Origin of the sequence: Nocardioides caeni, from assembly GCF_004912195.1 — a bacterium.
Taxonomy (GTDB): Bacteria; Actinomycetota; Actinomycetes; order Propionibacteriales; family Nocardioidaceae; genus Nocardioides; species Nocardioides caeni.
In genome coordinates this window covers 40301-155643 of sequence record NZ_STGW01000002.1, presented here as the reverse complement: position 1 = coordinate 155643, position 115343 = coordinate 40301, and the positions used below count along the sequence as shown (strand labels likewise).

The 115343-nt window shown below is 71.3% G+C and carries 111 protein-coding genes, 1 tRNA gene and 1 pseudogene (1 of these 113 cut by a window edge); 89 read left to right on the top strand and 24 right to left on the bottom strand.

The window, feature by feature from the left end:
- The 8 genes from E9934_RS04485 to E9934_RS04450 form a co-directional block, all read left to right on the top strand.
- Positions 1-721 carry the end of an ATP-dependent DNA helicase RecG gene (locus tag E9934_RS04485; protein ID WP_238694763.1) on the top strand. It extends 1535 nt beyond the left edge of the window, so only the last 721 of its 2256 coding nucleotides appear in the window; its start codon lies beyond the left edge, outside the window; it ends in the stop codon at positions 719-721.
- 30 nt (positions 722-751) lie between these two features.
- On the top strand, positions 752-1354 hold the full coding sequence (gene rsmD, locus E9934_RS04480; RefSeq protein ID WP_275106612.1) for a 16S rRNA (guanine(966)-N(2))-methyltransferase RsmD: 603 nt from the start codon (positions 752-754) through the stop codon (positions 1352-1354).
- 9 nt (positions 1355-1363) lie between these two features.
- Entirely contained in the window at positions 1364-1837 is a 474-nt protein-coding gene (coaD, locus tag E9934_RS04475) for a pantetheine-phosphate adenylyltransferase (RefSeq protein WP_136561669.1), read from the top strand.
- 95 nt (positions 1838-1932) lie between these two features.
- Positions 1933-2457 carry a YceD family protein gene (locus E9934_RS04470; protein ID WP_238694762.1) on the top strand — a complete coding sequence of 175 codons (525 nt, stop codon included), beginning with the start codon at positions 1933-1935 and terminating at the stop codon, positions 2455-2457.
- A 128-nt stretch (positions 2458-2585) separates the two neighbouring features.
- Positions 2586-2771, top strand: coding sequence for a 50S ribosomal protein L32 (gene rpmF / locus E9934_RS04465; protein ID WP_136561668.1), 186 nt, complete (start codon positions 2586-2588; stop codon positions 2769-2771).
- 30 nt (positions 2772-2801) lie between these two features.
- Complete coding sequence (gene rnc, locus E9934_RS04460; protein ID WP_136561667.1) at positions 2802-3536, top strand: ribonuclease III; 735 nt, start codon at positions 2802-2804, stop codon at positions 3534-3536.
- Between the two features lie 18 nt (positions 3537-3554).
- Positions 3555-4436: a bifunctional DNA-formamidopyrimidine glycosylase/DNA-(apurinic or apyrimidinic site) lyase gene (gene mutM, locus E9934_RS04455; protein WP_136561666.1), complete on the top strand. Its 882-nt coding sequence runs from the start codon at positions 3555-3557 to the stop codon at positions 4434-4436.
- Between the two features lie 65 nt (positions 4437-4501).
- Complete coding sequence (locus E9934_RS04450) at positions 4502-4699, top strand: hypothetical protein (protein WP_136561665.1); 198 nt, start codon at positions 4502-4504, stop codon at positions 4697-4699.
- A 36-nt stretch (positions 4700-4735) separates the two neighbouring features.
- On the opposite strand, the gene E9934_RS04445 is transcribed toward E9934_RS04450, so the two are convergent.
- Positions 4736-6727 carry a VWA domain-containing protein gene (locus tag E9934_RS04445; protein WP_136561664.1) on the bottom strand — a complete coding sequence of 664 codons (1992 nt, stop codon included), beginning with the start codon at positions 6725-6727 and terminating at the stop codon, positions 4736-4738.
- 162 nt (positions 6728-6889) lie between these two features.
- On the opposite strand from E9934_RS04445, the gene smc reads away from it, so the two are divergent.
- From smc to E9934_RS04405, 8 genes are all read left to right on the top strand, one after another.
- A complete protein-coding gene (gene smc, locus E9934_RS04440; protein WP_136561663.1) occupies positions 6890-10492 on the top strand; it encodes a chromosome segregation protein SMC in 3603 nt (1200 codons plus the stop codon).
- Positions 10492-10941, top strand: a complete 450-nt coding sequence (locus E9934_RS04435; RefSeq protein WP_136561662.1) for an acyl-CoA thioesterase — start codon at positions 10492-10494, stop codon at positions 10939-10941. Before smc ends, E9934_RS04435 begins: the two co-directional genes overlap by 1 nt.
- A 100-nt stretch (positions 10942-11041) precedes the next feature.
- Complete coding sequence (locus E9934_RS04430) at positions 11042-11230, top strand: hypothetical protein (protein WP_136561661.1); 189 nt, start codon at positions 11042-11044, stop codon at positions 11228-11230.
- A 21-nt stretch (positions 11231-11251) separates the two neighbouring features.
- A complete protein-coding gene (ftsY, locus tag E9934_RS04425; RefSeq protein ID WP_238694761.1) occupies positions 11252-12403 on the top strand; it encodes a signal recognition particle-docking protein FtsY in 1152 nt (383 codons plus the stop codon).
- 145 nt (positions 12404-12548) lie between these two features.
- Complete coding sequence (locus E9934_RS04420; RefSeq protein ID WP_136561659.1) at positions 12549-12887, top strand: P-II family nitrogen regulator; 339 nt, start codon at positions 12549-12551, stop codon at positions 12885-12887.
- A gap of 136 nt (positions 12888-13023) precedes the next feature.
- Positions 13024-14367: an ammonium transporter gene (locus E9934_RS04415; RefSeq protein ID WP_238694760.1), complete on the top strand. Its 1344-nt coding sequence runs from the start codon at positions 13024-13026 to the stop codon at positions 14365-14367.
- On the top strand, positions 14364-14702 hold the full coding sequence (locus E9934_RS04410) for a P-II family nitrogen regulator (protein WP_136561658.1): 339 nt from the start codon (positions 14364-14366) through the stop codon (positions 14700-14702). The genes E9934_RS04415 and E9934_RS04410 overlap by 4 nt, the downstream gene beginning before the upstream one ends.
- Before the next feature lie 6 nt (positions 14703-14708).
- Complete coding sequence (locus E9934_RS04405; protein ID WP_136561657.1) at positions 14709-16964, top strand: [protein-PII] uridylyltransferase; 2256 nt, start codon at positions 14709-14711, stop codon at positions 16962-16964.
- A 127-nt stretch (positions 16965-17091) separates the two neighbouring features.
- Here E9934_RS04405 and E9934_RS04400 read toward each other — a convergent pair whose 3' ends face one another.
- Positions 17092-17370 carry a hypothetical protein gene (locus tag E9934_RS04400; RefSeq protein WP_136561656.1) on the bottom strand — a complete coding sequence of 93 codons (279 nt, stop codon included), beginning with the start codon at positions 17368-17370 and terminating at the stop codon, positions 17092-17094.
- Between the two features lie 75 nt (positions 17371-17445).
- Between E9934_RS04400 and ffh the strand changes: the two genes are divergently transcribed.
- From ffh to E9934_RS04365, 10 genes and pseudogenes are all read left to right on the top strand, one after another.
- Complete coding sequence (gene ffh / locus E9934_RS04395; protein ID WP_136561655.1) at positions 17446-19023, top strand: signal recognition particle protein; 1578 nt, start codon at positions 17446-17448, stop codon at positions 19021-19023.
- A gap of 7 nt (positions 19024-19030) precedes the next feature.
- A complete protein-coding gene (locus E9934_RS20005) occupies positions 19031-19435 on the top strand; it encodes a hypothetical protein (RefSeq protein WP_202977196.1) in 405 nt (134 codons plus the stop codon).
- Entirely contained in the window at positions 19432-19800 is a 369-nt protein-coding gene (locus E9934_RS20000) for an NYN domain-containing protein (protein ID WP_202977195.1), read from the top strand. Before E9934_RS20005 ends, E9934_RS20000 begins: the two co-directional genes overlap by 4 nt.
- A 29-nt stretch (positions 19801-19829) precedes the next feature.
- Positions 19830-20912: an amidohydrolase family protein gene (locus tag E9934_RS19995; protein ID WP_202977194.1), complete on the top strand. Its 1083-nt coding sequence runs from the start codon at positions 19830-19832 to the stop codon at positions 20910-20912.
- A gap of 163 nt (positions 20913-21075) precedes the next feature.
- On the top strand, positions 21076-21570 hold the full coding sequence (gene rpsP, locus E9934_RS04385; RefSeq protein ID WP_136561653.1) for a 30S ribosomal protein S16: 495 nt from the start codon (positions 21076-21078) through the stop codon (positions 21568-21570).
- Between the two features lie 4 nt (positions 21571-21574).
- Positions 21575-21814 carry an RNA-binding protein gene (locus tag E9934_RS04380; RefSeq protein ID WP_136561652.1) on the top strand — a complete coding sequence of 80 codons (240 nt, stop codon included), beginning with the start codon at positions 21575-21577 and terminating at the stop codon, positions 21812-21814.
- 58 nt (positions 21815-21872) lie between these two features.
- Positions 21873-22448: a ribosome maturation factor RimM gene (gene rimM / locus E9934_RS04375; protein ID WP_136561651.1), complete on the top strand. Its 576-nt coding sequence runs from the start codon at positions 21873-21875 to the stop codon at positions 22446-22448.
- A pseudogene (trmD, locus tag E9934_RS20160) lies at positions 22445-23119 on the top strand (tRNA (guanosine(37)-N1)-methyltransferase TrmD); the annotation flags it as partial. The gene rimM and the pseudogene trmD, both read left to right, overlap by 4 nt.
- 93 nt (positions 23120-23212) lie before the next feature.
- Positions 23213-23599, top strand: a complete 387-nt coding sequence (locus tag E9934_RS20155; RefSeq protein ID WP_238694795.1) for a GNAT family N-acetyltransferase — start codon at positions 23213-23215, stop codon at positions 23597-23599.
- A gap of 155 nt (positions 23600-23754) precedes the next feature.
- Positions 23755-25008 (top strand): ammonium transporter, encoded by a 1254-nt coding sequence (locus E9934_RS04365; RefSeq protein WP_136561649.1) that lies wholly within the window; start codon positions 23755-23757, stop codon positions 25006-25008.
- 72 nt (positions 25009-25080) lie between these two features.
- On the opposite strand, the gene E9934_RS04360 is transcribed toward E9934_RS04365, so the two are convergent.
- A complete protein-coding gene (locus E9934_RS04360) occupies positions 25081-26310 on the bottom strand; it encodes a Fic family protein (RefSeq protein WP_136561648.1) in 1230 nt (409 codons plus the stop codon).
- 184 nt (positions 26311-26494) lie between these two features.
- Between E9934_RS04360 and rplS the strand changes: the two genes are divergently transcribed.
- The 12 genes from rplS (at position 26495) to E9934_RS04300 (ending at position 38330) form a co-directional block, all read left to right on the top strand.
- Positions 26495-26857, top strand: coding sequence for a 50S ribosomal protein L19 (rplS, locus tag E9934_RS04355; RefSeq protein WP_136561647.1), 363 nt, complete (start codon positions 26495-26497; stop codon positions 26855-26857).
- Between the two features lie 87 nt (positions 26858-26944).
- On the top strand, positions 26945-27979 hold the full coding sequence (gene lepB, locus E9934_RS04350) for a signal peptidase I (protein WP_238694758.1): 1035 nt from the start codon (positions 26945-26947) through the stop codon (positions 27977-27979).
- Positions 27980-27999: 20 nt separating this feature from the next.
- Positions 28000-28683, top strand: a complete 684-nt coding sequence (locus E9934_RS04345; protein ID WP_136561646.1) for a ribonuclease HII — start codon at positions 28000-28002, stop codon at positions 28681-28683.
- Positions 28680-28988 (top strand): DUF2469 domain-containing protein, encoded by a 309-nt coding sequence (locus tag E9934_RS04340; RefSeq protein WP_136561645.1) that lies wholly within the window; start codon positions 28680-28682, stop codon positions 28986-28988. Before E9934_RS04345 ends, E9934_RS04340 begins: the two co-directional genes overlap by 4 nt.
- A 100-nt stretch (positions 28989-29088) precedes the next feature.
- Positions 29089-30846, top strand: coding sequence for a pilus assembly protein TadG-related protein (locus E9934_RS04335; protein ID WP_136561644.1), 1758 nt, complete (start codon positions 29089-29091; stop codon positions 30844-30846).
- A 187-nt stretch (positions 30847-31033) separates the two neighbouring features.
- Entirely contained in the window at positions 31034-31486 is a 453-nt protein-coding gene (locus E9934_RS04330; RefSeq protein ID WP_158294926.1) for a TadE/TadG family type IV pilus assembly protein, read from the top strand.
- The gene (locus E9934_RS04325) at positions 31486-33177 is read left to right on the top strand and encodes a pilus assembly protein TadG-related protein (RefSeq protein ID WP_136561642.1); all 1692 of its coding nucleotides are present in this window, start codon (positions 31486-31488) and stop codon (positions 33175-33177) included. Before E9934_RS04330 ends, E9934_RS04325 begins: the two co-directional genes overlap by 1 nt.
- 126 nt (positions 33178-33303) lie before the next feature.
- Entirely contained in the window at positions 33304-33672 is a 369-nt protein-coding gene (locus tag E9934_RS04320; RefSeq protein ID WP_136561641.1) for a YraN family protein, read from the top strand.
- On the top strand, positions 33672-35282 hold the full coding sequence (locus E9934_RS04315) for a YifB family Mg chelatase-like AAA ATPase (RefSeq protein WP_136561640.1): 1611 nt from the start codon (positions 33672-33674) through the stop codon (positions 35280-35282). The genes E9934_RS04320 and E9934_RS04315 overlap by 1 nt, the downstream gene beginning before the upstream one ends.
- Positions 35279-36421 (top strand): DNA-processing protein DprA, encoded by a 1143-nt coding sequence (gene dprA, locus E9934_RS04310; protein ID WP_136561639.1) that lies wholly within the window; start codon positions 35279-35281, stop codon positions 36419-36421. The genes E9934_RS04315 and dprA overlap by 4 nt, the downstream gene beginning before the upstream one ends.
- Positions 36422-36505: 84 nt before the next feature.
- Positions 36506-37372: a collagen-like domain-containing protein gene (locus E9934_RS04305; RefSeq protein ID WP_136561638.1), complete on the top strand. Its 867-nt coding sequence runs from the start codon at positions 36506-36508 to the stop codon at positions 37370-37372.
- The gene (locus E9934_RS04300) at positions 37347-38330 is read left to right on the top strand and encodes a tyrosine recombinase XerC (RefSeq protein WP_136561637.1); all 984 of its coding nucleotides are present in this window, start codon (positions 37347-37349) and stop codon (positions 38328-38330) included. Before E9934_RS04305 ends, E9934_RS04300 begins: the two co-directional genes overlap by 26 nt.
- On the opposite strand, the gene E9934_RS04295 is transcribed toward E9934_RS04300, so the two are convergent.
- A complete protein-coding gene (locus E9934_RS04295) occupies positions 38278-38814 on the bottom strand; it encodes a murein hydrolase activator EnvC family protein (protein ID WP_136561636.1) in 537 nt (178 codons plus the stop codon). The genes E9934_RS04300 and E9934_RS04295 overlap by 53 nt on opposite strands.
- Positions 38815-39114: 300 nt before the next feature.
- Between E9934_RS04295 and rpsB the strand changes: the two genes are divergently transcribed.
- The 8 genes from rpsB to E9934_RS04255 all read left to right on the top strand — a co-directional run bounded on the left by rpsB (position 39115) and on the right by E9934_RS04255 (position 46197).
- Entirely contained in the window at positions 39115-40023 is a 909-nt protein-coding gene (rpsB, locus tag E9934_RS04290) for a 30S ribosomal protein S2 (RefSeq protein ID WP_136561635.1), read from the top strand.
- A 45-nt stretch (positions 40024-40068) separates the two neighbouring features.
- Entirely contained in the window at positions 40069-40878 is an 810-nt protein-coding gene (gene tsf, locus E9934_RS04285; protein WP_136561634.1) for a translation elongation factor Ts, read from the top strand.
- A gap of 172 nt (positions 40879-41050) precedes the next feature.
- Positions 41051-42280 carry an SPFH domain-containing protein gene (locus tag E9934_RS04280; RefSeq protein ID WP_136561633.1) on the top strand — a complete coding sequence of 410 codons (1230 nt, stop codon included), beginning with the start codon at positions 41051-41053 and terminating at the stop codon, positions 42278-42280.
- The gene (locus E9934_RS04275; RefSeq protein WP_136561632.1) at positions 42280-43572 is read left to right on the top strand and encodes a TFIIB-type zinc ribbon-containing protein; all 1293 of its coding nucleotides are present in this window, start codon (positions 42280-42282) and stop codon (positions 43570-43572) included. The genes E9934_RS04280 and E9934_RS04275 overlap by 1 nt, the downstream gene beginning before the upstream one ends.
- A 13-nt stretch (positions 43573-43585) precedes the next feature.
- Positions 43586-43885, top strand: coding sequence for a hypothetical protein (locus E9934_RS04270; RefSeq protein ID WP_202977193.1), 300 nt, complete (start codon positions 43586-43588; stop codon positions 43883-43885).
- Positions 43886-43979: 94 nt separating this feature from the next.
- A complete protein-coding gene (gene pyrH / locus E9934_RS04265) occupies positions 43980-44693 on the top strand; it encodes a UMP kinase (RefSeq protein WP_136561631.1) in 714 nt (237 codons plus the stop codon).
- 45 nt (positions 44694-44738) lie between these two features.
- A complete protein-coding gene (frr, locus tag E9934_RS04260) occupies positions 44739-45293 on the top strand; it encodes a ribosome recycling factor (protein WP_202977207.1) in 555 nt (184 codons plus the stop codon).
- Positions 45294-45315: 22 nt separating this feature from the next.
- Positions 45316-46197, top strand: coding sequence for a phosphatidate cytidylyltransferase (locus E9934_RS04255; RefSeq protein ID WP_136561629.1), 882 nt, complete (start codon positions 45316-45318; stop codon positions 46195-46197).
- Here E9934_RS04255 and E9934_RS04250 read toward each other — a convergent pair.
- A complete protein-coding gene (locus tag E9934_RS04250; protein WP_136561628.1) occupies positions 46182-47360 on the bottom strand; it encodes an aminotransferase class V-fold PLP-dependent enzyme in 1179 nt (392 codons plus the stop codon). The genes E9934_RS04255 and E9934_RS04250 overlap by 16 nt on opposite strands.
- Entirely contained in the window at positions 47357-48154 is a 798-nt protein-coding gene (locus tag E9934_RS04245) for a tryptophan 2,3-dioxygenase (protein ID WP_238694757.1), read from the bottom strand. The genes E9934_RS04250 and E9934_RS04245 overlap by 4 nt, the downstream gene beginning before the upstream one ends.
- Before the next feature lie 62 nt (positions 48155-48216).
- On the opposite strand from E9934_RS04245, the gene E9934_RS04240 reads away from it, so the two are divergent.
- Complete coding sequence (locus tag E9934_RS04240) at positions 48217-48603, top strand: hypothetical protein (RefSeq protein ID WP_136561626.1); 387 nt, start codon at positions 48217-48219, stop codon at positions 48601-48603.
- Between the two features lie 82 nt (positions 48604-48685).
- A complete protein-coding gene (gene rlmN, locus E9934_RS04235; protein ID WP_136561625.1) occupies positions 48686-49819 on the top strand; it encodes a dual-specificity RNA methyltransferase RlmN in 1134 nt (377 codons plus the stop codon).
- Between the two features lie 18 nt (positions 49820-49837).
- On the opposite strand, the gene E9934_RS04230 is transcribed toward rlmN, so the two are convergent.
- Entirely contained in the window at positions 49838-51565 is a 1728-nt protein-coding gene (locus E9934_RS04230) for a TIGR03767 family metallophosphoesterase (RefSeq protein ID WP_202977192.1), read from the bottom strand.
- A gap of 138 nt (positions 51566-51703) precedes the next feature.
- Between E9934_RS04230 and E9934_RS04225 the strand changes: the two genes are divergently transcribed.
- Positions 51704-52852: a glycosyltransferase family 4 protein gene (locus tag E9934_RS04225; RefSeq protein WP_136561624.1), complete on the top strand. Its 1149-nt coding sequence runs from the start codon at positions 51704-51706 to the stop codon at positions 52850-52852.
- A 70-nt stretch (positions 52853-52922) separates the two neighbouring features.
- Here E9934_RS04225 and E9934_RS04220 read toward each other — a convergent pair whose 3' ends face one another.
- Entirely contained in the window at positions 52923-53870 is a 948-nt protein-coding gene (locus E9934_RS04220; RefSeq protein WP_238694756.1) for an LOG family protein, read from the bottom strand.
- Between the two features lie 31 nt (positions 53871-53901).
- Positions 53902-54807 (bottom strand): serine protein kinase RIO, encoded by a 906-nt coding sequence (locus E9934_RS04215; protein WP_238694755.1) that lies wholly within the window; start codon positions 54805-54807, stop codon positions 53902-53904.
- Between the two features lie 220 nt (positions 54808-55027).
- Between E9934_RS04215 and E9934_RS04210 the strand changes: the two genes are divergently transcribed.
- The 5 genes from E9934_RS04210 (at position 55028) to E9934_RS04195 (ending at position 59213) form a co-directional block, all read left to right on the top strand.
- A complete protein-coding gene (locus E9934_RS04210) occupies positions 55028-56518 on the top strand; it encodes a M1 family metallopeptidase (RefSeq protein WP_158294925.1) in 1491 nt (496 codons plus the stop codon).
- A gap of 132 nt (positions 56519-56650) precedes the next feature.
- Entirely contained in the window at positions 56651-56821 is a 171-nt protein-coding gene (locus E9934_RS19510; RefSeq protein WP_158294924.1) for a hypothetical protein, read from the top strand.
- A gap of 12 nt (positions 56822-56833) precedes the next feature.
- Positions 56834-57370 (top strand): PH domain-containing protein, encoded by a 537-nt coding sequence (locus tag E9934_RS04205; protein WP_136561622.1) that lies wholly within the window; start codon positions 56834-56836, stop codon positions 57368-57370.
- A gap of 46 nt (positions 57371-57416) precedes the next feature.
- Positions 57417-58397 carry a co-chaperone YbbN gene (locus E9934_RS04200; protein ID WP_136561621.1) on the top strand — a complete coding sequence of 327 codons (981 nt, stop codon included), beginning with the start codon at positions 57417-57419 and terminating at the stop codon, positions 58395-58397.
- Between the two features lie 15 nt (positions 58398-58412).
- Complete coding sequence (locus E9934_RS04195) at positions 58413-59213, top strand: EI24 domain-containing protein (protein WP_136561620.1); 801 nt, start codon at positions 58413-58415, stop codon at positions 59211-59213.
- Here the strand turns inward: E9934_RS04195 and E9934_RS04190 are convergent.
- Entirely contained in the window at positions 59120-60094 is a 975-nt protein-coding gene (locus tag E9934_RS04190; protein WP_136561619.1) for a LysR family transcriptional regulator, read from the bottom strand. The two genes, E9934_RS04195 and E9934_RS04190, sit on opposite strands and share 94 nt — an antisense overlap.
- A 72-nt stretch (positions 60095-60166) precedes the next feature.
- On the opposite strand from E9934_RS04190, the gene E9934_RS04185 reads away from it, so the two are divergent.
- Complete coding sequence (locus E9934_RS04185) at positions 60167-61108, top strand: EamA family transporter (RefSeq protein ID WP_136561618.1); 942 nt, start codon at positions 60167-60169, stop codon at positions 61106-61108.
- On the opposite strand, the gene E9934_RS04180 is transcribed toward E9934_RS04185, so the two are convergent.
- Positions 61032-61814: an NUDIX domain-containing protein gene (locus E9934_RS04180; protein ID WP_136561617.1), complete on the bottom strand. Its 783-nt coding sequence runs from the start codon at positions 61812-61814 to the stop codon at positions 61032-61034. The two genes, E9934_RS04185 and E9934_RS04180, sit on opposite strands and share 77 nt — an antisense overlap.
- A gap of 57 nt (positions 61815-61871) precedes the next feature.
- Positions 61872-63809 carry a 1,4-alpha-glucan branching protein GlgB gene (gene glgB, locus E9934_RS04175; protein WP_238694754.1) on the bottom strand — a complete coding sequence of 646 codons (1938 nt, stop codon included), beginning with the start codon at positions 63807-63809 and terminating at the stop codon, positions 61872-61874.
- A 61-nt stretch (positions 63810-63870) separates the two neighbouring features.
- On the opposite strand from glgB, the gene E9934_RS04170 reads away from it, so the two are divergent.
- Positions 63871-65154, top strand: a complete 1284-nt coding sequence (locus E9934_RS04170) for a multidrug effflux MFS transporter (RefSeq protein ID WP_238694753.1) — start codon at positions 63871-63873, stop codon at positions 65152-65154.
- 17 nt (positions 65155-65171) lie between these two features.
- Here the strand turns inward: E9934_RS04170 and E9934_RS04165 are convergent, their stop codons facing one another.
- Genes E9934_RS04165 through E9934_RS04145 form a run of 5 tightly spaced genes read right to left on the bottom strand, consistent with a single transcriptional unit; the run spans position 65172 to position 71957 of the window.
- Positions 65172-65552 carry a nitroreductase family deazaflavin-dependent oxidoreductase gene (locus E9934_RS04165; protein ID WP_158294923.1) on the bottom strand — a complete coding sequence of 127 codons (381 nt, stop codon included), beginning with the start codon at positions 65550-65552 and terminating at the stop codon, positions 65172-65174.
- Positions 65553-65557: 5 nt separating this feature from the next.
- Positions 65558-66952, bottom strand: a complete 1395-nt coding sequence (locus E9934_RS04160) for a maltokinase N-terminal cap-like domain-containing protein (protein WP_238694752.1) — start codon at positions 66950-66952, stop codon at positions 65558-65560.
- Positions 66949-68667 carry a maltose alpha-D-glucosyltransferase gene (gene treS, locus E9934_RS04155; RefSeq protein WP_202977189.1) on the bottom strand — a complete coding sequence of 573 codons (1719 nt, stop codon included), beginning with the start codon at positions 68665-68667 and terminating at the stop codon, positions 66949-66951. The genes E9934_RS04160 and treS overlap by 4 nt, the downstream gene beginning before the upstream one ends.
- Positions 68664-70718 (bottom strand): maltotransferase domain-containing protein, encoded by a 2055-nt coding sequence (locus E9934_RS04150; RefSeq protein ID WP_136561612.1) that lies wholly within the window; start codon positions 70716-70718, stop codon positions 68664-68666. The genes treS and E9934_RS04150 overlap by 4 nt, the downstream gene beginning before the upstream one ends.
- A gap of 9 nt (positions 70719-70727) precedes the next feature.
- Positions 70728-71957 (bottom strand): molybdopterin molybdotransferase MoeA, encoded by a 1230-nt coding sequence (locus E9934_RS04145; protein ID WP_136561611.1) that lies wholly within the window; start codon positions 71955-71957, stop codon positions 70728-70730.
- 349 nt (positions 71958-72306) lie between these two features.
- Between E9934_RS04145 and glgP the strand changes: the two genes are divergently transcribed.
- Positions 72307-74904, top strand: a complete 2598-nt coding sequence (gene glgP, locus E9934_RS04140) for an alpha-glucan family phosphorylase (protein ID WP_136561610.1) — start codon at positions 72307-72309, stop codon at positions 74902-74904.
- Positions 74905-74923: 19 nt separating this feature from the next.
- On the opposite strand, the gene glgX is transcribed toward glgP, so the two are convergent.
- Positions 74924-77023 carry a glycogen debranching protein GlgX gene (gene glgX / locus E9934_RS04135; RefSeq protein ID WP_136561609.1) on the bottom strand — a complete coding sequence of 700 codons (2100 nt, stop codon included), beginning with the start codon at positions 77021-77023 and terminating at the stop codon, positions 74924-74926.
- Between the two features lie 60 nt (positions 77024-77083).
- Between glgX and E9934_RS04130 the strand changes: the two genes are divergently transcribed.
- The 4 genes from E9934_RS04130 to E9934_RS04115 all read left to right on the top strand — a co-directional run bounded on the left by E9934_RS04130 (position 77084) and on the right by E9934_RS04115 (position 80301).
- Positions 77084-77950, top strand: coding sequence for an enoyl-CoA hydratase/isomerase family protein (locus E9934_RS04130; protein ID WP_425576936.1), 867 nt, complete (start codon positions 77084-77086; stop codon positions 77948-77950).
- A 7-nt stretch (positions 77951-77957) separates the two neighbouring features.
- Positions 77958-78323, top strand: coding sequence for a hypothetical protein (locus E9934_RS04125; RefSeq protein ID WP_238694751.1), 366 nt, complete (start codon positions 77958-77960; stop codon positions 78321-78323).
- A gap of 184 nt (positions 78324-78507) precedes the next feature.
- A complete protein-coding gene (locus tag E9934_RS04120; RefSeq protein ID WP_136561608.1) occupies positions 78508-79308 on the top strand; it encodes an electron transfer flavoprotein subunit beta/FixA family protein in 801 nt (266 codons plus the stop codon).
- 30 nt (positions 79309-79338) lie between these two features.
- On the top strand, positions 79339-80301 hold the full coding sequence (locus E9934_RS04115) for an electron transfer flavoprotein subunit alpha/FixB family protein (RefSeq protein ID WP_136561607.1): 963 nt from the start codon (positions 79339-79341) through the stop codon (positions 80299-80301).
- An 86-nt stretch (positions 80302-80387) separates the two neighbouring features.
- Here E9934_RS04115 and E9934_RS04110 read toward each other — a convergent pair whose 3' ends face one another.
- Positions 80388-81821 (bottom strand): lysyl oxidase family protein, encoded by a 1434-nt coding sequence (locus E9934_RS04110; protein ID WP_158294922.1) that lies wholly within the window; start codon positions 81819-81821, stop codon positions 80388-80390.
- A gap of 139 nt (positions 81822-81960) precedes the next feature.
- Between E9934_RS04110 and E9934_RS04105 the strand changes: the two genes are divergently transcribed.
- The 14 genes from E9934_RS04105 to E9934_RS04045 all read left to right on the top strand — a co-directional run bounded on the left by E9934_RS04105 (position 81961) and on the right by E9934_RS04045 (position 92120).
- Positions 81961-83211, top strand: coding sequence for a glutamate-5-semialdehyde dehydrogenase (locus tag E9934_RS04105; protein ID WP_136561605.1), 1251 nt, complete (start codon positions 81961-81963; stop codon positions 83209-83211).
- Between the two features lie 93 nt (positions 83212-83304).
- Positions 83305-83976: a CDP-alcohol phosphatidyltransferase family protein gene (locus tag E9934_RS04100; protein ID WP_136561604.1), complete on the top strand. Its 672-nt coding sequence runs from the start codon at positions 83305-83307 to the stop codon at positions 83974-83976.
- Positions 83973-84434 carry a VTT domain-containing protein gene (locus tag E9934_RS04095; RefSeq protein ID WP_136561603.1) on the top strand — a complete coding sequence of 154 codons (462 nt, stop codon included), beginning with the start codon at positions 83973-83975 and terminating at the stop codon, positions 84432-84434. Before E9934_RS04100 ends, E9934_RS04095 begins: the two co-directional genes overlap by 4 nt.
- Positions 84435-84453: 19 nt before the next feature.
- Complete coding sequence (locus tag E9934_RS19505) at positions 84454-84618, top strand: hypothetical protein (RefSeq protein WP_158294921.1); 165 nt, start codon at positions 84454-84456, stop codon at positions 84616-84618.
- Between the two features lie 8 nt (positions 84619-84626).
- Positions 84627-85265 (top strand): nicotinate-nucleotide adenylyltransferase, encoded by a 639-nt coding sequence (nadD, locus tag E9934_RS04090; RefSeq protein WP_136561602.1) that lies wholly within the window; start codon positions 84627-84629, stop codon positions 85263-85265.
- 11 nt (positions 85266-85276) lie between these two features.
- The gene (gene rsfS, locus E9934_RS04085; RefSeq protein ID WP_136561601.1) at positions 85277-85669 is read left to right on the top strand and encodes a ribosome silencing factor; all 393 of its coding nucleotides are present in this window, start codon (positions 85277-85279) and stop codon (positions 85667-85669) included.
- The gene (locus tag E9934_RS04080; RefSeq protein ID WP_158294920.1) at positions 85666-86301 is read left to right on the top strand and encodes a histidine phosphatase family protein; all 636 of its coding nucleotides are present in this window, start codon (positions 85666-85668) and stop codon (positions 86299-86301) included. The genes rsfS and E9934_RS04080 overlap by 4 nt, the downstream gene beginning before the upstream one ends.
- A 43-nt stretch (positions 86302-86344) precedes the next feature.
- Positions 86345-86417: transfer RNA gene (locus E9934_RS04075), tRNA-Ala, on the top strand.
- A 107-nt stretch (positions 86418-86524) separates the two neighbouring features.
- Positions 86525-86749 (top strand): hypothetical protein, encoded by a 225-nt coding sequence (locus tag E9934_RS04070; RefSeq protein ID WP_136561599.1) that lies wholly within the window; start codon positions 86525-86527, stop codon positions 86747-86749.
- A gap of 39 nt (positions 86750-86788) precedes the next feature.
- The gene (locus tag E9934_RS04065) at positions 86789-87187 is read left to right on the top strand and encodes a hypothetical protein (RefSeq protein WP_136561598.1); all 399 of its coding nucleotides are present in this window, start codon (positions 86789-86791) and stop codon (positions 87185-87187) included.
- A complete protein-coding gene (nadE, locus tag E9934_RS04060) occupies positions 87180-88016 on the top strand; it encodes an ammonia-dependent NAD(+) synthetase (protein ID WP_275106611.1) in 837 nt (278 codons plus the stop codon). Before E9934_RS04065 ends, nadE begins: the two co-directional genes overlap by 8 nt.
- An 8-nt stretch (positions 88017-88024) precedes the next feature.
- On the top strand, positions 88025-88510 hold the full coding sequence (locus E9934_RS04055) for a CinA family protein (protein WP_202977188.1): 486 nt from the start codon (positions 88025-88027) through the stop codon (positions 88508-88510).
- Between the two features lie 55 nt (positions 88511-88565).
- A complete protein-coding gene (locus E9934_RS04050; protein WP_136561596.1) occupies positions 88566-89747 on the top strand; it encodes a zinc-dependent alcohol dehydrogenase in 1182 nt (393 codons plus the stop codon).
- Between the two features lie 66 nt (positions 89748-89813).
- Positions 89814-92120 carry a catalase gene (locus E9934_RS04045; RefSeq protein WP_158294919.1) on the top strand — a complete coding sequence of 769 codons (2307 nt, stop codon included), beginning with the start codon at positions 89814-89816 and terminating at the stop codon, positions 92118-92120.
- Positions 92121-92124: 4 nt separating this feature from the next.
- Here the strand turns inward: E9934_RS04045 and E9934_RS04040 are convergent, their stop codons facing one another.
- Positions 92125-92724, bottom strand: coding sequence for a 1-acyl-sn-glycerol-3-phosphate acyltransferase (locus E9934_RS04040; protein WP_202977187.1), 600 nt, complete (start codon positions 92722-92724; stop codon positions 92125-92127).
- A 106-nt stretch (positions 92725-92830) separates the two neighbouring features.
- Here E9934_RS04040 and E9934_RS04035 point away from each other — a divergent pair, with 106 nt between their 5' ends.
- The 4 genes from E9934_RS04035 to E9934_RS04020 all read left to right on the top strand — a co-directional run bounded on the left by E9934_RS04035 (position 92831) and on the right by E9934_RS04020 (position 98057).
- On the top strand, positions 92831-93253 hold the full coding sequence (locus tag E9934_RS04035) for a Fur family transcriptional regulator (RefSeq protein ID WP_275106610.1): 423 nt from the start codon (positions 92831-92833) through the stop codon (positions 93251-93253).
- Positions 93254-93277: 24 nt separating this feature from the next.
- Positions 93278-95485 carry a catalase/peroxidase HPI gene (katG, locus tag E9934_RS04030; RefSeq protein ID WP_136561594.1) on the top strand — a complete coding sequence of 736 codons (2208 nt, stop codon included), beginning with the start codon at positions 93278-93280 and terminating at the stop codon, positions 95483-95485.
- A gap of 86 nt (positions 95486-95571) precedes the next feature.
- A complete protein-coding gene (locus E9934_RS04025; RefSeq protein WP_136561593.1) occupies positions 95572-95892 on the top strand; it encodes a GNAT family N-acetyltransferase in 321 nt (106 codons plus the stop codon).
- A 101-nt stretch (positions 95893-95993) separates the two neighbouring features.
- Positions 95994-98057 (top strand): PhoX family protein, encoded by a 2064-nt coding sequence (locus E9934_RS04020; RefSeq protein WP_136561592.1) that lies wholly within the window; start codon positions 95994-95996, stop codon positions 98055-98057.
- Between the two features lie 135 nt (positions 98058-98192).
- On the opposite strand, the gene E9934_RS04015 is transcribed toward E9934_RS04020, so the two are convergent.
- Positions 98193-98972, bottom strand: coding sequence for an SDR family NAD(P)-dependent oxidoreductase (locus E9934_RS04015; protein WP_136561591.1), 780 nt, complete (start codon positions 98970-98972; stop codon positions 98193-98195).
- Positions 98973-99112: 140 nt separating this feature from the next.
- On the opposite strand from E9934_RS04015, the gene E9934_RS04010 reads away from it, so the two are divergent.
- The 4 genes from E9934_RS04010 to E9934_RS19990 all read left to right on the top strand — a co-directional run bounded on the left by E9934_RS04010 (position 99113) and on the right by E9934_RS19990 (position 105463).
- Positions 99113-100894 carry an ABC transporter ATP-binding protein gene (locus E9934_RS04010; RefSeq protein ID WP_238694749.1) on the top strand — a complete coding sequence of 594 codons (1782 nt, stop codon included), beginning with the start codon at positions 99113-99115 and terminating at the stop codon, positions 100892-100894.
- Positions 100895-100924: 30 nt separating this feature from the next.
- A complete protein-coding gene (gene leuS, locus E9934_RS04005) occupies positions 100925-103405 on the top strand; it encodes a leucine--tRNA ligase (protein WP_420872929.1) in 2481 nt (826 codons plus the stop codon).
- Between the two features lie 66 nt (positions 103406-103471).
- Positions 103472-104386: a DegV family protein gene (locus E9934_RS04000; protein WP_136561589.1), complete on the top strand. Its 915-nt coding sequence runs from the start codon at positions 103472-103474 to the stop codon at positions 104384-104386.
- A gap of 102 nt (positions 104387-104488) precedes the next feature.
- The gene (locus E9934_RS19990; RefSeq protein WP_202977185.1) at positions 104489-105463 is read left to right on the top strand and encodes a helix-hairpin-helix domain-containing protein; all 975 of its coding nucleotides are present in this window, start codon (positions 104489-104491) and stop codon (positions 105461-105463) included.
- A gap of 52 nt (positions 105464-105515) precedes the next feature.
- Here E9934_RS19990 and E9934_RS03990 read toward each other — a convergent pair whose 3' ends face one another.
- Positions 105516-106547: an HPP family protein gene (locus E9934_RS03990; RefSeq protein WP_136561588.1), complete on the bottom strand. Its 1032-nt coding sequence runs from the start codon at positions 106545-106547 to the stop codon at positions 105516-105518.
- 59 nt (positions 106548-106606) lie between these two features.
- Here E9934_RS03990 and E9934_RS03985 point away from each other — a divergent pair, with 59 nt between their 5' ends.
- Positions 106607-108952 carry a ComEC/Rec2 family competence protein gene (locus E9934_RS03985; RefSeq protein ID WP_136561587.1) on the top strand — a complete coding sequence of 782 codons (2346 nt, stop codon included), beginning with the start codon at positions 106607-106609 and terminating at the stop codon, positions 108950-108952.
- Between the two features lie 46 nt (positions 108953-108998).
- Complete coding sequence (holA, locus tag E9934_RS03980) at positions 108999-109970, top strand: DNA polymerase III subunit delta (protein WP_136561586.1); 972 nt, start codon at positions 108999-109001, stop codon at positions 109968-109970.
- A 75-nt stretch (positions 109971-110045) separates the two neighbouring features.
- Here the strand turns inward: holA and rpsT are convergent, their stop codons facing one another.
- A complete protein-coding gene (rpsT, locus tag E9934_RS03975) occupies positions 110046-110306 on the bottom strand; it encodes a 30S ribosomal protein S20 (RefSeq protein ID WP_136561585.1) in 261 nt (86 codons plus the stop codon).
- Between the two features lie 148 nt (positions 110307-110454).
- Positions 110455-111369, bottom strand: a complete 915-nt coding sequence (locus E9934_RS03970) for a phosphotransferase family protein (protein WP_136561584.1) — start codon at positions 111367-111369, stop codon at positions 110455-110457.
- A gap of 214 nt (positions 111370-111583) precedes the next feature.
- Between E9934_RS03970 and E9934_RS03965 the strand changes: the two genes are divergently transcribed.
- The 4 genes from E9934_RS03965 to E9934_RS03950 form a co-directional block, all read left to right on the top strand.
- Complete coding sequence (locus tag E9934_RS03965) at positions 111584-112138, top strand: DUF3558 family protein (protein WP_136561583.1); 555 nt, start codon at positions 111584-111586, stop codon at positions 112136-112138.
- A 76-nt stretch (positions 112139-112214) separates the two neighbouring features.
- On the top strand, positions 112215-114095 hold the full coding sequence (gene lepA, locus E9934_RS03960) for a translation elongation factor 4 (RefSeq protein ID WP_136561582.1): 1881 nt from the start codon (positions 112215-112217) through the stop codon (positions 114093-114095).
- Complete coding sequence (locus E9934_RS03955; protein ID WP_136561581.1) at positions 114095-115033, top strand: aminoglycoside phosphotransferase family protein; 939 nt, start codon at positions 114095-114097, stop codon at positions 115031-115033. Before lepA ends, E9934_RS03955 begins: the two co-directional genes overlap by 1 nt.
- A gap of 47 nt (positions 115034-115080) precedes the next feature.
- Positions 115081-115343 (top strand): MOSC domain-containing protein (locus E9934_RS03950; protein ID WP_158294918.1); only part of this gene is annotated, 263 nt, incomplete at its 3' end.

Genomic DNA, 115343 nt, shown 5'->3' with positions numbered 1-115343 from the left:
CGTCTGTCCCCGGATCTCCGGCGACGAGCAGGAGGCCGGACAGGTTGACGTCGTGGACCTCCCCGATCCCGAGGACCCTGACGACCAGGCGCCCTCCGCCGCACCGCCGGGCGCCGCTGCGGTCGAGGAGGTCGTCGAGCGGCTCGGTGCCGGCCCGCTCAGCGGACTCCGGGTGGGTCGGCTGCACGGCAGGATGGCCGCCGACGAGAAGGACGCCACGATGCGCGCCTTCGCCGCCGGCGCCATCGACGTGCTCGTCGCGACGACGGTGATCGAGGTCGGCGTCGACGTCCACAACGCCACCGCGATGGTCATCCTCGACGCCGACCGCTTCGGCATCTCCCAGCTCCACCAGCTCCGTGGCCGGGTCGGACGTGGTGGCCTGCCCGGGCTGTGCCTGCTGGTCACGGGAGCCGACGCCGAGAGCCCCGCCCGCGAACGGCTCGACGCCGTCGCATCCACCACGGACGGCTTCCACCTCAGCCGCGTCGACCTCGAGCAGCGTCGCGAGGGCGATGTCCTCGGCGCCTCCCAGGCCGGACGGCGCTCGAGCCTGGAGAACCTCCGGGTGCTGCGTGACGAGGACACGATCGTCGCCGCCCGCGCCGCCGCCGAGGGGCTGCTGGACACCGACGCCGAGCTGGCCCAGGTGCCGGAGCTCGCGACCGCCGTCCGCGATCTCGAGCTGTCCCAGCAGGCCGAGTTCGTCGACAAGTCATGAACCTCACGCCATGAGCCCTGTCAGGAAGGAGTGCCGATGACCCGGATCATCGCCGGGGTCGCGGGCGGTCGCCGCCTGCAGACCCCCACCGGCGACCGGACCCGGCCGACGAGTGACCGGGTGCGTGAGGCGCTCTTCTCCGCGATCGAGGCGTGGGCCGGATCGCTCCACGACCTGCGCTTCCTCGACCTCTACGCCGGCTCGGGCGCCATTGGGCTGGAGGCGTGGTCGCGCGGCGCGGCCGGCGCGACCCTCGTCGAGGCCGACCGTCGCACGGCCGACCTGATCCGTGCCAACGCCCGCAGCATCGGCTGCGACGCCGCCGAGGTGGTGGCCCGCGCGGTGGCGTCCGTGCTCGCCGAGCCGGCCCGGGCGTCCTACGACGTGGTGTTCACCGACCCGCCCTACCCGCTCACCGACGAGGCGCTCGCCGCCGACCTGGCCCTGCTCGTGGCCAACGGCTGGCTGGCGGACGGCGCACTCGTGGTCGTCGAACGCTCCCGGCGCGGCCCCGAGCCGACCTGGCCGGCGGGTCTCGAACCGCTGGCCGGCAAGCGCCGCCAGAAGAAGTACGGCGAGACCACGCTCTGGCTGGCCGAGGCGGCCGTGCTGTCGGCCGCCGATGACCACTAGCCTTGGCCCATGACCCGCGCGGTGTGCCCCGGCTCGTTCGACCCCGTGACCAATGGTCACGTCGACATCTTCCGGCGAGCCGCGGGGCTCTTCGACGAGCTCGTCATCGCGACGGGCACCAACATCTCCAAGTCGCGTCTCTTCGATCCGGAGGAGCGTCTGGAGATGCTGCGCGAGGCCTGCGCCGATCTGCCGAATGTGACCGTGATGGGCTTCACCGGCCTCATCGTCGACTTCTGCCGGGAGATCGACGCCCAGGCGATCGTCAAGGGCCTGCGCGGCGGCAACGACTATGAGTACGAGCTGCCGATGGCGCAGATGAACGCCCACCTCACGGGCGTCGAGACCGTCTTCGTCCCGACGACGGCCAGCCTCGGCTACGTGTCCTCCAGCCTGGTCAAGGAGGTCGCCTCTTTGGGGGGCGACGTCTCCGACCTGGTCCCGGCCGCCGTGCTCGACAGGTTGCGCGCGAAGCTGGGTTGAGAGGTTCGGACGATAGGCTTGCGTCGTCCCGAACCACGCCCCCGAGAGCCAGTGAGAGCAGAGCCCTGAAGCGCCTTGATCCCCGAGCACCCCTGGTGCTCGACACCCACGACCTCGGTCGCCGACCCGGGTCCCAGCGTGAGCTGAGCCGCACGGTCCCCGCCCCGGCCGACCTCGGCATCGAGGTGCTCGGTGTGCCCGAGGGCGCCCCGGTCGAGCTCGACCTGCGGCTGGAGGCCGTGATGGAGGGCGTGCTGGTCACGGCTGACGTCGGCGCGCCGCTGGAGGGGGAGTGCGTCCGCTGCCTCGAGCCGCTGACCGACGACGTCGAGGTGACCTTCCAGGAGCTCTACCTCTACGACGACGGTCGCGACGCGGCCAGTGTCGAGGAGGACGACGAGCAGGTCAGCCTGCTCGACGGCGACCTGCTCGACCTCGAGGCCGCCGTGCGCGACGCGATCGTGCTCGCGCTGCCGCTCCAGCCCCTGTGCTCCGAGGACTGCCCCGGCCTGTGCGTGGAGTGCGGTGCCCGGCTCGCCGACGACCCCGAGCACCACCACGACGCCCCGATCGACCCCCGGTGGTCGGGCCTGGTCGGTCTCGCGGACGGCGAGGAATAACGCTCTTCGGTGAGCGTCTCGTAGGATTGTCCGGTTGCCTGATCGGCTGCGTCACCGCGGTCGGAGGGCAGAAGACTTCAGTTTGCCTGGCTGTAGGCCTGGCTGCATGCATTGACGAGGAGATAACAGTGGCTGTCCCGAAGCGGAAGATGTCGCGCAGCAACACGCGTCACCGTCGCTCTGCCTGGAAGGCCGTCGCGCCGACCCTGGCCACCTGCGCCAACCCGGCCTGCGGTGCCAAGCACCTGCCCCACCGTGCCTGCGGCACCTGCGGTCAGTACGGCGCCCGCGGCGACCGTCGCCAGGTTCTCTGATCCGACCCGCCTGACGTCCAGGCCGCCGGCATCGCCACCGAGGTCAGCAGCTACGACGAGCTGCGCCGAGCGCTCGGGAGTCCCACGCTGGACCCCGCGCTGCTCGAGCGCGCCCTGACCCACCGCTCGTACGCCTACGAGAACGGCGGGCTGCCGACCAACGAGCGGCTCGAGTTCCTCGGGGACTCGGTCCTCGGGGTGGTCGTCACCGAGACGCTCTATCTCGCGCACCCCGACCTGTCCGAGGGCAGGCTCGCCAAGCTGCGGGCCGCCGTGGTCAACGCCCGGGCGCTCGCCGGCGTCGCTCGCGGGATCGGCCTGGGCGCCCACATCAAGCTCGGACGCGGCGAGGAGGCCACCGGGGGCCGCGACAAAGCGTCGATCCTGTCCGACACCCTCGAGGCCGTGATCGGTGCGGTCCACCTCAGCGGGGGCATCGAGGTCTCGGCCGAGGTCGTGCACCGACTCTTCGACCCGCTTCTCGACGTCGCCTCCGGCCTCGGTGCCGGACTGGACTGGAAGACCTCGCTCCAGGAGCTGTCGGCCGACCAGGGCCTCGGTGTCCCCGAGTACGTCATCGAGGACGACGGCCCCGACCACATGAAGACCTTCACCGCCCAGGTGCGCGTCGGCGACCACCTCTACGGCAACGGCAAGGGCCGGTCCAAGAAGGAAGCCGAGCAGGGCGCCGCCGAGACCGCCTACGGCGAGATCGCCGCCGCCCTCGGCCTCGACCTGCACGGCCGTCCGGCCGGCGGCAGCTGACCCTCCCTCGGTCCTGCCGTGCCCGAGCTCCCCGAGGTTGAGGTCGTCCGCGCCGGCCTCGAGCGCCACGTGGTCGGCGCGAGGATCGCTGCGGTCGACGTGCTCCACGACCGGCCCGTACGCCGACACGCCGGCGGCGCCTCGGGCTTCGCGGCCGACCTGACCGGTCGCCGGATCGTCGGTGCCCGGCGGCGCGGCAAGTACCTCTGGCTGCCCCTGGACGACCCCGACACCGGTGACGCGATCCTCGCCCACCTCGGGATGAGCGGTCAGATGCTCGTGCAGCCGGTCGACGCGCCCGCCGAGCGACACCTGCGGGTGCGCTTCGCCCTGACTGGGACCGAGCACGGCCGCGAGCTGCGGTTCGTCGACCAGCGCATGTTCGGCGGGTTGTCGGTCTCCGTCGGCGGGGCCCACCTGCCGCCGGAGATCGCCCACATCGCGCGGGACCCGCTCGACCCCGACTTCGACGACGCCGCGTTCGTCGCGCGCCTGCGGACCCGCACGTCCGCGGTCAAGCGGCTCCTGCTCGACCAGACACTGATCTCCGGCGTCGGCAACATCTATGCCGACGAGGCCCTGTGGCGCGCCGGCATCCACGGTGAACGCCCGGGGGAGCGGCTGACCCGCCAGCAGGCGGTCACCCTGCTCGGCCACGCCCGCGACGTGATGAGGGCGGCGCTGGCCCAGGGCGGTACGTCCTTCGACGCCCTTTATGTCAACGTCAATGGCGAGTCCGGCTACTTCGACCGGTCGCTGCACGCCTACGGCCGGGAGGGCGAGCCGTGCGACCGGTGCGCGCGCCCGATCCGGCGGGTCGCGTTCATGAACCGGTCGTCGTACTTCTGCCCCCGCTGCCAGCCCGTGCCACGTCGCGCCACGTTGACCCGCGCCCGCTGAAGTGGGACTCTTGTAGACGGCCCGGTCACGGGTCCCCCCATCTCTCGAACCGGAAGGCTCACTTCATGGCCAAGGCGCTGATCGGTCACCTGAACAGCGACCTCCGCGATCCCCGTCTGGCGCTCGAGAACGCTCGCCTGCGCAACCGGGTCGCCGAGTTGGAGTCCCTCGTCCGTCGTCTCTCCGAGGAGAACGACACGCTGATGTCGGCGCGCGCCGCCGAGATCCTCAACAGCGACGCGCAGGACCTGCAGCCCGCCTGACGCAAGCTTCTCGGAGCTGACCGTGTCATCACGGGCTCAGCAGGCCGGGAAGTCCACGTCGTCCTCGATCGGCTGACCGTAGTCGTCGCTGAGGAAGAGCGTGGCGACGTAGAGGTCGGAGTCGGCGACCCTGGCGAAGAGGTTGCTCGAGCGGCCCAGCTCCTTGGAGCGGTAGGTGAAGCCCTCGACGTAGCAGACCACCTCGAGCACGGCCTCCTCGTAGGCACGCTCGTTGGCCTTGGTCCTGATGCGGTCGAGCTGGTGTGCCTTGCGCATGTTGACGAAGGTCTCACCGGTGAAGGCGACCTGCACGCGGAAGATGCCCTCCTGCTCGGGGAGCAGGTCGTCGACGCAGCGGCAGATGACGATCTTGCGGATCAGGCCGTGGGGGTCCTCGCTGCTCGAGCCGTCGTCCGGCTCGTAGTCGAAGCGATAGCCGGTGCGCTGCACGGGATCGGCGACGTAGGTGATGGAGCCGTCCTCGACCCGCGGCGCGTAGGAGCCGGCATAGAGCTCGTGGGCTCGACCGATGTCGTCGCCGACCCGCAGGTCGTCGACCGTGCGGGTCCGGGCTCCCGACGACTGGATCTCGACCACGACGCCGTCCTCGATCACCACGACGCAGTCGATGAACACGACCTCCACGCGCCCGGTGGCCGCCACGTCGTCGAACGCGCCGCCGTGCTGCCCCTGCAGCTCACTCAGCTCGTCGCCGAGCTCGACGCCCTCGTAGCTGTCGGGCCGCAGGCTCGTCTCGGCCGCCTCGGAGTTGAAGAGCGCCGCCAGCCGCGAGGCCAGCAGGGCCTGGTTGTCGGCCGGCACGCTGACGCCGCCACCCGCCTCGGCGATGCAGCTGAGCTCGGCCCGCGCGCCGCCGTCCACGCTGAAGCCGATGGTGTGGATGGTGAGGTCCGGGTTGGCCTCCTTGAGGTCGGCGGCCGTCTCGCACGGCGGCACCTCGCAGGTGTCGAGTCCGTCGGAGACCAGCACGATCGTCGCCTCCTCGCCGGTCGGCAGCTGGGCGGCGGCCTGGCTGAGGGCGAGGGAGATCGGGGTGAGGCCCACGGGACCGTAGTTGGCGAGGGTCGACTTGAAGGACTCGCGGTCGAGCGGTGACACCGGGATCGGCACGCTGACGTCCTGGCACTCGTCGTAGGAGTTCTCGCCGGCGCCATAGACGGTGAGGCCCACCTCGTGACGCGCTGGCATCGCGTCGATCAGCGAGTACGTCGCGCCGACCGCCGCGTCCCAACGGGACGGATAGACGTCGGTCTCCTCCATCGATCCCGAGGAGTCGAGCACGACCATCACGGGGGCCGAGGTGAAGGTCGGGATGTGGTTGACGATCGCGATGTCGGTGATCTCGCCCGACGGCTGGTCGATCGTGGAGCTCCCGTCCGGCTCGAACGTGAAGCGGTAGCCGGTCTCGGCCTCGACGTCGGCGACGTAGGTGACGGTGGAGTCGGTGACCGTCCGGCTCTCCTCGCCGTCGGAGCCGTAGACGGCGTACTCCTCGTCCGCGGCGCTGAGGTCGTCGCCGGGGCGCACGTCCTCGGGGGTCGCGAAGTCGTCGGTGGTCGAGTGGATCTCCACGACCTCGCCGTCGATGAGGACGATCTCGCCGTCGTCGACCGCGACGGAGGCGATGCCGGTCTCGGCGACCTCGTCCTCGTCGAGGTAGTCCAGCTTCTCCAGCACGGTCGCGCGGGAGTCGCCGAGGTCGACGCCGGCGTAGCCGATCGCCGTCAGGCCGGGACGTTCCTCGTCGGCGGGATCCTCGTCGGGTCGGTCGAACGCGACCCAGGCGATCCCGACACCGGCGATGACGGCGGCCAGGCAGGCGGCGATGACCGCGACCGCCCGGCGGCGTCGCCGCGGAGCCGGCGGAGTCGTGCCGGCGTCCGGGCTCGTGGTCGGCGCGGGGTCGGGAGTCGTCGCGTAGCCACCCCACGCGGTGCCGTCCCACCACCGCGGTCGGCCGCTCGGATCGGGGTACCAGCCCGGAGGCGGCTGCTGGGAGTTGGTCACGCGGCTTAGGGTAGAGGCGCGCGAGACCGGCCGGAATGGGTTCGGCTCCCCATGGACGGCCGACTCGACGGGTAGGGTGGGCGCGCTGGCTTCCCCCGAGGTGCTCGACCCCGTCGAGTCCGCGCAGCCCCATCCTCGTGACCTGATGACAGGGAGCCCGCGTTGTATCTGAAGAGCCTGACCCTCAAGGGGTTCAAGTCCTTCGCGTCGGCCACGACCCTCCAGCTGGAGCCCGGCATCACGTGCATCGTCGGCCCCAACGGCTCGGGCAAGTCCAATGTCGTCGACGCGCTGGCCTGGGTGATGGGCGAGGCCAGCGCCAAGAGTCTGCGCGGCGGGAAGATGGACGACGTCATCTTCGCCGGCACGTCCGGGCGTCCGCCGCTGGGCCGGGCCGAGGTCGTGCTCACGATCGACAACTCCGACGGCGCGCTCCCGATCGACTACGCCGAGGTGACGATCAGCCGCACCATGTTCCGCACCGGCGGCTCGGAGTACGCCATCAACGGCACGACCTGCCGCCTGCTCGACGTCCAGGAGCTGCTCAGCGACTCGGGCATCGGCCGGGAGATGCACGTCATCGTCGGGCAGGGCCAGCTCGACCAGATCCTGCACGCGACGCCGGAGGACCGGCGTGGGTTCATCGAGGAGGCTGCCGGTGTCCTCAAGCATCGCAAGCGCAAGGAGAAGGCGCTGCGCAAGCTGGACTCGACCGAGGGCAACCTCAACCGGCTCAACGACCTGCTGAGCGAGATCCGGCGTCAGCTCAAGCCGCTGGGCCGCCAGGCGGAGGTCGCCCGGCGCGCGGCGACGGTCCAGGCCGACGTCCGTGATGCCCGCGCCCGCCTGCTAGCCGACGACCTCGTCACCGCTCGCACCTCGCTCGAGCAGGAGCTCGCGGACGAGAGCGTGCTGCTGGCCCGCCGCGCCGAGGTGGAGGGCGCCGTCGCCACGGCCCGGGAGCAGGAGACCCGGCTCGAGGCGGCCCTGCGTGAGGACCTCCCCGCCCTCTCGACGGCCCAGGAGACTCTGTCGGCCCTGACCGCCCTGCGCGAGCGGTTCCGCGGCACGCAGAGCCTGGCGGCCGAGCGGGTGCGCAACGCCGAGGGCGTCGCCGAGACCGACGTGGAGACCGGCCGCGACCCCGACGAGCTCGACGCCGAGGCCGCCCGCCTCACCGAGCAGGAGAACGAGATCGTCGCGCAGGTCACCGACCAGCAGCGCGCCCTCGAGCAGGCCGTGCAGTCCCGACGCGACGCCGAGGACGCCGCGGCCACCGAGGAGCGGCGGGGCGCCGGCCTCCTGCGCGCGGCAGCCGACCGCCGGGAGGGCCTCGCCCGACTGCACGGCCAGGTCAACACGCTGCGCTCGCGCGCCAGCGCCGCCGAGGAGGAGATCGGCCGCCTGGCCACCGCCCGCACCGACGCGCTCGCCCGGGCGGAGAAGGCGCAGCGCGACTTCACCGCCCTCGAGACCCGTGTCGCCGGGCTGGACGCCGGCGAGGAGGGGCTCGATGCGGAGCACGAGGCCGCGGTCGCGGCCCTCGACGACCTCGACGAGCGCCTGACCAAGGTCCGCGCGGAGTTCCAGCAGGCCGACCGCGACAAGGCCGGTCTCGCTGCCCGCAAGGAGGCGCTCGAGCTCGGCCTCTCCCGCAAGGACGGCGCGGGAGCGTTGCTCGCCGCCACCGACACCGTCTCCGGCCTGCTCGGCTCCGTCGCGGCGCTGGTCACCGTGCGCTCGGGCTACGAGGGCGCGGTCGCCGCCGCCCTCGGTGCCGCGGCCGACGCCGTCGCCGTGACCGGCGCCGACAGCGCGCTCGCCGCCATCGACCACCTCAAGAGCGACGACCTGGGGCGCGCCGGCCTGCTCCTCGGCGGGGGACCGGCTGAGGACACGGCCAGCTGGCCCGCGCTGCCCGCCGGGGCGTCGTACGCCGCCAGCGTGGTGGAGTGCCCGGCGCAGGTCCGACCGGGCCTCGACCGGCTGCTGCGCAAGGTGGCCGTCGTCGCCGACCTCACCGAGGCTCGCTCGCTCGTCGCCGACCTCTCCGACGTCGTCGCCGTGACCCGTGACGGCGATCTCCTCGGTGCGCACTTCGCGTCGGGCGGCTCGCACGCCACGCAGAGCCTGATCGAGATCCAGGCCGCGGTCGACGAGGCCACCTCCGCGCTGGCCGACGCCGTCGCCGCCTCGGAGCGGCTCGGCTTCGACCTCTCCCGGTTGGAGAACGAGCGGGCCGACGCCCAGCAGCGGGTCGACGTGGCCCTCGCCCGGCTCCACGAGTCCGACGCCACCCTCGCCGCCGTCGCCGAGGAGCTCGGCCAGCACGGGTCGCTCGCCCGGTCGGCCCGCTCCGAGGCCGAGCGGATGGCGGATGCCATCGCGCAGGCCGAGACGTCCCGTGAGCAGGCCCTCGTGGGCCTCGCCGAGCTCGAGCAGCGTCTGGCCTCGGCCGAGGAGGCCAGCGACGAGGAGCCCGACACGACCGAGCAGGAGCACCTCGTCGAGGCGACCCGGGCAGCGCGCTCCGCCGAGATGGAAGCGCGGCTGGCCCTGCGCACCTCCGAGGAGCGGGCCCGGGCGCTGCACGGTCGCGTCGAGGGCATCCGCAAGGCCGCCGAGGCCGAGCGCGTGGCTCGCGCCCGTGCGGCCGAGCGTCGCGCGCGCCTGCTCGCCGAGGGGCGGGCCGGCCGGGCGGTCGGCGTCGCCGTCGCCCACGCGCTGACCCGCCTCGAGTCGTCCATCGCGCTCGCCGCCGAGGAGCGGCAGCGGGTCGAGGACTCCCGCCGTGGTCGCGAGCAGGAGCTGATGACGGTGCGCCAGTCGCTGCGTGACCTGGGCCGCGAGCTCGAGCAGCTGGTCGGCTCGGTGCACCGCGACGAGATGGCCCGCGCGCAGCAACGGATGCGGATCGAGCAGATCGAGGTCAAGGCACTCGAGGAGCTCGGGATGGAGCCGGACGGCCTGGTCGCCGACTACGGACCGGACCAGCCGGTGCCCATCCTCGAGACCGCCGACGACGAGACCGGTCCGGCGGCCGAGGACGCCGAGAGCGGCGAGGACGCCGAGGACGCCGAGCGTGAGCCGCGGACGGTGCCCTACGTCCGCGAGGAGCAGGTCAAGCGACTGCGGTCCGCCGAGCGGGCGCTGTCGATGCTCGGCAAGGTCAACCCGCTCGCGCTGGAGGAGTTCAGCGCGATGGAGGAGCGCCACCAGTTCCTTTCCGAGCAGCTGGAGGACCTGCGCGCGACCCGCAAGGACCTGCTCGACATCGTCAAGGACGTCGACGCCCGCGTCGAGCAGGTCTTCACCGAGGCCTACGCCGACGTGACCAAGGCCTTCGACCAGACCTTCGCCCGCCTGTTCCCGGGCGGCGAGGGCCGGCTGGTGCTGACCGACCCCAGCGACATGCTCACGACCGGCATCGAGGTCGAGGCGCGTCCTCCCGGCAAGAAGGTCAAGCGCCTCTCGCTGCTCTCCGGCGGTGAGCGGTCCCTGGTCGCCGTGGCGTTCCTGGTCGCCCTGTTCAAGGCGCGGCCCTCGCCGTTCTACATCCTCGACGAGGTCGAGGCCGCACTCGACGACGTCAACCTCGGCCGCCTGCTGGAGATCTACGAGGAGCTGCGCGAGAACTCCCAGCTGCTCGTCATCACCCACCAGAAGCGCACGATGGAGGTCGGCGACGCCCTCTATGGCGTGACGATGCGCGGCGACGGTGTCTCCGCGGTGATCAGCCAGCGACTGCGCGAGGAGTCCGCGTGATGGTGACGGAGCGTCCTGACCGGACGGCCTACCGGGCCTGGCGCACGGCCACCACCCGCTGGTCCGACGACGACGTCTACGGCCACCTCAACAACGCCCGCTACTTCGACCTGATCGACACCGCGGTCAACGCCCACCTCCACGACGCGACCGGCCTCGACATCCGCACCCTGCCGGCGATCGGCGTGGTCGCGGAGGTGTCGTGCCGCTACTTCGCCGAGATGGGCTATCCGCGGCCCATCGACCTCGGCCTGGCCGTCGAGCGGCTCGGCACGTCGTCGGTCATCTACCGCGTCGGCCTCTTCCAGGGCGATCCGGCCGACGACGGTGCGCTCGCGTGCGCCGAGGGACGCTTCGTTCACGTCTACGTCGACAACGACGACCCTGCTCGTCCGGTCACCCCGATCCCCGACGTCATCCGCGAGGCCGTCGCTCCGCTGGTCGTCTGACTCGGAGCCGGGTCCGACCGAGATCACATCCCCGGGGATTCGGGCGGTTGGGAGCCGTTCGGCAGGATGGGAGCAGATCCCTATCTCGGAGGAGTCACCGGTGCTGTTCGTCGCCTTTGCCGTCCTGCTCAGCCTCGTCGTCTCCGGCGTGGTCGTCCTCTACGTCGCCTATCCGCACCGTGGCGAGTCGCTCCCGTTGGCGCCCTGGCTGGGCGACGCCATGGCCAGGGCCGTGGATGCCGCGCCCGTGATCGAGGACGAGGAGCGGGACCTGCTGCGGATGCAGTGACAGCTTCCGGGTGCTGATTGGATGAGCCCCATGGAGTGGCTCTACCTCGTCATCGGCATCGCGATCGTCGGTGTCCTCGCGCTCGTCGGCCTGGTCGGCACCCGGCTGCGCCGGCCCGAGCGTCTCCCGGCCGACCGCACGGGCATTCCCGCGCCCGCGCCGACCACGCCGGAGACCGACGAGGCGCCCACCGTCGAGCCGGAGGTCGAGCCCGACACGGCCACCCCGGCGACCCCGACGGCGCCGACGCTCGAGCAGCCCGAGAAGCCGGCGTCCCGCCTGGTGCGTCTGCGCCAGCGCCTGGCCGGGTCCAACGCGCTGGGACGCGGCCTGCTGGGTCTGCTGAGCCGCGAGCAGCTCGACGAGGACACCTGGGAGGCCATCGAGGACCTCCTGCTCGCCGCGGACATCGGCGTCGCCCCGACGCAGGAGCTGGTCGAGCGGCTGCGCGAGCGGCTGCGTGTCGAGGGCGGCAGCCCCGACGCCCGCACCGTCCTGCGCGAGGAGCTCATCGCGCTCGTCGACCCCGCCATGGACCGCACCCTGCGCGTCAGCGGCGAGGGCGAGGCGCCCGGTGTGGTGCTCGTCGTCGGCGTCAACGGCACGGGCAAGACCACCACCGTCGGCAAGCTCGCGCGCATCCTGGTCGCCGACGAGCGCCGGGTGCTGCTCGCCGCGGCCGACACCTTCCGTGCCGCCGCGGCCGACCAGCTGTCCACCTGGGGGGAGCGCGTCGGCGTCGAGGTGGTCCGGGGCCCCGAGGGCGGTGATCCCGCGAGCGTCGCCTTCGACGCGGTCAAGGAGGGCCGGGACACCGGTGTCGACACGGTCGTCGTCGACACCGCCGGCCGGCTGCAGAACAAGGCCGGCCTGATGGACGAGCTGGGCAAGGTCAAGCGGGTCATCGAGAAGCAGTCGCCGGTGACCGAGGTGCTGCTCGTCCTCGACGCCACCACCGGCCAGAACGGCCTGATCCAGGCCAAGGTCTTCGCCGAGGTCGTCGACGTCACCGGCATCGTCCTGACCAAGCTCGACGGGTCGGCCAAGGGCGGCATCGTCGTCGCGGTGCAACGCCAGCTCGGCGTCCCGGTCAAGCTCGTCGGCCTGGGGGAGGGCCCCGACGACCTGGCGCCCTTCGACGCCGCGGCGTTCGTGGACGCCCTGCTCGGCTGACGGCCGGACGGCAACGGGACCGCTGGCAACTCGTTACCTCGGCGAAACACAAGGCCCGCCACGGCGAAACCATCCTCGGACAGTGTTCGCCGAAGGAAGGATGGCGACCACCCGCCGACCGTCCACGGCATCGAGAGGCAATCGCATGAAGCTGGTCACCGCGGTCATCAAGCCGCACAAGTGGGAGGACGTCCGGGAGGCCCTGGAGTCCTTCGGCGTCACGGGGATGACGGTCAGCGCGGTGAGCGGCTACGGCCGCCAGAAGGGCCACACCGAGGTCTACCGCGGAGCGGAGTACGACATCGCGCTGGTCCCCAAGATCCGGATCGAGATCGTCGTCGACGATCCCGACACCGAGGACATCGTCGGCATCATCACCAAGACCGCTCACACGGGACGCATCGGTGACGGCAAGGTCTGGGTCAGCCCGATCGAGACCGTGGTCCGGGTCCGGACCGGCGACAGGGACTCCGAGGCCCTGTGAGTCTGGCGTAGCCGGGGTCGGCGGTGGGGCCGACCCCGGCTTCACGTCGGTGTAACGCCTGCGCACGGGTCTGTTACACCGACGAAACATCCGTTCCCCAGAGTGGTCGGGCTCTCGAATCGACGTGAGGAACCCGATGCCCGAAATGCTCTCGACCGCACTGCCGCTGGTGGCGGTGGATCCGACCACTGCCTCCGGCGACACGGCCTGGTTGCTGGCCGCCGCCGCGCTCGTGCTGATCATGGCGCCCGGCCTGGCGATCTTCTACGGCGGCATGGTGCGCGCCAAGAGCGTCCTCAACATGATGATGATGGTCTTCGGTGCGCTCGCCGTCGTGATGGTCGTGTGGATCCTCGTCGGCTACTCGCTGGCGTTCGGTGACGACCTGGGTGGGGGCCTCGTCGGCGACCCGACCCAGTACGCCGCGTTCAAGGGGATGTTGGAGGAGGTGCCCGGGGCGCCGTACCCGATCACCCTGTTCGCCACCTTCCAGGGGCTCTTCGCCGTCATCACCGTCGGTCTCATCGCCGGCGCCATCGCCGATCGCACCCGGTTCGGGACCTGGCTGGTCTTCGCCGGCCTGTGGACCGTTGTCGTCTATGCCCCGGTCGCGCACTGGATCTTCGACTTCAGCGCCGGCGACCACGTCGGCGGCTGGATGGCCAACGAGCTCGGTGCCCTGGACTTCGCCGGCGGCACGGCGGTCGAGATCAACTCGGGCGCGGCGGGTCTCGCGGCCGCGCTGGTGCTCGGTCGACGCGTCGGCTTCGGACGGGAGCCGATGAAGCCGCACAACCTGACCCTGGTGATGATCGGCGCGGGCCTGCTGTGGTTCGGCTGGTTCGGCTTCAACGCCGGCTCCGCGCTCGGCGCGACGAACACCGCGGCGATCGTCTTCGTCAACACGCTGCTCGCGGGCTGCACCGGCCTGCTCGCCTGGCTCGCCGTCGAGCGCTTCCGCGACGGCCATGCGACCTCGTTCGGCGCCGCCTCCGGTGTCGTGGCCGGCCTGGTCGCCATCACGCCGGCCTGTGGCTTCGTGACCCCGCTGGGCGCCATGGCCGTGGGTGTCGCCGCGGGCGCGATCTGCGCCGTCGCGATCGGCCTCAAGCACAAGCTGCGCTACGACGACTCGCTCGACGTCGTCGGCGTGCACCTCGTCGGCGGGCTCGTCGGCACGATCCTCATCGGCTTCCTCGCGTCCTCCACCGTCAACGGCGTCGACGGACTGCTCTACGGCGGGGGCGCCGACCAGCTCGGCAAGCAGCTCGTCGCGGCCGGCGCCACGTTGGCCTACTCCTTCACCGCCACGGTGCTGCTCGTCCTCCTGCTGGAGAAGACGATGGGCTTCCGGGTCGACGAGGACGACGAGATGGCAGGGGTCGACCTCGTCATCCACGCCGAAACGGCCTACGACCTGCACACCACCGGCGGGGCCCGGCTCCATTTCGGTCCCGAGACTGGCAACCTTCAGTCATGAAGCTCGTCACGGCGGTCGTGAAGCCGCACAAGTGGGAGGACGTCCGCTCGGCGCTCGAGGTCGTGGGCGTGACCGGGATGACGGTCAGCGAGGTCAGCGGCTACGGCCGCCAGAAGGGCCACACCGAGATCTACCGCGGCGCGGAGTACGACATCGCGCTCGTCCCGAAGGTCCGCATCGAGATCGTCGCCGACGACGCCGCGGTCGACGAGATCGTGGACACGATCCTGCGGGCTGCCCAGACCGGCAAGGTCGGTGACGGCAAGGTGTGGGTCAGCCCGGTCGAGTCCGTCGTCCGGGTGCGCACGGGCGACAGTGGGCCCGCAGCTGTCTGAGATGCGATGACCGCTGCTGAGCGCACCGAGCGCACCGACGCCGCCGACGACCTGTGCGGCAAGGCGTACGCCGGCGCCGGGATGCCCGACAGCGGGGTGGCGTTGGTCGCGGTCGGTGGCTTCGGACGCGGCGACATGGCGCCGTACTCCGATCTCGACGTGGTGCTGGTCGCCGACGACGAGATCGCGCTCAGCGACTGGGTCGAGCTGGCCGGCCAGGTGTGGTACCCGCTGTGGGACGCGGGCGTGAAGCTCGACCACTCGGTGCGGACGCTGCCCGAGATGCTCGCGGCGGCCGAGGGAGACGTCCGGGTCGCCTCCGGTCTCCTCGATGTGCGTCACCTCGCCGGCGACTACAACGTCGCCCTGCAGCTGCGCACGACGATGCTGGCCCAGTGGCGCCGGCAGGCCCGGCAGCGGCTTCCCGAGCTGCGGGAGGTGGTGCGCAACCGGCACCGGCTCGTCGGGGAGCTGGCGCACCTGTCAATGCCCGACCTCAAGGAGGCCGAGGGCGGTCTGCGGGACGCCACGGTCCTCAAGAGCCTGACCGCCAGCTGGCTGGTCGACGTCCCGGCCGCCGATCTGGAGCGCTGTCGCCACCAGCTGCTCGATGTGCGCGACGTCCTGCACGGCGCGGCGGGCCGTGCCACCGACCGGATCGCGCCGGAGCACTGGGATCCGCTCGCGGACGGACTCGGACTCCCTGACGAGGATGCCGCCCAGAGGCACGTCCGTGAGCTCGGCCGCCGGTTGACCCACCTGTCCCGGCTTGCCTGGCGCCGCACCGACGACGTGCTGCGTCGCGCTCCGGCTGCCAAGCCCCGCCGACCCGAGCTCGAGCGGCTCGCGCCGGGTGTCGCGCTCTCGCAGGGTGAGGTCGTCCTCGATCGCAGCGCGCGACCGGACAAGGACCCGGTGCTGCTGCTCCGGGCGGCCGCCGAGGCCGCCGTCCGCGACGTCGTCCTGGCGCCACCCACGGCCGCGCGCCTGGTGCGGGACTGCCCCCCGCTCCCGGAGCCGTGGCCCGAGGAAGCGCGCCAGCAGATGGTCCGCCTGCTCGCCTCCGGCCGCGGTCTGCTCGGGGTGTGGGAGACGTTGGAGGAGACCGGCGCCCTGGTCCGGATCCTCCCGGAGTGGGAGCGGATCAGGCTGCTCCCGCACGCCTCGGTGATCCACCGGTTCACCGTCGACCGGCACGTCGTCGAGACCTGCGTCGAGGCTGCGGCGCTGATCCGCGAGGTCGCGCGGCCCGACGTGCTGGTGGTCGCCGCCCTGCTCCATGACATCGGCAAGGGCGGGTTGACCGAGCACAGCGTCGCCGGCGCGCCGATCGCCCGCGAGATCGCAGTGCGAATGGGCTTCGCCCCCGAGGAGGTCGAGCTGATCACCCAGCTCGTCCGATGGCACCTGCTCCTCGCCGACATCGCTACCACGCGTGACCCCGACGACCCCGCGACCATCGACGCGCTGACCGATCGCGTCGGCACGCCCGAGGCGCTGGCCCTGCTCACCGCGCTCACGGAGGCCGACGCCAAGGCCGCCTCGCCCAAGGCCTGGTCGTCGTGGCGGGCCGGACTCATCCTCGACCTCTCCCGCCGCGCCCAGGTGGCGCTGCGACGGGGGAGCGTGCCCGCCCCGTTGCGCGCCGAGGAGGTCCCGGTCCCGGACAGCGTGCGCGCAGGCGGCTTCGCGATCGACGTCGAGAGGCTCGAGGACGGTGCACGGGTCAGCGTCGTCGCGCCGGACCGGGTCGGCCTGCTCGCCGACGTCGCGGCGACCTTCGCCCTGCGCCGGGTCCCGGTCCGCGCGGCGCGGGTGTGGTCGCAGGACGATGTCGGCATGGCCGTCGGGGTCTCGGTGTGGGACGTGGCCGACGACTACCTCGACCCCGGGGCCCTGCGCGACCAGCTGGACGCGATCGTGCAGCGCCGGGTCGACCCGGCCCGCCGGCTGGCCGCACGGACGGCGGGCGAGGGCGAGCTCGCGCCGACCGTCGTCGTACGTCCGGAGGCGAGCGACCACGCCACGGTGATCGAGGTCCGCGCCGCTGACCGGATCGGGGTCGTGCACCAGGTCAGCGCTGCGCTGGCGGCGCTCGACGTCACGGTGCGCTCGGCCCACGTGTCGACGCTCGGACCGCAGGCCGTCGACGTGTTCTACGTCCAGGAGGCCTCGGCCGGCGCGCTGTCGGAGACCCGGGCGGCCGAAGCCGCGCACGCGGTGCGCGAGGCGATCACAGGCGTGGGGAGGCCGCGCGGGTAGGTGACGCCGGCTGCGCGTCGCGATGCACGCACGCTGACGGCGTTGGCGTCGATCAACGGCCAACCAGGCCGCCTCACTCCGCCGCCTTGTCATCGCACGCACCTCACGACGCTCGCTTCGACGCCACCTACCCGCGCGATCTCCTCAATCGCGCCACCCCGCGGGCCAGGTCGACCGTCATCGGCGGGTGGTCGTCGTCGGGGCTGGGCAGCATCTCGCCCTGGGTCTTCTTCGACCGGAGGGCGTCGTCGGCCCGCTCCCGCGCCGGGTCGAACACGTTCATGAAGCTGCCCATGCCGTCGGTGAAGGTGCCGGTCGCGGACTCGGAGCCGATCATCCGGTGCCCGATCACGACGACGCCGACGAGCAGCGCGACGCCTGCCGCGACGAGCAGGACGACGGTCATTCCGCGAGTCTACGGCGCTGCAACTACAGTTGACCCGCCCGACGACGCAGACGCACCAGTTCCTGAGGACCGCACTTGTTCGCCACACTGTCCGACCGCCTCACCGCGACCTTCAAGAACCTTCGCGGCAAGGGACGGCTCTCCGAGGCCGACATCGACGCCACGGCCCGGGAGATCCGGATCGCCCTCCTCGAGGCCGACGTCGCCCTGCCGGTCGTCAAGGACTTCGTCGCCGCGGTCAAGGAGCGGGCGCGGAGCGAGGAGGTCAGCGGTGCGCTGAACCCCGCCCAGCAGGTCGTCAAGATCGTCAACGACGAGCTCGTCGCCATCCTCGGCGGGGAGACCCGGCGACTGCGCTACGCCAAGTCGGGGCCGACGGTCATCATGCTGGCCGGCCTCCAGGGCGCCGGAAAGACCACGCTGGCGGCCAAGCTCGCGCTGTGGCTCAAGGAGCAGGGCAAGACCCCGCTCCTGGTCGCCTGCGACCTCCAGCGCCCCAACGCCGTCCAGCAACTGCAGGTCAACGGCGAGAAGGTCGGCGTCCCGGTCTTCGCCCCGGAGCCCGGCAATGGCACGGGCGACCCGGTCTCCGTCGCGAAGGCGTCGATCGAGGAGGCGAAGCGCAGGCTCCACGACGTGGTCATCGTCGACACCGCGGGCCGCCTCGGCGTCGACGCGGAGATGATGGCGCAGGCCGCCGGCATCCGTGACGCCGTCCAGCCCGACGAGGTGCTCTTCGTCGTCGACGCGATGATCGGTCAGGACGCGCTCATCACCGCGCAGGCCTTCCTCGACGGCGTCGGCTACGACGGTGTCGTCCTCACCAAGCTCGACGGCGACGCCCGCGGTGGCGCCGCCCTGTCGATCCGGCACGTCACCGGCCGACCGGTCATGTTCGCCTCCTCCGGCGAGAAGATGACCGACTTCGACGTCTTCCACCCCGACCGGATGGCCTCGCGCATCCTGGACATGGGCGACGTCCTCACCCTGATCGAGCAGGCCGAGAAGGCCTTCGACCAGGAAGAGGCGATGCGCGCCGCCGAGAAGCTCACCGGCGGCGACTTCACCCTCGACGACTTCCTGTCGCAGATGCAGCAGCTCAAGAAGCTCGGCTCGATGCAGAAGATCCTCGGGATGCTGCCCGGCATGGGACAGATCCGCGAGCAGCTCGAGAACTTCGACGAGCGCGAGATCGACCGCGTCGAGGCGATCATCCGGTCGATGACGCCTGCGGAGCGCGACAACCCCAAGATCATCGACGGCTCCCGCCGGGCCCGCATCGCGAAGGGCTCGGGACGCACCGTCTCCGACGTCAACGGCCTCGTCGACCGCTTCTTCGAGGCGCGCAAGATGATGATGCAGATGGCGCGCGGTGGCGGCATGCCCGGGATGCCCGGCATGCCGGGGATGCCGGGCATGGGTGGCCCCGGCGGCGGCAAGCGCGTCAGCGCCAAGCAGAAGGCCAAGCAGACCAAGGGCAAGGGCGCGCGCAAGTCGGGCAACCCGGCCAAGGCCGCCCAGGACGCCGCCGCCGCACAGGCGAAGGCCGCCGAGTCGAAGCCGAACCCGTTCGGCATCGGACAGGACATCGACTACGAGGCCGCGGCCGAGAACCTGCAGCTGCCGAAGGACTTCTCGAAGTTCCTGAAGTGACCTCGTCATGACCACGGCCAACCGGGCACGACGGCTCGCCGCCCTGCGCATCGATGCGCAGGTGCCCTGCCCGGTGTGCGCCGAGGGCGTCAAGGGCGCCAACCTCGACCGCCACCTCGCGAAGGTCCACGGTGGCGACGGCGCGGTCGCTGCCGGCACCTCCGGCTCGGGGGAGAGCTACGAGAGCGTCGACGTCCGGGTGGGCTCCTACCTCCAGCTCTGCTCGGGCCGCCGGCGGATCACCGTGCACGCCCGCGCAGCCGGGCCGTTCCGCACCACCTGGACAGGTTGGGAGCAGGGACCCCGCAGACGCAGCCTCGACCTCACGCTCGACCGCGCCGAGCTCGTCGCCCTCCAGCTCGCCCTCTGGGAGCTCGGCCACCTCGCCCCTGCCGGCGGAGCGGGCCGATGAGGTCCACCCTGGTCGTCGACGGCGCCAACGTCGTCGGCGCGCGCCCCGACGGGTGGTGGAAGGACCGCCCGGGAGCCGCGGCCCGGCTCCACGAGCAGCTGCTCGTCGCCGATGTCGAGTACGACGCCGTCGTACTCGTGCTGGAGGGGCAGGCCAAGGGCGGGGTCCGGGCCGGGCGCGATGCCCACGTCACGACCGTGCACGCGGCCAGGGACGGCGACGCCGCCATCGTCGAGCAGGCGCGCAAGGCGGTCGAGGCCGGCCGCCGGACCGTGGTCGTGACCGCGGACCGGGCCCTCGACGCCCGCGTCCACGGTGTCGGTGCGACGACGCTCTCGCCGACCTGGCTGCTGTCGCGCCTCTGATCCGGGTCCGCCCGGGTACCGTCGGGTGGGTGAGTGCGCTGCGGTTCTCCGGCCCGGTCCTGCCCGACGGCGAGGTGCGCGACGTCTACGTCGTCGACGGGCGGGTCACCTATGAGCGCCCGGCGGGCCTGACCGGCGCCGAGACGGCAGGGGAGGGCTGGATCCTGCCGGGCCTGGTCGACGCCCACAACCACCTCGGGCTCGAGGATGGTGGAGCGGTCGACGACGCCGAGATCGAGCGGACCGCGATCCTCGATCGCGACAACGGGGTGCTGCTCACCCGCGACTGCGGGTCGCCCGCCGACACCCGGTGGGTCCAGGACCGCGAGGACCTGCCGCGCCTGATCCGATGCGGTCGCCACGTGGCCCGCACGCAGCGCTACCTCAAGGGCTACGGCCACGAGGTCGAGCCCGACGGACTCGTCGACGTCGTGGCCGAGCAGGCGCGCGCGGGCGACGGCTGGGTGAAGCTGGTCGGCGACTGGATCTCTCGGGACGAGGGAGATCTCGCGCCGTCCTTCCCCGGCGACGCCGTGGCGGCGGCGATCGGCGTGGCCCACTCGCTCGGGGCCAAGGTGACCGCCCACTGCTTCGGCGAGGAGTCCATCGCCCCGTTGCTGGACGCCGGGATCGACTGCATCGAGCACGGCACCGGCCTGACGGCAACCCACATCGATCAGATGGTCGCTGGCGGCGTCGCTCTGGTACCGACGGTCCTGCAGACCTCGAAGTTCCCCGGCTTCGCCGACGCCGGTCGCGCCAAGTTCCCCGACTATGCGGCGACCATGGAGCAGCTCTTCGCCCGCCGCCGCGAGGTGCTGATGAGCGCTCACGAGGCCGGCGTCGCGCTCTATGTCGGCAGCGACGGCGGAGGCTCGCAGCGCCACGGCGTGCTCCACGAGGAGATCCGCGCGATGGCGGACATGGGCCTGTCCAACGAGTACGTCGTGGGCGCGGCCTCGTGGCGCGGTCGCGCCTGGCTCGGCTGGAATCCCGGACTGGACGAGGGCGATCCGGCCGACTTCGTCGTCTATCCGCGCAATCCCGTCGAGGACCTGTCCGTGCTGCTCGAGCCCTCGCGCGTCGTGCTGCGCGGCAGGGTCGTGGCCTGATTTCTCTCCGCGCGAGAGGTCTGGCAGACTTGGCGGCTGAGTTCTGCGCCTTCCGGTCCCTCTCAACCGGTGGGTGCAGCGCCCATCCGAGTCCGGGTCCCGGTGTTCCCCACCTGGTCGCCCGCGCCTCACCCACCACCATTCTCAAGGAGACACCACAAACGTGGCCGTCAAGATTCGCCTGAAGCGCCTGGGCAAGGTCCGGGTCCCGCAGTACCGCATCGTCATCGTCGACTCGCGCAAGAAGCGCGACGGCGCCGTGATCGAGGAGATCGGCAAGTACCACCCCAAGGAGGACCCGTCGTACATCGACGTCGTCTCCGAGCGGGCGCAGTACTGGCTGGGCGTCGGCGCGCAGCCGACCGAGGCCGTCGAGGCCATCCTCAAGATCACCGGCGACTGGCAGAAGGCCAAGGGTCTCGAGGGCGCCGAGGGCACCCTCAAGGTCAAGGAGCCCAAGCGCGACAAGCTCGAGATCTTCAACGAGGCCCTCAAGGAGGCCGCCAACGAGCCCAAGGGCGCCGCGGTGACCAAGAAGGCCGAGAAGAAGAAGGCCGAGAAGGTCGAGGAGGCGCCGGCCGAGGCCGCCGCCGAGGAGACCCCCGCCGAGGAGCCCGCCGCCGACGAGGCGCCGGCTGCCGAGACCACCGAGGCCTGAGACGGTGCTGGCTGACGCGCTGGAGCACCTCGTCCGCGGGGTGGTCGACCACCCCGACGACGTGGTCGTGCGCGACAAGCAGCTGCGTCGAGGCGCCGTGCTCGAGGTCCGGGTCCACCCCGACGACCTCGGCAAGGTGATCGGCCGCGGCGGCCGCACGGCGACCGCCTTCCGCACGGTGATCTCCGCGATCGCCGGCAACAGCAGCACCCGGATCGACTTCGTCGACACCGACAAGCGCTGAGCACGGCATCATCCGGCAGCCCCGCACCGATGTGCGGGGCTGCCGGCATTTCGGGACAATGACACTCGTGGAGAGCATCGAGGTCGTCGTCGGCAGGATCGGCAAGCCGCACGGCATTCGCGGCGAGGTGACGGTCGACGTCCGCACCGACGAGCCCGAGCGGCGCTACGTCGACGGCGCGGTCCTGCAGGCCGAGGCGCCGCGGGGCTCCGCCTTCGCCGCCCGCACCCTCACCGTTTCCCGCACCCGGTGGCACCAGGGCGTGCTGCTCGCGAGCTTCGCCGAGCTGGCCGACCGCACCGCGGCCGAGTCGGCCCGCGGCGTGGTGCTGCGGGCCGTCGTGTCGCCCGACGAGTCGCCGGCCGATCCCGACGAGTTCTACGACCACCAGCTCGTCGGGCTGGCGGCGTACGACGTGGAGGGCACCCACCTCGGCGAGGTGGCCGGGCTGGTGCACGGCGCGCAGGACCTGCTCCGGATCAGGACCGTCGACCGACGAGAGGCCCTCGTGCCGTTCGTGATCGCGCTGGTGCCCGAGGTCGACGTCGCCGCCGGCCGGGTCGTGATCGCCGACCGTCCCGGGCTCGTGACCCCGTTCGCCGACGACACGGACGAGGGGGAGGACGAGGCGTGAGGCTCGACTACCTCACGATCTTCCCGGACTTCTTCGCGCCGCTGGACCTCTCGCTGCCCGGCAAGGCGGCGGACAAGGGCCTGGTCGAGTTCCACGTCCACGACCTGCGCGGCCACTCGCACGACAAGCACCACCGGGTCGACGACACCCCCTATGGCGGCGGTGCCGGCATGGTGATGAAGCCCGAGCCGTGGGGCGAGGCGTTCGACGCGCTCGGCGTGGACGCGGGGACGACCGTCGTCTTCACCACGCCCTCGGGCGAGCCCTTCGACCAGCGGCTGGCCGCGGACCTCGCGACCCGCGGGCGGATCGTCTTCGCCTGCGGCCGCTACGAGGGCATCGACCAGCGCGTCATCGACCACGCAGGGGAGCGGGCCGAGGTCCGCGAGATCAGCCTGGGCGACTACGTCCTCAACGGGGGAGAGGTCGCTGCGCTGGCGATCACCGAGGCCGTCGTTCGCCTGCTGCCGGGCTTCATGGGCAATGCCGCCTCGCTCGTCGAGGAGTCGCACGCCGAGGGTGGCCTGCTCGAATACCCCGTCTACACCAAGCCGCCGCAGTGGCGGGGACACGACGTCCCTGCCGTGCTGCGCTCCGGCGACCACGGCAAGGTCGCCGCATGGCGGCACGAGCAGGCCGTGCGCCGTACTGCCGAGCGGCGTCCCGACCTGCTCCACCCCTCGCAGCTCGACGACGGCACGCCGATCGTCCGGGCGACGCCGGGCGACGCCGGGGAGCTGCTGACGCTCCAGCGCGCCTGCTGGGTGCAGGAGGCGCTCGCCAACGACTCGCTCGACATCCCCGCCCTCCACGAGTCCTACGACGACGTGCGGGCCTGGCTCGACGTCTGGGACACCTGGGTGATCCGGCGCGCGGGCCGGCTGGTCGCTGCGGTCCGCGGCCGGATGGAGGGCGAGGCCTGGGACATCGGGCGCATCATGGTGGCGCCCGACCTGCAGGGGGCGGGGCTCGGCCGGGCGCTGCTCGAGCACGTCCAGCGCGTGGCGCCCACGGAGGCGGCGTCGTACGTCCTGTTCACGGGGGAGGCGAGCGCCCGCAACCAGCGGATGTATCGCAAGGCGGGCTTCCGGATCCGACCCGACCTGCCGGCGCCCCCGGGCGCCGTGGTGCTCACGAAACCTCGTCGGTGAGCCTGCATTTACGGGCCTGACACCGTCTGGGCGAACCTGTAACACGGTCGAAACCTCAGCCGGGGACTGACGAAACGACCGCTCGGAAGTATGCGGGGCACACGGCCAGCAACGTTGCCCGGCCAGACCCACTCCCGAGACTTGTGAGGACCTGCATGTCTGTCGAACTTTCGTGGCAGCTCATCTGTGCTGCTCTCGTCCTTTTCATGACGCCTGGCCTGGCGTTCTTCTACGGCGGCCTCGTCAAGCAGAAGTCCGTCGTGTCCATGATGATGCTGAGCTTCGGCTCGATCGCCGTCGTCACGCTGCTCTACGTCCTCGTCGGCGGCACGGGCATCACCAACGGCGCCAGCGGTGGCCCGGCGCTGTTCGGCAACCCGTTCAACGACGTCGGCATGTCCGACCTGATGACCGGTGTCGGTGGCGGTGAGGCCGCCAACGCCTTCGGCGGCCACGCCTTCCTCGTCGCCTTCTGCATCATCACGGTCGCGCTGGTCTCGGGAGCCGTCGCCGACCGTGCCCGCTTCTGGCCGTGGATGCTGTTCGCCGCGCTGTTCACCCTGTTCGTGGTCTTCCCGACCTTCCGCTGGATCTGGGGCATCAACGAGGACGGCGAGCTGGGCTGGCTGTCCACCGACGTGCTGGGTCTGGGCCAGGGTGCGCTCGACTGGGCCGGTGGCACCGTGATCCACCAGTCCGCTGGTGCCGCGGCCCTTGCCCTGGCGCTGGTCCTCGGCAAGCGCAAGGTCGGCTTCTCCAAGGAGGAGACCGTTGCCCACAACGTCCCGCTGGTGCTCATCGGTGCCGCGATCCTGTGGTTCGGCTGGTACGGCTTCAACACCGGCGTCTTCGGCGCCGACGAGGGCCAGACCTCGCTGATCTTCTTCAACACCCTGGTCGCCCCGGCTGCCGCGCTCCTCGGCTGGATCGTCGTCGAGGCCCTCAAGGACGGCAAGGCCACCGCCGTGGGTGCCGCCTCCGGCATCGTGACCGGCCTCGTCGCGATCACCCCGGCCTGCGCCTTCCTGACGCCGATCTGGGCCATGGTGCTCGGTCTCGTCGCCGGTGCGATCTGTGCCTTCGCGGTCGACCTGAAGTTCAAGCTCGGCTTCGACGACACCCTCGACGTCGTGGGCATCCACCTGGTCGCCGGCTTCATCGGCTGCCTCTGGGTCGGCATCTTCGGTGCCGAGGCCCTCACCGGTGGCAGCCTGGCGTTCGGTGGAGAGACCAAGCTCTTCCTCGCCCAGCTGCTCTCGTCGCTGACCGTGATCGCCTTCTCGTTCATCGTGACCTTCATCTTCGCGATGGCGATCGAGAAGACGATCGGCTTCCGTGCCAAGGAGGAGGACGAGGTCGCCGGGCTCGACCTTGCGCTCCACGGCGAGGGCTACGCGCTCAACGACTGATCCATCCGCTCCATCTGCTCCATCCGACAGGCCCGTCCCGGTACGCCGGGGCGGGCCTGTCGGCGTCTGGCGTCAGCCGCGCAGCTGGCGCGCGGAGGCCTGGATGCGCGCGCTCAGGTCCTCGACCTCGTCGAGCACGTCGTGGGCGAGCCACACCGGCGCCTTCCTGGTCCGCCGCGCCCGGGTCAGGACACCGGCCGTCGTCGCGGCGTCCATCGCCTGCGATGCCGCGTCCTCGTCGAGACCGAGCCGACGGGCTGCGAGATCGACGTTGAGGATCGGCTCCTCGGCGAGCAGGTCGAGCAGGCGGAACAGCGAGTCTCCGGGGCGAGCGTCGGGCAGGGCCGCGCCCCAGCGGTCACGGATCGCGAGGACGTTGGTCGCCGTCGCCCACGACTCCGCGGTCGCGATCCGGATGGCGGTGGCCATCATCGCCACGATCGTGCGGGCGTTGCCGGAGCGGTAGTCGTTGAGGGCGGCGAAGTAGGTGTCGCGGTGTGAGACCAGCGCCGAGGCGATGGGCACCGTGAGGTGTCGGGTGGCGCGGCGGCGCCTCAGGATCGCGTGGATCAGCGTGCGACCGATCCGGCCGTTGCCGTCGATGAAGGGGTGGATGGACTCGAACTGGGCGTGGGCGATCGCGACCTGCACCACGGGCGGGAGGTCGTCGCGGTTGCAGAACGCGAAGAGGTCGTCGAGGTAGTCGGGCACGGTCTCGGGCGGAGGCGGCACGTGCAGCGCGCCGCGCGGCGCGTAGTCGCTGCCGCCGACCCAGTTCTGTGTCGTGCGGAACCGGCCGGCCCGGTGGGCCTCGTCGGCGTTGCGGCGGAAGAGATCGTGGTGCGCCTGCAGCATCGCCTCCGGGCTGAGGCGCCGGGTGGTGTCGGCGTCGCGGATCATCCGTGACAGGGCGGCGGTCGCGGAGGCCATCGAGACCGCTGAGGCGTTGGCCCCGACGCCCAGCAGTGCGCGGCCGTAGTCGGCGAGGCTGGCGTCGACGTTCTCGATCTTGGAGGAGTCGACCGCCTCCGTGCGCAGCTGGAGGTGGTTGAGCGCGGCGAGCGTCCGGCCGTGGACCAGGTCGAGGTGACCCAGGTCGCCGGCGCAGGCTGCGACCATCGCACCGAGGGAGCGGTCCATCGGATAGTCCAGCTCCGCGATCAGAGGCGGCAGGGCGACCGTCACCTCCCGGCGGAGCCGGTCGACGCGCGGTCCGCGCGGTGAGCTCTGGCGCCACGGCCGGACGTCGAAGGTGTGGGCCGGCCAGTCGTTCGCCACGGGCGTCGCCCCGGTGGTGGTCATGACCGGCATTCTCGCAGCCAGCCCGTGGTCGGCGGCTGGGATTTCCGTCGTACGACACGCGTGTGGGAAGATCGCTGGTCGGTGTCACGGACGCTTCTGCCACAGGGGAATCGCCGACCGCGACACGCCTTCCGATCCATCACCAACCACCGCGACTGACCTGTGCGCATTCGCGAGGAGAATCATGAGCAACACGAGCCCCGCCCTGGTCACCGACCTGGGCAACGCCGCCAAGCGCGACGACATCCCGGACTTCCGCGCCGGTGACACCGTCAAGGTCCACGTCAAGGTCGTCGAGGGCAACCGCTCCCGCGTCCAGGTCTTCCAGGGCGTCGTGATCCGCGTCCACGGCTCCGGCATCGGCCGGACGTTCACCGTCCGCAAGGTCTCCTTCGGCGTCGGTGTCGAGCGGACCTTCCCGCTCCACTCGCCGATCTTCGAGAACATCGAGGTCGTCACCCGCGGTGACGTGCGCCGCGCGAAGCTCTACTACCTGCGCAACCTCACTGGCAAGAAGGCCAAGATCAAGGAGCGTCGCGAGATCTGATCTCCGCCGACCGCTTCCACGAAGGCCCGACCCATTGGTCGGGCCTTCGTGCGTTCCGTCCCCAGGACCTGCCTAGACTCGACCATCGTGACCAGTGACGACTCCTCCGACGGCGGCGCGGAAACCGAGAAGCGAGCAGCCGGGGCCCATCGCGGGGAGCGCAAGGCGTCCCATCGCAAGGAGGAGTCGGCCGACCCTCGCGAGGAGCCGGCGGTGACGGCACCCGCGACGCCCGCCGGGCGCAGCCAGACCAGGCCCGCCGCGTCCTCGAGGACGCCGGAGCCGCGCAAGCACCTGCCCGTCTGGCAGGAGAGCATCCTGCTGCTGGCCGTCGCGCTCGGACTGGCCGTGCTCATCAAGGCGCTGTTCGTGCAGGCGTTCTACATCCCGTCGGAGTCGATGGAGCCGGGTCTGGTCAAGGACGACCGGATCCTGGTCCAGAAGGTCTCCTACTGGTTCGGCGGCAGCCCGCAGCGGGGCGACGTCGTCGTCTTCGAGGATCCGGGCGAGTGGCTCGGTGCCACCGACACCCCTGCCCCGACGGGCCTGACCGGGCTGCTGTCCAAGGTCGGCCTCTATCCCACGGGCGGTCACCTGGTGAAGCGGGTGATCGGCGTCGAGGGTGACGTCGTCGTGTGCTGCGACGACGAGGGGCGGATCGAGGTCAACGGCCAGGCCATCGACGAGTCGGACTACCTGGGGCCCGATCCCGGCGTGTGCAGCGCCCCGATCTCGGAGGACCTGACCCAGGCCGGGGACCTGGCCGAGACCGAACTCGGTGGTGAGAGCGGCAACCCCGACGACGTCCAGGGCCAGGTGCGTCCGTGCGGCTGGTCGGTCGGGCCGATCCCCGACGACAAGCTGCTCGTCCTCGGGGACAACCGCGGCCACTCCGCCGACTCCCGGGTCCACCTGTGCGGCATCGACGATGACTACTGCACCCAGAGCCCGTGGGTCGACGAGGACCTCGTCGTGGGCAAGGTGTTCACCCTCATCTGGCCGCAGGACCGCTGGCGCTGGATCTCGCGGCCCGAGGCGTTCGCCGACGTGCCCGACGGCCCCTCCGCCGCCCTCCTCGCCACGCGGGAAGGCAAGCGGCCCGACGAGCTCGGCCCGAGCTGAGGCAGGCAGGCGGTGGACTGATGTCGACCCTGCCACGCGGCGCAACGGTCCGGCGTGACGCCGGCATCTACGGCTACGAGCGCGCCCTGCGGCGGCACGGACTCGAGCCGATCGCCGGTGTGGACGAAGCCGGACGTGGGGCCTGCGCGGGCCCCCTGGTCGCCGGCGCCGCGATCCTGCCGCCCGGCAGGGCCGGGGTCGTCCCGGGCCTCGCCGACTCCAAGCTCCTCACCGCGGCCGCTCGGGAGCGCTGCTACGACGAGATCCTCAAACGCGCCGTCGCCTGGTCGGTCGTCGTGATCCCGCACGGGGAGTGCGACCGGCTCGGGATGCACGTGGCCAATGTCGAGGCGCTGCGACGGGCCGTCGCGAAGCTGTCCGTGCCGCCGTCGTACGTCCTGACGGACGGGTTCCCCGTCGACGGGCTGGGCGCCCCGGGCCTCGCGGTCTGGAAGGGGGACCGCGTCGTCGCGTGCGTCGCGGCCGCCTCCGTGCTCGCCAAGGTGACGCGGGACCGGCTGATGGTCGAGATGGACCGTGACTGGCCGGCCTACGACTTCAAGACCCACAAGGGCTACATCACCGCCACCCACACCGAGGCACTCGAGCTGCACGGGCCCTCTCCCGTGCACCGGATGCGCTTCGTCAACGTGCGCCGGGCGGCCGGGCTGGAGCCAGCGGAACCGCTAGAGTCGACGTCGTGAGTGCCGAGGAGCTCGAGAAGTACGAGACCGAGCAGGAGCTGAACCTCTACCGGGAGTACCGCGACGTCGTCGGCATCTTCAAGTACGTCGTCGAGACCGACCGTCGGTTCTACCTGTGCAACACGGTCGACGTGAAGGCGCGGTCGGAGGGCGGTGACGTCTTCTTCGAGGTCACCATCGCCGATGCGTGGGTGTGGGACATGTATCGCCCGGCCCGGTTCGCCAAGAACGTCAAGGTGCTGACCTTCAAGGACGTCAACGTCGAGGAGCTCGCGACCTCGGACCTGGATCTGCCGAAGTCCTGATCCCCAGGGACCTTGTCCTGATTGCGGCCGTCGTGCTGGAGTTCGACCGCTTTCCGGCCGAACCTGCCACGGAGGGATCAGGAGACCGGGGGAGGGCGCCATGCGGCATCGGCGCACGGCAGGGGAGCGTGGCACGGTCACGCTGTTCATGACGGTGATGCTCGCCGTCCTGATGGTCGCGGGCGCCTTCGTCGTCGACCTCGGCCTGCAGCGGGTCGCGCGGGCGGACCTCCAGGCGATCGCCGATGTGGTCGCCCTGGACCTGTCGCGCGAGCTCGACGGCCGGTCGATCGCGACCCTCGCCTCGGCGATGGACGCGGCGGCGGAGGAGAGCCTGGAGCGCAACTCCGACATCGTCGGCAACGAGGTGCCGGAGATCTCGGTCGAGCTGGGTGACATCGAGGTCGACGGTGATTTCGCGGCCATGGCCGCGGGGGCCCCGACCGCCGTCAAGGTGACGGCCTCCACCGAGGTCCCGTTCGCCTTCGCCGGGGTGACCGGCCAGGAGTCCGGTGCCGCGGCCCGCAGCGCGGTCGCCGACAACCTGTCGACCGCGTGCTTCCGTCTTGGAACCTTCGTCGCGGCGATCCGGGCGGGCGACAGCACCGTCCTCGCGCCGCTCAACGACCTGCTCGGGGTCAATCTCGACCTCGTCGCCTACCGCGGTCTGGCCGTGGCCGACCTCCGCCTGTCGCAGCTGACGGCGACCTCCGTGATCGGCAGTCCCGAGGAGCTGCTCTCCGGTGGCATCACCTATGCCGAGCTGGTCACCGCCATGATCGAGGCGCTCAGTCGCGAGTCGGCGAGCAGCAACGCCGTCGCGATCCAGGCGCTGACCCGCATCGCCAGCTCCCAGGTGACGGCGGCCATCGGACAGATCCACCTCTCCAACGTGCTCCACGTCACGCCCACCGACCGGGCGGCGATGGAGGTCGCCCTGTCGGTCCTCGACATCGTGGGCACGGCTCGCCTCGCCGACGGTCAGCACTTCCTCGGGATTCCCAACATCCAGGCCCAGGTCCCCGGAGTCGGGTTCCAGTTCACTGGAGGCATCACCCTGGTGTCCGCGGCCGAGCTCGCCTGCGGTCGTGCGAACTCCGCCGACGCCGTCGCCGACACCGCCCAGCTCGACGGCACGGTCGGGATCGCCTTCACGAACCTGCCGTCGCTGAACGTCCCCCCGCTCGGCTCCCTGCAGACACCGAAGGGGGGCGGCACGCTGTCCGTCGTCGCAGGAAGCGGCACGGGGCGCCTGGTCGCCCCACCTGACGTCTACTGCGGCAGCGGGTCCGCCGGAGACCCGTCGACGATGAGCGTGGACGTCCAGACCGGCCTGGCGTCGTATCGGCTGAGGACGAACGTGACGGTCGCGGCGGAGGTTCGGCTCACAGACCTGCTGGGCCTCGGCCTGACCTCGGTCCTGACCAATCTCCTGGGCAACATCCTGCTGCTCGGCAACAAGATCTCACTCGAGGTGGAGGTCGACCTGGTGATCGGCTCGCAGACGTCGGGCGGCACGACCCGCGCCGACCTGGCCATACCTCCCAACGACGTCACTCCCGTCTCCACGGGTGGCTCGATGAACCTCGACGTCAACTCGATCATCCCCACCGTGACCGCCGTCAAGCTCAACGGGAAGAGCGCCGGTCTCGCCTCCGTCACCGCCATCACCAACCCGATCCTCAGCACCCTGGTGACGACAGGAAAGGGCTTCGTCGAGAAGACCCTCACCCCGCTGGTCGACAACATCAACGAGAAGTTCATCGGCCCGGTGGCACGGATGATCGGCCTCCGTCTGGCCGGCGCCGACGTGTACGGCGTGGGGGTCACCTGCGGAACGCCGCGGCTCATCGGGTAGATCGACACGATTCCTCGACCGTCTGGCCCGAAAGGACTACGCCGCCCCATCCGGACGAGCAGAATGACCCGGGAAGCGTTCCTTCGTTGTCCAGGGGAGCACTACTGTTGGTCCAACGCCGCTCGGGGGCGTCATGGGAGCAAGGCGGGGAGGCCGGCCGATGAGGCGTTCGGGTTTGTGGAGTGGCGTGGTCGCACGTCGTGACGTGCGGGGTGCCGCGGCGGTCGAGTTCGCCCTGATCATGCCGATCCTGTTGATCCTGGTGTTCGGCATCATCAGCTACGGCTACATGCTGAGCTTCCGCCAGGCCATCAGCCAGGGTGCCGCGGAGGGCGCCCGCGCCGCCGCCGTGTCCCAGGACCCGGGCAGCCAGGAGAGCGATGCGATCGACGCGCTCAACGAGGCGCTCGACAGCTACGGCGTGACCTGCGCCGGCCCCGACGGCCCCCTGCGACGCAACGATGCGACCGTCGGGACCTGCGGCGTCGAGGTCGGTGCCTGTGACAACGACGCCTCGGCCGACTGTGCCGAGGTCAGCGTCAACTACGACTACGACGCCAACCCGCTCCTGCCCGTGCCCCTGGTCGGGATCGCACTGCCCGACAACCTGAGCTACACCGCGGTCGCGAGGGTCAGCTGATGCGCCGGCTGGGGGGCCGGCTGCGCGGCCTCCTGCACGACCGGCGCCGCGACGAGCGGGGCGCGGCCGCCGTGTTGATGGGCATCGGCCTGACCCTCGTCCTGGTCGCCATCGCCGCCTTCAGCGTCGACCTCGGCATGCAGCGGGCCACCCGCCGCGACATGCAGGCACTCGCCGACCTCGTCGCGCTCGACCTCGCTCGCCAGCTCGACGGCCGCACGGTCTCGGGCCTCGCCGCGACGATGAACACGGAGATGGCCCGCAGCGTTGCCCGCAACGGCGACACCCTCGGCGACGCGCCCGAGCTCGACTGGGACCTCGGCCGGATGGACGGCAGCGACTTCGTCGAGCTCAGCGACGATGACGTGCCCAGCGCCGTCCGAGTGAGTGCCGGGACGAGCGTGGATTTCCAGTTCGGGGGGGTCACCGGTGTGACCCAGGGCGATGCCGCTCGCACGGCGATCGCGCGGAGGGCCGTGCCGTCCGTGTGCTTCTCCGTCGGCGCCAAGACGTTGACGCTGAACACTGCGGAGAGCGCGCTCGGCCCGCTTCTCAACGGGATCCTCCAGGCCAACCTGGGCGCGATCGGCTACGAGGGCCTGGTCGACGTGAAGAACGTGTCCGTTCCGCTCGTCGACCTGCTGGTCGAGCTCAACGTGGGCAGCATCGATCAGGTTGCGACGACGAATGTCAGCCTCCTCAACCTGATGCTGGCAACCGCTGACGTGCTGCGGGCTGAGGGCAATACCGCCGCGGCGCAGATCCTGGAGGGCATCACGCTCACCGTCCCGGGCCTGGACATCCCGCTGGGCGACATCCTCGACGTCGGCACCGCCACCGACCTCTCCGGGCTCGACGTCGACCTCAACGTCCTCGACATCATCGGGGCCGGGATCGTTGCCGCCAACGGCGAGAACGCCATCGCCGTGTCGGTGCCTGGCGTCACCGAGATCACGATCATCGAGCCGCCCAAGACGGGTTGCGGCGCGCGCGGAGCCACGGCTGAATCCGGTCAGATCCGGCTTCGTCTGGCACCGTCCCTGCTCAGTGCTGCACTTCCCTGGCTGCTGGAGAGCACCGTCGACCTGTCGGTGATCGTCGGCGCAGCCACGGCGACCATCGATGCTGACCTCGAGTGCCTGCCGGATGTGGTCACGATGAGGACGAGGACGGCGGCCGTCGATGTGTTGCCCCCGGTGCCGCCGTCCCAGGGACAGGTGGAGCTCGGTGTCACGATGAGCAAGTTCCTCAACTCCATCCCGGCGCTCGGTCCAGTCCTGTCGCTGGCTCTCAACCTGCTGGGCCTGAACCGGGTCGACCTGGACGTCGCCCTTCGCGGTGGCGTCTCAGTGACCGAGGAGCGCCGACGGATCCTGTATCCCGAACCGCCGGAGCTGCCGCCGGTCGTCACCTTCCCGGAGACCGGTGTCGCCCAGGCGCTCACAGTGCAGGTGGACCACGTCAAGCTCGGACTGGGTCAGCAGGGCCTGCTGAGCGTGCTCAACCCGGTTCTGGCAAGTGTCCTGAGCGGCGTGGTGGTCCCGATCGCCAATCCCGTGGTCGCGCTCCTCAACACCGCTCTCACCCCGATCTTCAACACCCTCACGAGTGTCCTGGGGCTGAAGCTCGGCGTTGCCGATGTGCGTATGCACGGGCGGCCGGTCTGCGCGGGTGTGAAGCTCGTCGGCTGAACCATCGCGTCACTTGCGTCACCAACCGGGCCGCTGACGGGGCTGCTCGCTGTGCAGGGCTGAGGTCGTCCACAGGCCGCGCCGTCCGCACCGGCTGCCGTGCAGGTCTCGCTGCACGCTGGGGCCATGACGACCACAGCACAGGCGAGGCAGGCTCTCGGTGCCTACGGGGAGCAGGTGGCTTGCCGCCACCTCGAGGAGGCCGGGCTCGTCCTGGTCGAGCGCAACTGGCGGTGCGGCGAGGGCGAGATCGACCTGGTGCTCCGCGAGGGCGCGACCCTGGTGATCTGCGAGGTCAAGACCCGCACGAGTCTCTCGGCCGGCACGCCGCACGAGGCGATCACCGACGCCAAGCTCGACCGGCTCAAGCGGCTCGGTGAGCGCTGGGCCCGGGAGCACGAGGTCGAGCCGGACGGGATCCGGATCGACCTCGTCGCGGTGCTCCGGCCCCGGCGTGGGCCAGCCATCGTCGACCACGTGCGGGGGCTGTTCTGATGCCGTTCGCGACGACCCACTCCGTCACGGTCATCGGTGCCATGGGCCATCTCCTCGACGTGCAGGCCGACGTCTCCTCCGGGCAGCCCGGCATCACGGTCGTCGGGCGGGCGGACGCCGCTCAGCGGGAGGGCGTCGACCGGGTGCGGATGGCGATCAGCAACAGCGACCTGAAGTGGCCGGCCGGCCACCGCATCACGATCCTGCTGTCCCCGGCCGACCTGCCGAAGGCCGGCACCCACCTCGATCTCGCCATGGCCGTCAGCATCCTCGCTGCCAACCAGCAGGTCCCGCTCGCGGCGATCAGCGGCGTCGCCTTCATCGGCGAGCTCACCCTCGCGGGCGGACTGCGTCCCGCGATCGGCGTGCTCCCGATGGTGCTCGCAGCAAGGGAGCGGGGAGTGCGGCGGATCTTCGTGCCCGAGCCCCAGGCGGACGAGGCCCGACTGGTCGAGGGGATCGACGTCGTGCCGGTCCGCTCGTTGAGCCAGGTGGTCGCCGCACTCGATGACAAGGAGTGTCCGGCGGCTCCGCCCGTCGCCGCGGCCTCTGCCAGCCACCTGGTGACATGGCGCGGCTCCGAGCGACTGGACGAGCTCGATCTCGCCGACCTGCGGGGGATGGAGGACGAGAAGTACGCCGTCGAGGTCGCCGCCGCCGGCGGACATGCCGTGCTGCTGACCGGAGCCAAGGGTTGCGGCAAGACCAGCCTCGCGGAGCGGATCCCGACCCTGCTGCCGGACCTCACCCGCGAGGAGTCGCTGGAGGTGACGGCCCTCCATTCACTCGCCGGGACCCTGCGGGCAGGGGAGGGCATGATCGTGCGGCCGCCGTTCGCGGCGCCCCACCACGACGCGAGCAAGGCGAGCGTGATCGGTGGCGGACTCGTCCGCGTCCAGCCGGGCGAGGTCAGTCGGACCCACGCCGGCGTCCTCTTCCTCGATGAGTTCCCCCTCTTCCGCTCCGACGTGATCGACGCGTTGCGGCAACCACTCGAGAGTGGCGAGGTGACGGTCGCCCGGCGTGACGAGTCGGTGACCCTCCCCGCCGCCGGCATGCTGGTGCTCGCGAGCAATCCGTGCCCGTGTGGCAACTGGACAGCACGCGCCGGCACCAATCGGTGCCAATGTGCGGAGCGGGTGCGGCGGCTCTACCAGGCCCGCATCTCGGGTCCCGTCGCCGACCGGATCGACATCATCCGCCACGTCCAGCCGGCCTTCCCGGCGAGCCACGATCCCTTCGTGGCGCCGACGACCTCGGCGCTGGTCCGGGAGCGGGTGACCGCGGCACGCCAACGGCAGGCGGAGCGGTTCGACGGGCGGGGATGGCGTCTGAACGCGCACATCCCGAGCCCACGGCTCAAGGACACCTGGCCGGTCGAGCCCGATGCGCAGCGGCTGGTCGACGCCGAGACCTACGCGGGCAGGCTCAGCGCCCGGGGCGCCGTACGGGTGCTCCGGGTGGCCTGGACGATCGCCGACCTCCGTACCCGCGCCGGCGAACCCGACCTCCGTCCCGGCGTGGACGAGGTGGCAACCGCGCTGCGGCTGCGGCAGGGGAAGCCGCTCGACCTGTCCTCGCTCCGGCCTCGCGACGAGGGTGTCGCATGAGGACCCCGCCGAGCCACGAGGAGCGGCTCGCTCGAGCGACGATCAGCATGGTCGCCGAGCCCGGCGACGTCCGGTCGCTCGCGCTGACCCAGGAGATCGGGGGGATCCGCTTCCTCGAGGTGCTGCGCGAGCATCCGGACCTCCGGTCGCAGTTCGCCGCCGCCGCGGGCCGACTGGCCGAGGTCGAGCCCGAGCGTGAGCTGGCCCGAGCCGAGGCGCGAGGCATCCGCTTCGTGGTGCCAGGCGACGCCGAGTGGCCGTGCCAGCTCGACGACCTCGCGGGCGCAGGATCGCTCCACGAGCGTGGCGCGGTCCCGGTCGGACTGTGGGTGCGCGGGCCCGTCCGGCTCGACGGGCTCGCTGGGGCGGTCGCCGTCGTCGGCTCCCGCTCGTCGACCAGCTACGGCGACCAGATCTCGTCCGAGCTCGCCGCCGTGGTGGCGGCGGCGGGGCGCCCCGTGGTCTCGGGCGGTGCCTTCGGCATCGACTACGCGGCCCACCGCGGTGCGGTGAGCGCGGGCGGCCAGACGGTCGCGGTCCTGGCCTGCGGGGTCGACCGGGTCTACCCGGAGGCCCATCGCGAGATGCTGCGCCACCTCGCGGAGCACCATGTGGTGGTCTCCGAGGCGCCGCCCGGCGCCGCGCCCTTCCGCATCCGCTTCCTCGCGCGCAACCGGCTGATCGCTGCGCTGACGCGGGGCACGGTGGTCGTGGAGGCGGCGATCCGCAGCGGGGCGCTCAACACCACGACGTGGGCCGATCGTCTGCACCGGGTGGTGATGGGCATCCCCGGGCCTCTCACCAGCGTCGCCTCGGAGGGCGTGCACCAGCTCATCCGTTCCGGAGCTGCCACGCTCGTCACGAGTGGTGCCGATGTCCTCGAGCTGGTGGGGCAGAGCGGGGAGGACGTCGTCGCCGAGGTCCGTGCTCCAGTCTCGGTGAGGGACGGTCTGGCGGTTCGAACGCGTCAGGTCCTCGACGCCGTCCCGGTGGAGACCGCAGCGTCCGTCTCGTCGATCGCGCGGGTGGCGGGGGTGGCGGCCGAGGTCGCGCACGTCGAGCTCGGTCGCCTCTCGACCCATCGGCTCGTGGAGCCGGTCGGTGGTGGCTGGCGCCTGGTGGGAGACGTGGCCGGATGACCGATCGGCCGACTCTGCCGGGACGCCGTCCCGATCATGGCCGACCCGACCACCGGCTGGCCGAGCGACACCTAGCATCACAGGATGCCTCGACCCCCTCGTCCCCTGAACCGCCTGAGCCCGCGCGCCGCAGTCCTCGCCGTGGCAGCCGTCCTGCTCGTCGGGATCATCGGCCCGTCGACCGCGCGCTCCACGAGCGTCGCCCGCGCCACCGTCGACGACAAGTACGTCGCGTGCGTCAACAACAAGACCAAGGTCATGCGCCTGGTCACGGCCGAGGAGTGGGCGAGCAAGGACGGCGAGCGCAAGTGCCGGTCGGGCGAGAGCTGGATCGCCTGGCGGGTGCGGGGGCAGGACGGAGAGCGCGGTCCTCAGGGCCTGCGCGGTCCTGCCGGCCTTGACGGTGTGGACGGGCTGGACGGGCTGGACGGGCTGATGGGCGTCGATGGTGTGAACGGTGAGAACGGTGTCGATGGCATCAACGGCGAGAACGGTGCCGATGGCCAGAACGGTGCCGATGGCCAGAACGGTGCCGCCGGCCAGAACGGTGCCGACGGCGACGTCGGTCCCCAGGGCGACACCGGCCCCCAGGGTGTCCCGGGTCCGCCAGGAGTGCAGGGGCCTGCGGGCGATGCGGGTCCGCAGGGCCCAGCCGGTCCGGCGGGGAGCTTTTCCGGGATCACCTACCGCACGGCCCAGGCCTCGGGCGTGACGCCCGATCCGGAGGGAACGCGTGTCACGGCCAACTGCCAGGTCGGCGAGATCGCCATCGGAGGAGGCCAGTACGGCGCCCACCAGGTCGGCTCCCAGGTGTGGTGGTACGACTCCTACCCGAGCGACGCGTCAGGAGCGCCGGACACGACCGCTCCGCAGGCGTGGACGTCCTGGTACTGGAGCAACAACGCCGGTGCCGCCGTCACGGTCTATGCGGTGTGCGCTCCGACGTCCTGAGCCACTCCGCCCGTACGATCGAGAGGTGAGCGAGGAGCCGGCCCATCTGTCCGAGGCGCATGCCCGGACGCTGGCCGACTACGAGCGGCACCTGGTCGCCGAGCGCGACCTCGCGCCGCACACCGTGCGTGCCTATCTGGGCGACATCGCCGACCTCCTCGACCACGCGGGCCGACTCGGGCTGCACGATCCTGCGGCCCTCGATCTGCGCGGGCTGCGCAGCTGGCTGGCTCGCCAGCAGTCCATGGGGCTCTCGCGCACGACGCTCGCCCGACGAGCCACCGCTGCTCGGGTCTTCACCGCCTGGCTGGCGAGGACTGGCCGGGCGGCGGAGGATGCCGGGGTGGCGCTCGGATCGCCGAAGCCACACCGCACCCTGCCCGACGTGCTGCGCGTCGATGAGGCGCGGGAGCTGATCGCCGCATCCGCCGCCCGCGCCGACGACGGCACTCCGGTCGGTGTCCGCGACGTCGCGCTGCTCGAGCTGCTCTATGCCACGGGCATGCGCGTGGGCGAACTGTGCGGGCTGGACGTCGACGACCTCGACCGCGATCGCGACGTGGTGCGCGTCTTCGGCAAGGGCCGCAAGGAGCGCACCGTCCCGTTCGGCCGACCGGCGGCGCGCGCCGTCGACCGCTGGCTCACCGACGGTCGGCCGGGGCTGGCGCGTCCCGGGTCGGGACCGGCCCTCTTCCTGGGCGCTCGCGGCGCCCGCATCGACCAGCGGGCCGTCCGGACGGTGGTCCACCGCCGCCTCGCCGAGGTGCCGGGTGCCCCCGACCTCGGCCCGCACGGCCTCCGGCACACGGCAGCCACGCACCTGCTCGAGGGCGGCGCGGACCTCCGCTCGGTCCAGGAGCTGCTCGGTCACGCCTCACTCGCCACCACCCAGCGCTACACCCACGTCACCACGGACCGACTGCGGCGGGCCTACCAGCAAGCACATCCGCGAGCGTGACCCGCGGCTTCGGCAGCCCGATGATCGCGGACTGCCACAGCGGCAGCAGGCGGATCGGGCGCAGACCGACCAGTCGCAGGGGATCCAAGTAGGTGTCACCCTCGATCCACCCCCAGTGCAGACAGGCCCGGGGCAGACAGTGCGAGCCGGCGAGGTCCAGCGCGCCGATCGTCGTCCCGGCCGACACCACGTCGCCCTTCTCGACCCGGGCGGTGATCGGCTCGTACGTCGTCCGGGTGCTGCCATGGCTGACGACCACGACACCGCGTCCAGCGATGCGACCCACGAAGACGACGCGACCCGGCAGCGCGGAGCGCACCGGCTGTCCCACCCGGCCATCGAGATCGACGCCGCGGTGACCAGGCCCCCAGGGTTCGGCCGGGGGGTCGAAGGCGCGGACGACCTCCGGAGCCGGCAGCAGCGGCCAGACTCCCGTCGGATCGACCCCGACGGCGAGCGCGAGTGCGGCGATCAGCAACCTCATCGGGCCATCGTCGTCCGCTGGGCGCGCACGCGGCCCGGGTAGGAGCCGTCGTTGGGGACGGCGGACGCACCGCGGGCCCCTGTGGACGCCCGACGGTCACGATTGGCACGCCCGGTGCTCCACGCCGTACGCTGGACTCACCGGTCCGCCCTGGACCGGAATTCGCTCGTCCGCAGACCACGACGGAGCTCTCCGGCTCCGATCGCCCGTGGGCGTCGATCCTCAGTCCCGCCGGATTCCGGCGGGTCGGGTCGCGCGCAGACGACAGGCCCAACTGAAACACAACAGGAGAACACCATCATGGCTGTCGTGACCATGCGCCAGCTCCTCGAGAGCGGCGTCCACTTCGGACACCAGACCCGTCGTTGGAACCCGAAGATGAAGCGATTCATCCTCACGGACCGCAACGGCATCTACATCATCGACCTGCAGCAGTCCCTGGCCTACATCGACCGCAGCTACGCCTTCGTCAAGGAGACCGTGGCCAAGGGCGGGACGATCATGTTCATCGGCACCAAGAAGCAGGCGCAGGAGTCGATCGCCGAGCAGGCGACCCGCGTCGGCATGCCCTACGTCAACCAGCGGTGGCTGGGCGGCATGCTCACCAACTTCTCGACGATGAGCCAGCGGATCAACCGCCTCAAGGAGCTCGACGACGTCGACTTCGACGACGTGGCCGGTTCCAACCGCACCAAGAAGGAACTGCTTCACATGAAGCGGGAGCACGCCAAGCTCGAGAAGACGCTCGGCGGCATCCGTGACATGGGCCGCACGCCGTCGGCCGTGTGGATCGTCGACACCAACAAGGAGCACCTGGCGGTGGAGGAGGCGCGCAAGCTGCGCATCCCGATCATCGCCATCCTGGACTCCAACTGCGACCCCGACGACGTCGACTTCCCGATCCCGGGCAACGACGACGCCATCCGCGCCGTGGGCCGGCTGACCCGCGTGATCGCCGACGCCGTCGCCGACGGTCCGATGGCCCGCGCCGGTGTCGGCACGTCCGAGACCGCCACCGAGCCGCTGGCGGAGTGGGAGCGCGAGCTCCTCGAGACCTCCGAGGCGCCGGTTGCCGACGCTGCCGAGGCCGCTCCGGCCGAGGCCGCTCCGGCTGAGACCGAGACCGCTGAGGAGCCGGCCGCCGAGGCGCCCGCCGCCGAGGAGACCCCGGTCGAGGCTCCCGCCGAGGACGCTCCGGCCGAGGCCTGAGCACCCCGTCACCACTCACTTCTGACCTGATCCGAGGGAGGATCCATGGCATTCACTGCCGCCGACGTGAAGAAGCTCCGCGAGCTCACCAGCGCCGGGATGATGGACTGCAAGAAGGCGCTCGACGAGACCGACGGCGACTTCGACAAGGCCGTCGAGCTGCTCCGCGTCAAGGGTGCCGCCAAGGCGGCCGCTCGCGCCGCCGAGCGTGAGGCGTCCGCCGGTCTGGTCGCTGCCTCCGGCAACGCCCTGATCAGCCTCAAGGCCGAGACGGACTTCGTGGCGAAGAACGAGGCGTTCATCAACGCCGCCCAGGCGATCGCCGCCGCCGCGGACGCCAGCAAGGCCGGGGACATCGAGTCCCTGCGTGCCGCGTCGCTCGGTGACACGACCGTCGGCGAGACCGTCGACGAGCTGGCCCGCACGATCGGCGAGAAGATCGAGCTCGGCGAGGTCGCCTACTTCGAGGGTGCGACCACGGTCTACCTGCACAAGAAGGCCTCCGACCTGCCGCCCACGCTCGGTGTGCTCGTCGAGTTCGACGGTGACGAGGCCGCCGCGAAGCAGGCTGCTCAGCAGGCCGCTGCCCTCAAGGCGCAGTACCTGACCAGCGACGAGGTCCCCGCCGACATCGTCGCGGCCGAGAAGGACGTCCTGACCAAGAAGACGCTCGAGGAGGGCAAGCCCGAGGCTGCCGTCTCCAAGATCGTCGAAGGCCGGATCAACGCCTTCTTCAAGGAGATCGTCCTGCTCGACCAGGAGTCGGTCTTCGAGGCCAAGAAGTCCGTCAAGCAGGTCCTCGACGCCGCCGACACCACCGTTAAGCGGTTCGCCCGCTTCGAGGTCGGCGCCTGACCTGAAGCACTCCGACGGCCGGCACCACGATGTGGTGCCGGCCGTGGCGATTTTTCGCCAGTACGACGGTCCGGGCCGGTGTAGGTTTGTCGCGGCCTCGCTGGGGCACGAAGGCCCGGGGACTGCTTCCGCGCCCGTGCGGAAGCGCTTCGAATCGTGAAGGAGACGTCAGGTGGGACTCATTCAGGCTGCGATCGGCGCGGTCGGCGGCACGCTCGGTGACCAGTGGCTCGACTTCTACGGCGTCCCCGATGGCCTCCCGTCCACCGCGGCGGTCTTCCCCGCCGTGGCCAAGGGGCAGAACGCCGGCCGGGGCAGCAACACCGACGGCTCCCGGGGCGTCATCACCAACGGCTCCAAGTTCGTCGTTCCCGAGGGCTACGGCCTCGTGCTTCTCGAGGACGGCGCCTTCACCGGCTTCGCCGCCGAGCCGGGCGCCTACATCTGGAACTCCGAGGAGCCCGCGTCGCAGTCGGTGTTCTCCGGCGGCGGCCTGGTCGACTCCGTGATCAAGCAGAGCTGGGAGCGGTTCAAGTTCGGCGGCCGTCCCTCGACCCAGCAGTCCGCTGTGTTCGTGACGCTCAAGGAGCTGCCCAACAACAAGTTCGGCACCCAGTCGGAAATCTACTGGGACGACGCCTTCCTCAACACCCAGGTCGGCGCGATCACGCGCGGGACCTACACCCTGAAGATCACCGACCCGCTGACCTTCATCCGCAACTTCCTCCCGGCCAGCGTCATCGGCGGGGGCGGCGTGTTCGACTTCACCGACATCGACAACCCCGCGGGCGAGCAGCTCTTCAACGAGGTCGTCGGCTCGCTGGCGCCGGCGTTCTCCATGTACACCAACGACCCCGCCAAGGGGAACCGGATCGCCCGCCTGCAACAGGACTCGATCGGGTTCGCCCAGTCGCTGTCCGCCGCCGTCGAGCAGAACTACCAGTGGAAGACCGATCGCGGCCTCGAGATCGTCAAGACCGCCATCATCTCCATCGAGTACGACGCCACGACGCGCGAGCTGCTCAAGAACGTCCAGCGCGCCGACGCCCTCTCCGGCTCGCGCGGCAACTCGAACCTCCAGGCCTCGGTGGCCGCGGGCATCGAGAGCGCCGGCGAGAACGCCGGTCCGGGCGGGCTGATCGGCATGGGCATGGGCGTGGGTGGCCTCGGCGTGGGTGGGCTCCAGCAGCCGGTCCCGCCGGCCGGCGCCCCGGCGACGCCGGCACAGACCGCGCCGCCCGCAGCGCCCGCGGCCCCGGCGGCCCCGGCGGCCCCGGCGGCTGCCGAGCCTGCCGCGGAGGACCCGATGGCTGTCCTCAAGCGCGCCAAGGACATGCTCGACGCCGGCCTCATCACCCAGGAGGACTACGACGCGGCAAAGGCGAAGGCGCTCGGTCTCTGATGGCCGAGACACCGGAGGCACCGGAGGCACCGGAAGCAGCCGAGCCACAGCAGCCGACGTTCGACGGCCCGCCGCTGTCGCTGGAGGAGGAGCTGGCGGCCGCCCGGGCGGAGCCTGAGCCGGGACCGAGCATCGACACGGTCAACGAGTCCCTCAGGGACGGACTCAACCGTTGTCCGAAGTGTGGCTCGACCGACATGCAGCTCCGTGGCTCGACAGGCCAGCTGGTCTGCCTCTTCTGCCGTCACGAGTGGCAGGAGGCGCGGGTCGAGGAGGAGTTCGGCCTCGGCGAGGGCATCGACGAGCTCGACGGCACGGTCGTGGCGACGGGGGCCGGTGACATCGCCGCCGACGCCGCGGACACGCTGACGTTCAAGTGCGAGTCGTGCGGTGCGGAGGTCGTGGTCGACACGGCCCACGCCCTCAACGCGCGCTGCCACTGGTGCCGCCACACGCTCAACGTCAACCAGCAGATCCCCAATGGCGCCGTGCCCGACGCGGTGCTGCCCTTCAAGCTGACCAAGGACGAGGCGACCGCGAAGATCCGTGAGTTCGCCTCCAAGCGGCGACTGTTCGCCCACCGCCGGTTCAAGAAGGAGTTCGTCCCGGAGAACGTGCTCGGGGTCTACCTGCCCTACCTCGTGATCGACGCCCGCGCGGAGTCGCAGTACTGGGGCAAGGGGGAGGTGCAGACCAGGCGATGGACCGAGACGACCGGAAGCGGCGACAACAAGCGGACGACCACCTACTACGCAGCCGACGTCTACCAGCTCGCCCGGCAGGTCGCGTTCACCGTCGACGACCTGACGATGGAGAGCTCGTCGGAGCGGTCCCAGGTCGGACCTGAGAACACGAACAACATCATCAACTCGATCCTGCCGTTCGACACGAAGAACGCCGTCAAGTGGAACTCCAGCTATCTGGTGGGCTTCTCCAGCGAGAAGCGCAACCTCAACGTCGAGGCGTTGAAGCCGAAGCTCGAGGACCAGCTGCTCTCGATCGGCCGCTCGGAGGTCCGCGGATCGCTCGGTCGGTTCGACCGGGGCGTGCGCTGGGAGCAGGAGCAGATCGACGTCGGCGGCTCGCGCTGGGTGGCGATGTATCTCCCGGTGTGGCTCTACTCCTACCAGCAGGAGAGCAACGGTCTCCTGCACTACATCGCGGTCAACGCACGCACCGGCGAGACGATGGGGAGCATCCCGGTCTCCCAGCCCAAGCTGCTGCTGGCGGCGTTCACGGTCGGCACCTTCCTCGAGGGCATTGCCGGCGCGATCCTGGTGGCGACGGCGTGAAGGGGGACGGGAGATGAGCATCGATCTGATCGGCCAGGTCGTGGCGATGGCCGGCGACGACTCACCCATCTGGCTGCTGGCCGCCGGACCGGCGGGGGGAGTGGCGACGTACTGGGCCTTCTATCGCTACTACCGCAACACCGACAAGTCGCACGAGTACGAGCGGGACACGCTCATCGAGGCGCAGCCGGTGCAGGGCGGCGAGGAAAAGGTCGACCACATCTCCCGGACCCGCGACTCCGACATCGACGGCGACAACAGCGGCAACCACCGTCACCGAGTGCAGCGGATCCAGGGCCCGCCGCAGGGCTGAGCCCTGCGGACTGCGCGCGCGGGCCGCTTCGCGGTCGACGGCGCGTCACGGTAACCTCGGCTGCGCTCCCCGACAACGACATGGAAGGACCCCGGTGGCCGGCTACAAGCGAGTCCTCCTGAAGCTCTCCGGCGAGGTTTTCGGCGGTGGCAAGGTCGGTGTCGACCCGGACGTCGTGCAGGCGATCGCCCGGGAGATCAAGGCCGTCGTCGACGCCGGCGTCCAGATCGCGATCGTCACCGGCGGCGGCAACTTCTTCCGTGGCGCCGAGCTCCAGCAGCGCGGCATGGACCGGGTCCGGGCCGACTACATGGGCATGCTCGGCATCGTCATGAACTGCCTCGCCCTCCAGGACTTCCTGGAGAAGCAGGGGGTCGACACCCGCGTGCAGACCGCGATCACGATGGGGCAGGTCGCCGAGCCCTACATCCCGCGGCGCGCGATCCGGCACATGGAGAAGGGCCGCGTCGTGATCTTCGGCGCCGGCATGGGCATGCCCTACTTCTCCACCGACACCGTCGCGGTCCAGCGGGCGCTGGAGAGCCGGTGCGACGTGGTGCTGGTGGCCAAGAGCGGCGTCGACGGCGTCTACAGCGCCGACCCGCACCTCGACCCCACCGCCACCAAGTACGACGAGCTGACCTATGACCAGGCGATCGGCGAGGGTCTGCGGATCATGGACCAGACGGCGTTCGCGCTGTGTGGTGAGAACAAGCTGCCGATGATCGTGTTCGGCATGGAGCCCGAGGGCAACATCCTGCGTGTCGTGCAGGGTGAGAGGATCGGCACGCGGGTCAGCGCGGGCTGAGTCCTCGACACGCACGATCCGCCCCACGACGAAGGAGAACCGGTGATCAACGAGACCCTCAACGAGGCCGACCAGAAGATGGGCAAGTCGGTCGACGCGACCCGCGAGGAGTTCGCCGCGATCCGCGCCGGTCGCGCCCACCCCAGCATGTTCAGCAAGATCATGGTCGACTACTACGGCACGCCGACGCCGCTGCAGCAGCTCGCGTCGTTCTCGGCTCCGGAGGCGCGGATCATCCTCGTCTCGCCGTACGACGTCGGCGCGCTCGGCAACGTCGAGCGGGCCATCCGTGACTCCGACCTGGGCGTCAACCCCTCGAGCGACGGCAAGCAGCTGCGCTGCGTGTTCCCCGAGCTCACCGAGGAGCGCCGCAAGGAGTTCATCAAGATCGCCAAGGAGAAGGCCGAGGGCGGTCGCGTGGCCGTGCGGCAGGTGCGGCAGAAGTCCAAGCAGGCCCTCGAGAAGCTCGAGAAGGACGGCGAGGTCGGCAAGGACGACGTCACCGGCGCCGAGAAGAAGCTCGATAGCCTGACCAAGAAGCACACGGACGCGATCGACGAGATGCTGAAGAACAAGGAAGCCGAGCTGCTCGAGGTCTGACCTCGACTCCTCGCCGCCCTCGATGACGTCCTCGACTCCCTCCTCGTCCGACGCTGCCCCGAAGAAGGACCACGGCCGCGCCGGCCGTGACCTGAAGGCGGCAATCGGCTCCGCCGTCGTGCTGCTGAGCGCGATCGCCGGCTCCCTGGTGTTCTGGAAGCCGGCCTTCATGGTGATCGTCGCGATCGCCGTGGTCGTGGCGGTCTGGGAGATGCGCAAGGGCCTGCTCGCCAAGGAGATCGACCTCCCCGAGCAGCCGCTGATGGTCGGCGGCGTCGTGATGGTCGTCGTCGCCTACCTGTGGGGCTCGGCCGCGCTGGTCACCGCGACCGCCGTCAGTGCCCTGGTCATCATGCTGTGGCTGCTGCGCCGTGGCGTCGACGGCTACGTCAAGAACGCGACGGCGTCGGTCTTCACCCTCGTCTACGTGCCCTTCCTGGGCTCCTTCGTCGCGCTGATGCTGGCCGAGGGAGGCCGCACGGGAGGCGGCCTGGACGACCCCGGCGTCAAGGGCATCATCACGTTCATCCTCGTCACGATCGCCTCCGACATCGGCGGCTACGTGGCCGGCGTCCTCTTCGGCAAGCACCCGATGGCGCCGGTGATCTCGCCGAAGAAGTCGTGGGAGGGCTTCGCCGGATCGGCGCTCGCGACCGTCGGCGCCGGTGTCGCGCTGGTCGTCTACCTGCTCGACGGCGACTGGTGGATCGGTGTCGCCCTGGGCCTGATCACGGTGGTCATGGCCACGCTGGGCGACCTGTGCGAATCGGTCATGAAACGCGACCTCGGCATCAAGGACATGAGCCAGGTCATCCCCGGACACGGTGGCCTGATGGATCGCCTCGACTCACTGCTCGCGACCATCGCCCCGATCTGGCTCCTGCTGCACTACGCGGTTTTCTGAGCGACCTCCCCGAGAGCGGCCATCGCGTCGAGCAGCTGGTCGTCGCGGAGGTACGGCGCGGGTCCGAACCGCAGGTGCGGCCCTCGACTGTCGGTGTGCACACCGCGCGCGGCGAGCGCGGTCTGCAGCTCGGCGGCCCGGTCGCTGAAGAGCGTCAGGAACCCCGCGAAGCCTGACGGGTCGGTGTCGCGGTCACGGGTCACCAGCGTGTCCGGCAGGTCGAGCTGGTCGAACGCCTGCACCAGCAGCGCCCGTTGGTGCAGGGAGACCTCCCGCAGGACCGGGGGAGTGAGCCCCTGGTCGGCGAAGAAGTCCAGCACCCGCGCGGCGCGGTAGTGGCTCGTCGGGTCGTACGTCGACCCGGCCCACCCGGCCGCGCCGACGGCATAGGCGACGGCGCCTCCGGGCGCGTCGGCGAGGTCGCCGAACTCGGCGTACCAGCCGGTGACGAGCGGACGCAGACCCGCGGCGTGGGAGGGCAGGCGCAGGAAGCAGTTGCCCTCGCCGAGCTGGAGGTACTTGTAGCCGCCGCCGAGCACCCACGCGTCGCGCAGGCCGGCGGCTTCCAGCGAGAGCGGGACGACGCCGAGCTGGTGGTAGGCGTCGACGACCAGCTCGGCTCCGCGGCGTGCGCAGGCGACCGCGAGCGCATCGAGCTCGGGCACGACCTGGGCGGTCTCGAAGAGGACCGAGGAGACGATCACCGCGGCCGTCCGGGCGTCGATCGTGTCGGCCATCCGGGCGGCCAGGGTGGCCGCGGGCTGCGCCGGGACCCGCACGACCTCCAGGCCCGCCTCGGAGAGCCGCGCCAGCTGGCGTCGCGCCGAGTGGAACTCGCCGTCGGTGGTCACCAGCCGCGGCCGCGCGGTCAGGTCGAGGGAGGACAGGAGGCGGACCAGCAGGTCGTGGGTGCTCGCGCCGAGGGCGACCTCGCCGGCGGGGTCGTCGAGCAGCTCCCGGACGGCGGCCCGCAGCCGCTCGGCCCGCTCCTCGGCGCGTGCCCATTTGAGGTCCACGACCTCGGCGGCGTCGTCGAACGCGTCGAGGACTCCTTCGCGCGCGACGTCGGGCCACGCCTGGTGGGAGTGCCCGGTCAGCAGCAGCCGGTCGTCGACCGCGAAGCGCGAATAGTGCCGGGCGAGGTCACGCGGGTCGGGGATCACATCCGGCTCCGGATCGCCCAGAGGTCGGGGAAGAGGGACCGGGTCACGGTCGACCACAGGTAGCCGGCCCCGCTGGACCCGCCGGTGCCGGGCCTGGCGCCGATGGTGCGCTCGACCATCTTCACGTGGCGGTAGCGCCACTCCTGCAGACCCTCGTCGAGGTCGACCAGGCGCTCGGCGACCTGCGCGGCCGCGCCGTCGTCGGCATAGACGGCCAGCAGCAGGTCCTGGACCGGCTCCAACGGCTCCCACGCCACGGTGAGGTCCCGGTCGAGCGCGGCCGCCGGGACGTCGTACCCCTGGCGGTGGAGGTGGCGGAGGTAGGAGTCGAACAGGGAGGGGCGGTCCATGGCGGCCGCGACCATCGCCCGGTCGGCGGTGCCCTCCGGATAGTGCGCGAGGACCTGCGGGTCGCGGCGCCCCAGCGTCGCCTCGAGCGTGCGGAACTGGGCGGACTGGAAGCCGCTGGAGGCGTCCAGGCGTCCGCGGAAGCTGGTGAACTGGCGCGGTGTCATCGTCTCGAGGACGTCGACCTGCGCCACGGCGACCTTCAGGATGGTGAGGATCCGGCCGAGGGTGTGCAGCGCTCGGGGCGCGTCGCCGGACTCCAGTCGGACCTGCAGCCCGGCGAGCTCGTGGAGCATCTGCTTGAACCACAGCTCGTAGACCTGGTGGATGACGATGAACAGCAGCTCGTCGTGCTCGTCGGAGCGGGGATGCTGCGCCGAGAGCACGTCGTCGAGCGCGAGATAGCTGCTGTAGGTCAGGGAGGGGTGCTGGTCCGAGGTCGCCACGGGATCAAGCATGGCCCCTCGACCATGGTCCTGCAGGGTTCGTTGGCTACGATCGCCCGGACATGGATCAGCGAATCGATGCCGCGGCGGGCGCACCCGACGCGGCCGACGAGGACAGCGACGCGACCGACAGGTCGCGCCGCCCCGACTGGTTCCATCGCGGGCACCCGGTCTTCTTCCCGCTGGCCGGCTTCTTCACCGGCATGGTGTCGATCATCGTGGTCCCTGGCGCCTACGCCGCGATCGTGAAGGCGATCGCCGGCTACGAGCGCGCCGAGGAGCTGTTCCCGTTCGTGCTGCTCACCCTCGTCGTACCGATCGGCCTGCTGGTCCCGCACCGCACCCGCCGGTTCGCGCGCTACATGCTGCTCGGCATCGTGTGCACCATCGTGGTCGTCGTCGGCGTGGCCGTCGGCGTGCTGTGGTTCCTGCTCCAGAAGGACACCTGACCGGGCTGACCCGGGCCTGAGCGCCAGGTCACCGCGCCGCGCAGTTGGGCCGGCCCGCCTCCGGGTGGGAGAATCGGCGACGATGACCGAGCAGCCCGGCCCGCGCCCGCTTCCCCTCGTCCTCGCGGAGCCGCGAGGACGCAAGAAGCCACCCCGCCACCTGGCCGACCTGACGCCCGCGGAGCGCAAGGAGCTGCTCACCGAGATGGGCCTGCCCGGCTTCCGGGCCCAGCAGCTGTCCACTCACTACTTCGGTCGGCTCGTGCACGATCCGGCCGAGATGACCGACCTGCCGGCCGCCCAGCGCGCCGAGCTCGTCGCAGCGTTGCTGCCCGACCTGATGGACCCGATCCGGCAGCAGAGCGCCGACCAGGGCAAGACGGTCAAGACGTTGTGGAAGCTCTTCGACGGCTCGCTGGTCGAGTCCGTGCTGATGCGCTACAAGGACCGCGCCACCATCTGCATCTCCAGCCAGGCCGGCTGCGGCATGGCCTGCCCGTTCTGCGCGACCGGTCAGGGCGGCCTGACCCGCAACATGTCGACCGCGGAGATCGTGCACCAGGTCGTCGTCGGTGCCCGGGCGATGGCCTCCGGCGAGGTCGCCGGGGGGCCCGGTCGACTGTCGAACGTGGTCTTCATGGGCATGGGCGAGCCGCTCGCCAACTACAAGGCGACGCTCGGCGCCGTACGACGCCTGATCGAGGAGCCGCCCGCGGGCCTCGGCCTCTCCGCCCGCCACGTGACGGTCTCCACCGTCGGTCTGGTGCCGCGGATCAGGCAGCTGGCCGACGAGGGCATCCCGGTGACGTTGGCGCTCTCGCTGCACGCCCCCGACGACGAGCTGCGCAACGAGATCGTCCCGATCAACACCCGCTTCTCGGTCGCCGAGACGGTCGACGCGGCCTACGAGTACTTCTCCAAGACCGGCCGTCGGGTGTCGATCGAGTACGCCCTGATGAAGGACATCAACGACCAGGCGTGGCGCGCCGACCTGCTCGGCGAGGTGCTGGCGGGCGACGGCCGTGGCACTGGCTGGGTCCACGTCAACCCGATCCCGCTCAACGACATCCCCGGCTCCCGGTTCACCCGGTCGGCCGAGGAGGACATGTCGGAGTTCGTCCGCCGCCTCAACGACTTCGGGATCTCCACGACGCTGCGCGACACCCGCGGCAGCGAGATCGACGCCGCCTGCGGACAGCTCGCGGCCTCCGAGTAGGCCCTCGCTGGCGCCCGCTCAGGCGAGCGGGTCGGCCACCAGCAGCTCGACGTTGCGGTCCTGCGGCGTGCCCAGGCCCTTGGTGTGGTCGTGCCAGTCGTTGGCGGACAGCTCACGGGCGAGGCCGGCGAGTGCCGTGGCCGAGCCGAGGCCGGCGCCGTCGGACGCCGGTCCGGCGTGGTCGACCATCGTGGTGAAGATCGACAGGGTGCCGTCGGCGTTGTCGGCGATCTCGATGATGCGGGCCTGCTGCGGCCAGTCGATGTGGGAGGCCGTGGTGATCTCCCACAGGCCGCCGCCGGTGGGTCCGGGCCGCGGCGTGATCGTGTTGACGTGGGTGTGGCCGTTGATCCAGGCGATGACCTGGCGGTGGGCCAGCAGCGTCTCGAGGACCTTGCCGCCGGTGGTGCGCAGCTCCGTGCTGCCGCCGGTGGCGACGAGCGGGTTGCCCATCGTGTCGGAGGTGTGGTGGCTGAACACCATCACCACCTTGTCGCCCGACTGCGCGAGCAGCGCCTTGAGCCAGGCGAACTGGGTCGCGTCCAGCGAGCCGTCGGCATAGCCGTTGGGGTTGACCGTGTCGAGGACGACGAAGCGGAACTGGGCCTTGTCGAAGTGGTAGTAGGCCGTGCCCTTGGACCGGTTGTCCGCGGTGAACCCGTGGCCGAACGGCGCGCCGCCCATCGTGAAGTGCTGCTCGACGACCTGCTTGCGGGTCAGCAGTCGGCGGTTGAGGTCGGGGGTCACCAGCCGGACCGAGGTGTTCGCGGCGCCCCCGAGGAGGTTGGTGAGCAGGGCTGCCGGGTTGGTCGACAGGTCCTGCGCGAGCTGCTGCGGGTCGAGACCGATCGGGGGCGAGACGATCTTGAGCGCGCCGAGCGCGAGCAGGTTGAGCTGCAGCGTGCTGGTCGGGAAGTTGCCCTGGACCAGGCCGTCGTGGTTGCCGAAGACCGAGTACCACGGGATCTGCAGGCCCTGCGCCTGGAAGGGGGCGCGGGCGGCGTTGAGCAGACCGGGGACCACGGGGAAGCCGTATTCGGAGCGGGGGCGGTCGACCGGCTTGCCGGCGGGGTTGCCGTCCGGGTGCCAGTACGCGGCGTCGTACGTCGCGGCGAAGCTGTCGGCGACACCCTCCCAGCGGGTCGGGTTGCCGGAGTCGACGCGCACCTGCCCGCCGTTGAGGACGCCGATGTTCCAGCGCACCTCGTTGAGCTGCGAGTTGTCGGAGTTGTCGCCGGTCTGGATGGCCAGGGCGAACGGCTTGCCGGTGACGGGGCCGACGGCGATCTGGTTGATCGCGCGGACCATGGCGTCCGCGACCTGACCGGTCAGCATCTCCTGCGGACGGTACGACGAGCTGAACAACCCGATCGCGGGCAGCGGACTGGGGTCGTCGAGACGGTCGGTCCACTCCAGCCGCAGCGGCGACTGGGCGTCGACGATGTGGACGTCACTGAGCTGCACGAACGAGATCAGGCCGGTCCGGCGGCTCGCACGGCCCGCGTCGGCGGTGATGCCGAGACCGGGGCGCGTCAGGTGCTGCTCGCCCGACGCCGTGATGACCTTGCGGTAGCCCTGGGCGCCCGCGGCGCTCGTGGTGAAGGTCCGGCCGACCGTCCCGGTCGGGCTCGGCGGCGTGCTGGAGGTGGCCGCTGCCGACCGGATGACGCCCGGCATGGTGAGGGCAGCGGCGGCTAGGCCTCCGGCGGCGGTCTGGCGGATCAGGTCGCGACGTGAGATCTCCACGGCAACCCAACGATCCGCTGGTGACGCGGGTCACGTCGCTCTTGGTGAAGACTCTGCACCCTGACGTTCACGTGCCGGTCGCCCGCCACTCCCATCGGTGTCGGCGATCGTTGTGACGTCGTTCCTAGCGTCGCAGCCATGGACCAGAACCCGATGCGTGTGCTCGTGGTGGCCGAGTCGTTCCTCCCGCAGGTCAACGGGGTCACCAACTCCGTGCGCCGCGTGCTCGAGCACCTGGCCGCCGAGGGCCACCGCGCCGAGCTGGTCGCGCCGACGGGGCCGGACACCTACGTCGGCTTTCGCGTCCGGCGCGCCCGCGGCGCCAACCTGCCCTTCTATCCGGACTTCCGGGTCGGCCTGGAGACGCGCCGCCGGCTGCGCCACGTGATGACGGAGTTCGGGCCCGACGTGGTGCACATCGCCTCGCCGGCGACCCTCGGCTATCCGGCGGCACGTGCGGCGGCCGAGCTGGGCGTGCCCACCGTCGCGATCTACCAGACCGACCTCGTCGGGTTCGCCGAGCGCTACGACCTGCCGGGCGGGGTCCGGGCGATGGCCGGGCTGACCCGGCGCATCCACCAGCTCGTCGACCGGACCCTCGCGCCGTCGACCGCGAGCATGGACCAGCTCGACGCGCTCGGCGTACCGAACGTCCACCGGTGGGGCCGCGGCGTCGACCTGGTCGCCTTCCACCCGCGCCACCGCGACGACGCGCTGCGCCGCGAGCTGGCGCCCGACGGCCGCCTGCTCGTGGGGTACGTCGGACGGCTGGCCGCCGAGAAGGAGCTGGAGCTGCTCCTCCACATCGCCGACGACCCGCGCCTGCGGCTGGTCATCGTCGGCGGGGGACCGGAGGAGGCGCGGCTGCGGGGCCTGTTCGGGGACCGCGCCGACTTCCTCGGCCTGCTGCACGGCGACGACCTGAGCCGGGCCTACGCCTCCCTCGACCTGTTCGTCCACACGGGCCGCTATGAGACCTTCTGCCAGTCGGCGCAAGAGGCGCTCGCCTCCGGCGTACCCGTCGTCGCGCCCGCCGCCGGCGGTCCGATCGACGTCGTGGCCCACGGCGCCACCGGCCTCCTCTACGAGCCGGGCGACGGCGCCGACCTCGCCGCCTGCGTCGACCGGCTCGTCGGCGACGAGCGCCTGCGCACGAGGATGGGCGTCACCGCCGTGCGGGCGGTCCAGGAGCGGTCGTGGTCGGCGATCAACGAGCAGCTGCTCACGCACTATCGCGCGGTCATCGGTGACCTCGCCGCCGGTGTGCCCACCCGCCGCGCTGCCTGAGCCGAGAAACCTCCACACCTCGGGTGAGAAACCCTCGCACCTCGGGTGAGAAACCGGGGCACTTCGTGGGTCAGGCGAACAGGACCGCGGCCTCCTCGACCGTGTCGACCAGGTGCACGTGGCGCTCCATCGGGCGTCCGCGGGCGAGGGCCTGCAGCAGCGGCCAGGCAGGGAGCCGCTCGGTCCAGTAGGCACGCCCGACCAGCACCATGGGGGCCACGGCCTCCTCGGTGGCGTAGTAGTTCTCGCAGGCGTCCTGGAAGATCTCCTGCACCGTGCCGCCGGCGCCCGGCAGGAAGACGATGCCGGCGTCGCAGACCTGCAGCAGGATCGCCTCGCGCAGCGCGTTGCGGAAGTACTTCGCAATGGCGGTGGCGAACAGGTTCGGCGGCTCGTGGCCGTAGTGCCAGGTCGGCACGCCCAGGGTCGGCCGGGGATCGGGGGCGCGCTCCAGGGCCGAGCGCGCGGCCGCGACCCACGCGTCGATCGACGGACGGAAGGACGGCACCTCGGCGACCCGCCGCAGCGCCTCGTCGAGGGTGTCCGGGCCGAGCCCCGCAAGCCGTCCGCCGAGGTTGGCGGCCTCCATCGCGCCCGGTCCGCCGCCGGTGGCCACGACGTGGCGGGCTCCCAGCAGGGAGCCGAGCCGCGCTGCCTCGGCATAGGCCGTGCTACCGCGCTCGGCGGCGTGCCCGCCCATCACGCCCACCACCGAGCGCTCCCGCACCCAGGCCCCCAGCGCCTCGTCGATCGCCTGGTCGTGGAGCACCTCGGCCAGCGCCTCCGCAGGGCCGCAGGTCGCGATCGCCCAGGCATGGGCGCGGCCGTCGTACGACGCGGCGTAGTCGGCCGTGTCATAGAGCTCGTCCGCGGTGTAGAGGGCGCGCCGCTCGAGGTCGAGCCCGGCGAGGTGCCGGTCGGCCGCGACGCGGGCGCCCTCCTCCACGACCCGGTCGGTGTCGTCGTGGGTGGCGGTGTGGGACTGGACGACCAGCGTCCGGGCGCGCGTGCTCCTCACCGCCCGGACGCTACCCGAGCGTCAGACCGGGTCAGAACGCGTGCGCCATCAGCTCGCCGAACAGCTCCTGCGGGTCGATGTCGAGGCCGCGCCGAGCGAACCACGAGCAGACGTTGGTGCAGTCGCGCAGCAGGAAGTCGAAGCCCTGGGCATTGCCGACCAGGTCCACGAGCTGGGGCAGGTCGATGATCACCAGGCGCTCGCCGGCCGCGAGGATGTTGTAGGGCGACAGGTCGCCGTGCACCAAACCCGACTGCACCATGGTCGCGAGCGCGTCCCGCAGCTGCTGGAAGTACGACGCCAGCAGCTCCGCGTCCGGACGGGTCTGGGCCAGCCGCGGCGCCGTCTCGCCGTCGCCGTCCGTGATCCACTCCATCAGGATCTCGGTGCCGTCGATCTGGACGGGGTAGGGGACCGGCAGGCCGAGCTGCCAGCAGCGGTTGAGCGCGGACCACTCCGAGACCGCCCACTCGCCGGCCGCGACCTGGCGACCGAAGGTGCTCTTGCGCTTGATGGCCCGCTCGTCGCGGGAGCGCTTCATGCTGCGGCCCTCGGTGTAGGACGCAGCGCGGTGGAAGGTGCGGTGCTCCGAGGAGCGGTAGCGCTTCGCCGCCATGACCACCGAGTGCCCCGGCTCGTCGGGTCGGTGCGGGTCGGTGCGGTCGAGCAGGAAGACGTCGGCCTCCTTGCCGGTCTTGAGGATGCCGAGCTCGGTGTCGATGGCGCCCTGCGAGGTCACCACCCAGTCGGGACGGGGCTCGGGGCCGCGGCTGAGCGGCTCGACGTCGAGCCAGGTGGACCAGCGCTGGCCGGGATCGAGGTCGTCGTAGGCGACGAAGTCGACGACGAACCGCTCGTCGAGGTCGTTGAGGTCGTTCGAGGGGATGTGCGGGTGATCGAGGTGATCAGGTGAGGTGGAGGGGAACTCCGAAAACACGACAGGTGCTCCTGTGGGTCGAGAGGGATCGGGCGGGGCCGCTGAGCGCGGGCAGGCCGATGACAGTGATGGTCATGTCACGCTCCTCTCGACGGGCCTCGCCGGACGGCGAGGCACAGCTCCAAGGATGAGGGGCCGATCGGCGATGGGCAACCCATTTACGGGTGCGTAGATTGAGGGAATGCGACGCGGAGATCGACCCGGAAGTCGGCGTGGTGCGGTGATCGGTGCGGCCCTGCTCGCCCTCGTGCTGCCGGCGCTCGGCGCGTGCGCGGCCGACGCGGAGGCCGAGTCGGGTGCGGTCGTCACTGCCGGCCCGGTCGCCGGCACCACGGCTGCCGCGGCGCCGTCGAGGAGCACGACAGGACGGGCAGGTTCGCCCGGGGCGACGGGCGGCGGGGACCCGTACTGGCCGGCCGACGGCAACGGCGGCACCGACGCGTTGCACTACGACGTGCGCGTCGCCTACGACTTCGCGACCGGCGTGCTGCGCGGCACGAGCGCCATCCGGCTGCGCGCGACCCAGGACCTCGCCAGCTTCTCCCTCGACCTGCTGCTGCCGGTGCGCAGCGCGCGGGTGGCGGGGCGCGCCGCGCGGGTCACCCGCACCAGTCGCCACGACGTGCGGATCCGCCCGGCGCAGGCGATCCCGAGAGGCACCACCTTCACCGTCCAGGTCGTCTATGCGGGGCGACCTGCGTCCTACGGCTATGCCGGCGAGCGCAACTGGCTGGCCGACGCTCGCGAGGTCGTCACCATGAACCAGCCGCACATGGCGCCGTGGTGGTTCCCGTCCAACGACCACCCCGGCGACAAGGCGACCTTCGACATCCGGGTCACCGTGCCGCGCGCCAAGCGGGTGGTCAGCAACGGCGTGCGGGTCTCGACGAGGATCGCCGGGAGCAGGCAGACCACCCACTGGCGGATGGTGCAGCCGATGACGACCTATCTCGCGTTCTTCGCCGCCGGCGACTTCGAGGTCGAGGCCGGCCGGACCCCGGCTGGCACGCCCGTCGTCAACGCGGTGTCGCGCCGCCTGTCGTCGGGCGAGCGGACCCGCGCCTGGCGCGAGCTGCGTCGTACGGGTCAGATCACCGACTGGCTCGAGGCCCGGCTCGGTCCCTACCCCTTCTCCAGCACCGGCGGCGTGGTGACCTCGCTGGACGTCGGCTTCGCCCTGGAGAACCAGTCGCGGCCCACCTACGGCTCCTGGATCTATCGCAGCATCGTCGTCCACGAGCTCGCCCATCAGTGGTTCGGCGACAGCGTCGCGGTCGAGCGGTGGCGCGACATCTGGCTCAACGAGGGCTTCGCGACCTACTTCGAGGTGCTCTACGACGCCCACCACGGCGGCCCGTCGGTCGACTCGTGGCTGCAGGGGCAGTACGACAGCTACTGCGTCACGCCGGGCGACGACCTGTGGTCCGTCGACCTGCGTGACCCGGGGGCGGCCCAGATCTTCGACAACGCCGTCTATGAGCGCGGGGCGATGGTGCTCGCGGCGCTCGGCAACGTGATCACGCCGGCCGGGCTCGCCGACCTGCTGCGCGCCTGGGCGGCCGAGCACCGCCGTGGCAACGCCTCGGTCGCCGACTTCGAGGCGTTCGCCGAGTCCGAGACGGGCAAGGAGCTCACCCCGTTCTTCGACGCCTGGCTCGGTGGTGGCGTCCCCGACGGCACCGCGGAGAATGGCCTCGCGGGGGAGTGCTGACCCAGCGGCGAACCAGGGTGGAGTGAGCGCTGTCGGGCGCGCCTCCCGCGTGACGGGTGGGGTGTTTGATACCAATGTGTCGTTCTGTGCCCCCGCCGGGCGCACCCGGACCCTGGATGGAGACACCCGCTGATGGACGCCAAGAAGCTCATCGCTGTCCTGGCCGTCGTGTTTCTCGGCTTCTGGATGTTCACTGACCCCGACGGCCTCGCCGAGACGGCCAAGAGCGCCGGCTCCGAGGGCTGGGCTCTGACGAGCCAGGCCTTCGCGGGGATCATCGACTTCGTCGGCGCGCTCGGCTAGGTCCGGTCCCCGATGGGTCCCGTCACGGGTGTCGTGCGCTGGCTGGGCGATCCCAGGATCGGCAAGCACCTGCTGCGTGAGGAGGGCGAGGTCGTCGTCGACGAGGTCCTCCATCACTGGTTCGCCTACGTCCGGCCCGCCCTCGAGGCCGCGCTCGCGATGATCCTGCTGGTCGGCAGCTGGTTCGTCTCGGTGCAGGTGGGCTGGTTCCTCATCGTCGTCGCCGCTGCCCTGCTGACCCACGCCTCGTGGGGCGGCCTCGCGGTGCTGCGCGACCGCTTCGTCATCACGAACATGCGCGTCTTCCGGGTGCACGGCGTCCTGTCGCAGAGCCTGGCCACCATGCCGCTGAGCCGGATCCTCGACATCTCGGTCCGCAAGCCACTGCACGGCCGGCTCCTCGGGTTCGGCCACTTCTGCTTCGAGTCCGCCGCCCAGGAGCAGGGCCTGCGCGACATCCGCTACGTCGGCCGCCCCGACGACCGCGACCTCTCCATCCAGCGGGTGGTCCAGCGCTCCGGCCTCCGGGGCCCACGCGTCCCCAACTGAGCACCAGGCTGACCCCCCACGAGGCGCTCTTCGTAGGATTGCGGGCATGACGCAGCAGCCGTTCTCCCGTCCTGGCGCGATCGACCTGTCGGCCCTCAAGAACCGCCCGGCGCCCGCTGGGGCCGGCAGTGGCGGCGCCCCCGCGGCCGGTTCCGCCGGTGCTGGCAGCGCCGCCGGTGGCGCGACCTCGGCGTACTCCGTCGCCGTCGACGAGGCCAACTTCCAGACCGTGCTCGAGGCGTCGATGACGGCGCCGGTCGTGCTCGTCTTCCACTCCGCCGCGCAGTCGCCGGAGAGCGTGCAGCTGGCGCGCGACGTCGTGACCGTGGCCGACGAGTACGACGGTCGCTTCCTCGCCGCGACCATCGACGTCGACGCCGTGCCGCAGATCGCCCAGGCGATGCAGATCCCGCAGGTGCCGTTGATGCTCGTGATCCTCGACGGCCGCCCGGCGACCCAGCCGATCCCCGGCGCCGCGCCCATCGACGACATCCGCGCGCTCTTCAACCAGCTCGCGCAGCAGCTGACCGCGCAGGGGATCTCCGGACGGCACCAGCCCAACGCCTTCGGGGCGTCCGGTCCCGCGGACGGCGCCGAGGGGGAGGAGTCGGAGGTCGACCCGCGCTACGCCCCCGCTCAGGACGCCCTCGCCGCCGGCGACATCGACGCCGCCGTCGCGGAGTACCAGAAGCTCGTGACCGCCAACCCGGCCGACCACGAGGCCGCTGCCGGCCTGGCGATGGCGAAGGTGCTGCAGCGCACCCAGGGCGTCGACCTCGACGAGGCCCGGGCCGCGGCCGCCGCCCAGCCCGACGACGTCGACGCCCAGACCCTGGTCGCCGACCTCGACATGCTCGGCGGACACGTCGAGGACGCCTTCGCCCGACTCGTCGAGCTGGTCCGGCGCTCGACGGGCAAGGAACGCGACCGTGCCCGCGAGCACCTGCTCGGTCTCTTCGGCGCCGTCGGCAACGACGACCCGCGGGTCCTCAAGGGCCGCCAGGCGCTGGCCTCGGCGCTCTACTGAGACGGCGCGACGACCATGCAGCCCCGGGCGATGGGCTTCGGGCAGGGCGCCGGCTTCCTGCGCGACGGCCTGCGCTTGTGGCGGGAGCGACCCCGGCTGATGCTGCTCGGCCTCGTGCCCGCCATCTTCGTCACGATCCTCGTCGTGGCGGCCCTGGTGGCGCTGGTGATGAAGGCCGACGACCTCATCGGCTGGGCGACGCCGTTCGCCGACGACTGGAACGAGACCGTGCGGGACCTCTTCCGCGCGGTGCTCTATGTCCTGGTCCTTCTCGGCGCGGGCATGCTCAGCGTCGTCACCTTCACCGGCCTGACCCTCGCGGTCGGCGATCCGTTCTACGAGAAGATCTGGAAGGAGGTCGAGCTCTCCCTCGGCGGTGACGTGCCGGACCACGGCGTCGGCTGGCTCCGCGGCGCCCTGGACGGACTCGTGCTCGTCCTGACCGGCATCGCCACCGCGATCATGGTGTTCCTCATCGGCCTGCTGCCGATCGTCGGCGCCGTCGTCGCCGCGGCCCTCGGCCTGGTCGTCGCCGGGCGGGTGCTCGCGGCCGAGCTCGTCTCGCGTCCGCTCGAGGCGCGCGGCATGGACCGCGCGGCCCGCAAGGAGCTGCTCGCCGAGCACCCCTGGGCCATGCTGGGCTTCGGCGTCTGCGTGCAGGCCTGCTTCCTCATCCCCTTCGGCGGCATTCTCGTCATGCCGGCCGCCGTCGCCGGTGCGACCTACCTCGCGCGTGAGGCCCTCGACCGGGCCGCCTCCGGCGACATCGTCGTGGCACCCGTTCCTCCTGCTCCGCCCGTCCCGCCCCCGAGCTGAGCGAAGGCTGCCAGCACGGCGGCCACGGCGGGGGACTCGGCCATCGTCCGCCGGTGCAGCGCGTCCACGAGACGCACCGGCTCCGGCTCCCTGACCCGTACGGCGACCAGGTCCTCGCCCAGCGCTGCCCGTCCCATCCGCGGGATCAGCGCCACCCCGAGCCCGGCGGCGACGAGGGCCAGGTGCGAGTCGAACTCCGCCGAGACATGGGCGATGCGCGGCGGACGGCCGGTGCCGTCGTACATCCGGGAGAGCCACTGGCGGCAGATGGTGCCCTCGGGGGTCGCGATCCAGGGGGCGTCGACGAGGTCGTGCGGTGTCACGCTGGACCGGGTCGCGAGCGGGTCGTCGCGGTGGACGACCAGGTCGGCGAGGTCGCTGGCGACGGGCGTGCTGACGACGTGCTCGGGCACCGCGAGCGCCACCCCGCCCCATCGGTGGACGATCCCTAGCTCGACCTGCCCGCTCGCGACGAGGTCGACGGTGTCCCACGGCTCGCGCTCGGTGAGGGTGAGCGTGAGGTCGGGGTGCGCGTCGCGCAACGAGCGGGCGATCGGGGCGATGAGGCCGCGCATCGCGGTCGAGAAGGCAGCGAGGCGGACCCGGCCGGCCACGACGCCGGCGCGGCGCTGGAGGCCGGCCTCGAGCTCCTCGAGGTCGGCCAGGACCCGTTCGCCCGCCTCGACGAGGTGCTGGCCGTGGCTGGTCAGCATGACGCCACGACCCACGCGCTCGAGCAGGGGCACGCCGGTCTGGCGCTCGAGGCGCTTGACCTGCTGGGAGATCGCGCTCGGGGTGTAGCCCGTGGCGGTCGCGGCGGCGACCACGGAGCCGTGGGTGGCGACGGCGCGAAGACCGGTCAGCGCGTCCAGATCGATCATGCAGCAACGCTACATGAAATGAGGCAGAAGTATTCGCTGGTGCTTCATGGTGCTGCTGGCCATGCTGGTGGGGTGCCACGCAAGGACCAGGCTCTCGCCGCTCTCGTCGCCCTCCTCTGGGGCTTCAACTTCGTCGTCATCGACTGGGGCATGGGCGACGTGCCGCCGCTGCTCTTCCTCGCCGCCCGGTTCTGCGTGGTCCTCGTGCCGGCGATCTTCCTCGTGCCCCGGCCGGACGTGCCGTGGCGCGTCATCCTGGCCGTCGGCGCCTTCATGTCGCTGGGCCAGTTCGGCTTCCTCTACGTCTCGATGGCGGCCGGGATGCCCGCCGGCCTGGCCGGGCTCGTCCTGCAGGCGCAGGTTGTCCTGACCATCCTGATCGCCGCCGGGGCCCTCGACGAGCGCCCGAACCGCGCCCAGGTCGCCGGCGTCGCGCTCGGCGTGCTCGGCCTCGGGATCGTCGCCGTCGGACGGGGCGGCCACGTGCCGCTCACGGCGTTCGCACTGTGCCTGATGGCCGCGCTGATGTGGGCGATCGGCAATGTCGTCGCGCGCGCCTCGGGGGCGTCGAGCAGGAGCGGCGGGCTGTCGCTCACGGTCTGGTCGGCGCTCGTCGTCCCGGCGCCGCTCGTGGCACTCGCCGTGGCCGTGGACGGCCCCGGGGTGCTCGCCGAGGGCGCCGCGGCGTTCGGCTGGCACGCGGCCGCATCGACGCTCTACACCGCCGGGCTGGCGTCCCTGCTCGGCTACGCGATCTTCAACGGCCTGCTCGGCCGGCACCCGTCCGCGGCGGTCGTGCCGTGGATCCTGCTCGTGCCGCCGGTGTCCATCGGATCGGCGTGGCTCCTCCTCGGTGAGGTGCCGGCCGCCGGCGAGCTGGCCGGTGGCGCGGTGCTCGTCCTCGGGGTGCTGGTCGCCCAGGGCCTGGTGCGTCCGGTCAGCGCCCGGACTCGGTGTAGCCCGGACCGGCTCCTGTCAGGCTCGCCAGTGCCGCCCGGACCCGGCGCGCGGTGAAGTCGGCCGCGCGCTCCTCGACCTCCTCGAGCGTCAGGAAGGCCGCGCGCTGGATCTCGCGGGCCTGGGGCACGATCCGCTCGACGATCGAGGCGGGATGGATGCCGCCGTCGAAGACGAGACAGATGGCGTCGTCCCAGCCACCCCACGGCGGGAGCCAGTCGGTGAGCACGAGCCGGCCTGCGGTGATGTCGAGGCTGAGCTCCTCCTCGACCTCGCGGCTGACGGCGAGCCGCGGCGACTCGTTGACCTCGACCACCCCGCCGGGCAGGTCCCAGTCGGTCTTGTAGGTCAGGTGGCACATCAGCACCCGCGGCTGCCCGTCGCCATCGGTGCTGTCATCGCGGATCAGCATCTGGCTGATGCCGCGCTTGCGCGGGAGGAACGAGTTGAGGAGCGCCCGGAAACCACCCGGCTCGTGCACGGGCGTGTCGTCGATGAGGCGGGCATAGACGATGACGTCGCCGGCGCGGCCCCGCTCGACGCCCTCGCGCTGCATGCCCGACCAGGTCGCGATCCGCTGGCCCTCCGCATCGTCGATGGCGACCTTCACCTCGACGCGTTCGTGGTCGGTGAGCGCCGCGGCGACCTGGCGACGGACCACGTCGACGGCGGCCTGCCAGCCGTGCTCGGTCAGCCCCGAGGTCCAGGTCAGGCGCGCGATGCCGTCGTCGACGGTGCGCTGACTGATGGAGGGGGCGGGCACGACCCAAACCCTAGTAGGACGATGGTCTCGAGGCTCGGCGGTGGGCGGCCTCGCACCTCAACCGCCGGGAGGCGGCGACTGGAGCCACAAGGTCGCCAACGGCGGAAGCACGAGATCCGCGTAGGCGGGGCTGCCGCCCGGGGCGCGGGCCTCGAGGGGACCGGCCGCGACGGCGTGGACCGTGCCGAGGTTGCCCACCCCGCTGCCGCCGTACGACGCCGCGTCGGTGTTGAGCAGTTCCACCCAGTCGCCGGCGACCGGGAGGCCGAGCCGGTAGTCGTGGGGGACGGCTGCGAAGTTGGTGACGCACACGATGTCGGGCGCGTCGGCCGCGTCGTCGCTCCCGGCGCGGCGGACGAACGGGAAGACGTTGTGCCCGGCGTCCTGGGCGTCGATCCACGCGAAACCGGCCGGGTCGTTGTCGAGGTGCCACAGCGCGGGCTGGTCGCGATAGCGGGCGTTGAGGTCGCGGACGAAGTCCTGCAGTCCGCGGTGCTCGGGCTGCTCGAGCAGCCACCAGTCGAGCTCGCGGGCCTCGGCCCATTCGCGGACCTGGCCGAGCTCGGTGCCCATCATCACGAGCTGCTTGCCCGGATGGGCCCACATGTAGGCGAGATAGGCCCGCAACGTGGCCAGCTGCTGCCAGCGGTCGCCGGGTTGCTTGGTGACCAGCGAGCCCTTGCCGTGCACGACCTCGTCGTGGCTGAGCGGCAGGACGTAGTTCTCCGAGAAGGCGTAGGCGAGGGAGAAGGTCATCCCGCCGTGGTGGTGGGCGCGGTGCACGGGCTCGTGCTGCAGGTAGCGCAGGCTGTCGTGCATCCAGCCCATGTTCCACTTGAAGCCGAAACCCAGTCCGCCGCCGGAGGTGGCGCCGGTGACGCCCGGCCACGCCGTCGACTCCTCGGCGATGGTGACGATGCCCGGCACCCGCTTGTAGGCGGTGGCGTTGAGCTCCTGCAGGAACTGCACGGCCTCGAGGTGCTCGTGACCCCCGTGCTGGTTGGGCGTCCACTCGCCGTCGTTGCGGCCGTAGTCGAGGTAGAGCATCGAGGCGACGCCGTCGACACGCAGGCCGTCGACGTGGAACTCCTCGAGCCAGTAGAGCGCGTTGGCGACCAGGAAGTTGCGCACCTCGGGGCGTCCGAAGTCGAAGATGTGGGAGCCCCACTCGGGGTGCCAGCCGCGTTGCGGGTCGGGATGCTCATAGAGCGGCGTCCCGTCGAAGCGCACCAGCGCCCACTCGTCGGTCGCGAAGTGGCCCGGCACCCAGTCGAGGATGACCGCGATCCCGGCAGCGTGCAGCGCGTCGACGAGGCGCCGGAAGCCGTCGGGGTCGCCGAAGCGCGCGTCGGGCGCGAAGTAGGACGTGACGTGATAGCCCCAGGAGCCGCCGAACGGGTGCTGCATGACCGGCATCAGCTCGACGTGGGTGAAGCCGAGGTCGGCCAGGTAGGAGGGCAGGCCGGTGTCGGGGTCCGCCAGCTCGTCGTAGCTCCAGAAGGACCCGTCGGCGTGCTTCTTCCACGAGCCGAGGTGGAGCTCGTAGGTCGCCATCGGCTCGTTCACCGGCTGGCGGGTGGCCCGCGCGGCGAGCCAGTCGTCGTCGGACCAGACGTGCTGGGAGGCGAAGACCCGCGAGGCCGACCGGGGCGGGACCTCGGCGTGGAAGGCCATCGGGTCGGCCTTGTCGCGCCACACGCCGTCGGCTCCCTCGACGACGAACTTGTAGGCGGCGCCCGACGTCACGCCGGGGACGAAGCGCTCCCAGAGGCCGGATCCGACGGGCGACATGCGGTCGCTGTTGCCGTCCCAGCCGTTGACGTCACCCACGACGCTGACGGCGCGGGCGTTGGGGGCCCAGACGACGAACGACGTGCCGGCCTCGGGCGATGTGCGGACATGGGCGCCCAGCGCCTGCCACAACTGCTCGTGACGGCCCTCGGCGATCAGGTGCAGATCGATCGCGCCGAGTGTGGAGTGCTCGGGGGACAGCATCTTCTTGAGTCTAGCCAGCACCCCTGAGGAGAGCCCGCCGCCGAGATGATGGGATGTCGGGGTGACGACCACGCCGAGCCACTCGACCGGCACCGACGCTCCCGCCACGCGCCGGATGGTCCTCCTCGTCCCGGTGGTGCTCGCCTGCCTGTCCATGGTCGGACCGTTCAGCATCGACACGCCGTTCCCGGCCTTCCCTGACATGCAGCGCGACCTCGACGTCGGCCACGACCAGCTCCAGCTGGTCGTCAGCGCCTACCTCGCGGCCTTCGCGGCGATGAGCGTCCTGCACGGCCCGCTCTCCGACGCCCTCGGCCGACGGCCGGTGATGCTCGTGTCGCTCGCGGTCTTCGGCGTCGCGTCGGTCGGCTGCGCGGTCGCGCCGGACCTCGCGACCCTGCTCGTCTTCCGCGCCCTCCAGGGGCTCAGCGCGGGTGGTGCGACGATCGTCAGCCGCACGGTGATCCGCGACGTGTTCGACGGACCGATGGCCCAGAAGCTGATGAGCCGGGTCTCGGTCATCTTCGGGATCGCCCCCGCCATCGGCCCGATCATCGGCGGACTGCTGCTCCAGGTCGGTGACTGGCCCCTCATCTTCGTGTTCCACGCCGCGCTCGGCGTCGTGCTCGCGGCGCTCGTCGTCGTCCTCCTGCCGGAGACCCATCCCCGCGAGCGGCGGGTGCCGTTGCGGGTCGGCGATGTCGTCGGCGGGCTCTTGCTGGTCGGTCGTCGAGCCGGGTTCCAGCGGCTCGCGTGGTCGACAGCGCTGATCTTCGGGGCGCAGTTCCTCTATATCGGCGGCGCTGCGATCTTCGTCGTCGACGTCCTCGGCGAGGGCGAGCTCGACTTCTGGAAGCTGTTCGTGCCGATGATCGGCGCGATGATGCTCGGGTCGTGGATCTGCGGCCGCGCCGCCGGGCGCATCACCGCCCGACGGCTGGTGAGCGTCGGCTGCTCGATCGCCTTCGCCGGCGGGGTGACCGCCGTACTGGTCGCCGCGACTCCCGTGGCGACGGATCTCCCGTGGGCCGTGGTCGGGCTCAGTGTCATCGCCCTCGGCAACGGCATGACCTATCCGACGCTCCAACTGCTGATGCTCGACGAGTTCCCCGAGCGCCGCGGCGCCGTCATGTCGCTGTCGTCCTTCCTGGCGCTGCTCCTCAACGCGGTGACTGCCGTCGCGGTCGTGCCGGTGGTCGGCTCCTCCGCGCTCGGCTTCGCGGTCACCGCACTCGTCCTCGTCGGTGCCGGCCAGCTGTGCTGGGCCTGGCACTGCGCCCTCGGCGACCGCGACTGCGCCGTCGGCGACGCGCCGGAGGGGCGGGAGCCGGTCGACCTGCTCTGACCCGGGTCTGAGCAAGCTCAGGCGACATCCAGCAGCAGGCACTGCTCAGCGCGCGCGAGGCGCCGCAGGATGAAGCGGGTCACGGGTGGGAGCAGTGCGCGGGCCTCGTCGAAGGCCACGATGCGCGGACCGGTGAGGTCGAGCAGCTCGCCGCCGATCCCGATCCGGCAGCCGTCGGCTGCCAGCACGTTGCGGACCCAGTCCGAGGTGACGCCGAAGCTGGCGCCCGCCACCACCTGGCCGCCGCGCCGGACCGCGCGCACCGGCGTGGCATAGGCGCGACCGCTGCGACGTCCGACGTGCTCCAGCTCGGCGAAGCCGCCGATGTGGCGCGACAGCCACAACACCGGGCGCCGCAGGACGTGCGCGATCCCCAGGAACGCGGACGGCCAGGCCACCCGGCTCAGCCCGCCACGAGCCGGGCGACGCCCTCCAGGGGGATCGGCAGCCAGGTGGGCCGGTTGCGCGCCTCGTAGACGCACTCATAGACCGCCTTGTCGACGACGTAGGCGGTCAGGAGGGTGCGGTCGGTGGCGCCGAACCCCGCCTCGCCGCAGTACGACGCCAGGAAGGCCCGCCGGTTGCGACGAGCCCACTCGCCGGCCCGTGTGGCGCGCTGGTGTCGCACGTCCGGGTCGTCCTCGGGCAGGGAGGCCGCGACGGCGTGCGGCGCGTAGTCGAAGGACCGGGTCATGCCGGCGACGTCGCGCCACGGGCTGTCGGGCAGCAGGCGCTCGGCCAGCGGCTTCGCCGGCTCGCCCTCGAAGTCGACGACCTTCCAGCCCAGCACCGTCCGCAGGGTCTGGCCCAGGTGGAGGTCGCCGTGCACCCGCTGGACGGGGATCTCGCCGAGACCGGCCAGCGCTCCGAACGCGGTCCGGGCGCCGTCGGCGTGCTCCGCCAGGCCCGGCACGACCTCGATGGCCGCTGCGAGACGGGCCGCCATCTGGTCGGCGACGAAGCCGGCATCGACGGTGTCCGTGCCGAACGCGTCGCGCAGCTGGCCGTGGATCTCGGCCAGTGCCTCCCCGAGGCGGGCGGCCTCGCTCGCGAAGTCGCCGCCGACCTCGGCCGCGTGCAGGTCCGCCTCGGCGAAGAGGTCACGGACGCTGGCGAGCGCGATCTCCCAGCCGTCGCTGGCGGTGCGCAGGAACTGCTGGAGCATGGCCAAGTGGGTGGTTTCGAGGCTCGTCGCTGGCGCTCCTCGCACCTCAACCAACGGAGACTCCACCCAGCCGTAGAGGTGGGCGATGTGGGTCGAGCCCGATTCGGTCAGGACGCGGTGGGTCGTCACGTCCGGGTTCTCTCCGGGCGTCACCTTGCGAAAGATCTTCAGCACGCAGTCCTCGCCGAAGAACACCGACGAGTTCGACTGCTCGCCGCTGAACGGGCTGGCTGCCGCGTCGAGGTCCAGCTCGTGGCCGGGGAGGCGGACGAAGGTGAGTTCGTTCCCGGCGGCGCCCGTCGAAGGGGCGTCGCCGAACGCCCGCAGGTAGGCCGCCATCGCCACGCGGTCGTGGACGGCGTCGTAGGCGAAGCGGCCGTCGCCGGCGGGCCAGCGCCCCACGAGGGCCCGGTCGATGTGGGGCTGCTCCTCGTCGTACAGCGCCAGCGGGAGCTGGTAGGACTCGGTCTCGCCGCTGCCGTAGTCGACCTCGGCCAGCACCACCACGACGTCAGGAGGACCGGGCACCCGCCCGATCTCCTCGGCGCGGGTGACCTCGAAGTCGCGGCCCTTGCCCCCGAACCAGCGGCTCTGGGCCAGGAAGTCCGTGAAGGCGGGATCGACGTCGGTCACAGCACCGGCCTCCCGGTCGTCTCGGGATCGGTGAGCCGGAACCAGTAGAAGCCGTGACCACTGAGGGTCAGCAGGTAGGGCAGCTCGCCGATGGGCGGGAACGGGACCCCGCCGATCAGCTCGACCGGCACCCGCCCCTCGAAGCGGCGCAGGTCGAGCTCGACGGGCTGCGGGAAGCGGGAGAGGTTGTTGACGCACAGGATGACGTCGTCGTCGCCGCCCGCGTCGCTCGCGCGCGTCTGTTGGCGCACGTAGGACAGCACGGTCGGGTTGGAGCCGCCCAGGTCGTCGAAGGTGCCGAGCCCGAAGGCCTCGTGCTGGCGCCGGATGTGGATCATGCGGCGCGTCCAGTGCAGGAGCGAGGACGGGTTCTCGAGCTGGGCTTCGACATTGACGCTCTGGTACCCGAAGACCGGGTCCTGGATCACCGGCAGGTGCAGCTTTCCCGGGGTCGCGGCGGAGAAGCCTGCGTTGCGGTCGGGCGTCCACTGCATCGGCGTACGCACGCCGTCGCGGTCACCGAGCCAGATGTTGTCGCCCATCCCGATCTCGTCGCCGTAGTAGAGGACGGGGGAGCCGGGCAACGACAGGAGCAGCGCGGTGAACAGCTCGATCTGGTTGGTGTCGTTGTCCAGCAGCGGAGCGAGCCGGCGGCGGATGCCGATGTTGGCCTTCATGCGGGGGTCCTTGGCGTACTCGCCCCACATGTAGTCGCGGTCCTCGTCGGCGACCATCTCCAGGGTCAGCTCGTCGTGGTTGCGCAGGAAGATGCCCCACTGGCAGCCGTCGGGGATGGCCGGCGTCTGCTCCATGATCTCCGAGATCGGGAAGCGCGACTCCCGCCGCACCGCCATGAAGATGCGCGGCATGACGGGGAAGTGGAAGGCCATGTGGCACTCGTCGCCGCCGACCGCCGGGTCGCCGAAGTACTCGACGACGTCGGACGGCCACTGGTTGGCCTCGCACAGCAGGACCCGTCCGGGGTAGTTGTCGTCGACGAAGCGCCGCACCTGGCGCAGGAACTCGTGGGTCTCCGGGAGGTTCTCGCCGTTCGTGCCGGGGCGCTCGTAGAGGTAGGGCACGGCATCGAGCCGGAAGCCGTCGAGGCCCATGTCGAGCCAGAACGCCATCGCCTCCAGCATCGCCTCCTGCACCTTCGGGTTGTCGAAGTTGAGGTCGGGCTGGTGGTGGAAGAAGCGGTGCCAGTAGTACTGGCCGCGGGCCTGGTCCCACGTCCAGTTCGACGGCTCGGTGTCGACGAAGATGATCCGCGCGTCCTGATAGAGCTCGTCGGTCTCGGACCAGACGTAGAAGTCGCCGTAGGGCCCCTCCGGGTCGCTCCGCGAGGCCTGGAACCACGGGTGTGCGTCGCTGGTGTGGTTCATGACGAAGTCGATGATCACGCGGATGCCGCGCTCGTGCGCCGCGTCGAGGAAGGCGTGGAAGTCCTCGACCGTCCCGGCCTCCGGGAGGATGCCGGTGTAGTCCGCGACGTCGTAGCCACCGTCGCGCAGCGGCGAGGTGAAGAACGGCGGCACCCACAGACAGTCGACGCCCAGCCACTGCAGGTAGTCGAGCTTCTCCATGAGGCCGCGGAAGTCACCGGTGCCGTCGGCGTTGGAGTCGCGGAACGCGCGGACCAGCACCTCGTAGAAGACCGCGGTCTTGAACCACTCCGGCTCCTCGTTGAGGACCGTGCTCGCGGGTCGGCTCACGCATGCTCCTTCACGACCAGGATGTGGGCGGGTTGGCTGGGGTCGAGACGCACGTAGTTGTGCTCCGACCAGGTCCACTCTGACCCGGTCGGCTCGTCGAGGACGGTGAACGTCGTGCCGGGGGGCAGCCCGAGTGCGGCGAGGTCGAGATGCACCATCGCCTCCCGTGCGTTGTGCGGGTCGAGGCTCAGCACGACGATGACGCGATCGGCCGACGCCGCCGGTTGAGGTGCGGGCCCGCGAGCCTCGAGCCCAGTCGAGACCTTGCTGAAGCACACGACGTGGTCGTCGTCGGCCTGGTGCATTCGCAGGTTGCGCAGTGCCTGCAGCGCCGGATGACGGCGCCGCACGTCGTTGAGCATCGTGACGTACGCCGTCAGGTCGGCGCCGACCGTGCCGGGGGCCGTGGCTGCGGCCCAGTCCCGGACGCGGATCTGGTACTTCTCGGAGGCGAGGTACTCCTCGCTACCGGGGCGCACGGCCACGTGCTCGCCGAGCTCGTAGCCGGCATACATGCCCCACGAGGGAGAGGCCAGCGCCGCGAGCGCGGCCCGCAGGCGGAAGGCGCCCGGGCCGCCGTACTGCAGGAACTCGTGGAGGATGTCGGGGGTGTTGACGAAGAAGTTGGGCCGCATCCGGTGCGCGGACTCCGAGGACACCTCGACCAGGTAGTCCTCGACGTCGACCTTGGCGGTGCGCCAGGTGAAGTAGGTGTAGGACTGGTGGAAGCCGATCGCGCCGAGGGTCTGCATCATCGGCGGCTTGGTGAACGCCTCGGACAGGAACAGCACGTCCGGATCGGTGCCCCGGACCTCGGCGAGCAACCACTGCCAGAACGCGACCGGCTTGGTGTGCGGGTTGTCGACACGGAAGATGCGGACCCCGTGGGCCATCCAGTGCCGCACCACCCGCAGCACCTCCGTCGCGAGGCTGTCGGGGTGGTCGTAGGGATGCGCGTCGAAGTTGACGGGGTAGATGTCCTGGTACTTCTTCGGCGGGTTCTCCGCGTAGGCGATGGTGCCGTCGACGCGTGTGGTGAACCACTCCGGATGCGCGGGCACCCACGGGTGGTCGGGCGCGCACTGCAGCGCCAGGTCGAGGGCGGCCTCCAGGTCGAGCTCGCGGGCCCGGGCGACGAAGGCGTCGAAGTCGGCGATCGTGCCGAGGTCGGGGTGCACGGCGTCGTGGCCGCCGTGGCGGCTGCCGATGGCCCAGGGGGAGCCGCTCCAGTCGGACGGGGTCGGCTCACCGTCGGGCAGCACGGCGTTGTTGGGGCCCTTGCGGTTGACCTCGCCGATGGGGTGGATCGGGGGCAGGTAGACGACGTCGAAGCCCATGGCCGCCACCGCGGGCAGCCGCTCGGCCGCGGTGCGGAAGGTGCCGGAGGTGACGTCGCCCGTCGTGGCGTCGTAGGAGGCGCCCTCGGAGCGGGGGAAGAACTCGTACCAGCTGCCGAACAGGGCGCGGGGACGGTCGACGAAGACCGGGAACGGTCCGGCGACGGTGACGAGCTCGCGCAGGGGATGGGCCGCCAGCACGGCACGGAGCTCGGGCGCCTCCAGCTGCGCGAGCCGCGCCTCGGCGGGCCGCTTGCTGTCGCGCGCGGCCTTGGCGGCGGCACGAAGGACGGCCTGCTCGGGTCGCTTGAGACCGCCGGCCTTCACCGTCCGCTCCAGCAGCAGCGCTCCCTCGGTGAACATCAGCTCGACGTCGATGCCCGCGCGGATCTTGATGCCCGCGGCGTGCTGCCAGGTGGCCACCGGGTCGGACCAGGCCTGCACCTCGAAGGTCCAGGCGCCGGGGGAGTCCGGGGGCACCCAGGCGACGTGACGGTCGACGCTGTGCCGGTCGGTCGCAGGCGTCGGTGCCATCCGCACCGGTGGTCGCTGCTGGCCGTCGGCGTCGCGCAGCACGACCTCGGCTCCGAGCCGGTCGTGCCCCTCGCGGAACACGGTCGCGGCGACCGGGAAGGCCTCGCCGACGCTCGCCTTCGCGGGTCGCGCGCCATCGAGCACGGGCGTCACGTCGATCACAGGAATGCGTCCGACCATGGTCCGAACCTACCGAGCGAGCAAGTCCCACACATCCACGAGTGACCCGGCCGCCACCGGTCCGCCATCGGCGGGCAGGTCGATGAGGGCGTCGGCGCCGGCGAACCACCCGAGGAAGCCCGATCCGGCCGGACCCCAGGGACTGACCTCGCCCGTACGGCGATCCAGGCGGGCGCGGCGCAGCTGTCGCTTGCCGGGCGGACCGGTGAGCGCCTCGGTCAGGGTGGCGCGGACCGTGGCCCGTTGCTCGACGGGATGGCCGACCGCGGCGCGCAGCGCGGGACGGACGAACACTTCGAAGGACGTGAGCGCGCTGACCGGGTTGCCGGGCAGGCAGACCACGGGGACGCCGCCGACCGTGCCCGATCCCTGGGGCATGCCGGGCTGCATCGCCACCTTGACGAACTCCACGCCGCGCGGCCCGAGCCCGTCCTTGACGACCTCGTAGGCGCCGGCGCTGACCCCACCGGAGGTCAGCACGAGGTCGAGATCGCCGTGCGCCACGGCCTCGTCGAGCAGCGCGAGGAAGGCCGGCACGTCGTCGGCGACCCAGAGCGTCCGCAGCGCCTCGCCGCCCGCCTCCTCGACGGCGGCCGCGAGCAGGGCGCCGTTGGCGTCACGGATCTGGCCGGCGGTCGGATCGGGGTCCTCGGCGAGCTCGGAGCCCGTCGAGCAGACGAGCACCCGCGGCCGACGTCGGCAGCTCACCTCACGCACCCCCAGGGCGGCGAGCACGCCGATCGGGGCCGGTCCGAGCAGCGTGCCGGCCGGCAGCACTTCCTGACCGACGGCCACGTCGGCCCCGCTCGTGCGGACGAAGCTCCCGGACGCGCGCTCCTCGTTGATCGTCACGGTCGTCGTGCCGCCGTCGGTGGCCTCGACCTCCACCACCGCGTCCGCGCCACGGGGCAGCGGGGCCCCGGTCATGATCCGCATCGCCTGCCCCGGCGCGAGGTCACCGACCGGCGCCCCGGCGGGGATGTCGCCGGCCACCGGGAGCCGCACCGGTGCTTGCGCCGTCGCACCGGCGATGTCCGCGGACCGCACGGCATAGCCGTCCATCGCGGAGTTGTCGAAGGCGGGCAGCGGCTCGGCCGACGCCACCGGCTCGGCGAGGATCCGGTCGCGGGACTGCGTCAACGGCACCACCTCGGCCGGCCAGCCATCGGCGTGCCGGGAGGCGATCAGCGCGGCGACCTGCCGCTGGTGGTCGGCGGCGGAGCGGAGTGAGGTGCTCATCGGGAGCCAGCCTAGCTATCGCTCGTCGAGTAGCAGGCGAGCGCCAGCGAGCCGCGTATCGAGACGCCCGCAGCCGGTGCTCGGACTGTGTCGCGCCCGTGCACCGGTCTCGATACGCGCGTCGCGAGCTCGTTCCTCGCTCGCGGCGCTACTCGACCTCCCCGCCTGGTCAGCGACCCTGCTCGTACCTCGCAGGGTCGCTGGGCGGTGAACAGCCTGACGGGCGAGGCAGCCCCCATGACCCGCCTCGCCCGTCTGTACCCCTACCAACGCCCACTGCGGAGGGGGGTTACGGAGGTTCCTGGACGAATCCTTGGAACGTTCAAGTCGCATTGGCTACCGTCGATCCATGCGCGCCATCCGGAGGTTCACGGTCCGCCCCGTCCTGCCCGTCGAGCTCGCCCCGCTCGGTGAGCTCGCCGCCAACCTGCGCTGGTCGTGGCACCCACCGACCCAGGCGCTGTTCGCCGAGATCGACGACGAGCGGTGGGCGTCGGTCGGGCACGACCCGATCCGTCTCCTCGGCGAGGTTCCGGCCACCCGGTGGGACGAGCTGGCCGCCGACGAGTCCTACGTGGCCCGGGTGCACGACGTGCGGGCCGACCTGGCGTCGTACCTCACGGGGGAGCGGTGGTACCAGCGCGCCTCCGCGGCCGCGCCGGACGAGACGTGGCCGGCGTCGATCGCCTATTTCTCGCCGGAGTTCGGGATCACCGCGGTGCTGCCGCAGTATTCCGGCGGCCTCGGCATCCTCGCCGGCGACCACCTCAAGGCCGCCAGCGACCTCGGTGCGCCGATCGTCGGCGTCGGCCTGCTCTATCGCCACGGCTACTTCAAGCAGGCGCTCTCCCGTGAGGCCTGGCAGGTGGAGAGCTATCCGGTGCTGGATCCCGACGGGCTGCCGATCTCGCTCCTGCACGAGGAGGACGGCAGCCGGGCCACGATCTCGATGCGGATGCCGGGCGGGCCCGACCTGCTGGCCCGGATCTGGGTCGCGTCCGTGGGGCGCGTGCCACTGCTGCTCCTCGACACCGACTTCGAGGAGAACCCCGAGCCGTACCGGCTGGTCACCGACCGTCTCTACGGCGGCAACACCGAGCACCGGCTGCGTCAGGAGCTGCTGCTCGGTGTCGGTGGGGTGCGCGCGCTGCGCGCCTTCTCCCGGATCACCGGCGCTCCGACGCCCGAGGTCTTCCACACCAACGAGGGTCACGCCGGCTTCCTCGGGGTCGAGCGGATCCGTGAGCTGACCACCGGAGAGCAGGGTGCCGGCGGCCTCGACTTCGCGACCGCCCTCGAGGTCGGCCGGACGTCGACCGTCTTCACCACCCACACGCCCGTCCCCGCGGGCATCGACCGCTTCCCGCGCACGCTCGTCGAGCAGTACCTCGGCGACCAGGGCGCGACCCCCGGCGTGCCCGTCGACCTCGTGCTCGGCCTGGGTGCCGAGGACTACGAGGGCGGCGACCCCGGGGTGTTCAACATGGCGGTGATGGGCTTCCGGCTCGCGCAGCGCGCCAATGGCGTCTCGCAGCTGCACGGCCACGTCAGCCGCGGCATGTTCAACGGTCTGTGGCCGGCGTTCGACGAGGCCGAGGTGCCGATCACCTCGATCACCAACGGCGTGCACGCGCCCACGTGGGTCGCTCCCGAGGTCGTGGGCCTCGCGACCGCGCAGGGCGCCGATGCCGACGGCGACGACGCGGAGGCGTTCTGGGCGGCCTTCGACAAGGTGCCCGGCAGGGAGGTGTGGAGCACGAAGCGCGCACTGCGCGAGCGGCTGGTGGCCGACGCCCGTCGTCGTCTCCGCAGGTCCTGGGAGAAGCGCGGCGCGGCGCCGGCCGAGCTCGCGTGGATCGACGACGCGCTCGACCCGGACGTGCTGACCATCGGCTTTGCGCGTCGCGTGCCGTCGTACAAGCGGCTGACGCTGATGCTGCGTGACCCCGTGCGGCTCAAGGCGCTGCTGCTGCACCCCGAGCGTCCGGTCCAGCTGGTCGTCGCCGGCAAGGCCCACCCCGCCGACGAGGGCGGGAAGCGGCTGATCCAGGAGCTGGTCCGCTTCGCCGACGCCGAGGACGTGCGGCACCGGATCGTGTTCCTCCCCAACTACGACATCGCGCTCGCGCTGCCGCTCTATCCCGGCTGCGACGTGTGGCTCAACAACCCGCTGCGGCCCTACGAGGCGTGCGGCACCTCGGGCATGAAGGCCGCGCTCAACGGCGGCCTCAACCTGTCGATCCTCGACGGCTGGTGGGATGAGTGGTACGAGCCGGAGTTCGGTTGGCCGATCCCGTCCGCCGACGGCCTGGAGGACTACTCCGACAAGCGCGACGACCTCGAGGCGGCCGCCCTCTACGACCTGATCGAGAACGAGGTCGCGCCCCGTTTCTACGACGTCGACGGTGAGGGCGTGCCGGTCCGGTGGGTCGAGATGCTGCGCCACACCTGGGCCCAGCTCGGCCCGAAGGTCCTCGCCACCCGCATGGTCCGCGACTACATCGCGAAGCTCTATGCTCCGGCCGCCGCCTACTCCCGACTCCTCGCCGAGACGCCCGACGGTGCCCGCGACCTTGCTGCGTGGAAGGCCCGCGTCCGCAGTGCCTGGGGTGACGTCCGCGTCGAGCACGTGGAGGCCGCTGGCATCGGCGACACCGTCGAGGTGGGCGCCGGTCTCGTGGTGCACGCCTACGTGGCGCTCGGCGAGCTCGCCCCCGACGACGTCGAGGTCCAGCTGGTCCACGGCCGCGTCGACGCCGAGGACGACCTGGTGGACACCGCCGTCGCGCCGCTCCGCATCGTCGAGTCGTACGACGGCGGGCGGCACCGCTTCGACGGCGATCTCGAGCTCGGCCGCCCCGGTCCGTTCGGCTACACCGTGCGGGTCGTGCCGAGGCATCCGCTCCTCGTGGCGCCTGCCGAGCTGGGCGTCGTGGCGCTCGCCTGAAGGGAGGCTGGGAAGCCCGTCAGGCGTCGGTCTCCTGCATGACCACCACGCTGCGGGGGCCGATCGTCACGACGCCACCCACCTCTCCGCGCGTGCCGACGGGCAGGCCGGGATCGGTGGAGAGCACGATCTCCCCGGCGCGGACCCAGTCGTTCTCCGGCAGGTAGACGTCGACCGGCTCGGCGCCGGCGTGGAACCAGAGCAGGAAGGAGCTGTCGATCTGCTGCTCGCCGCGCGGCCCCGGCTGGCGAAGCGGCCGTCCGGACACGAACGTGCCGATGGTGCGCAGTCCGGCGTCCCACCAGTCGTCGTCGACCATCTCCCGCCCCGACGGGTGCAGCCAGGCCAGGTCCTTCGGCCCACCGACGATCGTCGGCCGGCCCTCGAACCAGTGGCGCTGGCGCAGCGCGGGGTGCTCGCGGCGCAACTGCAGGGCTGCCCGGGTGACGGCGTAGACGTCGAGCCACGCGTCGTCGGCTCGCCAGTCGACCCACGAGATCTCGTTGTCCTGGCAGTAGGCGTTGTTGTTGCCGCGCTGGGTGCGGCCGCGCTCGTCGCCGGCGGTGAGCATCGGGACGCCGTTGGACAGGCACAGCGTCGCCATCAGGTTGGCGGCCTGGCGCCGGCGCAGCGCGACGACGGCGGGATCGTCGGTCTCACCTTCGGCGCCGTGGTTCCAGGAGCGGTTGTTGTCGGTGCCGTCGCGGTTGTCCTCGCCGTTGGCCTCGTTGTGCTTGTGGTCGTAGGAGACCAGGTCGCGGACGGTGAAGCCGTCGTGGGCGGTGACGAAGTTGACCGAGTTGTAGGCCGAGCGCCCGTCGTCGGCGTAGAGGTCGGAGGAGCCGGCCAGCCGGGTCGCCACGGCGTGGGTGCCCTCCGACCCTCCGCGCCAGAAGTCGCGGATGGTGTCGCGGTACTGGTCGTTCCACTCCACCCACGGCGGCGGCATCCCACCGACCAGATAGCCGTCCATGGAGGTGTCCCAGGGCTCGGCGATCAGCTTCACGTGGCGCAGCACGGGATCCTGGCCGATCGCGATCAGCAGCTTGCAGGCCATGTCGACGCGGATCGCGTCCGGGCCGGCGGTGCGCGTGAGGGCGGACATCAGGTCGAACCGGAATCCGTCGACGTGCATCTCGGTCACCCAGTGGCGGAGCGAGTCGAGGATCAGGCGCAGCGCGAGCGGATCCTCCGAGTTCACCGTGTTGCCGCAACCGGTGACGTCCCAGTACGTGTCGTCGTACCCGCCGTCGGGATCGGGCACCCGGCGATAGAAGCCGCGGTCGTCCAGGCCGCGGAAGGAGTACGTCGGCCCGTCGGGACCGCCTTCGGCGGTGTGGTTGTAGACGACGTCGAGGATCACCTCGATGCCGGCAGCGTGCAGGCTGCGGACCATCTCCTTGAACTCGGTGACCTGCTGGCCCCGGTCGCCGGACGCGGAGTAGGCCGCGTGCGGCGCGAAGTACCCGATCGAGTTGTAGCCCCAGTAGTTCACCGTGCCGCGGTCGACCAGCGCGGGCTCGGAGAAGAATTGGTGCACGGGCAGCAGCTCGACGGCAGTGACGCCGAGGTCGCGCAGGTAGTCCGTGACGACGGGGTGCCCCAGCCCGGCGTAGGTGCCGCGGATCTCCTCGGGGACTCGGTCGTGCAGCTGCGTGAATCCCTTGACGTGGACCTCGTAGACGACGGTGTCGCGCCAGCGTCGGCGCATCGGCGTGTCGCCGTCCCAGTCGAACGCAGGGTCGACGACGACACTCTGGCAGGCCTCGGCCGTCCCGGACACGGCCAGACCGTAGGGGTCGAGCAGCAGGTGCTCCGGATCGAAGCGGAGTCCCTGCTCGGGCTCGTTCGGCCCGTCGGCCCGAAAGCCGTAGCGGGTGCCGGGTGCGACGTCGGGCAGGGCCCCGTGCCAGATCCCCAAGGACTGCTCGGTGAGCGGAAAGCGCCGTTCGCCCTCGCCGGGCCCGTCATCGAGCAGGCAGAGCCAGACCCCCGTCGCGTGGGGCGCGTGGACGGCGAAGTTGGTCGACTCCGGTGACCAGGTGGCGCCCAGTGGCCAGTTGCGACCGGGCCACACGGGGGTCTGCTCACCGAGGGATCGCCACATGCCAGGACTCACCCGCCCCATTGTTCCTGACGACTGGCTGCCGGCGGGATGACGGTGGAGCGGAGGGTTGGCGTGACCGACGACACGATGGCGCGGCACAATGCAGGCGGGGACCTGCGCGACTTCGTCCCCGACCACGACGAGAGGGAACAGATGACGTCCGAGTTCGTACGCCTGGAGGTCGCCGACGGAGTCGGCACGATCCGCCTCGATCGCCCGAAGGCCATGAACGCGATCAGCGTCCAGGTCCAGGACGAGTTGCTGCTGGCCGCCACCGAGGCGACCGAGCGCGACGACGTCCGGGCCGTCGTGATCTGGGGCGGCGAGCGGGTCTTCGCTGCCGGCAACGACGTCAAGGAGATGGCGGCCATGTCCTACACGGACATGCTCGACCGTGTCGACGCCCTGCAGGGTGCGGTCAACGCCGTGGCCCGGATCCCCAAGCCCGTGGTCGCCGCGGTCAACGGCTACGCCCTGGGCGGTGGCTGTGAGCTCGCGCTCGCGGCCGATGTCCGCTTCGCGGCCGAGAACGCCGTCCTCGGACAGCCCGAGGTCCTGCTGGGCATCATCCCGGGCGCCGGCGGCACCCAGCGACTCTCGCGCCTGGTCGGACCGAGCAAGGCCAAGGACCTGATGTTCACCGGCCGGTTCGTGAAGTCCGAGGAGGCGCTCGCCATCGGGCTGGTCGACCGGGTCGTCCCGGCGGACGACGTCTACTCCGAGGCCCTCGCCTGGGCGACCACCTTCGCCGGCGGAGCTCCCTACGCGCTGCGAGCCATCAAGGACGCTGTCGACCGTGGCCTGGAGACCGACATCGAGGCGGCGCTCCATCTCGAGCGGCAGCTGTTCACCGGCGTGTTCGGGACCGAGGACCGGGTGATCGGGATGCAGTCGTTCATCGACAACGGTCCCGGCAAGGCCGTCTTCGAGGGGCGGTGAGCAGCCGATGAGCGACAGGACCGATCAGACCGAACCGGTCGACGAGCCCGGACACGCGAGCCGCTCGCTCGCGATCGCCAGGGGCCGGGACCTCGCGGCCCGGGCCGTGTGGGGAGTCTGCGTGGCCCTCGCGCTGGTGGTGGCGGTCGCCGCCTTCACCTACGCACTGGAGGCCAACGACGACAACGGGCTCGTCAAGCTCGTCCGTGACCTCGCCGACGCCTTCGACCTCGGCTTCTTCGACCTGGACAACCCGGTCAAGGAGTTCACCGGCGACAACGCCGTGACGAAGAACGCGTTGTTCAACTACGGGCTGGCCGCGGTGGTCTATCTCGTGATCGGACGCGTGCTGGAGCGGATCATCCGCCCCTGACCGTCGCGACCGGCTCCCGCGTGGCGCGATCGATGTGACCGAGTCCACGTGGACGCGGTTACCGCGGTTGGTGACCGGGCGGTAGCCTGCGAGACGCTGTCCTCAGCGGACCGCTGATGTTCCCTGCCTCCATCTGTGGGGCGAGGCCACGAATGCACAGGAAGGGGCCGGTCCGGCCACAACCATGACTCTCTCCAACATTGTCGTCCTGGTGAAGTACGTCCCCGACGCGACGGGCGACCGCAAGTTCGAGGCGGACAACACCGTCGATCGCGTCGGTGTCGACGGTCTCCTCTCCGAGCTGGACGAGTACGCCGTCGAGCAGGCCCTGCAGATCAAGGAGAAGCGCGCTGACGAGGAGATCACCGTCACCGCGCTGACCGTCGGTCCGGCCGAGGCCGAGACCGCCGTCCGCAAGGCATTGCAGATGGGCGCCGACAAGGCGGTCCACGTCTCCGACGAGGCGATCGCCGGCTCCGACGCCGTCGCGACCTCGCTGGTGCTGGCCAAGGCCATCGAGAAGATCGGTGTTCCCGAGCTCATCGTCGGTGGCCTCGCGTCGACCGACGGTGGCCTGAGCGTCGTCCCGGCGATGCTCTCCGAGCGCCTCGGCCTGCCGCAGGTCACGCTCGCCGCGGTCGTCGAGACCCAGGGTGACCAGGTCCGCATCAAGCGTGACGGCGACACCGCCACCGAGGTCATCGGCGGCACCCTGCCGCTGGTCCTCTCCGTGACCGACCAGTCGGGCGAGGCCCGCTACCCGTCGTTCAAGGGCATCATGGCCGCCAAGAAGAAGCCGCTCGAGACGCTGTCGCTCTCCGACATCGGCGTCGACGCCGGTCAGGTCGGCCTCGACGCCGCCTGGACGTCGGTCGAGTCGGTCACCGCCCGCCCGCCGCGCACCGCCGGTGAGATCGTCAAGGACGAGGACGGCTCGGGCGCCACGGCGCTGGTCGAGTTCCTCGCCTCGAAGAAGTTCATCTGAGCGGCCGCGGAAAGTCTGGAGGAGTACGACATGTCTGAAGTTCTGGTTCTCGTCGACCACGTCGACGGTGCGGTCCGCAAGCCGACCTACGAGCTGCTCGCGATCGCCAAGCGCATCGGCGAGCCGTCGGCCGTGTTCATCGGCGGTGCCGACAAGGCCGCCGCCGCTGCTGACGCGGTGAAGGCCTACGGCGCCGAGAAGGTCTACGTCGTCGACGACGCGGAGATCAAGGGCTACCTGGTGGCCCCGAAGGCCGAGGTCCTGCAGCAGATCGCCGCGGCCGCCTCGCCGGCCGCGATCCTCATCCCGGCCTCGGCCGAGGGCAAGGAGATCGCCGGTCGTCTCGCGATCAAGCTCGAGTCGGGCCTGATCACCGACGCTGTCGACGTGCAGGTCAACGGCAGCGACATCGTCACCACCCAGTCGGTCTTCGCCGGCAACTTCACGGTGGAGGCCAAGGTCACCCAGGGCACGCCGATCATCGCGGTCAAGCCCAACGCCGCGGCCCCCGAGGAGGGTGCCGGCGCCGGTGCGGTCGAGGAGTTCGCCGCGACCATCTCCGACGCCGCCAAGACCGCGCAGATCGTGGCTGCGCAGCCGCGTCAGTCGACCGGCCGTCCCGAGCTCACCGAGGCCGCGATCGTGGTCTCCGGTGGTCGTGGCACCGGTGGTGACTTCACCGCTGTCGAGGGTCTCGCCGACGCGCTCGGTGCCGCGGTCGGCGCCTCGCGTGCCGCCGTCGACTCGGGCTGGAAGCCCCACACCTTCCAGGTCGGCCAGACCGGCAAGGTCGTCTCGCCGCAGCTCTACGTCGCCAACGGCATCTCCGGCGCCATCCAGCACCGGGCCGGCATGCAGACCTCGAAGACCATCGTGGCCGTCAACAAGGACGAGGAGGCCCCGATCTTCGAGCTCGTGGACTTCGGCGTCGTCGGTGACCTCCACGCGGTCCTTCCGGCCGTGACCGCGGAGATCGAGAAGCGCAAGGGCTGATCACCAGCCGTCGCCAGCCGATCCGGCTGGCTGAACGCGAACGCCGCGGCCCCCTCGAGGGTGCCGCGGCGTTCGTGCATCCGCGGTCAGTACTCCTCGGCCGGCGGCTCCGCGATCACGCCGAGCCGGGTCACGGACAGCTTCCGGTTGGTCGGCGTACCACTCAGCCGGATCCGCCGCATCGCGACGTTGTTGGTCGTGCTCGTCTCGATGAGGTTGCCGTCGGGGTTGGCCTGCACGGCGACGTAGTAGATGCCGTTGGGCAGGTTGTCGACGCGGAAGGCCTGGCCGGCGCGGAACTGGGCGTAGGTGTCACCCGAGCCCGGCGAGAGCACCTGCCGCAGCGAGATCGAGCCCTCGTCGCCGCACGAGGTGTGCAGGTCGGTGTTGTCCGGCTGCCAGTCCGCCCCCGGGACCGTGTAGTCGACGGCGTCAGTGTTGGCGAGGCAGAAGGACTCCTTGCGCGAGCGCACCGCCTCGGTCTTGTCGGCGTTGAGCAGCGAGTAGCGCGCGAAGTCCTCGAAGTGCCAGTGATGGTGGCTCTCGGCGTCGTGCCAGATCATCGTGCCGACCTTCTCGTAGCCGGTCTGGTTGCCGTCGGCGTCGGTGAACACCTGGTAGGCGTCCATCTCGTCGTCGTTGCTGCCGCGGAAGCCGTCGACGATCATCGGGCTGTTGCCGGCGTTCCAGACGGTCGCGGAGAAGCGCAGGACCTTGCCGTTGGGCGAGAGTGTCATGCCGTACGCCGGCAGCGACTGCAGGTCGGCGAGGTCGTCGCCCGGGGCGCCGGCGCGCGCCGCCCTCGGCTCAGTGGCGGTCGGCTGGGCCACCCGTGCCCGGGCGGCACGCCCGTGGTGCTCCTCGGACTCCTCGCCGTCCTTGACCACCAGCGTGTAGGTGTGACGGCCCTCGGTCGCGCTCATGCCCAGTGCCCGCAGATAGGCGGACGTGATCGAGGCCGTGATCGTGTAGGTGCCGGGTCGCAGGCGGAAGGGCCGGTCCCACATCTCGACGCTGGCGAGCCAGTCCTCCTGGATGCCCTGCACGGATCCCTTGGTGTAGGGGTGGTAGGGACAGCCGGTCGGGTAGGGCGAACGCAGCGGCGCGTCGGGACTGGTGCGCTGGGTGTTCCAGGAGTTCAGGCAGATGTCCATGCGCCGGTCGGCGGCGATCGTGCCGTCGGCGCGCTTGGCAGTGACCCGCACGAACTTGCCCAGGCCGCCCCAGGAGCTGCCGGCGATCTCGGGGAGTGCCACGGGGCCGGAGGGCGACTGCCAGGTCGCGACGATCGGGCTCTTCCAGTTCGCGCGCGTCGAGTGCACCTCGAACGCGGTGTCGGGGGCGACCAGGTTGAGGCCCAGGCTCCCGACGTAGCCGTCCCACGACCAGGTCGTGACGGTCGGTGCGCCGGTCAGCTGCAGCGGCGGGCCGGTGGGCTCCGCCGAGGCCTGCTGGGGAGCGAGGGTGGTGAGGGTGAGGACCGCGGCGGTGAGCATCGCGGCGGGGAGACGGAACTTCAACTTTTCCTCCGTAGGTGACGTGCGCCGTCCCGAGCCGGACGATGCCTTGCTGATCATGACGTCACAGACACCGGTTTGGTTGCGTAATCCGCAACATGCCGACACCGGGGGAGAGGTGGGCCGCCTCTATCCTGTGGCCATGACGATCGAGGTCGAGGTCCGCGAAGTCGCCCAGCGCGCACGGGTCGCCAGCCGGACTCTGGCGCTGGCCACGCGGGCGCAGAAGGACGCGACGCTGCAGGCCATGGCCGAGGCGATGCTCGCCCGGGCGGAGGAGATCCTCGCCGCCAACGCCGAGGACGTCGCCCGCGCGGAGGCGGACGGCACCCCGGCCAACATCATCGACCGGCTGCGCCTGACCACTGATCGGCTCGAGGGCATGGCCCAGGGCCTGCGCGACGTGGCCGGCCTGGCGGACCCGGTCGGTGAGGTCGTGCGCGGCAGCGTGCTCGCCAACGGCCTGGAGCTGCGCCAGGTGCGGGTCCCTTTCGGGGTGGTCGGGATGATCTACGAGGCCCGACCCAACGTGACGGCCGATGCCGCGGGCATTTGCCTCAAGTCCGGCAACGCGGTACTGCTCCGGGGCAGCTCCTCGGCGCGGTCCAGCAACGCCGCGATCGTGACGGTGCTTCGGGACGCCGTCGCTGCCAGCGGTCTCGACGCCGACATCGTCCAGCTGGTGCCGGGCGACACCCACGACAGCGTCAAGGCGCTGATGCGGGCGCGTGGAGACGTCGACGTCCTCATCCCCCGCGGTGGTGCCGGCCTGATCCAGTCGGTCGTCAACGAGTCCACCGTCCCCGTCATCGAGACGGGCGTCGGCAACTGCCACGTCTACGTCGACCGGTCGGCCGATCTCGACAAGGCGCTGGCGATCGTGCTCAACGCCAAGACCCACCGCACCAGCGTGTGCAATGCCGCCGAGTCGCTGCTCGTCCACGCCGACGTGGCGGACGTCTTCCTGCCGCGTGTGGTGGCAGCGCTGCAGGCCGAGGGCGTGACCCTGCACGGCGACGACGCCTTCGGTGCCTTCGACGGCGTCGAGCCGGCCACGGACGACGACTGGGAGCGGGAGTATCTCCCCCTCGACCTCGCCGCCCGCGTCGTACCCGACCTCGACGAGGCCCTCGACCACATCCGTCGCTGGTCCAGCCAGCACACCGACGCCATCGTGACCGAGGACCAGGGAGCCGCCCGACGCTTCGTGGCCGAGGTCGACTCCGCGGCGGTGCTGGTCAACGCCTCGACGCGCTTCACCGACGGAGGCGAGTTCGGCTTCGGTGCCGAGATCGGCATCAGCACCCAGAAGCTGCACGCCCGCGGCCCGATGGGGCTCCCGGAGATGACGTCGACGAAGTACGTCGTCATCGGGGACGGTCACATCCGCTGACACCGTCGGCGTCGACGGCCGCTGGTCGAGCCGTCGACTGCCGTTCATCGACGGGTGCGTGGAGACGCTCCCACTGCACGATAGGTTGCGCGCATGGCAGGCTCACCGGACCGGATCTATGCCGATCCTTCGGTGGAGAGGCTCTTCACCGGGGCCACCATCATCACGTTCGTCCGGACGGTCATCACGTTGGCCATCGCGGTGTGGGCCGCCTACGACGAGAGCCTGACCTGGATCGTCATCGGGCTGGTCACCTACTGGATCGGCGACAGCATCGACGGCGAGTGGGCGCGGTGGCGCGACTGCGAGACGAGGATCGGCGCCGTCGTCGACATGATGTGCGACCGGCTCAGCTGCGGCGCCCTCTACGTCGGGCTGATCTGGCTCCAGCCGGGCGGATGGATCAGCGACGAGCCGATGACCTGGATCGGCATCCCGATCGCGATCTATCTCTTCGAGTTCATGGTCATCGACATGTACCTGTCGCTGGCCTTCCTCGCCTGGCCGATCCGCAGCCCCAACTACTTCCACGTGATCGACCGCCGGATCTATCTCTGGAACTGGTCGCGCGTGGGCAAGGCCGCCAACTCGGGGGCCTTCGCCGTGATCCTGCTGGTCACCGGCTGGGTCTGGCTCGGCGTCGTGATCGCGGTCGCGCTCCTGGTGCTCAAATGCGTGTCGCTGGGCTGGCTGCTCCAGCTCGGAGTGCCGGTGCCGCCGCGTGAGGCCGGCGCGTCCAGCCCGGACGAGGCAGCGTCGGCATGATCCTGTGGCTGACGACGTTCGCCTTCAGCATCGCGTCGGCCCTGCTGCCCTTCCTGCCCATCGAGGTCTACATCGTCGGTGCCGGCACGGTGGAGCGCTCCACCTCCGAGGCCCTCGCTCTCGGCATCGCCGCCGGCGCGGGGGCAACGGTCGGCAAGATCATCTGGTACGAGGCGGCGCGGCGCGGCTCGGCCTCCGCCTGGGCGCAGAAGAAGCTGTCCAATCCCAAGGTCAAGGCGGGCTACGAGCGCTGGACCGAGCGGATGCAGGGGCGGCCCTGGTACGGCATCGCCATCATCTTCCTGGCCTCCTCCGTCGGCATCCCGCCGCTGCTGGTGATGGCCGTCGTCGCCGGGCTGCTGCGGATGCCGATGTGGGCGTTCATCCCCACGGTCTTCGTCGGCCGCACGATCAGGTTCACCGCACTCTTCCTGGGCGCCGACTTCGCGCTCCACTGACGTTGGATACGATGCGGCCATGCTCAGCCAGATCAACCTCGCTGCCCTCGCCGTCGTCAGCGCCGCGGAGGAGTCGGGCGAAGCCGCCGTCAACCCGTGGGTCATCGGCGGCGTGGCGTTGGGATTCCTCCTGTTCCTGCTGCTGGCCCTCGTCTGGTTCGGCGGCGGGCGTGAGCACAGCTGAGTCCTGAGATGACGTCGCCGGCTCCTGTCGAGCCATCGTCGGGCCGGCGCACGCGGATCGGGGTGATGGGCGGGACGTTCGACCCCATCCACCATGGACACCTCGTGGCCGCGTCGGAGGTGCAGGGCTGGTTCGGACTCGACGAGGTCGTCTTCGTCCCCACCGGACAGCCCTGGCAGAAGGCCGACCGTGAGGTGTCGCCCGCCGAGCACCGCTACCTGATGACGGTGATCGCCACCGCGGCGAACCCGCGGTTCAAGGTGAGCCGGGTGGACATCGACCGGGACGGACCGACCTACACGATCGACACACTGCGGGACCTCCGTGCCGAACGCCCGGACGCCGATCTCTACTTCATCACCGGCGCCGACGCGCTCACCGACATCTTCAGCTGGCGCGACGCCGACGACGTCTTCGACCTGGCCCACTTCGTCGGCTGCACCCGTCCCGGGGCCGACATGGACCCTGACACCCTCGCCAGGATCCCGCAGGACCGCGTGACCATGGTGGAGGTGCCGGCCCTGGCCATCTCCTCCACCGACTGCCGCGAGCGGCAGCGCGCCGAACAGCCCGTCTGGTACCTCGTCCCCGACGGGGTCGTGCAATACATCACCAAGCACGGCCTCTACCCGACTCCCACCCACTGACCCGGAGACCCATGACTGCCACCGACCACGTCGTCGAACTGGTCCGCGCCGCGGCCCTCGCCGCCGCCGACAAGCTCGCCACCGACCAGCTGGCCTTCGACGTCAGCGAGCAGTTGGCCATCACCGACGCCTTCCTCCTCGCTACCGGCGCCAACGACCGCCAGGTCCGCGCCATCGTCGAGGAGGTCGAGGACAAGCTCCGCGAGCTCGGCGTCAAGCCGATCCGCCGCGAGGGGCACCGCGACGGACGCTGGGTGCTGCTCGACTACGGCGACCTCGTCGTCCACGTGCAGCACTCCGAGGAGCGCGAGTTCTATGCCCTCGAGCGCCTGTGGCGCGACTGCCCGACGATCGACCTCCCGGCCGAGATCCACGGCCCGGTGCCGCCCCCGCCGGCCGAGTGAGCCCCCGCCGACTCGTCCTCCTGCGCCATGGCCGCACGGCGTGGAACGCCGCGCACCGCATCCAGGGGCAGCTCGACACCGAGCTCGACGAGGTCGGCCTGGAGCAGGCGCGGGCCGTCGCCCCGGCCGTCGCGGCGCTGCACCCCGCAGTGGTGTGGTCGAGCGACCTGAGCCGTGCCCGGGTCACCGCGGACGAGGTCGCCAAGGAGTGCGGTCTCGTCCCGACGTACGACGAGAGGCTGCGGGAGTTCGCCCTCGGCGACTTCCAGGGCCTGACCCATGCCGAGCTCGCCTCCCGGGACGCCGACGCGTTCGCGCGCTTCCGGCGCGGGGAGTGGGAGGGCATCCCGGGGGCAGAGACGCCGCTCGCGGTGGCCGAGCGCTATGCCGCCGCCGTGCGCGAGCTCGCCGCGGTGCTCGCGCCGGGCGAGACCGGGGTCGCGGTGTCCCACGGAGCCGCGCCCCGCACCGGCCTGGTGCACTTCCTCGGCTGGCCGCTGGCCCAGGCCCGCGACTTCCGGGCCCTCGGCAACTGTGGCCGGGTCGTCCTCGAGCAGCGGGAGACGGGGGAGTGGGCCCTGTCGGCCTACAACCTGCCCCCCGATTTCACCTTGCCGGACGCGGTTGGCTAATATTTCGCGAGTTGGCCCGCTTCGGCAGGTCGCACAAGTGAATGGGGCTGTGGCGCAGCTGGTAGCGCATCTGCATGGCATGCAGAGGGTCAGGGGTTCGAGTCCCCTCAGCTCCACCGAGGAATGGGACGAAGGTCGATCTCCGCTGGAGGTCGACCTTCGTCGTTTCCCGATGCCGATCGACACCCCGGTCTGGCTCGCGGCTGGCGGGTACCGGTGGGCCATGAGCAATGGCACGGATGACAGCCAGCAGGCCGGCGAGCGTGAGAGCGCGGTCGGGATCTCCGACGACCAGCTGCCCGACGAGCTGGTGCCCAGTGACGACAACCCGCTGGCCGAGGGCCTCCCCGACGGCGAGACCGTCGACGGCCTTCTCACGGAGAAGAAGCCGGGGTTGTCCTCCGAGGACGATCCCTCGGACGACGCCCCCGCCGACGACACCCCCTGATCCGCGCGACCGTCCGCCATCACGAAGGGAAAGACACCTGTGACCCACACCACCACGCTCGACAAGATCAAGCACCTCGCCGGGGAGACCCTCAAGGTCCCGGCGGCCGCCACCGGTGCGGCCGTGGGGCTGGCGAAGACCGCGGCCGACCGGATCACGGGCGTCGTCGGATCGCTCGCCGGCGGGCGTCCCGAGACGGGACAACCGGCCCCGACATCGACGGCGCCGCCCCCGACCGAGACCGCGGTCGCCGTCGACCCCGAGCAGCCGGTCAACGTCACCGAGGAGCTCGGCCTCGACCCCGCGCCGGTCGCGAAGCCTAAGAAGCGCCGGCCGGCGCCGAAGCCCGTCACCGGGATCGACGCCGCCGCGGACACCACCGCCGTCGACGCCACGCCGGCCGACATCGCCGAGGCCGTCGACCCCACGCGTGAGTGAGGTCGACGTGCGTCAGGTGCGTGAGTCGACCGAGCAGGAGATCGTCGACCAGACGACCGTCCGCGCCGCGCTCGGGGTCGCTGACGAGTTCGACGCGACCACGGAGGTCGAGCGGCGAATCGACTTCCTGGCCGACTATCTCGAGCGGTCCGGCGCCGCCGGATACGTCCTGGGGATCAGCGGGGGTGTCGACTCCACGGTCGCAGGCCGGCTCGCCAGCATCGCCTGCGACCGGCTCGGCCGATCCTTCACAGCGGTGCGGCTGCCCTACGGCGTCCAGCGCGACGAGGTCGACGCCGCGGCGGCGGTGGCGTTCATCGGTCCCACGACGACGGTGACCATCGACATCAAGCCCGCTGTCGATGCGCTGCACGCTGCGATCAACACCGGCGACGTCACGGTCGAGCTCGCCGACTTCGTCAAGGGCAACATCAAGGCGCGCCAGCGGATGGCGGCGCAGTACGCCGTCGCCGGCCGGCTCGGCAGCCTCGTCGTCGGCACGGATCAGGCATCAGAGGCGGTGATGGGCTTCTTCACCAAGTACGGCGACGGTGCCTTCGACGTCGGCCCCCTCCTGGGGCTCACGAAGGCCCGCGTGCTCGCCCTCGGGCGTGAGCTGGGCGCTCCCGCCCACCTGGTGGAGAAGGTGCCCACGGCGGACCTGGAGGACCTGCGCCCCGCCCTGCCGGACGAAGTCGCCTACGGCGTGACCTATGCCGAGATCGATGCCTACCTGGTGGGTGACGAGGTCGGCGAGCGCGCCAGGACGGCGATCGAGGACGCCTATCGACGCACGGCGCACAAACGCCGGCTCCCGCCGGGGCCCTGAGCGTGGTCGTGCAGCAGGACGCAGTGGTCGGCGACGTGGTCGAGCAGATCGCTTCGATCGCCGCGGAGCGGTCCCTCACCGTCGCCTGTGCCGAGTCCCTGACCGCCGGTGCCATCGCCAGCGCGCTGGCGCGGGGTGAGGGCGCGGCCTCGTGGTTCGCCGGTGGCGTCGTCTCCTACATGAGCGAGGTGAAGTTCCAGGTCCTCGGCGTCGCCGAAGGTCCCGTCGTCACCGCCTCCTGCGCCGAGGAGATGCCCCGCGGCGTGAACGCGCTGCTCGGATCCCGAGCGTCCGTCGCGGTCACAGGGGTCGGAGGCCCCGGCGAGGAGGAGGGTGAGCCCCCGGGGACGGTCTTCATCGCCACCTGCGTCGAGGATCGCATCGATGTCACCCGGCACCTGTTCGAGGGCGACCCGCCCAGCGTCCTGGAGCAGACCACCGCGGCCGCCTGCGCCCGGCTGCTCGACCGGCTGCGCGCGATGCCGACGCTCTGACCCGGATCTCGCCCGGCTCCGGCTGGGTTCCGGGTGGTGCGGGTACGGGTCCCGCATGCGAGCAGTCACTTGGCAGGGCCCCCGCGACATCCGCGTCGAAGACGTGCCGGATCCGACGATCATCGAGCCGACGGATGCCATCATCCGGGTCACCACCACCGGCTTGTGCGGCTCCGACCTGCACCTCTACGAACCCTTGGCCCCCTTCATGACCCCCGGGGACATCGTCGGTCACGAGCCGATGGGCATCGTCGAGGAGGTCGGCTCGGCCGTCACCGACCTCGCCCCCGGCGGTCGCGTGGTCGTGCCCTTCAACATCAGCTGCGGCGAGTGCTGGATGTGCGGCCAAGGACTTCACAGCCAGTGTGAGACGACCCAGAACCGCGACTACGGCACCGGTGCGAGCCTGCTCGGCTACAGCAAGCTCTACGGCGCCGAGCCGGGAGGGCAGGCGGAGTACCTGCGTGTGCAGTTCGCGGACTTCCTGCCGATCAAGGTGCCCGAGGGGCCCTCCGATGACCGGTTCGTCTACCTCTCCGACGTGCTGCCCACCGCCTACCAGGCGGTTCGGTACGCCGATGTCTCTGACGACGACGTGCTCCTGGTGATGGGCGCGGGGCCGATCGGGGACATGGCCGCCCGGATCGCCCTGCACGAAGGCCGCCGGGTGATCGTCGCCGATCGGGTGCCCGAGCGGCTGGAGCGGATGCGGGCCCGGGGCGCCGAGACCGTCGACATCGACGCCGTCGACGACCTCGGCAACGAGGTCCGCGACCGCACCTCCGGCCGCGGCGCCGACGCCGTCATCGACGCCGTCGGGATGGAGGCACACGGCAACCCGGTGGCGGAGAAGGTCATCAAGGCCGTCGGCCTGCTGCCGGACGCCGCCGCGGAGAAGTTGATGCTCAACGTCGGGATCGACCGCCTGGCAGCCCTGACCGGGTCCATCGACGCGGTGCGCCGCGGCGGGACGGTCTCCGTCGTCGGCGTCTACGGCGGCGCCACCAGTCCGCTGCCGCTCATGCAGATGTTCGACAAGCAGGTCCAGATCCGGATGGGCCAGGCCAACGTCCGTCGATGGTCCGAGGAGATCCTGCCGCTCGTGCTCGACGACACGGACCCGCTCGGCACGGAGGACTTCGCCACCCACCGGCTCCCGCTGGAGGAGGCCCCCAACGCCTACGCGAAGTTCCGGGCCAAGGAGGACGGCATGGTCAAGGTCGTCTTCACGCCGTGATGGTCACTTCAACGCGTCGGCCCGAGGGCGGACGGATATCGGCAGCACCTATTCGAGGAGGCAGCAATGGCTGATGCAAGCAAGGCGGCACGAGTGATCAGGAAGGCCGTGAAGGGGACGGTCACGCAAGCGGCGGAGGTGGCGATGGCGTGGGTCGAGGCGTCCGGCGGGGGACGCATCCCCGGCGCCCCGGCGTCGAGGACGCCACCGGTCGATGAGCCGGTGAAGCCTAGCGATCCGTTCCCGCCGAAGCTCGACCAGCGCGGCCCGGAGCGTCGTACGGCGACGGGCGCGGAGACGCTCGTGACCCCCGCAGACGTCGCGCAGCAGGGTCGCCACCTCACCACGTCGACCGGAGCGCGGCTGCAGGACTCCGACCACTCGCTCAAGGCCGGCGAGCGCGGGCCGACCCTTCTCCAAGACCACCACCTGCGGGAGAAGATCACCCACTTCGACCACGAGCGGATCCCTGAGCGCGTCGTCCACGCCCGCGGGGCGGGGGCGCACGGGGTGTTCGTCGGCTACGGCAACGCGAAGCCGGTCTGCAAGGCGGCGTTCCTCGCCCGCCACGTCGAGACGCCGGTGTTCGTGCGCTTCTCCACGGTGCTCGGCTCCCGCGGCTCTGCCGACACCGTGCGCGACACCCGCGGCTTCGCGACGAAGTTCTACACCTCCGAGGGCAACTTCGACCTGGTCGGCAACAACATCCCCGTCTTCTTCATCCAGGACGGCATCAAGTTCCCCGACGTCATCCACGCCGGCAAGCCGCACCCGGACCGGGAGATCCCGCAGGCGCAGAGCGCCCACGACACCTTCTGGGACTTCGTCTCGCTGCACACCGAGGCCCAGCACCACACGATGTGGAACATGTCCGACCGGGGCATTCCGCGCTCCTACCGGATGATGGAGGGGTTCGGCGTCCACACCTTCCGGACGGTCAACGCGCAGGGCGAGACCGCCCTCGTCAAGCTGCACTGGAAGCCCAGGCTGGGCGTCCACTCGCTGACTTGGGAGGAGGCGCAGCTGCTGGGCGGGGTGGACCCCGACTTCCATCGCCGCGACCTCGCCGACGCCATCGAGTCCGGCGCGTTCCCGCAGTGGGAGCTGGGCATGCAGGTCTTCCCGGACACCCCGGAGCAGACCTTCGAAGGGATCGACCTGCTCGACCCGACCAAGCTCGTGCCCGAGGAGCTCGCGCCGGTCCAGGCCGTCGGACTGCTCACCCTCACCGCGAACCCCACCAACTACTTCGCCGAGACCGAGCAGGTCGCCTTCCACGTCGGCAACATGGTGCCCGGCATCGACGTCACGGACGACCCGCTGATGCAGGCGCGGCTCTTCTCGTACGTCGACACGCAGCTGCTGCGCCTCGGCGGACCGAACCACAACCAGATCCCGATCAACCGGCCGCACGTGCCGGTCAACGACATGTTCCGCGACGGCTTCCACCAGCACGCCGTGCACGCCGGCGCGGCGCCCTACAAGCCCAACTCGCTGGACGGGGGTTGCCCGTTCTTCGCGGGCAGTGCCACACGGGACCATGCCTTCGTCGACATCCCGGCGCCGGTCGCCGCGGGTGTCAAGGAGCGAGGTGCACCGCCCTCCTTCGACGACCACTTCAGCCAGGCCCGGCTGTTCTGGGTCAGCATGACCCCGGTCGAGCAGGAGCACATCGTGCTCGCCTACACCTTCGAGCTGTCCCGCTGCTACGAGACGGCCATCCGGGAGCGACAGCTGCAGGCACTCGCCAACGTCGACCCGGAGCTCTGTGCGCGCGTCGCTGCCGGGCTCGGGCTCACTGCTCCCGAGCCGACGGTCCCGCTGGCCGAGCCCGCTCCCAGCGCGGCGCTCTCCCAGCTCGGGGGCACGTGGTCGGCCGAGGGGCGCACCGTCGGGATCGTCGTTGCGGAGGAGGCGGACGAGGGGCTCGCCGGTCTGAGTGGGGTGATCGACGCGGTGTTCGCAGCCGGCGCCGTCCCCCTCGTCGTTGCCGCGCACTGCGGTGAGCTGAGTGACGGGACGCCGATCCAGCGCACCTTCGGCGCAACGCGCTCGGTCGAGTTCGACGCGGTCCTGATGCTGGGCAGCCCGCCCCCGGCCCCCGACGCGCTTCCCGTGCGCGACACCAAGGCCGCCGCGCCGGCGGTCAGCCTCGATCCACGGGTGGTGCTCCTCGTGCAGGAGTGCTTCCGCCATGCCAAGGCCGTCGGCGCGAGCGGCGACGGGGTGTCGGCCCTGGCGGAGATCGGGCTCGCGGACGACGAGGCCGGTGTCGTCACCGGCACCGACCCCGCGGGGGTGGTCGCCGAGCTCCTCGAGCTGCTCGGCGCGCACCGCGCCTGGGAGAGGTTCACAGCCGGGGGGATTGCCTGACGAGTCAGTCCACCGGGGGCAGCCCGGTCTCCTCCTCGCGCAGTCGAGGCTCGGTGCGGTTCTCCGGGCGGATGCCGTGCTTGTCGGCGTAGAAGGCTCGCACGAGGTCCATGTCGGCCACGACATCGCCGCTGGGATGGAAGGTCGGGCCCATGCCCAGTGTGCGGGTGGGGCCGTCGACGAAGCCCAACGTGATGGGGAGCTTCGTCTGCTGGGAGATCCGGTAGAAGCCCGCCTTCCAGAACTCGCCCTTGCTCCGGGTGCCCTCGGCGGCGATCACCAGCTGGAAGCTCGGGTCCGCTGCGGCTGCCTGGAGCAGTGCGCGAATGGTGGCCCCCGGGCTCGAACGGTCGAGCGGCACGCCGCCGGTGCGTCGCAGCACCGGGCCGAGCATGCCGTCGAAGTAGTGGGCGGCGATGAGCACGCGCGGACGCGCGCCGTTGGCCCAGGCGATCATCAACATCACCAGCCAGTCCCACTGCGAGGTGTGCGGAGCGCCGACCAAGATGCCGCCCGAGGGTGGGACCTCGCCGACCAAGCGCCAGCGGGTCAGGCGCAGGAGGCTGCGGGCGAGGGTGCGGCGGACCCGCATCTGGTGTGCCATGGGAGGACCGTAGTGGCGTCGCACCTCGCGCCCGCCCGCGAGGTCGGTCGGGGGCCTCGGCGCGCCGTTTCTTGACTAGTTCAAGAAAGATGGCAAGATGGGCGTCGTGAGCAACCCCGACTTCTCCCAGCAGTTGCGCGACGTCGCGCTGCGGGTGACGCGGCCCCGGCTCGCCGTCCTCGAAGCCGTCCACGCCCACCCCCACGCCGACACCGAGACGGTGATCGCTGTGGCACGTGGCATCCTGCCCGAGGTCTCCCACCAGGCCGTCTACGACTCGCTGCACACGCTGACCACAGCCGGTCTGGTGCGCAGCATCAAGCCGGCCGGATCCGTGGCCCGCTACGAGACGCGCACCGGCGACAACCACCACCACGTGGTGTGCCGGTCCTGCGGCTCGATCGCCGACGTCGACTGCGCTGTCGGTCACACGCCCTGCCTCACCGCATCAGACTCCCGCGGCTTCGTCGTCGACGAGGCCGAGGTCATCTATTGGGGCACCTGCTCCGAATGTTCCGTCCGCACCTGACCGATCACCCCCGAAAGGTTGAGCATGTCCGAGAACCAGGCTGGCTGCCCCGTCGCCCATGACGGCAGCGAGAGCGAGAACCCTGCGCTGTCCTCGCCGACGCCGAAGACCCCCCGTCCCCGCACCATCCAGGACTGGTGGCCCAACGCGCTCGACCTGTCGGTGCTGCACGCCCACTCGCCGGCGGGCAATCCGCTGGGCGAGGCCTTCTCCTACAAGGAGGAGTTCGCGAAGCTCGACGTCGAGGCGCTCAAGCGCGACGTCACCGAGGTGCTGACGACCTCTCAGGACTGGTGGCCCGCCGACTTCGGCCACTACGGCGGCCTGATGATCCGCCTCAGCTGGCACGCCGCGGGCACCTACCGCATCTATGACGGTCGCGGTGGCGCCGGCGACGGCGCCCAGCGCTTCGCGCCGCTCAACAGCTGGCCGGACAACGGCAACCTCGACAAGGCCCGTCGCCTGCTGTGGCCCGTCAAGCAGAAGTACGGCCAGAGCATCTCGTGGGCCGACCTGCTCGTGCTCGCCGGCAACGTCGCGCTGGAGTCGATGGGATTCAAGACCTTCGGCTTCGCCTTCGGCCGCGCCGACGTGTGGGAGCCCGAGGAGATCAACTGGGGCACCGAGGACACCTGGCTGGGCGACGAGCGCTACAGCGGTGAGCGCGATCTCTCCAACCCGCTCGGCGCGGTCCAGATGGGCCTGATCTACGTCAACCCCGAGGGCCCCAACGGCAACCCCGACCCGCTGGCCTCGGCGCGCGACATCCGCGACACCTTCGGCCGGATGGCGATGAACGACGAGGAGACCGTTGCCCTCATCGCCGGTGGTCACACCTTCGGCAAGACCCACGGCGCCGGCCCGGCCGACCACGTCGGCCCCGAGCCGGAGGCGGCTCCGCTCGAGGCGCAGGGCTTCGGCTGGCTGTCGACGCACGGCACCGGCAAGGGCGGGGACGCGATCACGTCCGGCCTCGAGGTCACCTGGACCGACAAGCCGACGCAGTGGAGCAACCGCTTCTTCGAGATCCTCTTCGGCCATGAGTGGGAGCTCACCGAGAGCCCGGCCGGAGCGAAGCAGTGGGTCGCCAAGGACGCCGAGGCGATCATCCCCGACGCCCACGGCGGCCCCAACAAGCTGCCCACGATGCTGACCAGCGACCTCGCGCTGCGCTTCGACCCGGCGTACGAGAAGATCTCGCGCCGGTTCCTCGAGAACCCCGACGAGTTCGCGCTGGCCTTCGCCAAGGCCTGGTACAAGCTGCTCCACCGTGACATGGGTCCGGTCGACCGCTACCTCGGCCCGTGGGTGCCCGAGGCGCAGCTGTGGCAGGACCCGGTGCCGGCCGTCGACCACCCGCTGGTCGACGACGCTGACGTGGCGGCTCTCAAGGCGAGGGTGCTCGACTCCGGTCTCACGGTGGCCGAGCTCGTCTCGACCGCCTGGGCCTCGGCGGCGTCGTTCCGCTCCACCGACAAGCGCGGCGGCGCCAACGGTGCGCGCATCCGCCTCGCGCCCCAGAAGGACTGGGAGGTCAACCAGCCCGAGCAGCTCGCGACCGTCCTCGGCAAGCTCGAGGAGATCAAGGCCGCGTTCGACGCCGAGGGGGACAAGAGGATCTCGCTGGCCGACCTGATCGTCCTCGCCGGCTCCGCGGCGGTGGAGAAGGCCGCGAAGGACGGTGGCTTCGACGTCACCGTGCCGTTCACGCCCGGCCGCACGGACGCAACCGAGGAGCAGACCGACGCCGAGTCGTTCGAGGTCCTCGAGCCCCGCGCCGACGGCTTCCGCAGCTACGTCCGCCCCGGCGAGAAGCTGCCGCTGGAGACGCTCCTGCTCGACCGTGCCTACATGCTCGACCTCACTGCGCCCGAGATGACCGTGCTCCTCGGCGGTCTGCGGACCCTCGGCACCAACGTGGGTGGCAGCGCACACGGCGTACTGACCGAGCGCGCCGGCGTGCTGTCGACCGACTTCTTCACCAACCTGCTCGCCCCGGGCGCGGTCGTGAAGGCGTCGGAGAGCGACGAGCACGTCTACGAGATCCGCGACGCTGCCACCGGTGAGGTCCGCTGGACCGCCACGGGCGCCGACCTGATCTTCGGCTCCAACTCGCAGCTGCGGGCGCTCGCCGAGGTCTATGCGAGCGACGACGCGAAGGACCGGTTCGCGCGCGACTTCGTCGCGGCGTGGGTCAAGGTCATGGAGCTCGACCGGTTCGACCTGGCCTGACCTCCAGCGTCAGCCAGCAAAGGGAGGCCGTCCCGACCGGGGCGGCCTCCGTTGCTTTTTTGTCGCCGGTCGGCACGATGGATGTCATGAGCGACGAGACCTCGACCGAGAGCATCACCTACGTCCACGCCCCGGACCTCAACCGCTATGAGGTGCGTGACCGCGACAAGGACGATGCGGTCATCGGGTTCACGCAATACCGGCTGCCCGACGACGTCCACGTCGACTTCGTGCACACCGAGGTCGACGAGTCCTACGGCGGCCGCGGCATCGCCGGCGAGCTCGTCGCCTTCGCCCTGGCCGACGTCCGGGCCGAGGGCAAGCGGATCATCCCGCACTGCCCCTACGTGGCGAAGTGGATCGCCAAGCACCCGGAGTACGCCGACATCACCGACGTGCCGGCCTGATCCTCGCTGAGCCCTCCACGTAGACGAGGCTCCGCCCGCGCTTCACCGGCGGTCCACCTCGTCGACGGTGGCGGTTCACCGGCCACTGGTCGGCTGCGGCCATGACCTCTGTGGCCCCCGACAACCGCCCGCTCCTGTCCGTCGTCCCGGACGGCAACCGGCACGGTTCGCGCTCCTACCTCACCTGCTTCTTCCGCTGCGGCAACGCCTGTGACAAGCCCGAGCCCAACCCGACCGACCACGCTCACATCCGCGACGAGATCACCCGGGCGGTCGGGCGTCGGGGCGTTCTCGCGGGTGGCGCGGCCGGAGCCGGTGCCCTCGTGGTGGGCAGCGTGCTGACCGGGGAGGCCGCCGCCGCTCCGCTCGCCGGCGACCTGCGCCGCAAGGGCGTCCTGGGCACGGCGCCCTTCCGTCCGGTGGTGCCGAACAAGCGGGACGCCTTCACCACGGCCACGGGCTTCGGCCACCGGGTCGTGATGCGCTGGGGCGACGCGGTCGTCTCGGGCGCGCCGCGCTTCGACCCCTACCGGCAGAGTGTTGCCGCCGCCGAGAAGCAGTTCGGCTACAACTGCGACTACGTCGGCTTCGTGCCGCTCGGCGCCGACGCGGCACTGCTGGTCGTCAACCACGACTACACCGACGAGAACCTGATGTTCCCGGCCGGGGTCTACACCGACGACGAGATCAAGCGGATCTCGATGGTCAACCACGGCATGTCGATCGTCCGGCTCACCCGGGCGAGCACGCCGGGCTCCTGGCGGCGCCAGGAGCTCAAGAAGGCGCCGCAGAACAGGCGCATCCACATCCGCACCCGGTTCAAGGTGACGGGTCCGGCCGCGGGCGATGACCGTCTGAAGACGACGGCCGACCCGACCGGCCGTGTCGTGCTTGGCACGCTCAACAACTGCGCCGGCGGCATGACGCCATGGGGCACGGTGCTCTCGGGCGAGGAGAACTTCAACCAGTACTTCGACAAGGGCGCCTCGGAGTTTCCCGCCGAGCTCGCCGACTCCTACGCCCGCTACGGGATCACCGGCACCGGCACCCGCGGCTGGGGGACGGTCGACCCGCGCTTCGACCTGTCCGTGGAGCCCAACGAGCCGCACCGGTTCGGCTGGGTCGTCGAGGTCGACCCGCTCGAGCCGCGCTCGACCCCGGTCAAGCACACGATGCTCGGCCGCTTCAAGCACGAGGGCGCCAACGTCACCGTCGCCCGCAACGGCAAGGTCGTCGCCTACATGGGCGACGACGAGCGCGGTGACTACCTCTACCGGTTCGTCTCGGCCAAGCGCTTCAGCGACCGCAAGGGTGCGGCTGCTCGCCGGCACAACAAGACGCTCCTCACCGAGGGCACGCTCTACGTCGCCCGCCTCACCGGCGACGGTCTCGAGGACGACGTCCACGACGGCACGGGCGAGTGGATCCCGCTGTGCTCGGACAAGCGCTCGTTCGTCGACGGCATGTCCGTGGCCGACGTACTGCTCTTCACCCGGCTGGCCGCGGACAAGGTCGCGCCGACCAAGATGGACCGCCCGGAGGACGTCGAGCCGAACCCGGTCAACGGCAAGGTCTATGCCGCGTTGACCAACAACTCCAACCGGGGCGGGTCGATGGCCGTTGACGAGGCCAACCCGCTCTCGTCGTCGATGGTGCGGGCCAACCTCGCCGCGCCGCTGACCCCGGCCAGCGGCAACCGCAACGGCTACGTGCTCGAGATGACCCCGACCGGCCGGGACCACACGGCGCGGACCTTCACCTGGGACCTGTTCCTGGTGTGCGGTGACCCCGAGGCGCCCGAGAGCTACTTCGGCGGTTTCGACAAGTCGAAGGTGAGCCCGATCAGCTGCCCGGACAACGTGGCGTTCGACAGCCTCGGCAACCTCTGGATCTCGACCGACGGCAACGTGCTCGGGAGCAACGACGGGGTCTTCCGGGTGCCCGTCGCCGGCGCGAACCGGGGGCAGGTGCAGCAGTTCTGCACCGTGCCGAAGGGCGCCGAGGCGTGCGGCCCGCTCATCGCCGACCGCGACCGGTCGCTCTTCGTCGCCGTCCAGCACCCCGGTGAGATCGCCGGCGCGACGTTCGAGGAGCCGGCCAGCACCTGGCCGCACACCGACGACTTCCCGCGCCCCTCGGTGGTCGTCGCCTACCGCGACCGCTGAGGTCGTCACCAGGTCATCGAGGCGCGAGCGCCAGCGAGCGTCACGAGATGCCCGGGGCCACCTCACGCAGGTGCGCACCGGGGTCTCGTGACGCCGCCTCGTTCCTCGGCGGCTCCTCGACCACCTGAGGTGGCCTCACGCGATCGTCATGCCGCCGTCGACGGCGAGGGTCTGGCCGGTGATGTAGCCGGCCGCGTCGGAGGCGAGGAAGACGGCGGTGGCCGCGAGCTCCCGCGGGTCGCCCTTGCGGCCCGCGGGGATGCGGTCCTGCTGCTGCTCGAGGTAGCCCGGCGGGTAGCTGTCCGTCATCTCGGAGGTGAAGAAGCCGGGAGCGATCGCGTTGACGCGGATGCCCTTGCGGCCGGTCCACTGCTGGGCGAGGTCGCGGGTCAGGCCGATGACGCCGGCCTTCGATGCGGCGTACGCGGCCTGGGGGAGACCGGCGGTCGTGATCCCGAGGACCGAGGAGATGTTGATGATGCTCGAGCCCGGTTGCATGATCCGGCCGCAGGCCTGGGCCATCCAGTAGCTGCCGTTGAGGTTGATGTCGATGACGTCGCGGAACTGCTCCGGCGTCTCCCGCGTCGACGGTACGGCGGTCCCGACCCCGGCGTTGTTGATGAGGATGTCGACCCGACCGAACTCGGCGACGGCCGCGTCGACCAGCGCCTGGCAGGAGGCGGGGTCGGCGACATCGGTGGCGACGCTCAGCGAGCGACGGCCCGCGCCCTCGATGAGCGCGGCGGCTTCGGTGAGTCGCTCGACCCGGCGCGCCCCGATGGCGACGTCGGCGCCCGCCTCGGCCAGGGCGCGCGCGAAGTCGACGCCGAGGCCCGAGCTGGCGCCCGTGACGACGGCGACCTTGCCGTCGAGGCGGAACAGGTCGAACAGGTCGCGGGAGTCCGTGGCAGTCATGGAGGCACCGTAGCGGAGGCAAGCCAGATTCCGAACGCTCGCTTGGATAAGAGATCGCGATCTCTCAGGGGGGCGTCGCGGGTCGGGGGACCCGCGAGACATAGGGTTGCCTTAGTTTCCGTTCGTCTGGAGGAGCCCGGTTGTCCGCCGACCCCACCACCCGTCCCCTCCGCGCGCTCTGGGAGCGGCACCGCCGCTATCGCGGGCGGTTCGTCCTCGCCGTGGCGATGTCGACGCTCAACAAGGTCGCCGACGTCGTGCCGGAGCTGCTCATCGGCGCCGCCGTCGACGTCGTGGTGCGAGGCTCCGACTCCTTCATCGGCGACGTGCTCGGCGTCGAGTCACGCTATGCCCAGCTCGGCTGGCTGGCCGCGATCAACGTGGTGGTGTGGATCATCGAGTCCGCGTCGGAGTACGCCGCCGGCGTGCTGTGGCGCGGACTGGCACAGGGCATCGAGCACGACCTGCGGGTCGAGGCCTACGACCACGCCCAGCACCTCGATCTCGGGTGGCACGAGACCCGGCCCCAGGGCACCACGCTGGCGACGCTCAACGACGACGTCAACCAGCTCGAGCGGCTCCTCGATGTCGGCTTCCCCGCGATCCTCCAGACCGTCCTCAACGTCGTCCTCGTGGGGGCGGTCTTCGCGGTCGCGTCGTGGCAGCTGACGCTCTATGCCTTCCTGCCGATCCCGCTGATCGTGATCGGATCGTTGGTGTTCCAGCGTCGCCTCGAGCCGCTCTACGACGACGTCCGCGAGCGGGTCGCCGACCTGTCCGGTGCGCTGAGTGCCAACCTCTCCGGCATCGCGACCATCAAGTCGTTCACGGCCGAGGATCGCGAGCGGGACCGCATCGCCGGCTTCTCGATCGCCTATCGGCAGGCCAACCTGACCGCCATCCGCTCCTCGGCCGCGTTCGTCCCGCTGGTCCGCATGGCGATCCTCGCGGGCTTCACCTGCACACTGCTCCTCGGCGGGTGGCAGACGCTCGACGGTGACCTCGAGCTCGGTCTCTACTCGGTGCTGGTCTTCATGACCCAGCGACTGCTCTGGCCGCTCACGGACGTCGCCGAGGTCCTCGACCTCTACCAGCGCGGTCGCGCCTCGACCGTCCGCATCCTCGCCCTCCTCGCGGTGCCGGTCGCGGTGCCGGCAGGGACGGCCCGGCTCGACAAGCCGGTCGGTGGCCGGGTCGAGCTGCGCGGAGTCCGGGCGGGTTACGCCGACGGGCCCGACGTACTCCACGGGATCGACATGGTCATCCCCGCCGGTGAGACCCACGCGATCGTCGGCAGCACCGGTGCCGGCAAGTCCAGCCTGCTGCGGCTGGTGCTGCGCTTCGACGACCCACGCTCCGGCGAGGTGCTGCTCGACGGCACCGACGTCCGCGAGCTCGACTGGGACTCGCTCCGTGGGTCTGTCGGATACGTCGCCCAGGACATCTACCTCTTCTCGGGCTCGATCGCCGACAACATCGCCTACGGCCGTCCCGACGCGTCGCAGGCCGACATCGAGGCGGCCGCCGAGGCGGCGGCGATCGCCGACTTCGTAGCGAGCCTGCCGGAGGGCTACGGGACATGGGTCGGGGAGCGCGGCGTCACGCTGTCCGGCGGTCAGCGCCAGCGGATCGCGCTGGCCCGCGCCCTGCTGCGGGATCCGGCCCTCCTGGTGCTCGACGAGGCGACCAGCGCGGTCGACAACGAGACCGAGGCGGCGATCCAGTCCTCGCTGCGGCGGGCGGGGGAGCGGTGCACGACCCTCGTCGTCGCCCACCGCCTGTCGACGGTGCGCCACCCCCACCGGATCTGGGTGCTGGACGCCGGACGGGTCATCGAGGCCGGGACCCATGACGAGCTGGTCGCGCAGCGCGGCTCCTATGCGGCGCTGTGGGCCGTGCAGACGGGCGAGGCCACCGCCTGAGCGCTCATCGGCGGCAACTATCATCTGGCCGTGAGTGAAACTGACGCCCACTACGACGTCCACGCGGTCGAGGAGAAGTGGCTGCCGGTCTGGGAGCGGCTCGACGCGTTCCGCGCCGACGACGCCGCCGCGCTCTCGGGGGAGCGGGAGAAGCGTTACGCCCTCACGATGTTCCCCTACCCGAGCGGCGACCTGCACATGGGTCACGCCGAGGTCTTCGCCATCCACGACGTGCTGGCGCGCTACTGGCGCTTCCGGGGCCACGACGTCCTCAACCCGATGGGCTGGGACTCCTTCGGCCTGCCGGCCGAGAACGCCGCCATCCGCAACGACGAGCACCCGGCGACCTACACCTACGCCAACATCGAGACCCAGTTCGAGTCGATGCGGCGCTACGGCGTCAGCTTCGACTGGTCCCGACGGCTCCACACCTCGGACCCCGAGTACTACCGCTGGACGCAGTGGCTCTTCCTGAAGTTCCGCGAGCAGGGGCTGGCCTACCGCAAGAACTCGCCCGTCAACTGGTGCCCCAACGACCAGACCGTGCTCGCCAACGAGCAGGTGCTGGCCGACGGCACGTGCGAGCGCTGCGGGGCCGAGGTCACCAAGCGCGAGCTGACGCAGTGGTACTTCCGGACCACGCACTACGCCCAGGAGCTGCACGACTGCCTCGACGACCTGCAGGACTCCTGGATCGGCAAGGTCGTCAACGCCCAGCGCAACTGGATCGGCCGCAGCGAGGGTGCGCACGTCAGCTTCGCGGTCGAGGGCCACGATCCGATCACCGTCTTCACGACGCGGCCCGACACGCTGTGGGGAGCGACCTTCATGGTCGTCGCCGCCGACGCGAAGCTCGCTGGCGAGCTGGTCACCACCGAGCAGGCCCAGGCCCTGGAGGACTACCTCGTCGAGGTGCGCAAGGCCTCAGACATCGACCGTCTCGCCACCGACCGGCCCAAGTCCGGTGTCTTCCTCGGGACGTACGCCGTCAACCCGGTCAACGGCGAGCGGCTCCCCATCTGGGCCTCGGACTACGTGCTGGCCGACTACGGCACCGGTGCGATCATGGCGGTGCCCGCCCATGACCAGCGTGACCTCGACTTCGCCCGGGCGATGGACCTGCCCGTGCGGCGGGTGGTCGACACCGGCGACGAGAACCCGGAGGAGACGGGCGTCGCGACCTCCGGCAACGGCACCTACGTCAGCTCCGGACCGCTCGACGGCCTGACCGACAAGGCCGAGGGCATCCACCGGGTGATCGAGCTCCTCGAGGCCGATGGCACCGGCACCGGCACGGTCAACTTCCGGCTGCGTGACTGGCTGCTGTCGCGCCAGCGCTACTGGGGTGCGCCGATCCCGATCATCCACTGCGCCGCCTGCGGCGAGGTGCCCGTGCCCGGGGACCAGCTCCCCGTCGAGCTGCCCGAGCTCCGCGGCGCCGACCTGAAGCCCAAGGGCACCTCGCCGCTCGGCGGGGCCCGCGAGTGGGTCGAGGTCGCCTGCCCGTCGTGCGGCGGCCCGGCCGAGCGCGACACCGACACGATGGACACCTTCGTCGACTCGTCGTGGTACTTCTTCCGCTACCTCTCGCCCAACGACGCCACCCAGGCGTTCGACCCCGCGCTCGCCAAGGCGTGGGGGCCGATCGACCTCTACATCGGCGGCGACGAGCACGCCGTGCTCCACCTGCTCTACGCCCGCTTCTTCACCAAGGTGCTGCGGGACCTGGGGCTCATCGACTGGGACGAGCCGTTCTCGGCGTACCTCTCGCAGGGCAAGGTCATCAACGGTGGCCGCAAGATGAGCAAGTCGCTGGGCAACGGGGTCAACCTGGGTGAGCAGCTGGAGAAGTTCGGCGTCGACGCGGTCCGGCTGACCCTGGTCTTCGCGAGCCCGCCGGAGGACAACATCGACTGGGCCGACGTCTCGCCGTCGGGCGCCTCGAAGTTCCTGCAGCGGGCCTGGCGCCTGGCCGGCGACGTGGCCTCGGCCGCGGGCGACGACGCGGCCGCCGGCGACACGGCGCTGCGCAAGGTCACCCACAAGACGATCCACGACGCCGCCCAGCTGCTCGAGTCCTACCGCTTCAACGTGGTCGTGGCGCGCACCATGGAGCTGGTCAACGCCACCCGCAAGGCGATCGACTCCGGCTGCGGTGCCGCCGATCCCGCCGTGCGGGAGGCGGCCGAGGCGGTCGCGATCCTGCTGTCCCTCGTGGCGCCCTACACCGCCGAGGAGATGTGGGAGCGTCTCGGTCACCAGCCGTCGGTCGCCCAGGCGGCGTGGCCGACGGTGGACCCGGCGCTGCTGGTCGAGGACTCGGTCACGGCCGTCGTGCAGATCCAGGGCAAGGTCCGGGCCCGGCTCGAGGTCGCGCCGGACATCTCCGAGGCTGACCTCGAGGCGCTGGCGCTCGCCGACCCGGGCGTCGTCAAGGCGATCGACGGACGCGACGTCCGCAAGGTCATCGTGCGGGCGCCCAAGCTCGTCAACGTGGTCATCGGTGGTTGAGGTGCCGCGAGCGAGGGACGAGCGAGTGGCCTCGAAACCAGGTGAGCTCGAGGGCGGACGGTAGCCATGGCTGCGGTCAGGAGGGTCGCCCTCGTCACCGACTCGACAGCGCTGCTGCGTCCGGAGGTCGAGGCGCTGGCGGACGTCGTGGTGGTGCCCCTCCAGGTGGTGATCGATGACGAGGTCTTCGACGAGGGCGCGCCGGAGGCGACGCCCGACCAGGTGGCGGCGGCGCTGAAGGGCAAGCGTGCCGTCAGCACGTCGCGCCCTGCTCCGGCGGTGTTCGCCGAGCTCTATGAGCGACTGGCGGCCGACGGGGTGACCGAGATCCTCTCGGTGCACCTGTCGGCCGAGATGAGCGGCACCTACGAGTCGGCGCTGGTGGCCTCCCGCGACGCGGGAGTGCCGGTCACCTGCGTCGACACGCGGCAGGTCGGCGTGGCGGGCGGCTATGCCGTCGAGTCGGCCCTCGCCGTGCTCGCGCAAGGCGGCGACACGGCCGCTGCGGCCGAGGCAGCCCGGGCTCGGGCGGCGGCGTCCACGTCGCTGTTCTACGTCGACACGCTCGAGTACCTTCGCCGCGGTGGTCGGGTCGGGGCGGCGGCCGCCGTCTTCGGGGGCGCCCTGGCCGTGAAGCCCCTGCTCGGCATCGTCGACGGCGTCGTGGCTCCGCAGGCCAAGGTGCGGACGGCAGCGAAGGCGATCGCCCGACTCGAGGCGCTCGCGATGGAGGCGTCGGGAGACGGTGCGGTCGAGGTGTGCGTCGCCCACCTGACGGCTCCGGACCGGGCCGCTGCGATGGCGGAGCGGTTGACCGAAGCGTTCGGGGAGCGGCTTGCCGGATCGGCCGTCGTTGCCGCAGAGGAGCCGGCGGTGCGTTGCGTGGAGCTGGGTGGCGTGCTCGGCGCGCACGTCGGGCCGGGGATGCTCGCGATCTGCGTGGCGCCGCTGTCGGCTCCCACCGTGCCCACCGCTCCCTGAGCCTGCCGGGTGCCGTCCACAGGCCGGCGGTCGGACAACGGGTCTGCACAGGTGCTGTCGGCTCCACCGCTGTCGCCGGCGTGACGGTGTCACGGTGGCGGCATGCATCCACGACGAGGAGCGGGCGGCCAGGAGCGTGCCGCGCCCGACCAGGCGGCCCGCCGCCTGGCGCAGATCGCCCAGGGCGCAGGGGGGACCGTGCCGGCCGCCACGACCGCCACGGCCGCCACGGCCGCTCAGCCGGATCCGGCGCCCGATCCGTGGTGGCGTGACCACACCCGGGTGGCCGTCGGACGGGCGGGTCCGCAGGCCGAGCAGGTCGCGCCCCCGCCGGTGGACGGTCCGGAGCCCGTTGTGCTTCCGCGACCCGGGCGTCATGCGGCGCGACGGGCGGTGCTGGGTCCGTTGACAGGCCGGAGCCTCGCCGAGCGACTCCCGGTGTTGCGCCCGGGTCACGTGACCGTCGTGGCGCTGGCGGTCGCGATGGCGCTCGCCGTCACGACCTGGTGGGTGGTGCGCGACCGGGCCGAGACGTCATCGGGCCCGGCCGAGATCGCTGCCGGGTCGGGGGAGCCGCTCGAACCCCTCGAGCCGCTGGCAGCCGACGCCTCGATGCCGGACGACGCGGCGGGCGGGGGTGAGACGGTCACCGTCGATGTCGCCGGGAAGGTCCGCCGGCCCGGCATCGTCGTCCTGGACGAGGGTGCGCGCGTGACCGACGCGCTCGAGGCTGCCGGCGGAGCGCGGCGCGGCGTCGACCTGACCAGCGTCAACCTCGCCCGGATCCTGGTGGACGGAGAGCAGATCGTCGTCGGCGCCCCGGCCGCCGGGCCCGGGAGCGCTCCGGCCGGCCCGGCGGGTGGGCCGTCGGGCGGTCCGGTCGGGGCGCTGGTCAACCTCAACCTGGCCGGTGTCGCCGAGCTCGAGGGACTTCCGGAGGTCGGGCCGGTCACGGCCGCCGCGATCGTCGCCTGGCGCGACGAGCACGGCGGCTTCACGAGCGTCGACGAGTTGCTGGAGGTCGACGGCATCGGGGCGAAGACCCTGGAGACGATCGCGCCCCATGTCACCGTCTGACGGGCGCGACCAGGCCTACGGGGACCCGGACCGGTCAGGGGCCCCGGACCTGTCAGGAGCCGAGCAGGGCCCGGTGGAGGACGGCGATCAACTCGCCGCGGGTGATCATGCCGACCAGGCGGCCGTCGTCGTCGACGACCGGCACGTTCTTGTAGCCCTCCGAGGTCATCGCCGACACCAGCTCGGCCACCGGGGTGTCCTCGCGGATCGTCGTCACCTCACTGCGCATGATCGACTCCACCGCCTCGAGCTCGACGATGTCGCGGGTGAAGAGGTCGATGATCGACACGACCCCGATCACCCGCCGGTCGTCGCCGATGACCGGCAGCGTCTTGACCTGGCGTTGCACGAGCAGCGTGCGGGCCCGATAGATGGACTCGAAGGGGTGGACGACGGCCACCTCGCGGTTCATGATCCGGGCGACGGGGATCGACCCCAGCCGCCGGTCGAGGGCGTGGGTCTCGGCGTCGCGGACGATCGCGACGACGTCGGCGGGGAGCACGTCGAGGCGGTCGGCGAGCCGCTTCATCGCCTTCTCGACGTCCGGGGTCGTGATGCCCAGTGCGGCCGCAGCATCCGCGGGTGCGGGTGCGGGTGGGCGGTGGGGGTAGCGGCGACCGGTGAGGTTGTTGACGGCGATGGCCACGACCAGCAGGGCGGCGGCATTGACCAGCACGGGGGTGAGCACGAAGAGCGGGCCCTGCTCGTCGATCACCGGCGTCGCAGTCGCCGCGAGCAGCGCACACGCCCCGCCGGGGGGATGGAGGCAGCCCAGGAGCATCATCACACCGATGGCCACCCCCACCCCGAGCGCGGCGGCGAACAGGACGTCGTCGACCAGCGCGTGTGCGGCGAGTCCGACGGCGGTGGATATCCCGTTGCCGCCGAGCACGGGCCACGGCTGCGCCAACGGGCTGGCCGGCACGGCGAAGAGCAGCACGGCGCAGGCGCCCATCGGCGCCACGATGAACGGCAACATCGCCGGCCCGCCGGGCACGGCCCGTGCCGTGGCTCCGGCGACGGCGATGCCGATGAGGGCGCCCGCGGCGCCGCGGGCGAGCTCCGGTGCGGTGTAGCGACTCACCGACGGCACACTAGGGCACGTCGCCCGGGCCCTCGCCCGGTGGCGCGCAGCTGGGTGCCATGAGCGGGCGGCACGACGTCCGGGCCGCGGTCCTCGGTCTCTGCGGGTGGCTCGCCGCTGCTGCCGCCATCCACCTCGGCGTGCGCTGGGCTGCCCTGGCGACCACCGCGGTGGCCGTCGTCGTGGTCGGCCTCGTCGCCCTCGTCGCCCTTGTCGCCCTTGTCGCACGGACCTGGGAAGGTGCGCGACGGCTGGCTCTCGGTGGGCTCTGCGTCGCGGGAGCCGCCGTCGTGGCTGTCGGTCTGCGGGAGCAGGCAGTGACCGCCAGCCCGCTGCACGGCTGGGCCGAGCAGGGCGCCACCGTCGACATCGTCGCGACGGTCGTCTCCGACCCTCGCGCCGTCGAGGGCATGTGGGCCGATCAGGTCGTCGTCCGACTGCGGGTCCGGGAGGCGGCGGCGCGTGGGGAGCGCCATCGGGTCGGTGGCACGGTGGTGCTGATCGGCGAGCCCGACTGGGCTGAGGTGACGCTGGGCGAGCTGGTGGTGGCCGAAGGTCGGCTGGCGGAGCCCGAGGACGGTCATGTCGCCGCACTGCTGCGCGGCACCGGGCCGCCGGTCCACCTGAGGGACCCGGATCCCTGGTGGCGTGCCTCGGCGGCACTGCGGGAGTCGATCCGCGCGTCGACGGCGCACCTGGCACCGGCGCCGGCCGGTCTGGTCCCCGCACTGGTCGACGGAGACGACGCCGGGTTGCCCGCCGAGGTCGAGGCCGACTTCCGGACGACCGGTCTGACCCACCTGACCGCCGTCTCCGGCACCAACCTGACCCTGGTCGTCGGCGCGCTGCTCCTCCTCGCCCGGTCGCTGGGGGTGCGCCGGCGCTGGCTGACGCTGGTCGGCGCGCTCGGCATCGTCGGCTTCATCCTGCTCGCTCGCACCGAGCCCAGCGTCCTGCGGGCCGCGGCGATGGGCACTGTCGGCTTGTTCGCCTTCGGCACCGACGGGCGGCGGCGTGGGCTGCGCGCCCTCGGGGTCGCTGTGGTGGGCCTCGTGCTGATCGATCCGTGGCTGGCGGTCTCGGCCGGCTTCGTGCTGTCGGTCCTCGCCACCTCCGGCATCGTGCTGGTGGGCCCGCCCCTGGCCAGCGGGCTGCGGCGCTGGCTGCCACGTGGGCTGGCCGAGGCGATCGCCGTGCCGACGGCCGCGCAGCTCGCCTGCACGCCGGTCGTCGCCGTGCTGTCCAGCGAGGTCAGCCTGATCGCGATCGTCGCCAACATGCTGGCCGGGCCCCTCGTGGGGCCGGCCACCGTGCTCGGGCTGCTCGGGGGCCTGGTGGGCCTGCTCGACGAGGGGCTCGGTCGCCTCGTCGGGACGGTCGCCGGGTGGTGCGTGGGATGGATCATCGCCGTTGCCCAGACCGGTGCCGGTCTCCCGCTCGCCGCGATCCCCTGGGGGAGCGGTCCCGTCGCGATCACGCTCCTGATCGTGATCTGCGTGGCTCTGGTTCCGGTGCTCCACCTCGTGGTGCGCCGACCCCGATGGGCGGTGCCCGTGGCGGTCCTCGCGCTGCTGGTCGTCCTCGGCGTCCCGGGACGGATCTGGCCGGAGTCCTGGACGGACTGGCCGCCGGCCGGCTGGCTGGTGGTCGCCTGCGACGTGGGTCAGGGTGACGCGCTCGTCCTCGCCACCGGACTCGCCCACACCGCCGTGGTCGTCGACGTCGGGCCGGACCGGGACGCGGTCGACGACTGCCTGGACCGCCTCGGCGTCGAGCAGATCGCCCTGCTCGTCCTGACCCACTTCCACGCCGACCACGTCGCGGGGCTCGACGGAGTGCTGCGCGGTCGGCAGGTCGCCGGGATCGAGAGCACGGCCGTGCTCGACCCGCCGGAGGCGGCCGCGGACGTCCAGGAGGTCGCCGCCGCGCGCGGGGTCCCGGTCGCGATCGCACCCAGCGGATCGACCCGTCAGGTCGGGGCGCTGTCGCTGCAGGTCCTGCACCCGAGGTCGGTCGAGCCGACGACCGGGTCCGGCACCGGCGAGTCGGCCAACGACGCGAGTGTCGTGCTCCTGGCCCAGATCGCCGGGGTCCGGCTCCTGCTGACCGGGGACCTCGAGCCACCCGGCCAGGGCCAGCTCGCCCGCATGCTGCCGAACCTCGAGGTCGACGTCCTCAAGGTCCCGCACCACGGCAGCGACCACCAGGATCTCGCCTGGCTGACGTCGCTGGGAGCCGAGGTCGCCCTTGTCACCGTCGGCGCCGACAACGACTACGGCCACCCGTCCGGCCGCGTCCTCGACGGTCTCGAGGCCGCGGGCGCCGAGGTCGGCCGCACGGATCTCGGCGGCGACCTCGCCGTGACGATGACCGAGGGCGCGCTCGACCTCGTGACCCGGCACTGACCGTCCACTCGTCGGCGGGGTCGGGGCGCTGTGGCAGGCTTCTCGCATGCGCGCGGCGGAGGTGCTCGGACGGGTCATCCTCGTCACCGGCAAGGAGGAATACCTCGGAGCCCGGACGGTCGACGAGGTCCGCGCCGCGGTCCGCGAGCACGACGGAGAGGCCGAGCTCACCGACACGCCCGCCTCAGACCTGACCCAGGGCACGTTGGGCGAGATGTCGGCGCCCTCGCTCTTCTCGGCGGTGCGTTGCGTGGTCGTCCGCAACCTCGAAAACCTGCCGGACGAGTCGGTCGAGGGTCTGTTGGCCTATGCCGCGGCACCGGTCGAGGACGTCACCATCGTCCTGGTCCACGGCGGCGGCCAGAAGGGCAGCGGCGTGCTCACCAAGCTGCGCAAGCTCCCTGCCGTCACCGAGCACAAGTCCGAGGAGCTCAAGCCGTCGGACTTCCCCAACTTCGTCGCCCACGAGGTACGACGCCACGGCGCGACCATCGACCGGGACGCCGCCGACGTGCTGCTGGAGGCGATCGGCCGCGACCTCCGCTCGCTCGCCGGAGCCGCCAGCCAGCTGGCCAACGACTTCCCCGGCGAGCGGATCACCGAGTCCCAGGTGCGCCGCTACTTCGGCGGTCGCGCGGAGGCCAAGTCGTTCGCCGTCGCGGACGCCGCCTTCGCCGGGCGTGACCGGGCCGCGCTCGAGGAGCTGCGGTGGGCGCTCGACTCCGGGACCGCCGCGGTGCTCATCACCTCGGCCTTCGCGGGCAGTGCCCGCGGTCTGGCCCGCCTGGTGAGCGCCCCGCGGGGGATGCGCGACGCGGACCTGGCCCGCGAGGTCGGCGTACCGCCGTGGAAGCTGCGCAGCCTGCGCGAGCAGGCGCGCGGCTGGTCGGAGCCCGGCCTGGCCCGGGCGATCCGGGCGGTCGCGCAGGCCGACGCCGACATCAAGGGGGCGGCGAGCGACGCGTCCTACGCCCTCGAGCGGCTGGTCCTGACGGTCACCGCCCTGCGCCGGTCCTGACGGCGACGGCAGGGCAACACAAAAGGGAGCCCCCGACGTCGGGGACTCCCTTGGCTCCGGGACCGGAGTGTGCGCTCAGAGAGAGGCAGCCTGCTTCGCGATCGACGACTTGCGGTTCGCGGCCTGGTTCTTGTGGATGACGCCCTTGGAGGCGGCCTTGTCGAGCTTCTTGGTGGCCTCGCGGGCCAGGGCGACGGCGTTGTCCTTGTCGCCGGCCTCGGCGGCCTCGCGGAACTTGCGGACCGCGGTCTTCAGGCCGGTCTTGACGGCCTTGTTGCGCTCGTGCGCCTTCTCGTTCTGCTTGTTGCGCTTGATCTGGCTCTTGATGTTCGCCACGAGTGATTGCCCTCTTGTGTCGTGTGGATGCTGGTCTGGTCCGGAGCACGACTCCTGCTGGCCCGGCCCGGAGGGCAGGCGACAACGCAGGAGACGCGACCAGCAAGGCTAACAGTGGTGCAACGGCGCCCCAAATCGTCGTCGGACGTCACCAGCCACGACGCTCCGCGAGCCAGCCGTCCACCACGTCGCGCTGCCAGGCCTGGGCCCTCCGCACATGGGGCGAGGACGGCGGCACCGCCTGGTTGGCGTGGTGGGCGAAGTAGCCGAGCAGGAGGGCCAGGGCCACGTCGACGTGCCCGGGTGGCACGACGGACAGCAGCGGATGCGCTGTGATGTGTGCCTCGACGTCGAGCCCGTCGCCGCGCGGACCGATGAGGAGCATCAGGGAGTCCAGCCAGTTCGCGCCCGCGACCGGCCAGTTCCAGTCGCACAGCAGCGCGGAGCCGTCGGGGCGGATGAGCAGGTTGTCGTCACGGACGTCGGTGTGCACGAGCGTTTCCCCGGCGACCACCTCGGCGTAGCCCGCGGCGAGCGCCCGCAGCTCGGCGGCGCGCGGGTGGTCCACCTGCTGCCAGTACGACGGCCACGCCGCGAACTCGTCCACCGCCGAGTCCAGCGGGGGAGCCGGGGTGAAGAGGTCGGCGACCTGCAGGGTCACGGCGGACGCGGCCGCGAGGTCGTCGTCGGTCCAGGGACGGTGCGGCGCCCGCGCGTCGACGTACTCGGTCGACAGGACGTACCAGCCGTCGATCTCGTCGGCCCACAGCAGCCGCGGCGCGGGCGCGGCCGCGGGCAGCAGGCGCAGCTTGCGGACCTCCTCGCGATAGGACTCGGCGAACGGGCGCTGGGCGATCGTGGCGGCCGCCTTGACGAAGTGCCGCGTCCCATCGGCGGCGGCGAGCACGGAGGCGAAGCCCGGGGTGAAGCCACCGTCCTGCGAGATCGCGTCGACGACGGGCGCGCCGATCCGCTGCTCGATCCCGCTGCGCACCGTCGGTGGCAGGTGGGACCACGCGACGCGACGGGCGGTGCGGCCGTGCGGCAGGACGGGGAGTGGCACGCGGCCATGATTCCCCACCGGCAGGTATGGATCTCACTAGGCCGTGTCTCCCATTCCCATGGCGGCGTCAGCGCCGCCCAGTTGGCGCGCTCGCGGCGTTGCCGACGCTCGAAAGACAACCCGGTATTCGCTTCGCGCCGGCGCCTTGCGATCACACCACCTGAGCGACGCTGGCATCCGCCGAGGAATGGGAGACACGGCCTAGGCTCCGGCCATGGCCCTCCCGCGTCCGCGCCGCTCCCGTCGCCCCGCCCTCGCGATCGTTGCCCTGGCCCTCGTCGCCACCGGCTGTGGCGGCAACGATGACGATCAGCCGGACGGCCAGCCGAGCGCTTCCGATGCCTCCAGCGCCTCCAGCGCCTCCAGCGAGGACTCCGGCGACGGCACCGCCGAGGGCCCGACCGGCGAGATCCCGGACCCGTGCACGCTGCTCGCGGCGAACGAGCTGGCGAGCCTGTCCGGCAGCGACCCCGGCGCGGGCTCGCTGCAGGCCGTCGACCCGTCGCAGCGCAAGGTCTGCACCTTCGCCTCGGGCCTGATCCTCGCCGTCGAGGTCGCCGGCAACTGGGAGGCGACGCTCGACGGCATCCGGGACCACTTCGGGGAGGACGCCCTCGAGCCGGTGCCCGGTGTCGGCGAGGAGGCCTACTGGCAGCCGAGCGGCAGCCAGTTCGTGGCGGTCGACGGCGACTACCTGGTCGGGGTGACGGGCGTCCCTGACGAGAACACCGGCGAGCAGCTGGCCGTGGCCCTGCTCGACGTGCTCTGAACGACGTCGCCCCGGGGCCCGGCGGGTTGGACGAGGTTTAGCGAACCGGGCGCCCTTTGGGGAGAATGGGCGCACCATGCCCGCAGCCTCCGCCCCGCAGCCCGGTCGCACCGACCCGGCGATCATCCGCAACTTCTGCATCATCGCGCACATCGACCACGGCAAGTCGACGCTCGCGGACCGGATGCTGCAGCTGACGGGTGTCGTCGATGAGCGCGCGGCGCGTGCGCAGTACCTCGACCGGATGGACATCGAGCGCGAGCGCGGCATCACGATCAAGTCCCAGGCCGTCCGGATGCCGTGGACGGTGACCGACGAGGCTGCTGCCGAGCACGAGACCGAGGCCGGCACCTACATCCTCAACATGATCGACACCCCCGGGCACGTCGACTTCACCTACGAGGTCTCCCGGTCGCTGCAGGCGTGCGAGGCCGCGATCCTGCTGGTCGACGCGGCCCAGGGCATCGAGGCGCAGACCCTCGCGAACCTCTACCTCGCGATGGGTGCGGACCTCCACATCATCCCGGTGCTCAACAAGATCGACCTGCCGAGCGCCAACGTCGAGAAGTACGCCCTCGAGCTGGCCAACCTCGTCGGCTGCGAGCCCGAGGACGTGCTGCTCACGTCGGCCAAGACCGGTGTCGGCGTGACGGCGCTGCTCAACGAGATCGTCAAGCAGACCCCGGCGCCCGTCGGTGACGCGGACGCTCCGGCGCGGGCCCTGATCTTCGACTCCGTCTATGACACCTACCGCGGCGTGGTCACCTATGTCCGGGTCGTCGACGGCAAGCTGTCGCACCGCGACCGGATCAAGATGATGTCGAGCGGCGCGGTCCACGAGATGCTCGAGGTCGGCGTCATCAGCCCCGAGCCGATGAAGGCCGGCGAGCTCGGCGTGGGCGAGACCGGCTACCTGATCACCGGCGTGAAGGACGTGCGCCAGTCGCGGGTCGGCGACACGGTGACCAGCCAGCACCACGGCGCCTCCGAGCCGCTGGGCGGCTACGACCACCCCAACCCGATGGTCTACGCCGGGCTCTACCCGATCGACGGCGACCAGTACCCCGAGCTGCGTGACGCCCTCGAGAAGCTGCAGCTCAACGACGCCTCGCTGACCTACGAGCCCGAGACCTCCGGCGCGCTCGGCTTCGGCTTCCGCTGCGGCTTCCTCGGCCTGCTGCACATGGAGATCACCCGCGAGCGGCTCGAGCGCGAGTTCAACCTCGACCTGATCTCGACCGCCCCCAACGTGGTCTACGAGGTCGTCATGGAGGACCGCAGCCAGCTGACGGTCACCAACCCGAGCGAATACCCCGACGGCAAGATCGCCGAGGTCCGTGAGCCGATCGTCAACGCGACCATCCTCAGCCCGAGCGACTACATCGGCACGATCATGGAGCTGTGCCAGAACAAGCGCGGCAACCTGCTCGGCATGGACTACCTCTCCGAGGATCGCGTCGAGATGCGCTACACCCTGCCGATGGGTGAGATCGCCTTCGACTTCTTCGACCAGCTGAAGTCCAAGACCAAGGGCTATGCCTCGCTCAACTACGAGTTCGCCGGCGACCAGGCCGCCGACCTGGTCAAGGTCGACATCCTGCTCCAGGGCGAGCCCGTCGACGCATTCTCCGCGATCGTGCACAAGGAGGCCGCCTACGCCTACGGCGTGATGATGGCCTCCAAGCTCAAGGAGCTCATCCCGCGCCAGCAGTTCGAGGTGCCCATCCAGGCCGCCATCGGCGCCCGGGTGATCGCCCGGGAGAACATCCGCGCCATCCGCAAGGACGTGCTCGCCAAGTGCTACGGCGGCGACATCAGCCGCAAGCGCAAGCTGCTGGAGAAGCAGAAGGAAGGCAAGAAGCGGATGAAGATGGTCGGCCGCGTCGAGGTGCCCCAGGAGGCCTTCGTCGCCGCGCTCTCGACCACCGGCCCGGCCGGCGACAAGCCGAAGAAGTAGTGCGGCCGGTCGTCGTACCCGTCGAGCTCGACGCGCGTCGTCGTCTCGGCCCGGACTGGGCGACCTGGCTCGATCGTCTTCCGGCGTCGGCCCGCGACCTGCTCGACGAGTGGGACCTCGCGCCCGGAGCCGAGACCTGGCACGGCTTCTGCTCCCTGGCGCTGCCGGTGACCACGGCCGACGGCACGCCGGCGGTCCTCAAGATCGCCCTCCCCGAGGGTGAGTCCGAGCACGAGCACGTCGCCCTCCAGCACTGGCACGGTCGCGGCGCCGTCCGGCTGCTGCGTGCCGACCCCGGCCGTCGGGCGCTGCTGCTCGAACGGCTCGACCGTGTCGACCTGACCGACGCGTGGGACCAGGAGGCCTGCGAGGTGGTCGCGGGGCTCTACGCCGACCTGCACGTGGCGCCGCTGCCGCAGCTGCGCCCCCAGGCGTCGTACGTCGAGCGGTGGGCCGAGGCGCTGCGCCGCGACGCCCACGAGGTCCCGGTGCCGCGGCGCCTGGTCGACCAGACGCTCTCCTTGGCACGCGACCTGTGCCAGGAGGAGCCGCGGTCGGTGATCCACGGTGACCTGCACTACGCCAACGTGTTGCAGGGACGCCGCGACGGCGAGACGACGTGGCTGGCGATCGACCCGAAGCCCACCAACGGCGATCCGCACTACGAGCTCGAGCCGATGCTGCTCGATCGCTTCGACGACTACACCGCTCCTGGTGCCTTCGGGTCCGTCCGTGACGGCATCCGGCGCCGCTTCCACACCCTCCTCGACGGCGCCGGCTTCGACGAGCACCGGGCCCGTGACTGGGTGGTCGTGCGCTCGATCCTCAACGCGCACTGGGCCCACGAGGACGCCGTCCGTGCCGGCCGTCGACTCGACGCCGACGAGCGTGACCACGTCACCGCCTGCATCGCGATCGCCAAAGCGGTCCAGGACTGATGGTCAAAGCGGCCCAGGGCCAGGGATCCATGCACGACAATCGGGCGGTGTCCACCGTGCCCACCGTCATCGCCATCAGCACCGGTCGTCCGCAGGTCAAGGAGTGGGCCGGCATCGGCCGCACCTCGATCGACAAGACCAACGTGTCCGGACCGGCCCGCGTCGGTGAGCTGGGCATCGAGGGCGACACGGTCAGCGACACGCAGCACCACGGCGGGCCCGATCAGGCGATCTACGCCTATGCGCGCGAGGACCTCGACTGGTGGGAGGAGCAGCTCGGGAGGCCGATCCGCAACGGCCAGTTCGGCGA

Coding starts and splice junctions, on each gene's coding strand:
- coaD (WP_136561669.1), top strand. CDS start 1,364: ATGACCCGCGCGGTGTGCCCCGGCTCGTTCGACCCCGTGACCAATGGT.
- E9934_RS04450 (WP_136561665.1), top strand. CDS start 4,502: ATGGCCAAGGCGCTGATCGGTCACCTGAACAGCGACCTCCGCGATCCC.
- E9934_RS04435 (WP_136561662.1), top strand. CDS start 10,492: ATGGTGACGGAGCGTCCTGACCGGACGGCCTACCGGGCCTGGCGCACG.
- ftsY (WP_238694761.1), top strand. CDS start 11,252: ATGAGCCCCATGGAGTGGCTCTACCTCGTCATCGGCATCGCGATCGTC.
- E9934_RS04420 (WP_136561659.1), top strand. CDS start 12,549: ATGAAGCTGGTCACCGCGGTCATCAAGCCGCACAAGTGGGAGGACGTC.
- E9934_RS04415 (WP_238694760.1), top strand. CDS start 13,024: ATGCCCGAAATGCTCTCGACCGCACTGCCGCTGGTGGCGGTGGATCCG.
- E9934_RS04410 (WP_136561658.1), top strand. CDS start 14,364: ATGAAGCTCGTCACGGCGGTCGTGAAGCCGCACAAGTGGGAGGACGTC.
- E9934_RS04405 (WP_136561657.1), top strand. CDS start 14,709: ATGACCGCTGCTGAGCGCACCGAGCGCACCGACGCCGCCGACGACCTG.
- E9934_RS04400 (WP_136561656.1), bottom strand. CDS start 17,370: ATGACCGTCGTCCTGCTCGTCGCGGCAGGCGTCGCGCTGCTCGTCGGC.
- E9934_RS20005 (WP_202977196.1), top strand. CDS start 19,031: ATGACCACGGCCAACCGGGCACGACGGCTCGCCGCCCTGCGCATCGAT.
- E9934_RS20000 (WP_202977195.1), top strand. CDS start 19,432: ATGAGGTCCACCCTGGTCGTCGACGGCGCCAACGTCGTCGGCGCGCGC.
- rimM (WP_136561651.1), top strand. CDS start 21,873: ATGACACTCGTGGAGAGCATCGAGGTCGTCGTCGGCAGGATCGGCAAG.
- E9934_RS04365 (WP_136561649.1), top strand. CDS start 23,755: ATGTCTGTCGAACTTTCGTGGCAGCTCATCTGTGCTGCTCTCGTCCTT.
- E9934_RS04360 (WP_136561648.1), bottom strand. CDS start 26,310: ATGACCACCACCGGGGCGACGCCCGTGGCGAACGACTGGCCGGCCCAC.
- rplS (WP_136561647.1), top strand. CDS start 26,495: ATGAGCAACACGAGCCCCGCCCTGGTCACCGACCTGGGCAACGCCGCC.
- E9934_RS04345 (WP_136561646.1), top strand. CDS start 28,000: ATGTCGACCCTGCCACGCGGCGCAACGGTCCGGCGTGACGCCGGCATC.
- E9934_RS04335 (WP_136561644.1), top strand. CDS start 29,089: ATGCGGCATCGGCGCACGGCAGGGGAGCGTGGCACGGTCACGCTGTTC.
- E9934_RS04325 (WP_136561642.1), top strand. CDS start 31,486: ATGCGCCGGCTGGGGGGCCGGCTGCGCGGCCTCCTGCACGACCGGCGC.
- E9934_RS04320 (WP_136561641.1), top strand. CDS start 33,304: ATGACGACCACAGCACAGGCGAGGCAGGCTCTCGGTGCCTACGGGGAG.
- E9934_RS04315 (WP_136561640.1), top strand. CDS start 33,672: ATGCCGTTCGCGACGACCCACTCCGTCACGGTCATCGGTGCCATGGGC.
- dprA (WP_136561639.1), top strand. CDS start 35,279: ATGAGGACCCCGCCGAGCCACGAGGAGCGGCTCGCTCGAGCGACGATC.
- E9934_RS04305 (WP_136561638.1), top strand. CDS start 36,506: ATGCCTCGACCCCCTCGTCCCCTGAACCGCCTGAGCCCGCGCGCCGCA.
- E9934_RS04300 (WP_136561637.1), top strand. CDS start 37,347: ATGCGGTGTGCGCTCCGACGTCCTGAGCCACTCCGCCCGTACGATCGA.
- E9934_RS04295 (WP_136561636.1), bottom strand. CDS start 38,814: ATGAGGTTGCTGATCGCCGCACTCGCGCTCGCCGTCGGGGTCGATCCG.
- rpsB (WP_136561635.1), top strand. CDS start 39,115: ATGGCTGTCGTGACCATGCGCCAGCTCCTCGAGAGCGGCGTCCACTTC.
- tsf (WP_136561634.1), top strand. CDS start 40,069: ATGGCATTCACTGCCGCCGACGTGAAGAAGCTCCGCGAGCTCACCAGC.
- E9934_RS04275 (WP_136561632.1), top strand. CDS start 42,280: ATGGCCGAGACACCGGAGGCACCGGAGGCACCGGAAGCAGCCGAGCCA.
- E9934_RS04270 (WP_202977193.1), top strand. CDS start 43,586: ATGAGCATCGATCTGATCGGCCAGGTCGTGGCGATGGCCGGCGACGAC.
- E9934_RS04255 (WP_136561629.1), top strand. CDS start 45,316: ATGACGTCCTCGACTCCCTCCTCGTCCGACGCTGCCCCGAAGAAGGAC.
- E9934_RS04240 (WP_136561626.1), top strand. CDS start 48,217: ATGGATCAGCGAATCGATGCCGCGGCGGGCGCACCCGACGCGGCCGAC.
- rlmN (WP_136561625.1), top strand. CDS start 48,686: ATGACCGAGCAGCCCGGCCCGCGCCCGCTTCCCCTCGTCCTCGCGGAG.
- E9934_RS04225 (WP_136561624.1), top strand. CDS start 51,704: ATGGACCAGAACCCGATGCGTGTGCTCGTGGTGGCCGAGTCGTTCCTC.
- E9934_RS19510 (WP_158294924.1), top strand. CDS start 56,651: ATGGACGCCAAGAAGCTCATCGCTGTCCTGGCCGTCGTGTTTCTCGGC.
- E9934_RS04205 (WP_136561622.1), top strand. CDS start 56,834: ATGGGTCCCGTCACGGGTGTCGTGCGCTGGCTGGGCGATCCCAGGATC.
- E9934_RS04200 (WP_136561621.1), top strand. CDS start 57,417: ATGACGCAGCAGCCGTTCTCCCGTCCTGGCGCGATCGACCTGTCGGCC.
- E9934_RS04195 (WP_136561620.1), top strand. CDS start 58,413: ATGCAGCCCCGGGCGATGGGCTTCGGGCAGGGCGCCGGCTTCCTGCGC.
- E9934_RS04190 (WP_136561619.1), bottom strand. CDS start 60,094: ATGATCGATCTGGACGCGCTGACCGGTCTTCGCGCCGTCGCCACCCAC.
- glgB (WP_238694754.1), bottom strand. CDS start 63,809: ATGCTGTCCCCCGAGCACTCCACACTCGGCGCGATCGATCTGCACCTG.
- E9934_RS04150 (WP_136561612.1), bottom strand. CDS start 70,718: ATGGTCGGACGCATTCCTGTGATCGACGTGACGCCCGTGCTCGATGGC.
- E9934_RS04145 (WP_136561611.1), bottom strand. CDS start 71,957: ATGAGCACCTCACTCCGCTCCGCCGCCGACCACCAGCGGCAGGTCGCC.
- glgP (WP_136561610.1), top strand. CDS start 72,307: ATGCGCGCCATCCGGAGGTTCACGGTCCGCCCCGTCCTGCCCGTCGAG.
- E9934_RS04125 (WP_238694751.1), top strand. CDS start 77,958: ATGAGCGACAGGACCGATCAGACCGAACCGGTCGACGAGCCCGGACAC.
- E9934_RS04120 (WP_136561608.1), top strand. CDS start 78,508: ATGACTCTCTCCAACATTGTCGTCCTGGTGAAGTACGTCCCCGACGCG.
- E9934_RS04115 (WP_136561607.1), top strand. CDS start 79,339: ATGTCTGAAGTTCTGGTTCTCGTCGACCACGTCGACGGTGCGGTCCGC.
- E9934_RS04105 (WP_136561605.1), top strand. CDS start 81,961: ATGACGATCGAGGTCGAGGTCCGCGAAGTCGCCCAGCGCGCACGGGTC.
- E9934_RS04100 (WP_136561604.1), top strand. CDS start 83,305: ATGGCAGGCTCACCGGACCGGATCTATGCCGATCCTTCGGTGGAGAGG.
- E9934_RS04095 (WP_136561603.1), top strand. CDS start 83,973: ATGATCCTGTGGCTGACGACGTTCGCCTTCAGCATCGCGTCGGCCCTG.
- E9934_RS19505 (WP_158294921.1), top strand. CDS start 84,454: ATGCTCAGCCAGATCAACCTCGCTGCCCTCGCCGTCGTCAGCGCCGCG.
- nadD (WP_136561602.1), top strand. CDS start 84,627: ATGACGTCGCCGGCTCCTGTCGAGCCATCGTCGGGCCGGCGCACGCGG.
- rsfS (WP_136561601.1), top strand. CDS start 85,277: ATGACTGCCACCGACCACGTCGTCGAACTGGTCCGCGCCGCGGCCCTC.
- E9934_RS04070 (WP_136561599.1), top strand. CDS start 86,525: ATGAGCAATGGCACGGATGACAGCCAGCAGGCCGGCGAGCGTGAGAGC.
- E9934_RS04050 (WP_136561596.1), top strand. CDS start 88,566: ATGCGAGCAGTCACTTGGCAGGGCCCCCGCGACATCCGCGTCGAAGAC.
- E9934_RS04045 (WP_158294919.1), top strand. CDS start 89,814: ATGGCTGATGCAAGCAAGGCGGCACGAGTGATCAGGAAGGCCGTGAAG.
- E9934_RS04040 (WP_202977187.1), bottom strand. CDS start 92,724: ATGGCACACCAGATGCGGGTCCGCCGCACCCTCGCCCGCAGCCTCCTG.
- katG (WP_136561594.1), top strand. CDS start 93,278: ATGTCCGAGAACCAGGCTGGCTGCCCCGTCGCCCATGACGGCAGCGAG.
- E9934_RS04025 (WP_136561593.1), top strand. CDS start 95,572: ATGAGCGACGAGACCTCGACCGAGAGCATCACCTACGTCCACGCCCCG.
- E9934_RS04020 (WP_136561592.1), top strand. CDS start 95,994: ATGACCTCTGTGGCCCCCGACAACCGCCCGCTCCTGTCCGTCGTCCCG.
- E9934_RS04015 (WP_136561591.1), bottom strand. CDS start 98,972: ATGACTGCCACGGACTCCCGCGACCTGTTCGACCTGTTCCGCCTCGAC.
- E9934_RS04000 (WP_136561589.1), top strand. CDS start 103,472: ATGGCTGCGGTCAGGAGGGTCGCCCTCGTCACCGACTCGACAGCGCTG.
- E9934_RS19990 (WP_202977185.1), top strand. CDS start 104,489: ATGCATCCACGACGAGGAGCGGGCGGCCAGGAGCGTGCCGCGCCCGAC.
- E9934_RS03985 (WP_136561587.1), top strand. CDS start 106,607: ATGAGCGGGCGGCACGACGTCCGGGCCGCGGTCCTCGGTCTCTGCGGG.
- holA (WP_136561586.1), top strand. CDS start 108,999: ATGCGCGCGGCGGAGGTGCTCGGACGGGTCATCCTCGTCACCGGCAAG.
- E9934_RS03965 (WP_136561583.1), top strand. CDS start 111,584: ATGGCCCTCCCGCGTCCGCGCCGCTCCCGTCGCCCCGCCCTCGCGATC.
- lepA (WP_136561582.1), top strand. CDS start 112,215: ATGCCCGCAGCCTCCGCCCCGCAGCCCGGTCGCACCGACCCGGCGATC.